The 111,726-nt window shown below is 59.2% G+C and carries 107 protein-coding genes and 7 tRNA genes (1 of these 114 cut by a window edge); 65 read left to right on the top strand and 49 right to left on the bottom strand.

The window, feature by feature from the left end; all coding sequences use genetic code 11:
• Both leuB and leuA read right to left on the bottom strand, forming a co-directional pair.
• Positions 1-582, bottom strand: the 5' portion of a protein-coding gene (leuB, locus tag I6L49_RS12305) for a 3-isopropylmalate dehydrogenase (RefSeq protein WP_216949639.1). It extends 504 nt beyond the left edge of the window; only the first 582 of its 1,086 coding nucleotides appear in the window; the start codon lies at positions 580-582; the stop codon falls past the left edge of the window.
• Between the two features lie 56 nt (positions 583-638).
• Positions 639-2,201 carry a 2-isopropylmalate synthase gene (gene leuA / locus I6L49_RS12300; protein ID WP_101531614.1) on the bottom strand — a complete coding sequence of 521 codons (1,563 nt, stop codon included), beginning with the start codon at positions 2,199-2,201 and terminating at the stop codon, positions 639-641.
• A gap of 408 nt (positions 2,202-2,609) precedes the next feature.
• Here leuA and I6L49_RS12295 point away from each other — a divergent pair, with 408 nt between their 5' ends.
• The 8 genes from I6L49_RS12295 to I6L49_RS12260 all read left to right on the top strand — a co-directional run bounded on the left by I6L49_RS12295 (position 2,610) and on the right by I6L49_RS12260 (position 9,676).
• Positions 2,610-3,230 carry a TetR/AcrR family transcriptional regulator gene (locus tag I6L49_RS12295; protein WP_005349170.1) on the top strand — a complete coding sequence of 207 codons (621 nt, stop codon included), beginning with the start codon at positions 2,610-2,612 and terminating at the stop codon, positions 3,228-3,230.
• A 126-nt stretch (positions 3,231-3,356) separates the two neighbouring features.
• A complete protein-coding gene (locus I6L49_RS12290) occupies positions 3,357-3,860 on the top strand; it encodes a phosphatase PAP2 family protein (RefSeq protein ID WP_216949638.1) in 504 nt (167 codons plus the stop codon).
• Positions 3,857-4,966 (top strand): MJ1255/VC2487 family glycosyltransferase, encoded by a 1,110-nt coding sequence (locus I6L49_RS12285; RefSeq protein ID WP_204480134.1) that lies wholly within the window; start codon positions 3,857-3,859, stop codon positions 4,964-4,966. Before I6L49_RS12290 ends, I6L49_RS12285 begins: the two co-directional genes overlap by 4 nt.
• 37 nt (positions 4,967-5,003) lie before the next feature.
• Positions 5,004-5,156 carry a hypothetical protein gene (locus I6L49_RS12280; protein WP_005341188.1) on the top strand — a complete coding sequence of 51 codons (153 nt, stop codon included), beginning with the start codon at positions 5,004-5,006 and terminating at the stop codon, positions 5,154-5,156.
• Between the two features lie 390 nt (positions 5,157-5,546).
• Complete coding sequence (locus I6L49_RS12275) at positions 5,547-7,265, top strand: acetolactate synthase 3 large subunit (protein ID WP_005339146.1); 1,719 nt, start codon at positions 5,547-5,549, stop codon at positions 7,263-7,265.
• A 91-nt stretch (positions 7,266-7,356) separates the two neighbouring features.
• Positions 7,357-7,851, top strand: coding sequence for an acetolactate synthase small subunit (ilvN, locus tag I6L49_RS12270; RefSeq protein WP_005311605.1), 495 nt, complete (start codon positions 7,357-7,359; stop codon positions 7,849-7,851).
• A 103-nt stretch (positions 7,852-7,954) separates the two neighbouring features.
• Positions 7,955-8,581 (top strand): LysE family translocator, encoded by a 627-nt coding sequence (locus I6L49_RS12265; RefSeq protein ID WP_158110215.1) that lies wholly within the window; start codon positions 7,955-7,957, stop codon positions 8,579-8,581.
• A gap of 135 nt (positions 8,582-8,716) precedes the next feature.
• Positions 8,717-9,676, top strand: coding sequence for a LysR substrate-binding domain-containing protein (locus I6L49_RS12260; protein WP_158110216.1), 960 nt, complete (start codon positions 8,717-8,719; stop codon positions 9,674-9,676).
• An 88-nt stretch (positions 9,677-9,764) separates the two neighbouring features.
• Here the strand turns inward: I6L49_RS12260 and I6L49_RS12255 are convergent, their stop codons facing one another.
• The 6 genes from I6L49_RS12255 to dusB form a co-directional block, all read right to left on the bottom strand.
• On the bottom strand, positions 9,765-10,946 hold the full coding sequence (locus I6L49_RS12255) for a M20 family metallopeptidase (protein ID WP_216949637.1): 1,182 nt from the start codon (positions 10,944-10,946) through the stop codon (positions 9,765-9,767).
• A complete protein-coding gene (locus tag I6L49_RS12250; protein ID WP_005349183.1) occupies positions 10,946-11,395 on the bottom strand; it encodes a hypothetical protein in 450 nt (149 codons plus the stop codon). Before I6L49_RS12250 ends, I6L49_RS12255 begins: the two co-directional genes overlap by 1 nt.
• Complete coding sequence (locus tag I6L49_RS12245; protein WP_005339140.1) at positions 11,392-12,210, bottom strand: DUF3100 domain-containing protein; 819 nt, start codon at positions 12,208-12,210, stop codon at positions 11,392-11,394. Before I6L49_RS12245 ends, I6L49_RS12250 begins: the two co-directional genes overlap by 4 nt.
• Before the next feature lie 258 nt (positions 12,211-12,468).
• The gene (locus tag I6L49_RS12240; protein ID WP_216949636.1) at positions 12,469-13,350 is read right to left on the bottom strand and encodes a DMT family transporter; all 882 of its coding nucleotides are present in this window, start codon (positions 13,348-13,350) and stop codon (positions 12,469-12,471) included.
• A 112-nt stretch (positions 13,351-13,462) separates the two neighbouring features.
• Positions 13,463-13,759 (bottom strand): DNA-binding transcriptional regulator Fis, encoded by a 297-nt coding sequence (gene fis / locus I6L49_RS12235; protein ID WP_005309538.1) that lies wholly within the window; start codon positions 13,757-13,759, stop codon positions 13,463-13,465.
• A 26-nt stretch (positions 13,760-13,785) separates the two neighbouring features.
• On the bottom strand, positions 13,786-14,751 hold the full coding sequence (gene dusB / locus I6L49_RS12230) for a tRNA dihydrouridine synthase DusB (RefSeq protein WP_019445016.1): 966 nt from the start codon (positions 14,749-14,751) through the stop codon (positions 13,786-13,788).
• 292 nt (positions 14,752-15,043) lie between these two features.
• Here dusB and I6L49_RS12225 point away from each other — a divergent pair, with 292 nt between their 5' ends.
• From I6L49_RS12225 to I6L49_RS12210, 4 genes are all read left to right on the top strand, one after another.
• Positions 15,044-16,441, top strand: coding sequence for a TolC family protein (locus I6L49_RS12225; protein WP_162632563.1), 1,398 nt, complete (start codon positions 15,044-15,046; stop codon positions 16,439-16,441).
• A gap of 73 nt (positions 16,442-16,514) precedes the next feature.
• Complete coding sequence (locus I6L49_RS12220; RefSeq protein WP_216949635.1) at positions 16,515-17,519, top strand: HlyD family secretion protein; 1,005 nt, start codon at positions 16,515-16,517, stop codon at positions 17,517-17,519.
• Entirely contained in the window at positions 17,519-18,673 is a 1,155-nt protein-coding gene (locus I6L49_RS12215) for an ABC transporter permease (RefSeq protein WP_216949634.1), read from the top strand. The genes I6L49_RS12220 and I6L49_RS12215 overlap by 1 nt, the downstream gene beginning before the upstream one ends.
• Complete coding sequence (locus I6L49_RS12210) at positions 18,673-19,869, top strand: ABC transporter permease (RefSeq protein ID WP_216949633.1); 1,197 nt, start codon at positions 18,673-18,675, stop codon at positions 19,867-19,869. Before I6L49_RS12215 ends, I6L49_RS12210 begins: the two co-directional genes overlap by 1 nt.
• 110 nt (positions 19,870-19,979) lie before the next feature.
• Here the strand turns inward: I6L49_RS12210 and I6L49_RS12205 are convergent, their stop codons facing one another.
• The 3 genes from I6L49_RS12205 to I6L49_RS12195 all read right to left on the bottom strand — a co-directional run bounded on the left by I6L49_RS12205 (position 19,980) and on the right by I6L49_RS12195 (position 22,373).
• Entirely contained in the window at positions 19,980-20,615 is a 636-nt protein-coding gene (locus I6L49_RS12205) for an SDR family oxidoreductase (RefSeq protein ID WP_216949632.1), read from the bottom strand.
• Between the two features lie 133 nt (positions 20,616-20,748).
• Positions 20,749-21,603 (bottom strand): DnaA/Hda family protein, encoded by an 855-nt coding sequence (locus tag I6L49_RS12200; RefSeq protein ID WP_005341142.1) that lies wholly within the window; start codon positions 21,601-21,603, stop codon positions 20,749-20,751.
• 71 nt (positions 21,604-21,674) lie between these two features.
• A complete protein-coding gene (locus I6L49_RS12195; RefSeq protein ID WP_005349201.1) occupies positions 21,675-22,373 on the bottom strand; it encodes a DnaT-like ssDNA-binding domain-containing protein in 699 nt (232 codons plus the stop codon).
• A 240-nt stretch (positions 22,374-22,613) separates the two neighbouring features.
• Between I6L49_RS12195 and I6L49_RS12190 the strand changes: the two genes are divergently transcribed.
• Positions 22,614-23,585: a response regulator gene (locus I6L49_RS12190; RefSeq protein WP_204484104.1), complete on the top strand. Its 972-nt coding sequence runs from the start codon at positions 22,614-22,616 to the stop codon at positions 23,583-23,585.
• 74 nt (positions 23,586-23,659) lie between these two features.
• Here I6L49_RS12190 and I6L49_RS12185 read toward each other — a convergent pair whose 3' ends face one another.
• From I6L49_RS12185 to I6L49_RS12165, 5 genes are all read right to left on the bottom strand, one after another.
• The gene (locus I6L49_RS12185) at positions 23,660-25,057 is read right to left on the bottom strand and encodes a peptide MFS transporter (protein ID WP_040065012.1); all 1,398 of its coding nucleotides are present in this window, start codon (positions 25,055-25,057) and stop codon (positions 23,660-23,662) included.
• Positions 25,058-25,270: 213 nt separating this feature from the next.
• A complete protein-coding gene (galU, locus tag I6L49_RS12180; protein ID WP_139405564.1) occupies positions 25,271-26,182 on the bottom strand; it encodes a UTP--glucose-1-phosphate uridylyltransferase GalU in 912 nt (303 codons plus the stop codon).
• Positions 26,183-26,277: 95 nt separating this feature from the next.
• Positions 26,278-26,598, bottom strand: a complete 321-nt coding sequence (locus tag I6L49_RS12175; RefSeq protein ID WP_111900685.1) for a ComEA family DNA-binding protein — start codon at positions 26,596-26,598, stop codon at positions 26,278-26,280.
• Positions 26,599-26,975: 377 nt separating this feature from the next.
• Entirely contained in the window at positions 26,976-29,156 is a 2,181-nt protein-coding gene (gene pta / locus I6L49_RS12170; RefSeq protein WP_005339119.1) for a phosphate acetyltransferase, read from the bottom strand.
• A 54-nt stretch (positions 29,157-29,210) separates the two neighbouring features.
• Positions 29,211-30,413 (bottom strand): acetate kinase, encoded by a 1,203-nt coding sequence (locus I6L49_RS12165; RefSeq protein ID WP_005349210.1) that lies wholly within the window; start codon positions 30,411-30,413, stop codon positions 29,211-29,213.
• 304 nt (positions 30,414-30,717) lie between these two features.
• On the opposite strand from I6L49_RS12165, the gene yfbV reads away from it, so the two are divergent.
• Complete coding sequence (gene yfbV / locus I6L49_RS12160) at positions 30,718-31,158, top strand: terminus macrodomain insulation protein YfbV (RefSeq protein WP_005339116.1); 441 nt, start codon at positions 30,718-30,720, stop codon at positions 31,156-31,158.
• Between the two features lie 58 nt (positions 31,159-31,216).
• On the opposite strand, the gene I6L49_RS12155 is transcribed toward yfbV, so the two are convergent.
• From I6L49_RS12155 to I6L49_RS12145, 3 genes are all read right to left on the bottom strand, one after another.
• The gene (locus tag I6L49_RS12155; protein WP_005341125.1) at positions 31,217-31,717 is read right to left on the bottom strand and encodes a YfbU family protein; all 501 of its coding nucleotides are present in this window, start codon (positions 31,715-31,717) and stop codon (positions 31,217-31,219) included.
• 163 nt (positions 31,718-31,880) lie between these two features.
• A complete protein-coding gene (bcp, locus tag I6L49_RS12150) occupies positions 31,881-32,345 on the bottom strand; it encodes a thioredoxin-dependent thiol peroxidase (RefSeq protein ID WP_216949631.1) in 465 nt (154 codons plus the stop codon).
• Positions 32,346-32,369: 24 nt separating this feature from the next.
• On the bottom strand, positions 32,370-32,903 hold the full coding sequence (locus tag I6L49_RS12145; protein WP_216949630.1) for a glycine cleavage system protein R: 534 nt from the start codon (positions 32,901-32,903) through the stop codon (positions 32,370-32,372).
• Positions 32,904-33,108: 205 nt separating this feature from the next.
• Here I6L49_RS12145 and dapA point away from each other — a divergent pair, with 205 nt between their 5' ends.
• The 3 genes from dapA to I6L49_RS12130 all read left to right on the top strand — a co-directional run bounded on the left by dapA (position 33,109) and on the right by I6L49_RS12130 (position 36,387).
• Positions 33,109-33,996, top strand: a complete 888-nt coding sequence (gene dapA, locus I6L49_RS12140) for a 4-hydroxy-tetrahydrodipicolinate synthase (protein ID WP_005349232.1) — start codon at positions 33,109-33,111, stop codon at positions 33,994-33,996.
• Entirely contained in the window at positions 33,989-35,116 is a 1,128-nt protein-coding gene (gene bamC / locus I6L49_RS12135; RefSeq protein WP_005349235.1) for an outer membrane protein assembly factor BamC, read from the top strand. The genes dapA and bamC overlap by 8 nt, the downstream gene beginning before the upstream one ends.
• Before the next feature lie 167 nt (positions 35,117-35,283).
• Entirely contained in the window at positions 35,284-36,387 is a 1,104-nt protein-coding gene (locus tag I6L49_RS12130; RefSeq protein ID WP_245147344.1) for a phosphoribosylaminoimidazolesuccinocarboxamide synthase, read from the top strand.
• Positions 36,388-36,515: 128 nt separating this feature from the next.
• On the opposite strand, the gene I6L49_RS12125 is transcribed toward I6L49_RS12130, so the two are convergent.
• A complete protein-coding gene (locus I6L49_RS12125) occupies positions 36,516-37,118 on the bottom strand; it encodes a short chain dehydrogenase (protein WP_107682604.1) in 603 nt (200 codons plus the stop codon).
• A 97-nt stretch (positions 37,119-37,215) separates the two neighbouring features.
• On the opposite strand from I6L49_RS12125, the gene I6L49_RS12120 reads away from it, so the two are divergent.
• The 4 genes from I6L49_RS12120 (at position 37,216) to I6L49_RS12105 (ending at position 40,136) form a co-directional block, all read left to right on the top strand.
• Positions 37,216-38,115, top strand: coding sequence for a LysR family transcriptional regulator (locus tag I6L49_RS12120; protein WP_216951645.1), 900 nt, complete (start codon positions 37,216-37,218; stop codon positions 38,113-38,115).
• A 71-nt stretch (positions 38,116-38,186) separates the two neighbouring features.
• A complete protein-coding gene (locus tag I6L49_RS12115) occupies positions 38,187-38,828 on the top strand; it encodes a DUF2057 domain-containing protein (protein ID WP_216949628.1) in 642 nt (213 codons plus the stop codon).
• A gap of 73 nt (positions 38,829-38,901) precedes the next feature.
• Entirely contained in the window at positions 38,902-39,348 is a 447-nt protein-coding gene (locus tag I6L49_RS12110; RefSeq protein WP_069526598.1) for an HIT domain-containing protein, read from the top strand.
• Positions 39,349-39,437: 89 nt separating this feature from the next.
• Positions 39,438-40,136 carry a DUF3334 family protein gene (locus I6L49_RS12105; RefSeq protein WP_021231953.1) on the top strand — a complete coding sequence of 233 codons (699 nt, stop codon included), beginning with the start codon at positions 39,438-39,440 and terminating at the stop codon, positions 40,134-40,136.
• Positions 40,137-40,203: 67 nt separating this feature from the next.
• Here the strand turns inward: I6L49_RS12105 and I6L49_RS12100 are convergent, their stop codons facing one another.
• Positions 40,204-41,190, bottom strand: coding sequence for a DUF2860 family protein (locus tag I6L49_RS12100; RefSeq protein ID WP_019446216.1), 987 nt, complete (start codon positions 41,188-41,190; stop codon positions 40,204-40,206).
• Between the two features lie 206 nt (positions 41,191-41,396).
• Here I6L49_RS12100 and arcB point away from each other — a divergent pair, with 206 nt between their 5' ends.
• From arcB to I6L49_RS12070, 6 genes are all read left to right on the top strand, one after another.
• The gene (gene arcB / locus I6L49_RS12095; protein ID WP_042080553.1) at positions 41,397-43,709 is read left to right on the top strand and encodes an aerobic respiration two-component sensor histidine kinase ArcB; all 2,313 of its coding nucleotides are present in this window, start codon (positions 41,397-41,399) and stop codon (positions 43,707-43,709) included.
• A 51-nt stretch (positions 43,710-43,760) separates the two neighbouring features.
• Complete coding sequence (gene dgt, locus I6L49_RS12090; protein ID WP_216949627.1) at positions 43,761-45,125, top strand: dGTPase; 1,365 nt, start codon at positions 43,761-43,763, stop codon at positions 45,123-45,125.
• Positions 45,126-45,440: 315 nt separating this feature from the next.
• Positions 45,441-45,644, top strand: coding sequence for a hypothetical protein (locus I6L49_RS12085; protein ID WP_005349248.1), 204 nt, complete (start codon positions 45,441-45,443; stop codon positions 45,642-45,644).
• A 223-nt stretch (positions 45,645-45,867) separates the two neighbouring features.
• On the top strand, positions 45,868-50,109 hold the full coding sequence (locus tag I6L49_RS12080) for a transporter substrate-binding domain-containing protein (RefSeq protein WP_216949626.1): 4,242 nt from the start codon (positions 45,868-45,870) through the stop codon (positions 50,107-50,109).
• Positions 50,090-51,301, top strand: a complete 1,212-nt coding sequence (locus I6L49_RS12075) for an EAL domain-containing protein (RefSeq protein ID WP_216949625.1) — start codon at positions 50,090-50,092, stop codon at positions 51,299-51,301. Before I6L49_RS12080 ends, I6L49_RS12075 begins: the two co-directional genes overlap by 20 nt.
• 39 nt (positions 51,302-51,340) lie before the next feature.
• Positions 51,341-53,317, top strand: coding sequence for a methyl-accepting chemotaxis protein (locus I6L49_RS12070; RefSeq protein ID WP_216949624.1), 1,977 nt, complete (start codon positions 51,341-51,343; stop codon positions 53,315-53,317).
• Between the two features lie 59 nt (positions 53,318-53,376).
• On the opposite strand, the gene rfaH is transcribed toward I6L49_RS12070, so the two are convergent.
• The 4 genes from rfaH to metN all read right to left on the bottom strand — a co-directional run bounded on the left by rfaH (position 53,377) and on the right by metN (position 56,477).
• Positions 53,377-53,877, bottom strand: coding sequence for a transcription/translation regulatory transformer protein RfaH (gene rfaH / locus I6L49_RS12065; protein WP_216949623.1), 501 nt, complete (start codon positions 53,875-53,877; stop codon positions 53,377-53,379).
• Between the two features lie 96 nt (positions 53,878-53,973).
• Positions 53,974-54,774, bottom strand: coding sequence for a methionine ABC transporter substrate-binding lipoprotein MetQ (gene metQ / locus I6L49_RS12060; protein WP_005339072.1), 801 nt, complete (start codon positions 54,772-54,774; stop codon positions 53,974-53,976).
• Positions 54,775-54,799: 25 nt separating this feature from the next.
• Entirely contained in the window at positions 54,800-55,453 is a 654-nt protein-coding gene (locus tag I6L49_RS12055) for a methionine ABC transporter permease (protein ID WP_005339070.1), read from the bottom strand.
• Positions 55,434-56,477 carry a methionine ABC transporter ATP-binding protein MetN gene (gene metN / locus I6L49_RS12050; protein WP_216949622.1) on the bottom strand — a complete coding sequence of 348 codons (1,044 nt, stop codon included), beginning with the start codon at positions 56,475-56,477 and terminating at the stop codon, positions 55,434-55,436. The genes I6L49_RS12055 and metN overlap by 20 nt, the downstream gene beginning before the upstream one ends.
• A gap of 505 nt (positions 56,478-56,982) precedes the next feature.
• Between metN and I6L49_RS12045 the strand changes: the two genes are divergently transcribed.
• Entirely contained in the window at positions 56,983-57,438 is a 456-nt protein-coding gene (locus I6L49_RS12045) for a hypothetical protein (protein WP_043822996.1), read from the top strand.
• 104 nt (positions 57,439-57,542) lie between these two features.
• Here I6L49_RS12045 and ppgK read toward each other — a convergent pair whose 3' ends face one another.
• Positions 57,543-58,283 (bottom strand): polyphosphate--glucose phosphotransferase, encoded by a 741-nt coding sequence (gene ppgK, locus I6L49_RS12040; RefSeq protein WP_005339062.1) that lies wholly within the window; start codon positions 58,281-58,283, stop codon positions 57,543-57,545.
• A gap of 111 nt (positions 58,284-58,394) precedes the next feature.
• The gene (gene queG / locus I6L49_RS12035; protein ID WP_216949621.1) at positions 58,395-59,549 is read right to left on the bottom strand and encodes a tRNA epoxyqueuosine(34) reductase QueG; all 1,155 of its coding nucleotides are present in this window, start codon (positions 59,547-59,549) and stop codon (positions 58,395-58,397) included.
• A gap of 60 nt (positions 59,550-59,609) precedes the next feature.
• Here queG and I6L49_RS12030 point away from each other — a divergent pair, with 60 nt between their 5' ends.
• From I6L49_RS12030 to I6L49_RS11980, 11 genes are all read left to right on the top strand, one after another.
• Entirely contained in the window at positions 59,610-61,121 is a 1,512-nt protein-coding gene (locus I6L49_RS12030) for an NAD(P)H-hydrate dehydratase (RefSeq protein ID WP_216949620.1), read from the top strand.
• A 10-nt stretch (positions 61,122-61,131) separates the two neighbouring features.
• Positions 61,132-61,605 carry a tRNA (adenosine(37)-N6)-threonylcarbamoyltransferase complex ATPase subunit type 1 TsaE gene (gene tsaE, locus I6L49_RS12025; protein WP_005339056.1) on the top strand — a complete coding sequence of 158 codons (474 nt, stop codon included), beginning with the start codon at positions 61,132-61,134 and terminating at the stop codon, positions 61,603-61,605.
• Between the two features lie 23 nt (positions 61,606-61,628).
• Positions 61,629-63,317, top strand: coding sequence for an N-acetylmuramoyl-L-alanine amidase (locus tag I6L49_RS12020; protein ID WP_254127470.1), 1,689 nt, complete (start codon positions 61,629-61,631; stop codon positions 63,315-63,317).
• A gap of 16 nt (positions 63,318-63,333) precedes the next feature.
• Positions 63,334-63,513 (top strand): hypothetical protein, encoded by a 180-nt coding sequence (locus tag I6L49_RS12015; protein WP_047436150.1) that lies wholly within the window; start codon positions 63,334-63,336, stop codon positions 63,511-63,513.
• Positions 63,514-63,516: 3 nt separating this feature from the next.
• Complete coding sequence (mutL, locus tag I6L49_RS12010) at positions 63,517-65,388, top strand: DNA mismatch repair endonuclease MutL (protein WP_216951643.1); 1,872 nt, start codon at positions 63,517-63,519, stop codon at positions 65,386-65,388.
• Positions 65,378-66,307: a tRNA (adenosine(37)-N6)-dimethylallyltransferase MiaA gene (gene miaA / locus I6L49_RS12005; RefSeq protein ID WP_216949618.1), complete on the top strand. Its 930-nt coding sequence runs from the start codon at positions 65,378-65,380 to the stop codon at positions 66,305-66,307. The genes mutL and miaA overlap by 11 nt, the downstream gene beginning before the upstream one ends.
• Before the next feature lie 72 nt (positions 66,308-66,379).
• A complete protein-coding gene (gene hfq, locus I6L49_RS12000; RefSeq protein WP_005339045.1) occupies positions 66,380-66,643 on the top strand; it encodes an RNA chaperone Hfq in 264 nt (87 codons plus the stop codon).
• A gap of 63 nt (positions 66,644-66,706) precedes the next feature.
• Positions 66,707-67,993, top strand: coding sequence for a ribosome rescue GTPase HflX (hflX, locus tag I6L49_RS11995; RefSeq protein ID WP_005339043.1), 1,287 nt, complete (start codon positions 66,707-66,709; stop codon positions 67,991-67,993).
• Positions 67,994-68,084: 91 nt separating this feature from the next.
• A complete protein-coding gene (hflK, locus tag I6L49_RS11990) occupies positions 68,085-69,236 on the top strand; it encodes an FtsH protease activity modulator HflK (RefSeq protein ID WP_216949617.1) in 1,152 nt (383 codons plus the stop codon).
• Positions 69,237-69,239: 3 nt separating this feature from the next.
• The gene (gene hflC / locus I6L49_RS11985; protein ID WP_005339038.1) at positions 69,240-70,124 is read left to right on the top strand and encodes a protease modulator HflC; all 885 of its coding nucleotides are present in this window, start codon (positions 69,240-69,242) and stop codon (positions 70,122-70,124) included.
• Positions 70,125-70,228: 104 nt separating this feature from the next.
• The gene (locus tag I6L49_RS11980) at positions 70,229-70,417 is read left to right on the top strand and encodes a DUF2065 family protein (RefSeq protein WP_005339036.1); all 189 of its coding nucleotides are present in this window, start codon (positions 70,229-70,231) and stop codon (positions 70,415-70,417) included.
• Positions 70,418-70,498: 81 nt separating this feature from the next.
• Here the strand turns inward: I6L49_RS11980 and ispB are convergent, their stop codons facing one another.
• Positions 70,499-71,470: an octaprenyl diphosphate synthase gene (gene ispB, locus I6L49_RS11975; RefSeq protein WP_216949616.1), complete on the bottom strand. Its 972-nt coding sequence runs from the start codon at positions 71,468-71,470 to the stop codon at positions 70,499-70,501.
• A 242-nt stretch (positions 71,471-71,712) separates the two neighbouring features.
• Between ispB and rplU the strand changes: the two genes are divergently transcribed.
• The 4 genes from rplU (at position 71,713) to I6L49_RS11955 (ending at position 75,439) form a co-directional block, all read left to right on the top strand.
• Positions 71,713-72,024: a 50S ribosomal protein L21 gene (gene rplU, locus I6L49_RS11970; protein WP_005304210.1), complete on the top strand. Its 312-nt coding sequence runs from the start codon at positions 71,713-71,715 to the stop codon at positions 72,022-72,024.
• Between the two features lie 17 nt (positions 72,025-72,041).
• A complete protein-coding gene (gene rpmA, locus I6L49_RS11965; protein ID WP_005339028.1) occupies positions 72,042-72,299 on the top strand; it encodes a 50S ribosomal protein L27 in 258 nt (85 codons plus the stop codon).
• 200 nt (positions 72,300-72,499) lie between these two features.
• Entirely contained in the window at positions 72,500-73,702 is a 1,203-nt protein-coding gene (gene cgtA / locus I6L49_RS11960) for an Obg family GTPase CgtA (protein ID WP_005339026.1), read from the top strand.
• Positions 73,703-74,068: 366 nt separating this feature from the next.
• Positions 74,069-75,439: a YjiH family protein gene (locus I6L49_RS11955; RefSeq protein ID WP_005339025.1), complete on the top strand. Its 1,371-nt coding sequence runs from the start codon at positions 74,069-74,071 to the stop codon at positions 75,437-75,439.
• A 183-nt stretch (positions 75,440-75,622) separates the two neighbouring features.
• On the opposite strand, the gene I6L49_RS11950 is transcribed toward I6L49_RS11955, so the two are convergent.
• Together I6L49_RS11950 and I6L49_RS11945 are read right to left on the bottom strand one after the other, a co-directional pair.
• Positions 75,623-75,964, bottom strand: a complete 342-nt coding sequence (locus tag I6L49_RS11950) for a hypothetical protein (protein WP_076492777.1) — start codon at positions 75,962-75,964, stop codon at positions 75,623-75,625.
• Between the two features lie 100 nt (positions 75,965-76,064).
• The gene (locus I6L49_RS11945; protein ID WP_216949615.1) at positions 76,065-76,394 is read right to left on the bottom strand and encodes a hypothetical protein; all 330 of its coding nucleotides are present in this window, start codon (positions 76,392-76,394) and stop codon (positions 76,065-76,067) included.
• Positions 76,395-76,698: 304 nt separating this feature from the next.
• On the opposite strand from I6L49_RS11945, the gene I6L49_RS11940 reads away from it, so the two are divergent.
• The 3 genes from I6L49_RS11940 to I6L49_RS11930 all read left to right on the top strand — a co-directional run bounded on the left by I6L49_RS11940 (position 76,699) and on the right by I6L49_RS11930 (position 78,762).
• The gene (locus tag I6L49_RS11940) at positions 76,699-77,688 is read left to right on the top strand and encodes a luciferase-like monooxygenase (protein ID WP_216949614.1); all 990 of its coding nucleotides are present in this window, start codon (positions 76,699-76,701) and stop codon (positions 77,686-77,688) included.
• 3 nt (positions 77,689-77,691) lie between these two features.
• Positions 77,692-78,138 (top strand): VOC family protein, encoded by a 447-nt coding sequence (locus I6L49_RS11935; RefSeq protein WP_216949613.1) that lies wholly within the window; start codon positions 77,692-77,694, stop codon positions 78,136-78,138.
• Positions 78,139-78,261: 123 nt separating this feature from the next.
• Positions 78,262-78,762: a 2TM domain-containing protein gene (locus tag I6L49_RS11930; RefSeq protein WP_181223470.1), complete on the top strand. Its 501-nt coding sequence runs from the start codon at positions 78,262-78,264 to the stop codon at positions 78,760-78,762.
• A 117-nt stretch (positions 78,763-78,879) separates the two neighbouring features.
• Here the strand turns inward: I6L49_RS11930 and I6L49_RS11925 are convergent, their stop codons facing one another.
• The 6 genes from I6L49_RS11925 to lptD are packed head-to-tail and all read right to left on the bottom strand — an operon-like array spanning position 78,880 to position 85,641.
• Positions 78,880-79,701, bottom strand: coding sequence for a symmetrical bis(5'-nucleosyl)-tetraphosphatase (locus I6L49_RS11925; protein ID WP_005358331.1), 822 nt, complete (start codon positions 79,699-79,701; stop codon positions 78,880-78,882).
• A 6-nt stretch (positions 79,702-79,707) separates the two neighbouring features.
• Positions 79,708-80,070: a Co2+/Mg2+ efflux protein ApaG gene (gene apaG / locus I6L49_RS11920; RefSeq protein ID WP_216949612.1), complete on the bottom strand. Its 363-nt coding sequence runs from the start codon at positions 80,068-80,070 to the stop codon at positions 79,708-79,710.
• 4 nt (positions 80,071-80,074) lie between these two features.
• The gene (gene rsmA / locus I6L49_RS11915; RefSeq protein ID WP_005339016.1) at positions 80,075-80,887 is read right to left on the bottom strand and encodes a 16S rRNA (adenine(1518)-N(6)/adenine(1519)-N(6))-dimethyltransferase RsmA; all 813 of its coding nucleotides are present in this window, start codon (positions 80,885-80,887) and stop codon (positions 80,075-80,077) included.
• A complete protein-coding gene (gene pdxA, locus I6L49_RS11910) occupies positions 80,877-81,872 on the bottom strand; it encodes a 4-hydroxythreonine-4-phosphate dehydrogenase PdxA (RefSeq protein WP_216949611.1) in 996 nt (331 codons plus the stop codon). Before pdxA ends, rsmA begins: the two co-directional genes overlap by 11 nt.
• Complete coding sequence (gene surA / locus I6L49_RS11905; RefSeq protein ID WP_216949610.1) at positions 81,872-83,170, bottom strand: peptidylprolyl isomerase SurA; 1,299 nt, start codon at positions 83,168-83,170, stop codon at positions 81,872-81,874. The genes pdxA and surA overlap by 1 nt, the downstream gene beginning before the upstream one ends.
• 26 nt (positions 83,171-83,196) lie before the next feature.
• A complete protein-coding gene (lptD, locus tag I6L49_RS11900) occupies positions 83,197-85,641 on the bottom strand; it encodes an LPS assembly protein LptD (protein WP_216949609.1) in 2,445 nt (814 codons plus the stop codon).
• A gap of 174 nt (positions 85,642-85,815) precedes the next feature.
• On the opposite strand from lptD, the gene I6L49_RS11895 reads away from it, so the two are divergent.
• Genes I6L49_RS11895 through djlA form a run of 3 tightly spaced genes read left to right on the top strand, consistent with a single transcriptional unit; the run spans position 85,816 to position 88,344 of the window.
• Positions 85,816-86,826, top strand: a complete 1,011-nt coding sequence (locus tag I6L49_RS11895) for an aminoglycoside phosphotransferase family protein (RefSeq protein WP_216949608.1) — start codon at positions 85,816-85,818, stop codon at positions 86,824-86,826.
• Positions 86,823-87,491 carry an N-acetylmuramate alpha-1-phosphate uridylyltransferase MurU gene (gene murU / locus I6L49_RS11890; protein ID WP_216949607.1) on the top strand — a complete coding sequence of 223 codons (669 nt, stop codon included), beginning with the start codon at positions 86,823-86,825 and terminating at the stop codon, positions 87,489-87,491. Before I6L49_RS11895 ends, murU begins: the two co-directional genes overlap by 4 nt.
• A gap of 19 nt (positions 87,492-87,510) precedes the next feature.
• Entirely contained in the window at positions 87,511-88,344 is an 834-nt protein-coding gene (djlA, locus tag I6L49_RS11885) for a co-chaperone DjlA (protein ID WP_216949606.1), read from the top strand.
• Positions 88,345-88,425: 81 nt separating this feature from the next.
• Here the strand turns inward: djlA and I6L49_RS11880 are convergent, their stop codons facing one another.
• Positions 88,426-89,877, bottom strand: coding sequence for an aminoacyl-histidine dipeptidase (locus tag I6L49_RS11880; protein WP_216949605.1), 1,452 nt, complete (start codon positions 89,875-89,877; stop codon positions 88,426-88,428).
• A 947-nt stretch (positions 89,878-90,824) separates the two neighbouring features.
• Between I6L49_RS11880 and gpt the strand changes: the two genes are divergently transcribed.
• From gpt to I6L49_RS11855, 5 genes are all read left to right on the top strand, one after another.
• On the top strand, positions 90,825-91,292 hold the full coding sequence (gpt, locus tag I6L49_RS11875) for a xanthine phosphoribosyltransferase (protein ID WP_005339007.1): 468 nt from the start codon (positions 90,825-90,827) through the stop codon (positions 91,290-91,292).
• Between the two features lie 172 nt (positions 91,293-91,464).
• On the top strand, positions 91,465-92,733 hold the full coding sequence (frsA, locus tag I6L49_RS11870) for an esterase FrsA (protein ID WP_005349360.1): 1,269 nt from the start codon (positions 91,465-91,467) through the stop codon (positions 92,731-92,733).
• A gap of 62 nt (positions 92,734-92,795) precedes the next feature.
• Positions 92,796-93,188 carry a sigma factor-binding protein Crl gene (gene crl / locus I6L49_RS11865; protein WP_005339003.1) on the top strand — a complete coding sequence of 131 codons (393 nt, stop codon included), beginning with the start codon at positions 92,796-92,798 and terminating at the stop codon, positions 93,186-93,188.
• A gap of 180 nt (positions 93,189-93,368) precedes the next feature.
• A complete protein-coding gene (gene proB, locus I6L49_RS11860; RefSeq protein ID WP_033114873.1) occupies positions 93,369-94,472 on the top strand; it encodes a glutamate 5-kinase in 1,104 nt (367 codons plus the stop codon).
• Positions 94,473-94,506: 34 nt separating this feature from the next.
• A complete protein-coding gene (locus I6L49_RS11855; RefSeq protein ID WP_216949604.1) occupies positions 94,507-95,760 on the top strand; it encodes a glutamate-5-semialdehyde dehydrogenase in 1,254 nt (417 codons plus the stop codon).
• Positions 95,761-95,845: 85 nt separating this feature from the next.
• On the opposite strand, the gene I6L49_RS11850 is transcribed toward I6L49_RS11855, so the two are convergent.
• Genes I6L49_RS11850 through rsgA form a run of 5 tightly spaced genes read right to left on the bottom strand, consistent with a single transcriptional unit; the run spans position 95,846 to position 98,680 of the window.
• On the bottom strand, positions 95,846-96,235 hold the full coding sequence (locus I6L49_RS11850) for a hypothetical protein (RefSeq protein ID WP_216949603.1): 390 nt from the start codon (positions 96,233-96,235) through the stop codon (positions 95,846-95,848).
• A gap of 2 nt (positions 96,236-96,237) precedes the next feature.
• Entirely contained in the window at positions 96,238-96,489 is a 252-nt protein-coding gene (locus I6L49_RS11845; protein ID WP_159162967.1) for a DUF2960 domain-containing protein, read from the bottom strand.
• On the bottom strand, positions 96,479-96,748 hold the full coding sequence (locus I6L49_RS11840) for a VF530 family DNA-binding protein (RefSeq protein ID WP_005349372.1): 270 nt from the start codon (positions 96,746-96,748) through the stop codon (positions 96,479-96,481). Before I6L49_RS11840 ends, I6L49_RS11845 begins: the two co-directional genes overlap by 11 nt.
• Positions 96,745-97,617 (bottom strand): archaetidylserine decarboxylase, encoded by an 873-nt coding sequence (gene asd / locus I6L49_RS11835; RefSeq protein ID WP_216949602.1) that lies wholly within the window; start codon positions 97,615-97,617, stop codon positions 96,745-96,747. Before asd ends, I6L49_RS11840 begins: the two co-directional genes overlap by 4 nt.
• A 28-nt stretch (positions 97,618-97,645) precedes the next feature.
• Positions 97,646-98,680 (bottom strand): small ribosomal subunit biogenesis GTPase RsgA, encoded by a 1,035-nt coding sequence (gene rsgA, locus I6L49_RS11830; RefSeq protein WP_216949601.1) that lies wholly within the window; start codon positions 98,678-98,680, stop codon positions 97,646-97,648.
• Between the two features lie 91 nt (positions 98,681-98,771).
• Between rsgA and orn the strand changes: the two genes are divergently transcribed.
• The 8 genes from orn to I6L49_RS11790 all read left to right on the top strand — a co-directional run bounded on the left by orn (position 98,772) and on the right by I6L49_RS11790 (position 100,194).
• Positions 98,772-99,317, top strand: a complete 546-nt coding sequence (gene orn, locus I6L49_RS11825) for an oligoribonuclease (protein WP_111900716.1) — start codon at positions 98,772-98,774, stop codon at positions 99,315-99,317.
• 178 nt (positions 99,318-99,495) lie between these two features.
• A tRNA-Gly gene (locus I6L49_RS11820) sits at positions 99,496-99,571 on the top strand.
• A 37-nt stretch (positions 99,572-99,608) separates the two neighbouring features.
• Positions 99,609-99,684: transfer RNA gene (locus I6L49_RS11815), tRNA-Gly, on the top strand.
• A gap of 33 nt (positions 99,685-99,717) precedes the next feature.
• Positions 99,718-99,793, top strand: a tRNA-Gly gene (locus I6L49_RS11810).
• 25 nt (positions 99,794-99,818) lie between these two features.
• Positions 99,819-99,894, top strand: a tRNA-Gly gene (locus I6L49_RS11805).
• Positions 99,895-99,918: 24 nt separating this feature from the next.
• Positions 99,919-99,994: transfer RNA gene (locus tag I6L49_RS11800), tRNA-Gly, on the top strand.
• Between the two features lie 24 nt (positions 99,995-100,018).
• Positions 100,019-100,094: transfer RNA gene (locus I6L49_RS11795), tRNA-Gly, on the top strand.
• A gap of 24 nt (positions 100,095-100,118) precedes the next feature.
• Positions 100,119-100,194, top strand: a tRNA-Gly gene (locus tag I6L49_RS11790).
• A 239-nt stretch (positions 100,195-100,433) separates the two neighbouring features.
• Here the strand turns inward: I6L49_RS11790 and I6L49_RS11785 are convergent.
• The 3 genes from I6L49_RS11785 to I6L49_RS11775 form a co-directional block, all read right to left on the bottom strand.
• Positions 100,434-100,643 carry a cold-shock protein gene (locus I6L49_RS11785; protein WP_005338972.1) on the bottom strand — a complete coding sequence of 70 codons (210 nt, stop codon included), beginning with the start codon at positions 100,641-100,643 and terminating at the stop codon, positions 100,434-100,436.
• 274 nt (positions 100,644-100,917) lie between these two features.
• Positions 100,918-101,586, bottom strand: coding sequence for a LysM-like peptidoglycan-binding domain-containing protein (locus tag I6L49_RS11780; protein WP_103250429.1), 669 nt, complete (start codon positions 101,584-101,586; stop codon positions 100,918-100,920).
• Positions 101,587-101,685: 99 nt separating this feature from the next.
• The gene (locus tag I6L49_RS11775; RefSeq protein ID WP_216949600.1) at positions 101,686-103,788 is read right to left on the bottom strand and encodes a methyl-accepting chemotaxis protein; all 2,103 of its coding nucleotides are present in this window, start codon (positions 103,786-103,788) and stop codon (positions 101,686-101,688) included.
• A 276-nt stretch (positions 103,789-104,064) separates the two neighbouring features.
• Between I6L49_RS11775 and gltX the strand changes: the two genes are divergently transcribed.
• Positions 104,065-105,480, top strand: a complete 1,416-nt coding sequence (gltX, locus tag I6L49_RS11770) for a glutamate--tRNA ligase (RefSeq protein WP_043850077.1) — start codon at positions 104,065-104,067, stop codon at positions 105,478-105,480.
• A gap of 171 nt (positions 105,481-105,651) precedes the next feature.
• Here gltX and I6L49_RS11765 read toward each other — a convergent pair whose 3' ends face one another.
• The 3 genes from I6L49_RS11765 to ettA all read right to left on the bottom strand — a co-directional run bounded on the left by I6L49_RS11765 (position 105,652) and on the right by ettA (position 109,348).
• Positions 105,652-106,995 carry an NCS2 family permease gene (locus I6L49_RS11765; protein WP_041207923.1) on the bottom strand — a complete coding sequence of 448 codons (1,344 nt, stop codon included), beginning with the start codon at positions 106,993-106,995 and terminating at the stop codon, positions 105,652-105,654.
• Between the two features lie 262 nt (positions 106,996-107,257).
• On the bottom strand, positions 107,258-107,587 hold the full coding sequence (locus tag I6L49_RS11760) for a hypothetical protein (protein WP_005343410.1): 330 nt from the start codon (positions 107,585-107,587) through the stop codon (positions 107,258-107,260).
• A 93-nt stretch (positions 107,588-107,680) separates the two neighbouring features.
• Entirely contained in the window at positions 107,681-109,348 is a 1,668-nt protein-coding gene (gene ettA, locus I6L49_RS11755) for an energy-dependent translational throttle protein EttA (RefSeq protein ID WP_042054910.1), read from the bottom strand.
• Between the two features lie 242 nt (positions 109,349-109,590).
• Here ettA and I6L49_RS11750 point away from each other — a divergent pair, with 242 nt between their 5' ends.
• Both I6L49_RS11750 and I6L49_RS11745 read left to right on the top strand, forming a co-directional pair.
• Complete coding sequence (locus I6L49_RS11750; protein WP_204482605.1) at positions 109,591-110,166, top strand: Crp/Fnr family transcriptional regulator; 576 nt, start codon at positions 109,591-109,593, stop codon at positions 110,164-110,166.
• 57 nt (positions 110,167-110,223) lie between these two features.
• On the top strand, positions 110,224-110,787 hold the full coding sequence (locus tag I6L49_RS11745; protein WP_233267716.1) for a YgjV family protein: 564 nt from the start codon (positions 110,224-110,226) through the stop codon (positions 110,785-110,787).
• Between the two features lie 8 nt (positions 110,788-110,795).
• Here I6L49_RS11745 and I6L49_RS11740 read toward each other — a convergent pair whose 3' ends face one another.
• On the bottom strand, positions 110,796-111,647 hold the full coding sequence (locus tag I6L49_RS11740; RefSeq protein ID WP_158111954.1) for a lytic transglycosylase domain-containing protein: 852 nt from the start codon (positions 111,645-111,647) through the stop codon (positions 110,796-110,798).
• Between the last annotated feature and the right edge of the window lie 79 nt (positions 111,648-111,726).

Below are 111,726 nucleotides of genomic sequence, written 5' to 3'. Positions count from 1 at the left end.
CTTGTCGATGGAGGTGACCTTGCCACGGCGCACACGCGCCGACTCGAACGCAATCTTGGCGATGCGCTCAATCTCGAAGCGATGGTACACCTCGGTGTCGAATGCCTTCTCGTTCGCCCCTTCTCCCTCGCGCCCCTTGGGCTGGCCGAAATAGATGCCGCCGGTCAGCTCGCGCACACAGGCGATGTCAAATCCGCGATCGGAGATGTCGGCACGCAGGGGTGAGAACTGCTCCAGACCGGTGTAGATGCGGGCCGGACGCAGGTTGCAGAACAGCTTGAAGTGGGCGCGCAGGGGCAGCAGGGCGCCACGTTCCGGCTGATCGTTGGGGGGCAGATGTTCCCATTTCGGACCGCCCACCGAGCCAAACAGCACGGCATCGGCTGCTTCACAACCTTTGATGGTGCTTTGCGGCAGCGGGGTGCCGTGGTTGTCGATAGCGATGCCGCCCACGTCGTGGTGATCATACTCGAAGGCGAGGCCGAACCGGGCCTGCACCTTCTCCAGCACCTTGATTGCCTCGGCCATCACTTCAGGGCCAATGCCGTCACCCGGCAATACTGCGATCCGATAACTGCTCATACACTCTCCATCCTGATATTGTCATTCCATGCCGTCTGTTTGGTTCCGAGCCCTGTTCAGACGGTTTCTGATTTGATGCTGTTATTGCGTTCCATCTGCTCGGCCACCTGATCGGCGCGCCAGATGCTGTTGATCACATGGAGCAGGGCGTGGGCCGAGGATTCGATGATGTCGGTGGCCAGCCCCATGCCGTGGAATTTGCGCCCCTTGTACTCGGCGACGATATCGACCTGACCGAGGGCATCTTCCCCTTCGCCCTTGCTCTTGAGGGCATATTTGTCGATGCGGATCTCATAGCCGGTGATGCGGTTGATGCACTGGTAGACCGCATCCACCGGGCCATTGCCGGTGGCCGCTTCGCAGACCAGATCCTGTCCCACCTTCAATTTGACCGAGGCGGTGGCCAGTACCGAGCTGCCGCTCTGCACCCCGAGGTACTCCAGCTTGAAGTGCTCCGGCTCTTCGTGGATCTGGCTGAAGAAGGCCAGCGCTTCGAGGTCGTAGTCGAACACCTGCCCCTTCTTGTCGGCCAGGGTCAGGAACTTGCCGTAGAGGTGGTCGAGGTCGTAGCTGCTCTCGGCGTAGCCCATGGACTCCATCCGGTGCTTGATGACGTGACGGCCGGAGCGGGAGGTCATGTTGAGGTTGTTCTGGGTCAGGCCGATGCTCTCGGGAGTGATGATTTCGTAGGTATTTTTCGCCTTGAGCACCCCATCCTGATGGATGCCGGAGCTATGGGAGAAAGCGTTGGCCCCGACGATCGCCTTGTTGGGCTGCACCGGCATGTTGCACAGCTGGCTGACCAGCGTGCTGGTGCGATGAATTTCGCTGTGGCGGATATTGGTTTGTACCCCGAGCAGGTCGGCGCGGGTTTTAAGGATCATCGCCACCTCTTCCAGCGAGCAGTTGCCCGCCCGCTCGCCGATGCCGTTGATGGTGCACTCGATCTGTCGGGCTCCCATCTGCACCGCGCCGATGGAGTTGGCCACCGAGAGTCCCAGATCGTCGTGACAGTGGACCGAGATGATCGCCTTGTCGATATTGGGGACCCGGTTGAACAGGGTGTGGATGATGCCGGAGAACTCGGTCGGCACCGTGTAGCCCACGGTGTCCGGGATATTGATGGTGCGGGCCCCCGCCTTGATGGCGGCCTCCACCATGCGGCAGAGATTATCGATCGGCGTGCGGCCCGCATCCTCGCAGGAGAACTCCACGTCATCGGTGTAGCGCAAGGCGTGCTTGATGGCGCCGACCCCCATCTCCAGCACATCCTCGAAGCTCTTTTTCAGCTTGCTCTCCACATGAATGGAGGAGGTGGAGATAAAGGTGTGGATGCGAAACGCTTCGGCGACCCGCAAGGCTTCGCCGGCGGCGTCGATATCCTTGGGCAGGGCGCGGGCGAGGGCGCAGACCCGGCTGTTTTTGATGTGGCGGGCTATGGTCTGCACCGATTGAAAATCGCCGGGAGAAGAGACCGGGAAGCCCACCTCCATGACGTCGACACCGAGCCGCTCCAGTGCCTGGGCGATCTGCAGCTTCTCCTTGACTGTCAAACTGGCCGCCAGGGCCTGCTCACCATCACGCAAGGTGGTGTCGAATATGATGACCCGATCTGACATGTGACTTCCCTCTTCCTAAGTTCGGTAACGTGCATCCTGCGGCGGCATAAAAAAACCCGTGCAGGGTGCACGGGTTTTTGTAAATTCCGGCTATGCCTTAGCCCGGCTACAAGGATCCCGCGCGAGTTAACGCGATTAGGGAGATTAGTAGTAGCGGGGTGGCGATACGCATGACGTTGTTATTCCTTCCAGTCGATAACGCTTTTACCAATATCGAGATTTTTATGCTGTGTCAACACGGAAGGTCAGGGGCAATCTGCTGACGTATTTAATCGGATTGTAAAGGATTGCAAATTTCCTTGTCCCATATTCGGCCCATGACCGATTATCTGGTCATTCCTGCTGTGCTATATTCTCTGCACAACCAGATCGACTTATCAGCATTGGCTGAATTATCTGAGGTGTTAAATGGAAAAACGTAGACCTGGTCGTCCGGTCGGACGTTCTGACATTCGTGACAAGTTGCTTGCTGCCGCCCGTGAGCGTTTTCTCAATACTCCCTATAGCAAGGTGACTACACGCGAAATCGCGGAGCTTGCTGGCTCCAATCTGGCAATGATCCACTACTACTTCGGCAGTAAAGAGGGTCTTTACAAAGCGGTGCTGGGCGATGTCGCCGAGCCCCTCGACCATGCCTGGCAAGATGAACACAGCAATCACAGCCTCAACGAGCTGCTCAACACCTACTATCAGGTGATGGCGCCCAACAGCGAGCTGACCTCGGCCATCTCCAGCGCATTGTCAACCGAGAAGAGCCCGGGCCGGGATTTTGTGCTGAACCGCCTGCTGGAACGTCAGCTGCCGCAGTTCGATGCCCTGCTGGAAACCATGAAGTCCAACGGCGAGCTGGGTGACAACCTGGATCCCGACATGCTGAAGATCTCCTTCCTCAGCATGATGTGGCAGCCATTCGTGATGAAAGATCTCTACGAGCAGGTGTTTGGCCTGAAAGTGGATGAGCACTTCATGGCCCGTCTGGCTGACCACAACTGCCGTCTGATGGAGACCGGTCTGCGCGGCAGCCACTGATTTTGCCGAAACATCGAGATTAAAAAGGGCCATTCGGCCCTTTTTTCATAAATCTGTTATCCCTTGTTCAACGTAACGTCATCCCGCTTTCTTACTCTGCAAGCAGAATTCAGGGAAGGAGGGGATATGAACAAGATCCAGCAATGGGACATGCAGGTGTGCCGGGTCTGCCTGCTTCACGGCTACAACCGGCAGCAGGCGAGGGTGAGTCGTCTCATTTCCCGCACCGGCGATGGCCCGCTTTACGCTGTGCTGGCCGCCCTGCTCTGGTGGCAGGGGGAGGCAGAGCGGGAGCTGGTGCGACTGGCGCTGCTAGCCTTCGCCATCGAACTGCCCCTCTATCTGCTGCTGAAAAACAGCCTGAAACGGCAACGGCCGGTCGGCTTGCCGGTCTTTATCACTCCTTCCGATCGTTACAGTCTCCCCTCCGGCCACACCGCCGCCGCTTTTCTGATGGCCACCATACTGGCCACCGGCTTTCCGCTCTGGGCGCCCCTGCTGTTTGGCTGGGCTGCGTTGGTGGGGGCATCCCGGTTGCTGCTCGGGGTACACTACCTGAGCGATCTGGTAGCCGGTGCCCTGCTGGGTGGCGGTTGCGCCGTGCTGGCGCTCAGCTGGAGCCACTCATGAGGATACTGTTCGGGGTGCAAGGCACCGGCAACGGCCATATCAGTCGCAGTCGCACCCTGGCGCGGGCGCTGCGCACGGCAGGGGTCGAGGTGGATTATCTCTTTAGCGGCCGCCCTGCCGACCGCTACTTCGACATGGAGGAGTTTGGCCCCTACCGCGCCTTTCCCGGCCTCACTTTTGTCAGCCACGAGGGGCGAGTTTCTCCGTGGCGCACCCTGCAAGCCGCCTCGCCGCTTACCTTCTGGCGGGATCTGCGGTCTCTCGATTGCAGCGAATACGATCTGGTGGTGAGCGATTTTGAGCCGCTGACCGCCCATGCCGCCCGCCGCTATGGCAAGCCGAGCCTCACCGTCAGCCATCAGGCCAGCTTCAACTGGCCCATCCCGCGCTGGGGGGAGGATGGGGTCAGCCGCCAGCTGATGCGCCACTTTGCTCCTGTGGATCAGCCGCTCGGGCTGCACTGGTTTCACTTCGGTCACCCTTTGCTGCCGCCGGTGATCGACCCCATTGCCACCGCACCGGATAACGGCGAGATCCTGGTCTATCTGCCGTTCGAGCAGACCGAGGCGATCGCCGCCCTGTTGTCGCGCTTTGGTCAGCAACGCTTCGTCTGCTTTCACCCCGCCATTCGCACCCCCAGCCAATGGCGCAACCTGCGCTTCGAACCACCATCGCGGCACGGGTTTATCGCCGTGTTGGCCGGTTGTCGCGGCGTCATCTCCAACGCGGGTTTCGAGCTGGCTTCCGAGGCGCTCACCCTCGGCAAGAAGCTGCTGGTCAAGCCCCTCGGCGGCCAGTTCGAACAGCTGACCAATGGCAAGACTCTGGAGATGATGGGGCTGGCGACCCTGATGGATGTGCTCGACGCCAATCTGGTGCGTACCTGGCTCGACAGCGCCTCGCCGGGGGCGGTTTGCTACCCCGATGTAGCGGGGGAGCTGGCCCGCTGGCTGGCGGCGGGAGCCGACGAGAGCGTAGCCTCTCTGTCACGGCGGCTCTGGGCGCGCACCCTGTTTCCGGAGGAGGTGAGTGATCGCCTGAGCGAGCTGGATGGGGGCGACTGTTTATCCAGTTGCTGGTTATCGCAAGTGAGCGTTGTTGACTAGACTGAAAGGCGATCCCACCAAGGAGAGGACGGAGCAAATGCGCTTTACCAATGAAAACGGCGAAGTCATGAACCTGGCTGACAATCTCACCCTGCACGAGTTGCTCGATATGGGTGTCAGCATTTCGGTCAGTGAAGAGACCGATCCGGATCAGCAGATCTGGTTGGCGGAGCCGGATCAGGACAACTGAGTCATCATTCGGCATCAAGCCCATCGCTGAGCGGTGGGCTTTTTTGTGGCTGTTTTTCCCCTCTGCGGAATGATCCGCTGGCCATTCCCCGACTTCGTTCCCTTTTGTCTCATGGTCGCTGCGGCAAGTCATTGAATGTTAATAGCCGGTTGAAATGTATGACTGTTCTGGTCAGATAAAGCCGTGGACAAGCGTTATGAAGCGGGTTAAGTTGGTTTTTCACCCTATTTTCGGGTGAATGACGGAAAAATCCTTTTTTTCTACTGTCGACGGGGCTGAATTGGGCCGATCTGCATTCAGATAACAACAAGAAACGGATCGGGCCGTGCCGGGAAGCACGGCATCGTCGGCGGGATTCGCTAAACGGAGCAAAGCCTGGAGGGCTTTATCATGGAGATGTTATCAGGCGCCCAGATGGTGGTTAGAGCGCTGGAAGATCAGGGAGTTGAGCACGTCTTCGGCTACCCTGGTGGCTCAGTGCTCGACATCTATGACGCTCTCTTCGAAAACGGCAAGATGGAGCATGTCTTGGTGCGGCACGAGCAAGCCGCGGTTCACATGGCTGACGGTTACGCCCGTTCCACCGGCAAGGTGGGGACTGTGCTGGTAACGTCAGGCCCGGGAGCGACCAACTGCATTACCGGTATTGCCACCGCCTATATGGATTCCATTCCGCTGGTGATCCTCTCCGGCCAGGTGCCGACCAGCATGATCGGTGAGGATGCGTTCCAGGAGACCGACATGATCGGTATCTCCCGCCCGGTGGTGAAGCACAGCTTCCTGTGCAAGAAGGCGAGCGATATTCCCGAGGCCATCAAGAAGGCCTACTACATTGCTGCCAGCGGCCGCCCGGGGCCGGTGGTGGTGGATCTGCCCAAAGATGTGCAGAACCCGAAAGAAAAATTCCCCTACCAGTATCCCGAGACGGTCTCCCTGCGCTCCTACAACCCGACCAAGTCTGGCCATAAAGGGCAGATCAAGCGGGCAGCCAAGCTGCTGGTAGAAGCCCAGCGCCCGGTGATGTACGTGGGCGGTGGTGCCATCAACGCCAATGCGGACCATCTGGTGACCAAACTGGCGGAGCTGCTGAATCTACCGGTGACCACCACCCTGATGGGGCTGGGGGCCTTCTCCGGTGTCCATCCGCAATTCATCGGCATGCTGGGGATGCATGGCACCTTCGAAGCCAACAAGACCATGCACAACGCGGATCTTATCTTCGCCGTGGGTGCCCGCTTCGATGACCGCGTCACCAACAACGTGGCCAAGTTCTGCCCCAATGCGACCGTGGTTCATATCGATATCGACCCCACCTCCATCTCCAAAACGGTGCAGGCCCATGTGCCTATCGTCGGCTCGGTGGAGACCGTGCTGGAGCAGATGCTGGAAGTGATCCGCGAGTGTGGCTTCGATAACGACAAGGAGGCGCTGGCGGACTGGTGGAGCCAGATCAACCAGTGGCGCTCCCGTCACTGTCTGGCCTACGAAAAGTCGGCTACCCAGATCAAGCCGCAACAGGTGATCGAGACCCTCTACAAGGTGACCCAGGGTCAGGCGTTCGTTGCCTCCGACGTGGGCCAGCACCAGATGTTTGCTGCCCTCTACTACCCGTTTGCCAAACCGCGTCAGTGGATCAACTCAGGGGGCCTCGGCACCATGGGTTTCGGCATTCCGGCCGCCATGGGGGCCCAGTTTGCCAACCCGGATGCTGTGGTCTGCTGCGTCACCGGCGATGGCTCGGTGCAGATGAACATTCAGGAGCTCTCGACCTGCATGCAGTACGGGGTGCCCATCAAGATCATCTCCATCAACAACCGTGCGCTGGGCATGGTCAAGCAGTGGCAGAAGATGTTCTACGGCGGTCGTCACAGCCACTCCTACATGGAGTCCCTGCCGGACTTCGTCAAACTGGCGGAAGCCTACGGCCACGTCGGTATCGCGGTGAGCGATCCGGCCGAGCTGGAGAGCGCCATGGAGAAAGCCTTCGCCATGAAGGATCGGCTGGTGTTCATGGATATCTCGGTCGACCCGGATGAGCACGTCTATCCGATGCAGATCAAGTTTGGCGCCATGGATGAGATGTGGCTGAGCAAGACGGAGAGAACCTGACGATGGAACATATTATTTCGGTCGTGCTCAAGGAGCTCAAGTTTGGTTCCATCAAGGACGAGATGTGGCTGAGCAAGGCGGGGGAAATATCATGAGGCATATCATTTCGGTACTGCTGGAGAACGAATCCGGCGCCCTGAGCCGCGTGGTGGGTCTCTTCTCCCAGCGCGGCTACAACATCGAGACCCTGACGGTGGCACCGACCGAGGATCCCACTCTGTCGCGCATGACCATAGTCACCATGGGTGACGAGCGGGTGCTGGAGCAGATCCAGAAGCAACTGCACAAGCTGGTGGATGTGCTCAAAGTGTGCGATTTGAGCGAAGGGGAGCATATCGAGCGGGAGATCGCGCTAGTCAAGGCGCGCGCCGCCGGTGGGGCCCGTGACGAGCTGAAACGGCTGGCGGATATCTTCCGTGGCCAGATCGTCGACGTCACCCCCGAGCAGTACACGGTGCAGCTGGTGGGCACCAGCGAGAAGCTGGATGCCTTTATCAAGACTGCCGCCCAGACCAACGAGATCATCGAAGTGGTGCGCTCCGGCGTCTGCGGCATCTCGCGGGCGGACAAGGCGCTGCGGCCCTGATGGCTGGCGGGACAGCTGATGACACGTCAGCTGCCGCAGAGTGAAAGAAAAGAGGGCTCTGCGGAGCCCTTTTTGTTTGGTTTTTCTTTACGAGGGGAGGGGGATGTTCGGTATTCATGATCTTGCACTGTTTATGGTCTCGGGGTTGCTGCTCAATATCATGCCGGGGCCGGACTCCCTGCTGGTCATGCTGCGCAGTGGCTCGCAAGGGTGGCGTGCCGGTTCGGTCGCGACGTTGGGCATCGGCACAGGTGTCATGGTGCATGTGCTGGCGGCGGCCCTCGGTCTGTCGGCCCTGCTCAGCGCCTCGGCCGAACTGTTTGCCCTCATCAAGCTGGCTGGCGCCATCTACCTCATCTATCTGGGGTTCTCCCTGCTGCGCCAGCAGGCAACAGGAGCAATGGAGAGGGGGGCTATTTTACCCGCCCTCTCCTATGGCCAGATTTACCGGCAAGGGGTGCTGACCAATGTGCTCAACCCCAAGGTGGCGCTCTTTTTCCTCGCCTTTGTGCCCCAGTTCATCGCGCCGGATGCCCCCGACAAGGCGCTCGCCTTTATCCTGCTCGGCTGCATCTTCAATCTGGGCGGTATCATCTGGTGTCACCTGCTGGTCTTTACCACCGTCTATGCCAGCCACAGGGTACGCTTGTCACAGCGTCTTGGTCGCTGGCTCAACCGGGGCATTGGCACCCTGTTTGTCGGGCTCGGGATCAAGCTCGCCAGCGACTAGCTCGCCGCTTTCTGACCTGAGGCAGATTATCGTGCACCGCGCTGTGGTATGGTCGGCAGTCAGCTGCGGGGCCAGCCCCGCTCTCTCTTTTTCAGGTCAGCCCCACTGGCCGCAGCAGCGAGATCCCTTGCCCAGATGAACATCGCCCGGCTCAAGAACTTTACCGAGATTGTGAAGAACAACTTCAACATCTCGGCGACGGCGGAGAAGCTCTACACCTCCCAGCCAACCCTCAGCAAGCAGATGAAGATGCTGGAAGATGAGCTGGGGCTCGCCCTCTTTACCCGCAAGGGGAAGAATCTGGTCGGCTTGACCAGCGCAGGCGAGCAGGTGATGGAGCTGGCCAAGGGTGTGGTGGCGCAGGTGGAGCAGATCAACCAGCTGTCGCTCGGGGAGCAGTTGGCCACCAGCGGGGTGCTGCGTATCGCCACCACCCACACCCAGGCGCGCTACAAGCTGCCAGCGGTGATCACCGAGTTCAGCCGTCGTTATCCCGATGTGGCGATCCAGCTCCATCAGGGGGCACCAGCCCAACTGGCCCAGATGGTGCAAAGCGGCGATGTGGATATGGCGATCGCCACCGAGTCCATGTATCTGTTCGACGAGCTGGCTGCGGTGCCCTGTTATCGCTGGGGCCGTAGCGTGGTGGTGCCGCACGCTCATCCGCTGATCGACTGCCAGCCGCTCTCGATGGCCGATCTGGCCCGCTATCCCCTCATCACCTATGTGTTCGGCTTTACCGGCCGCTCCAAGATGGACAAGGCCTTCAGCCGCCACGGCCTCTCGCCGAAAACCGTGCTGACCGCCACCGATACCGATGTGATCAAGCACTACGTCCGGCTCGGGATGGGGGTCGGGGTGATTGCCAGCGTGGCCTTCGACGAGGGAGACAGGGAGGATCTGGTGAGCCTCAACATCGACCACCTGATCGCCTCGAGCGCCACCCACATCTGCCTGCGCAAGCATGCCCATTTGCGTGACTACATGTATGACTTTATCCACCTCTACGCCCCCCATATCAGCCGGGAGACGGTGCAACTTCATCTGATCAATCAGCCGCCGACTGCCAATATGGCGGAGTTGCCGTGGCTCTAGCCGCAGGCTGTTTGCCGCGCTCAGAGCAAACATGCAGAGATAAAAAAAGAGAGGCCTTGGCCTCTCTTCTGTTTCTCTGGATGCGTGATTAAGCGCTGCGGGTCGCCAGATTGATAAAGATCTGGGCTCCGACCAGCAGGCAGTCGTCATCGAGGTAGTAGGGATTTGCATGCAGGTAGTTGCAGATCCCCTTGGCCTGACAGCCGCTGCCGAGGAAGAACATAGCCCCCTTGCGGCCACGGCAGGCGTTGACCATGTAGCTGAAATCTTCGCTGCCGGTCATCGGCTGACCCTGAGCGTTGATCCCCTCGGAGGGCAAGACATCGGCAGCCGCTTGCAGCAGACGGGCGCAGGCATCGGCGTGGTTCTCGACCGCCGGATACCCGGCATAGACCATCTTGGTCTTGAAGCCGCGCAGTTCGCTCTGGGCCACGATCTCCTTGAAGCTGTTCTTCAGGATCTGGTCGGTCTCGGCATCCATGGCACGGATGGTACCGCGTGCCTGCACATGGTCGGCGATGGCGTTGGGGATGGTGCCGCCGTTGATCATGCCGCAGCCAAATACGGCCGGGCTGAACGGACTGGTGCGCTTGGCGACGATGTAGTCCATATCCTCGATGATCCGCACCGCTTCGCGGATGGCATCCAGCCCCTTGTGGGGGGTGGAACCGTGGGCGGAGATGCCATGCACATCCAGCGTCCAGGCGGAGCCCCAGGAGGACATCACACCGTTGTTGAACTTGATGGTGCCGGTCTCCATGGCGCCGTCGTTATGGAGGGCATAGACCTCGTCCACCCCCTTCATGCAGCCCAGTTCGACCATCTTCTCGGCGCCCGGTACCCGCATATCCTCTTCCGCCATCTGAAAGATAAAGCGGACGTTGTACTGCAGGCGATCGCGGTTGGCTGCCAGAAACCTGGCTGCGGTCAGGGAGATCGCCATATGGGAGTCGTGACCACAGTTGTGAGCCATTCCCTCGTGGGTCGACTTGAACTCAACGTCGCTCATGTCGTGCATCTCGAGGCCATCCATGTCGGCACGGAAGGCGATGGTCGGCAGCACAGGGTCAACCACCAGATCGCCGTGGAAACCGGTGAAGCCCGGGTAGTCGGTGAGACGGTAGCCAAAGCCTGCCATCAGCTCGCGGCAGTAGGCCGAGGTCTTGAACTCGACGCCGGAGGCTTCCGGAATGGTGTGCAGATGGTGGCGCACTTCCTGACTGAAGTCGCGCAGGGCCAGCAGGGCCGGTTCAATGTGGATGTTGTTCATCAGATGATCCCTTGGATGGAGAAGCCGAGCTGGGCCACCAGCGAGGCGCCGAAGAAGCAGCAGGTGGAGACGATCATGAAGATCAGGATCACTTTCCAGGACATCTTCTTCAGCTCTTCCAGTTGACCGCCCACCGAGAGACCGGCAAAGGCCAGCAGCGGTACGCAGCAGGAGAGGAAGGAAATCTTGGCTACGGCGTCGATAAAGAGGCCGCGCACCGGGGTCTCCGGCAGGCAGATGAGAATGCCGATGATGGTGGCATAGGCAAACGCCGGCAGGGAGGAGGGCAGATAGCGCTTGGCAATCAGCGAAGCGAACACCACCAGCGACATGGCGACGAAGCTGTCACCCATCAGCCAGAGCGGGGTGCCGGTGGTCAGGGTCTGGGTAAACATGGCCAGCAGGATCGCCAGAAAGACGAACCGCATATCCATTACGATGCTTTTCATGCTTTCTCTCCTTTGGCAGTCAGGGCATAGATTTTTTCAGCGAGCGGCAGACCCAGATAGGTAAGGGAGAGGGCGCCGAGGGCAGACGAGAGCAGATTCGAGGCTGCCGCGATACTCAGCACCTGCTGAGCCAGTGCTTCGTCGAGACCGTTGATCAGGGCGCCGGAAGCGGCACTCAGCATGGAGCCTGAGCCCACGCCGGAACCGGCGGCCAGTGCCAGCGGGTGCAGGCCGGTGAGCGGGGCGATACTGCCCAGCACGCTGAACCAGAGGGTGCCGATGACGGAGCCGCACAGGTAGATGGCCAGCACACCGATGTACTCCTGAGAGCCGGTGCCGAACTTGCCCTGAATTACCGCAACGGACGGCTCACGGCTGATGGAGGAGCAGGCCCCGATGGCGCGGCGGCCAAAGCCGAACTTCACCGCCAACGGAATGGCGATCAGGATCGGCAGCAGGTTGCCAATCTCCTGCAGGAACAGCGGCACGCCGACGCTCAGGATCATCTTCAGGTTGGGGATGATCATCCCCGCGTACTGGGTACCCAGGATCAGCAGGCTGAAGCCCACCATCTTGCCGCAGAAGCCCTCTTCTTTTTCGGTGAAGAGCTGTTTCCAGCCGGGGATGCGATCCTTGACCGGTTTGGCGGAGACAATCATGCCGATGATGACGGCAAAGAGCATTGGCAGGATCGGGATGATGGCGATGCCGATCTTGATCTCCTGTTTGCCTATCAGGTACTGGGCCACAAAGATCAGCATGGCGGTTGCCAATATGCTGACCGTGACCGTCTTGAGGGGGCTGGTTTGCTGCATAGTCTTTTCTCTTGTTATTCCCATGTGTGGCCATCGTCAGGGTTGTCCAGACCGATGATGGGGGCATCATAGGGGGCTAAGAGGGGCAGGTATGTGACCTTCATCAAGCTGGCCATATGGCATTTTTTCATGGGGTATGCCCTTTAACCCTCTGGATACCAAGGGTTAAAGGCCGTTAACAGAACGTCAGCATTGGCAGGACAAGATAAGCAAACAGGAGGGAAATGGTGACACCGCCCCGCAGGGCGGTGACGCGGATCAGACGGGCGTTTTGAGCCGTGCACTGCGCAGCAGCAGGGGGAGCTGGTAGAGCACCAGGGCGCCGAGCACCAGTCCGGCTCCGGCCAGTTTGGCGCCGCCGAGGGGTTCGTTGTAGAAGAGGGTGCTCAGCAGCAGGGTCCAGACCGGTTCCAGCAGCATCATCAGGGCGGCGTGGGCGGTGGTCATCTTGCTCAATGCATGGGTGAGCAGCCAGTAGCGCAATGTGGTGGCGATCAAGACGCTCGCCACAAACCAGCCCCATATGCCGTGGCTGACTCCAGCCTCGGGCCACTGTTCGGTCAGCAGTGAGAGCAGGGTGCCGAGCAGGCCGGTCATCGCCAGCTGGATGCAGGTGAGCCAGGTCGGGGCAATGGATTGGGCGAAGTGGCGATGGACGGCAAGCTGGATGCCGAGGGTGGTGGCCGCCGCCAGAAACCAGAACAGCGAGAGCGACACGCCCCAGTGGGTACTGCTGGAGAGCAGCAGCAAACCGGCGATGGCGATGGGCAGGGTGAGCCAGTAGTGGCGGCCGGGTTTGGCCCGAAAGGCTCCCCATGCGGCCAGCGGGGCCATCAGGGTCGCGACGCTCATGATAAAGGCGCCGCTGCCCAGAGCATCGCTCTGGCTGATGGCGGTGACCCACAGCAGCAGGCTGGCACCGAGCAATGTGCCGCAGCCGGCGGCGCGCACCAGTTGGGCTCGGCTCGGCAGTGGCTCGCGCAACCAGGCCAAGGGCAGCAAAAGCAGCGCCGCCAGCAGAAAGCGGCTGCCGATAAAGGCGGCAGGGGGCAGTTCGCGGATCGCCTCTTTCGAGAAGAGCCAGCCGGCAGCGGCCAGCAGGGTGACCAGTACCATCAGCAGCAGGGGAGTGCGGTTCATCGGGGTCGCCATGGTAAAATGGAGGGGAGAGCATAAAGGAAAGGCGCCAGGTATTGCTACCTGGCGCCTTTCGCATCTGCCTTGAACCGCCGTCGCGGCTCGCGGCCAGCAATCAGTTCATGCCGTAACGCTTGAGCTTCTTGCGCAGGGTGCCACGGTTGATACCCATCATCACGGCAGCGCGAGTCTGGTTACCACGGGTGTACTGCATGATCACGTCCAGCATCGGCGCTTCGACTTCGGAGAGAACCATATCGTACAGATCAATCACTTCCTGACCGTTCAACTGGGCCAGGTAGTTACGCAGGGCCTGTTGCACAGAGTCACGCAGGGGGCGCTGGGTCGGCTCGGCAGCGTGATTGTGAGTAGTTGTTACCAATGCATCAGAAGTCAGGGTTTGTTCGAACATATTCGGTCGGCTCTTTAGTTATCTTGTTAACCTAATCCATCGAAATACGCTTCGAGTGCCTCAAGTTGCGCGTCTGCGCAATCCAGGGCATTGAAGTGCTTACGGAATTCTCGGCCCGTCTCTTCTTCATCCAGATACCAGCCCACGTGTTTACGGGCTATGCGCGCTCCCAGATATGCACCATAAAACCGGTGCAGGTTGGTTACATGCTCGTTCATCAGGGTGCGAACCTCTTCCCTCTCGGGAGGCGGCAGCTTGGTGCCCGTCTCAAGAAAATGACGGATTTCCCGGAAAATCCAGGGTCGTCCTTGCGCAGCTCGGCCGATCATCACGGCGTCGACACCGGTATAGTCGAGGACATACCGGGCTTTCTCCGGGCTGTTGATGTCACCATTGGCGACAACAGGAATCGATACGGCCTGCTTAATCGCCCTGATCGTGTCGTACTCCGCTTCGCCCTTGTAGAGGCAGGCACGGGTACGACCATGCACGGCAAGGGCCGCGATACCGCAATCTTCGGCGATTCGGGCGATCTCCACGCCATTGCGGTTATCCGGATCCCATCCTGTGCGGATCTTCAAGGTGACAGGCACCTCCACTGCATCCACCACGGCCCGGCAAATTGCTTTGACCTGATCGGGGGCTCGCAGCAGGGCAGAACCTGCCAACTTCTTATTCACTTTTTTTGCCGGACATCCCATGTTGATGTCGACGATCTGTGCGCCCTGCTCCACGTTGTAGCGGGCAGCAAACGCCATCATCTCGGGGTCGGCTCCGGCAATCTGGACCGATCGCAATCCGCCTTCTGCAGAGTGATCCATCCTCATCCGGGTTTTCTGGGTATCCCAGACATCCGGGTTGGCCAGCAGCATCTCGGAAACGGCCATGCCAGCCCCCAATCGCAAACAAAGTTCACGGAATGGTCGGTCAGTTACACCGGCCATGGGAGCCACAATCAAGGGAGTTTCAAGCGTGTGGGGACCTATCTGCATTCCACGGTTACCATCGGCTTAGGGCGGCGTATATTACGCATTTTTTAGGCAGGAGAAAAGGTTAGTATTTGAGCGTCAGCCATTTTTTTCTGAAAAAAACGTCGCGCCAAGGCTTGCAAATTCTGGAGTTATTGAAAAACGGCCAGATTGCCGGAGACTGATCGCTGTACCATTCGGGTCGGACGCCTGCATAATTGTCAGTCCACTTGCAGGCCCGCTTTGCGTTATGATAGCGGGCTTAAGTCGAGCAAATGCTCCAAACATTTATGCAACAAAAGCGGATTGGGGATCTATGACGTCAAGGTTCATTAAATCACTCTGGCCGTGTCTGATGGGGGCCGTGCTGGGGTCGGCGCAGGCGCAAACTATCAGCTTCGGTGAAGCCTGGACCCGGGTCATCCAGCAGGATGAAGGGCTGGCTGCCGAGCAGGCCGGGGTCGATCGGGCCAAGCAGCTGCGCGAGGCGGCCAAGGATATGTATCTGCCCAAGGTGGATCTGGGGGCCAGCTATACCCATCTTGATCAGCCGATTGAACTTGATGCCCTCGATCTCAATCCGCTGGCCAAGCAGAAAGATCTTATCCTGGCACTCGGCAGCCTGTTCGGGGTCGGGGCCAACGCATTTGTCACCCCCCTGACCAAACAGAATGTGGTGACCAGCTCGGTCAAGATGCTCTGGCCGTTGTTTGCCGGTGGTCGCATCGATGCGGCGCAGGATATCCGCCAGGCGCAGGTGAGCGAGGCGCAGCAGCTGCTGGTGCTCAAGCAGCAATCCACCTTCGAGAGCCTCTCCCAAACCTATTTCGGTGTGGTGTTGGCTGCTCAGGTGGTGCAGACCAAACAGGAGATCGAAGAGGGACTGGCCCACCATCTGGATCACGCCAAGAAGCTCGAAGCGCAGGGGCAGATAGCCAGGGTGGAGCGTCTCTCCGCCCAGTCGGCCTATGATCGGGCCCGCATCGATACCCAGAAGGCGCGCCGCAGCCTCGAGATCGCCGAACTGGCCCTCGGCCGCATGCTGAAGTTGCCAAATGCCCAGCCGGGCAGCGGCCTGTTCGTCAACAAGGAGCTGCCGCGCCTCGAGGGGTTGGTGAGCCAGACCCTGGAGGTGCACCCCGGTCTCAAGCTGCTCACTGCCAAGAAGGAGCAGGCCAAGGGGATGATCCGGGTCGAGCAGGGCAAATATGCCCCCGAGGTGTTCCTGTTCGGCAACTACAACCTCTATGAAGATGATTCGCTCGCCTCCAAGACCGCGCCGGACTGGCTGGTGGGGGTGGGTGTCAGCATGCCGCTGGTGAGTCGCGATGGCCGTTCCGAGACGGTGCAGGCAGCCAAGAGCGCCGAGCTGCAGGTCAATCTGCTGCAGGCCAAGACCCGTCAGGATCTGGAGTTGCTCGTTGAGAAGACCTGGCGCGAAGCGGCGCAGGGGCTGGAGGAGTATCAATCCCTCTCTTCCACTCAGGCGTTGGCAGAGGAGAACGTGCTGCTGCGGGACAAGGCCTTCGGTCAGGGGCTCTCTACCTCCCTTGATGTGGTGGATGCCCAAAACCAGCTGGCGGGGGTCAAGACCCAGCGCGCAGCGGCGGCCTATCAATATGTGGTGTCGCTGGCCCGCCTGCTGGCGCTCTCCGGCCAGATGAACAGTTTCAATCAATATCAGCATGGTCAGGTGATCGAGGTGAACTCATGATCCCGGCCCTGTCTGTTCCTTTTTTCATGTCTGTTTCGACCGCCAAGGGTCGCCCGTTTGTCGAGGTGAAGTGATGAGCCATCCCCCCATCAAAAAGAAGATGAGCCAGGGTAAACCGCTGTTGTTGCCGCTGGCGCTGGTGATCCTGGTGGTGTGGCTCGGCTGGCGCTTCTGGCTCGCTTATCAGCCGGAGCCGGTGCATCTGCAAGGGCAGATTGAAGCGCAGCAATATTCGGTCTCCTCCAAGGTGCCGGGCCGCATCGACGAGGTGCTGGTGAAAAAGGGCGATCAGCTGACCAAGGATCAACTGGTCTTTACCCTGGCGAGCCCCGAGATTGAAGCCAAGTTGAGCCAGGCCAAGGCGGGTGAGGCGGCTGCGGGCGCCATGGCGCAAGAAGCGGAGAAGGGGGCCCGAGCCCAGCAGATCGCCGCTGCCAAGGATCAGTGGCAAAAAGCCAAGGCCGCCGCAGCCCTGCGCGGCAAGACCTATGAGCGGGTGGCCAGCCTGCACCGCGACGGCGTAATGCCGCTGCAAAAACGCGATGAGGCCTGGACCGCCTGGCAAGCCGCCCGCTACAGCGAAGGGATGGCGTGGCAGCAGTACCAGATGGCGCTGGAAGGGGCGCGGGAAGAGACCAAGATCGCTGCCCGCGAGAAGGCCAAGATGGCGGCGGGTTCTGTTGCCGAGGTTGAAGCCTATCTAGCCGATACCCGCATCGTTAGCCCTCACTCCGGCGAGGTAAGTCAGGTGCTGCTGCGCAGCGGCGAGCTGGCGCCGCAAGGCTTCCCGGTGGTGACCCTGCTCGACATGAGCGATGCCTGGGCCCAGTTCCACGTTCGCGAGGATCTGCTGCCCCGCTTCCCGGTCGGTACCGAGTTCGATGCCCGCATCCCGGGCCTTGGCGATCAGATGGTGCGCTTCAAGGTGACTCATGTGGCCGTGATGGGTGATTTCGCCACCTGGCGCGCCACCGATACCCGTCAGGGTTTCGATATGAAGAGCTTCCAGGTGGAGGCTCGCCCGCTGCAACCGGTTGAGGGGCTGCGGGTTGGCATGAGTGTGCTGGTTGAACTCTGATGGGACGTGAATTTCGGCTGCTGTGGCAGGATCCGTTCAGTCGTGCCCTGATGAGCTGGGTGCCGCTGCTGCTGATGGCGATCCTCTGCTGGATCTTCTCGGCAGGGTTGGCCCGCGACCTCAAGGTAGGGCTGGTGGATCTCGACCACAGCGTGCTCTCGCGCCAGCTCGCCTTCTCGCTGGATGGCTCGGCCGGGCTCAAGGTGGCGCAACAGTTTGACTCCATCGATACCGGTGCCCACGCCCTGCGCGGCGGCGACATCTATGCGCTGGTGGTGATCCCCAACCATCTGGAGCGGGATGCCCGTCAGGGCACCCAGCCGCAGGTGACGGTGTTCAACAACGGCCAGTTCATCCTGATCGCCAAGCTGGTCAACTCGGCGCTGGCGCAGGTGGTAGGTACCCTTAACGGTCAGGTCGGCGTGCTGGAGTCGATGGCCGATGGCAAGGCGCTGCCCGGCGCACTCGGGCAGTCGGTGCCCATCAGCAGTCAGGTAACGGCGCTCTATAACCTCAACTCCAGCTACGCCCAGTTTCTGCTGAGTGCCATTCTGCCTGCGGTATGGCAGATCCTGGTGGTGCTGTTCGGCCTCAATGCGCTGGCCCGTACCGATCGGCTGGGGCTGGACTGGACCACGCGCGGTGTCTGGTTTGGCCTCTGGCGCACCCTGCTGCCCCAGGTGCTGATTGGCTGGGGTTGGGGGATAGTCTGGACGCTGCTGCTCTTCAAGGGCTTCTCCTACCCCATGCACGGCAGCTGGCTGGTGCTGGTAGTGGGTCTGGGGCTGGCCTCGGCAGCCTGCGTCACCGTGGGGGCCTTTTTCTACGGCATCATCCGGGATCCGGCCCGCGCCCTGTCGCTGGCGGGGGCTTACACGGCGCCCGGTTTTGCCTTTATGGGAGTCACCTTTCCGGTGAGCGCCATGGGGGATTTCGCCCGCTTCTGGCGCAGCCTGTTGCCGGTCTCTCACTATGTCGAGCTGCAGATTGGTCAGAGCAACTACGGTCTGCCGCTCGCATCGGCGCTGCCGCAACTGGGGGCTCTGCTGCTGTTTCTGCTTCCCCTGCTGCTGGTGGTGCGCCGTTACAAGCAGCAGGCCGAGCTGGCCCGTCAATCAGCCGCAGTGGCAGTCGCCGAGAAGGAGCCTGAGTGATGCTGGGATTTGTCGATCTGTTGCGCCTCGAGCTGCGCACCCTGCTGGCGGATCGCGCCATCATGCTCACCCTGTTTGGCGGGGTGATCTTCTACTCGTTTCTCTATCCCCAGCCCTATCTGCATCAGCTGCCGCGGGAAGAGGCGGTGGTGGTGGTCAACGAAGATGGCAGTCAGTTGTCCCGTCAGCTGGAGTTTATGGCCGATGCCACGCCGCAGGTGAAGCTGGTGGCGCGAGCCAATTCGCTGGCCGAGGCGCGTCAGTTGATGATGGCCGGGGAGGCGAGCGGCATCCTGCATATCCCCAACCACTTCTATCGGGATCTGATGCTGGGCAAGAGCGTCACCCTGAGCTATGCCGGTGATGCCTCCTACTTTCTGGTCTACGGCACCATTGCCGAAGGACTGGCGCAGGCCGGTGGCACTCTCGCCGCCCAGGTGAAGGTGGCGCGGCTGCTGAGCCACGGCGAGGCGCTGCCACAAGCGGCCATGGGCTGGAATGCGGTGGCCCTCAACGTGGTACCGGTGTTCAACCCCACCATGGGTTATGTGAACTACGTGGTGCCGGCGGTGTTCGTGCTGATCCTCCATCAGGTGTTGCTGATGGGGGCGGGGATCCTGGGGGCGACCCAGAACCAGCGCAGCTGCCGCGGCGAGCATGGTTACTGGCAAAGCGCGCCGGTGTTGCCGCTGCTGCTGGCCAGAACCCTGGTGCTGGCGGGGTTGTTCCTGCTGCCGGTGAGCTACTTCCTCGGCTTCTGCTTCGATCACTACAACATCGCTCGCCATGCTGACCCTGTGCAGCTTTGGCTGTTCGCCCTGCCATTCCTGCTGGCGACCTGCTGGTTCGGGATTGTGCTGGGCGCCATCTTTACCCGACGTGATCTGCCAACCCAGGTGGTGTTGATCTCCTCCCTGCCGCTGGTCTTTCTGGCGGGCTTTATCTGGCCGCTCGAGCTGATCCCGGCGCCCCTCAACTGGCTGGCTCAGTGGGTGCCCACTATCCCGGCCATCGAAGGTTTTCTGCGCCTTAACCAGATGGGGGCCGACTTTGCGCAGGTTGCCCGCTACTGGTGGCAGCTATGGGGACTGGCGCTGCTCTACGGCGTGCTGGCTTGCCTGCTGCTGCGTTGGCGGCAGCGGTCGCTGCCGGTTGCTCGCCCGTCAGTCGTGCAGGGTGAAACGACCGCCGGTTAAGCGGGATGGCGCAAGCGCCCGTGAGATGGCGTGTGCGGTAAAGTGAAAACGGTCAGCCCTTGGGCTGACCGTTTTGTTATGTGGTGGGGTTAAGCGGTTTTACTGCTGCTTTAGCCACGCTGGAGCGTGGGATCCCCGATGGCGTAGATCTGCTCCACTGCCGTCTCATCCGCCAGCAGGCGCAGCCCCTGGGCGGCCACATCGGCGCGGCGTACCAGTCCGTGTACCTCCTTGCCCTGACTCAGCTCGGCGCGGCCGGTGGCGTCGCCATCCTGAAGGCCCGCCGGGCGCAGAATGGTCCATGCGAGGGCGCTGGTCTGCAGCCAGCTCTCCGCCAGACTCTTGAGACGCACTTCATGACCGAAGGCGGCGCGGGCCCGCTGCGGCAAATATTGCCAGCTGTCGCCACAGCCGAGGGAGGTGACCAGCAGCAGCCGTTTCAGGCCAGCCTGCTCCATGGCATCGATTACATGGCGGTTGCCCTGATAGTCCACTGGCACTGTTTGGCGAAAGCTGCCGAGGGTAGAGACGACCTGAGCATCTTGTCCCGCACGGGCACATGCCTGCTGCACCGCAGCCGGATCCAGCGCATCCCCTTCGATCACCTCGACTCCCAGCGCACTCAGTTCCATGGCCATCTCGGGGCAGCGCACCAGCGCAACGACCCGGTGACCCTGGTTCAGGGCATGATGAGTAAAGGCGCGGCCCAGCCCGCGGCTGGCTCCGAAAATCAGTGTGGTTGGCATAGCTGAGCTCCCATGGCAAAAGGGGCTAGCCTAGTGGCTTGTTCGCCTGCTGTAAATGAGAGTTGTTTCTATTTGTGAGCTGGCAGGGAGGAGAGAGTGCGAGCCGCCAGCGACTCGCACTCTTTGAGAGGCATCAGCCGTTGTAGTTGCCGATGCTGGGGCGACGGCTTGGGCCACTCAGGTGGATATCCACCGGATTGAACGCCTTGATCGCCTCATAGCTGAAATCACCGATCGCCTGATGCAGGGTCTGGGGCGTGTGGTTGGTGATGATGATGACGCTCTTTGACAGGTTGCGACGACGGCGCAGCAGGTGGCCGAGGAAGCTTGACTGACTCTCCGCCATTTTGGCGCGGTTGGCCGATACCTCATCGATGATCAGCAGATCCACTTCTTCCAGCGCGCGGCGGTACTGGTTGCGCTCGTCCTGATCGGGGATTACGTTGAAGAACAGCCGATCGACGATGGAGGCCCACTGCTGGAAGATCACCGATTTCTGGTGACGGGCGATCAGCTCATGCGCAACCGCCCCCGCCAGGGTCGACTTGCCGGTGCCGTAGTCGCCGTAGATCAGCATGCAGCCGCCACCGCTCTTCTCCCAGTGCTCGAAACCGCTGATAAAGTAACGGGCGGTCTCGATGGGATATTGCAGCGCCGGGTCACCGGCATCCATCTTGTCAAATACCCAGTCGGGGTTGAGGTCGGCCTGGGCGATCAGCTTCTGGATCCGCTCCTGACGGGCTGCCTTCTGCAGCTCGCGCACCTCGGCGTTGGCCTTGGCGTCATACTCCTTGCGCAGGGTCTCGTAGTCATACTGGCCGCCACCGGTCTCTTGTTGCAGGCGACGAATGCGCTCCAGAAGGCCACCCACATGGCGGCTCAATTCCGGGTCGTGAATACGGTGATCCTGCTTGGCCTTGGCGATCTTCTGGCGCTTGGCTTCGATCTCTTCCAGCTCCTGGCGCAGGGGATCTTGCGGGTCAGTCATGGAATGCTCCTTCTGCTCGATCAGGGATGGGTAGACAAGGGGTTGATTCTGCCTGCAGGCGGGGGCCGCTATCAATCATTATCCGGCTCCTGCTGCGCTGCGGGTTCTTGCGTCTGCTGTTGGGCCAGTCGCTTGGCCTCTTCAATCATCTGTTGGGCCCGTTTGCTGGGGCCCGACTCTGCCGGGGCCGGCGTCACCTGCTGGTAGCCCTGCACCTCCATCGGTTTGCGACGGGTATAGCGGCGGGTCTTGAGGGCACGAATGAACTTGAGCATCCATTGATGCTGGGAGTCGAACACCTCGGGGCGCCCGAGCCAGTAGGCGATAAACTCCCCCAGATCCTCTTCGCTGTAACTGGCATCGATCACCCCGCACAGGCGGGCGAGGGCGGGCAGCTCCTCGTCCGGTCGCCATTGCAGATGCATCTGGAAGGGGCGTTCCGGCAGCGGGCTGCGCAATTTCTGGGTAAGCAGCGGCAGCTGAAATGGGCACTGATGGTAGTGCTCACTCTCGGGCTGAGCCTCGACCTGCAGCAGGCCCGCCTCCATCAGTTCATCGAACAGCTCGGTGAGCTGGCGGGCATTGACCTGAAACGAAAAGCCGCAGGGATCTCCCGGATCGACCACTGCCAGCGCCCGACCCAGCTCGGGATAGTTGAGCCGGGCAGCCTGATTTTCCAGCACCAGTCGGCGCAGCTGCAGGGTATAGAGACTGCGAGCCGGATGGGACAATCTTGGGTGGGCAAGGGCGCTGTATTCGGCTGGGGTCATGGTCTTCTTCACGAGCTGGAGTGGGGGGCATTATCCCTTATGGCGCCCACTTGCACAATTCGGATGGCGGTCGTAGTCGTGGGGCCACCCGAGCGAATAGAGCTGCGCGGGCAGATAGGATTCTCTTGATGCCATCGTATGATCGAGGTCTACTTTTGACGCAGGGTTTCCGCGCTGACCGTACTTTTGAGCTAGTCTTAATACCTAAATAACCAATTGACTAATAAGAGCTTTATCAAGATGTCAAAAGCCGGGCTACGGATCCTGGTGGTGGAGGACGAGGCCGTTTTTCGCCACTCGTTAGTGAGTTACCTCGCACGGGACGGGGCAACGGTCTTTCAGGCCGAAGATGGTATTGAGGGGCTATCGGCGGCGGCCCTCTACCATCCCGATGTGGTGCTCTGCGATCTCAATATGCCCAATATGGATGGCCACGAGGTGATCGCCTGCCTCTCTGCGCGCTATCCCCATATTCCGGTTATCGTTATTTCGGCCCAGAGCACCATGGAGGCAGTCGCCAGCGCCTTGCGTGCCGGTGCGCGGGACTATCTGCTCAAACCCCTCGAGGATTACGCGCTGGTCGAGCGCAGCATCGAACAGTGTCTCAACGGCAGCGCCAGCCGGGCGCAGCAACTGGAGCTGATGGATCACATCGACTATTTCAGTGCCCACGACAAGGCGGCCAGCCGTCTGCTGGCGGGGCTCAAGCCGCCGGGCTTGCAGGAGTGGGGCCCCTGGCAGGTCACGTTCAAGGGGCTGGGGCAGCTGTTTATTCCCGATACCTTCAAGGTGGAAGACAAGCTGCTGGTGCTGGTGATGGAGCTGCCGATCATGGGGACGGATGCGGCATTTTGTGGTGCGCTGGTGCGATCCTTGATGAATGTCCCCTACCGCCAGTTTCAGCAGAACGAGAGCCGGTTGCTGAGCCAGCCGCACCGGTTGCTCGACTACCTCAACCATCAGTTGATGGCGTCCGGGCTTCGCCACTCTTTTGCCATGGCGGCGCTGCTGTTTGATCAGCATGATGGACTGGTGTTTGCCAACGCAGGGCTCACCTCTCCCCACTGGCTGATGCGCTCCGGTGGCTTGCCCCTTGGCCTGATGCGCAGTAGCCACTACGCCCTGCACAAACGTAGCTGGCATGAACCGTTCGCCCTGCAGTTTCGCAGCGACAGCGGCGGCTCACTGGATGTGCAGGTTCGTCATCACTGATGCCGCCTGATAAACAGGCCAAAACAAACAGGGCGCCGATGGGCGCCCTGTTTGTTGTTTACAATCCTGACCGTTTAGACGGTGGCGGATTGCAGTTTCTTCTCTTGCGCTTGCGGCTCTTTGGCCGGGCCTTCGGCACCGTGCATCCAGTAAACCAGGCGGTTGGCCATGGTCAGCAGGATCAGGGCGCTCAGTATCGCAGCCAGGGCGATGCCACCGAAGATGGCGATCGGACCGGCTTCACCTACGAAGGAGCCGATAAAGCCCGCAGCGTAGTTGGCCAGGGCAACGAAGCCAAACCAGGCACCCATCATCAGGGAAGCCAGACGCAGCGGAGCCAGTTTGGTCACCATGGAGAGGCCGATCGGGGAGAGGCAGAGCTCGCCCAGGGTGTGGAACAGGTAAGCACCTACCAGCCAGAACATGGAGGTCTTGACGGTGTTGTCACCACCCTGCTGCAGCACGGCACCGACCATGAACAGGAAGCCGATAGCCAGGAACAGCAGACCCATGGCGAATTTCACCGGAGAGTTCGGCTCTTTCTTGCCGAGCTTGATCCAGATGGCCGCAACGACCGGTGCCAGGGTGATAATGAAGAAGGGGTTCAGGGACTGGAACCAGGCGGTCGGCACTTCGAAGCTGCCGATCATGCGGTCGGTATACTCCTGGGTGTAGAGGTTCATCAGACCACCGGCCTGCTCGAAACCGGCCCAGAAGATGATGGTGAACAGACCCAGTACCAGAATAACCTTGATGCGATCCACTTCCTGCTTGGTCAGCGGTGCTTTCTGCTCGGTAGTACGCAGGGCGGCTGCGCGCTGGGCGGCAGTGACGCGACCGATGTCACCTAGGAAACGCTGGGCCATGGTGGCCTGGATTACCAGAGAGAGCAGCATACCGATACCGGCGCCGACGAAGGCGGCTTGCCAGCCGTAGGCGGTGGCAGCAGCACCACAGATCACGCCTGCCAGCAGGGAGCCCAGGTTGATACCCATGTAGAAGATGGTGAAAGCACCATCACGGCGGTGATCGCCCTCTTCATAGAGGTCACCCACCATGGTGGAGATGTTCGGTTTGAACAGGCCGTTACCCACGATCAGCAACGCGAGGCCCGCGTAGAACATGGTGTTGACCATATCCGGGAACATGGCGTGGGGCAGTGCCAGAGTGAACTGACCTGCGGCCATCAGCACGGCACCGATCAGGATGGCACGACGTTGACCCAAGAAGGTGTCAGCCAGCCAGCCGCCGATCAGCGGAGTGATATAAACCAGGCCGGTATAGATACCGTAGAGTTTGAGGGCATCTGCCTGACTCCAGCCCAGACCGCCGTTGGCAGTCAGGTCGGTCAGATAGAGCACCAGCACGGCACGCATGCCGTAATAGGAGAATCTCTCCCACAGTTCGGTACTAAAGAGCAAAAAAAGCCCTTTAGGGTGACCTAAAAAGGTCCCTTTTGACGGGTTATTCATTGGAACTTCCACCTGTGTCTTATATTTTTTTGAGTTTTTTATGCAAGGGCGAGAAACACGCCTCAATCCTTATAGAGCATGTGTGAATAAATTACAACATTATGATTTGCTGAGAGTTTATTTACTCTTGATTGATTTTTTGTTGCAAAAATGAAAAAGGAGCATCATTTGATGCCCCTTGAATACGTCTATAAAAAACAGATTTATCAGCGATTACAACTGCTTGACGAACTGCTTCAGCCAGCCGATGAATTCACCATTCAGCTCGTGATGGCGCACACCATATTCCACATTGGCTTTCATGTAGCCCAGCTTGCTGCCGCAATCGTGGCTCTTGCCCTTCATGAAGTAGGCGTTGACCTGCTCCTGCTCCATCAGCATGGCGATGGCGTCAGTCAGCTGGATCTCGTCACCGGCACCGGCCGGGGTCTTCTCCAGCAGCGGCCAGATATTGGAGGAGAGGACGTAACGACCCACCACCGCCAGATTGGAGGGGGCTTCGTCACGGGGCGGCTTCTCGACAATGGCCTGCATCGGCAGGGACATACCCTCGCTCAGGGCCTCGCCCTTGATGTCGGCGATGCCGTACTTGTCCACTTCGCTCTCGGGAACCGCTTCCACCATGATCTGGCTGATCTGGTTCTCTTCGTACATGTGCACCATCTCGGCCAAGTTGTCCTGCTTGGGGTTGCTGGCAACGTCGTCGATCAGCACATCCGGCAGCAGCACGGCGAAGGGGTTGTCACCGATCAGCGGACGGGCACACAACACCGCGTGGCCCAGACCTTTGGCCTCCCCCTGACGGACGTGCATGATGGTGACGTCTTTCGGGCAGATCTGTTGCACCTCTTCCAGCAGCTGACGCTTGACTCGCTTCTCGAGGGTCGCTTCCAATTCGAAACTCTTGTCGAAGTGGTTTTCGATGGAGTTCTTGCTCGAGTGGGTGACCAGCACGATCTCTTTGATACCGGCGGCGATGGCTTCGCGCACTACGTACTGGATCAGTGGTTTGTCGACCACCGGCAACATCTCTTTCGGGATGGCCTTGGTGGCTGGCAGCATACGGGTACCCAGACCGGCTACCGGGAGCACGGCCTTACGAACAACAAGAGGAGTCTTTTTCATGGAAAACTATCCAGCGGGATTAAAGTGCGGCAATCATACCCCAAGAAAAATGGGGCAGCCACAGGCTGCCCCATTTGCAACTGATCCATTCGACTTTATTTGACTATTATCATGTCCCTGTTGGCTTCCAGCGTGGCCGGGCCAATGCCATTGACATCTGCCAGCTGATCGACCGAGGTGAACTTTCCCTGTTTTTCCCGATAGTCGACGATGGCTTGTGCCTTCTTGTCGCCAATCCCTTTCAGGCTGGTGAGTTCGGCAAGGGTGGCGGTATTGATATTCAGCTTGCCGGACTCCTTGGCAACCGCGGTCGTGGTTGTTTGCTTGGGCGCTGCCTTATCTACGGCCAGCACAGGTTGGCTGAACAGGGGCAAGCAGGCCAGCAGCATGACAGCAGAGAGCTTCTTCATCAGCATTTCCATTCCTCCATGATGTGGATATTGCCGAGTGGCACATTGATGAATAGCGTATCGAACGGGTCTTTTTCACTGTTATTTCTAACAGGTCAAATCCTCATGCCGATGGCGAAAAATTTGCTATAAGCGCTTAGCTATGAATGCCCTCATATATCCAACCTTATGATCTTGAATCTATTTTAGATACATCTTTAAGGTGGCAGGCACGCTTTCCCGCGGCGCTACGCTCGAGACATTTCTGGCACATCACATGGCATTATTCTGTGCAACACTGCGCTGATGGCATGTTTCACTGGTCTTCAAAAGAGAACTAAGAAAAAAGGCTGCTCACCTGGGGTGAGCAGCCTTTGTGATCGGTTTTTTCAGGCTAGAGCTGATTAAGCTTGTTCGTCAGCCTGGGCAGCCTGGATACCGGTCAGGGCGATGGTGTAGACGATGTCGTCAACCAGGGCACCACGGGAGAGGTCGTTGACCGGCTTGCGCATGCCTTGCAGCATCGGGCCGATGGAGACCAGGTCAGCGGAACGCTGCACCGCCTTGTAGGTGGTGTTACCTGTGTTCAGATCCGGGAACACGAACACGGTGGCTTTACCGGCAACCGGTGAGTTCGGTGCCTTGGACTTGGCCACGTTCTCCATGATGGCCGCGTCGTACTGCAGGGGGCCGTCGATGATGAGGTCGGGGCGCTTGGCCTTGGCCAGCTCGGTCGCTTCACGCACTTTCTCTACATCGGCACCGGCGCCAGAGGTACCGGTGGAGTAGGAGATCATGGCGACGCGCGGCTCGATGCCGAAAGCGGCAGCGGAGTCAGCGGACTGGATGGCGATCTCGGCCAGCTGCTCGGCAGTCGGATCCGGGTTGATCGCGCAGTCACCGTAGACCAGCACCTGGTCAGGCAGCAGCATGAAGAAGATGGAGGAGATCAGGGAAGAGCCCGGAGCGGTCTTGATGATCTGCATCGGCGGACGGATGGTGTTGGCAGTGGTGTGCACCGCGCCGGATACCAGGCCGTCAACTTCGTTGCGTTCCAGCATCATGGTACCCAGTACCACGTTGTCTTCCAGCTGCTCGCGGGCAACCACTTCGGTCATGCCCTTGTTCTTGCGCAGCTCGACCAGACGCGGCACATAGCGCTCGCGCACAACGGCCGGATCGATGATCTCGACGCGATCGGTCAGAACTACACCCTGCTGCTCGGCAACGCGACGGATCTCTTCCGGGTTACCCAGCAGCACCGGACGGGCTATGCCACGCTCGGCACAGATGGCGGCAGCCTTGATGGTGCGCGGCTCGTCGCCTTCCGGCAGCACGACACGCTTGTTGGCCTGACGGGCCAGCTCGGTCAGCTGATAACGGAACGCCGGCGGGCTCAGGCGACGGGAACGGGTAGAGCTGACAGTCAGTGACTCGATCCAGTGCTTGTCGATGTGGCCAGCGACGTAGTCCTGTACCAGCTCGATACGCTCGCGGTCATCTTCCGGAATGTCGACGTTGAAGTTCTGCAGGCTGACGGCGGTCTGCCAGGTGTTGGTACCGGTCATCATGATCGGCAGGCCGGTGGCCATGGCCTGTTGGCACAGCGCCATTACCTGCGGCTCCGGATGATAGTTACCGGTCAGCAGCAGGGCGCCCAGCTTGACGCCGTTCATGGCGGAGAGGCAGGCAGAGACGATGACGTCAGAGCGGTCGCCGGAGGTCACCAGCAGGCTGCCCGGACGGAAGTGCTCGACCATGTTGTGGATGGAGCGGGCGCAGAAGGTCACGGTCTGCAAACGGCGGCTGTCCAGCTCACCCTTGTGCAGGATCTTGGCGGCCAGATGCTTGGCGAGATCCTTGGCGCGCGGGGCGATCAGCTGGGTGTTCCAGGGGATGCAACCCAGGATGCGCAGCGGGCTCTTGCCAAACACTTGCAGCACTTCCAGGTTGTGAGCCGCGTCGGAAGCGTGGTGATGGGCTTCGAACATCTCGGTCAGGTCAGGGCGGGTTACGCCATGCTCGTCAACCGGCGCGCCAACCTTGTTGATCACGCAGCCAACGATACGGGGGTTGTTGACACCACCGAAGTTGGAGCAAGCCAGTTCGATGCGCTCTTTCAGCTTCTGGCTGGAGTCATGGCCCGGATGGGTCACGAATACCATGTCGGCATCCAGAGCTTTAGCGACGTCGTAGTTCAGCTTGTTGGCAAAGGGCTGCTTGTCGGTCGGCACCATACCTTCGACAACCAGCACTTCGGCACCACTGGATTTCACGTGCTCTTCGAAGCGGGCAACGATCTCTTCCAGCAGGATGTCGGTGTTGCTGGAGCTGATCATGTTCTCGGCGTAGGAGAGGGTGAACGGCTCGGGCGGGTTGATGTTGGCAGCAGCGCGGATAACGGCGGTTGAGCGCTCGGCACCGGTTTCACCCGGACGCGGCTGGGCAACCGGTTTGAAGAAGCTGACATTGACACCGTGACGCTCCATGGCGCGAACAACGCCCAGACTCACGGAAGTTACGCCGACACCAGTGCCGACCGGGATAAGCATAATAGTGCGTGCCACTTTATACCCCTTGTTCATTTTTTGGGATCAGGAAAAGGCCGCCCTGTGGGCGGCCTCGAGTTACTGCGTCAATTAAGCGCCGACCAGTTCCAGCGCGTCGTGGGCGATAACCCACTCTTCGTTGGTCGGAATAACCAGGGCCTTGGTAGAACCAGCCTTGGTGATTTCGCCACCCTTGCCGAAACGAGCCTTCAGGTTGGCGTCGTGATCGACGTCAAAGCCAAGCAGACCCAGCTTGTTCAGGGTGATTTCACGGATCGGGGCGGAGTTTTCACCGATACCACCGGTGAAAACAACGGCGTCCAGACGACCGTCCATGGCGGCAGCGTAGGCGCCGATGTACTTGGCCAGGCGATAGCAGTAAACGTCCATAGCACGCTTGGCTTCTTCTTTGCTGTCGTAGTTGTCTTCAACAAAACGGCAGTCGGAGGTCACTTCGGTCAGACCCTGCAGGCCGGACTCTTTGGTCAGCATGGTGTTGATGTCAGCCACGCTCATGCCCAGCTTGTCGTGCAGGAAGAAGATGATGGCCGGGTCCAGATCGCCGGAGCGGGTACCCATCACCAGGCCTTCCAGCGGGGTCAGACCCATGGAGGTATCAACAGATTTGCCGTTCTTGATGGCGCAGACGGAACCGCCGTTGCCCAGGTGGCAGTTGATGATGTTCAGCTCTTCAACCGGCTTGTTCAGCTGCTTGGCAGCCTCCAGGCTGATGTAGTAGTGGCTGGTGCCGTGAGCGCCGTAGCGACGGATGCCGTTCTCTTTGTAGAGCTTGTACGGCAGGGCGTACAGGAAGGCTTCTTCCGGCATGGTCTGGTGGAACGCGGTATCGAATACGGCCACGTTCTTGTCTGCCAGCGCCGGGAATACGCGGCGAGCTTCACGGATACCGATCAGGTGAGCCGGGTTGTGCAGCGGTGCGTACGGAACAGCAGCTTCGATGCCGGCAATCACGTCTTCGCAGATGACAACGGAAGAGGTGAAGCGCTCGCCACCGTGAACAACACGGTGACCGATGGCGATCAGGTTCTTGGACAGTTCCGGATTGAGCGGCAGGATCTTGTTGACGATGAAGTCCAGCGCTTCCTGGTGAGCGGCACCCGCGCCCAGATCGGCACTGCCTTTCTCGCCATTCAGTTTCCACTTGATGCGGGCGTCGTCGAGGTTGAAGCACTCGGCCAGGCCGGACAGCAGGTCATCACCGGTGGTTGCGTCAATGACGGCAAACTTCAGGGAAGAGCTGCCACAGTTAAGAACAAGAACCAGCTTACTCATGAATAAATCCTATCGCAGATTGGGTTGTGTAGGCGGATGCGTTGGACGCGGTGCGGCCAAAAACTTTCAACTTATCCTTATGAGGGTTGGCAATCTGTTGCTTGCCCCTTGTATAGTGATACAAGACCCGAAATCCAGACGTCCCTGACAGGTCAATAGCAAGAAGCTTTTGACGCAAAAATGGGCGTACAAAGGATAACCCGATTGTTGAAAAATAACAAAGTCATCCTCAACCTTTGTTACTTTGCATCAAATTTTGTCGAGGTTTTGCCGTTAGTACGTTCAAAAAGCGCTCGGAGGTAGTATGAGCATGAACATTTTTGGAACTAAGTTACAGCAAGGCCGCCATTATATGACGCTTTGGCCGCGCCGTCCCGAGCTCAATTCGATGTTTCCTGAAAATCGGGTGATCAAGGCGACTGAGTTCGCCCTCAAGGTGATCCCCGCGCTGGCGGTGCTGAGCGTGATGCTGCAGTTCCAGTTTGGCGAGCTGCACTACTGGCCTTCCGTCATCACCTCCGTGCTGTTTCTGCTCAGTTTGCCGCTGCAGGGTTACTACTGGCTCGGCCAGCGTGCCGATACCCGTTTGCCCCCGTCGCTGGCGAGCTGGTATCGGGAGATCAACGGCAAGATGAACGAGCAGGGTGGACGCCGCCAGCTGGTCTCTCAGCCGCGCTATGAAGAGCTGGCCGATACCCTCAAGGCCGCCTTCCAGCAGCTCGATAAATCCTTTCTCTACGAATAACCCGTTTCAGATACAAAAAGGCGCCAGTGGCGCCTTTTTGTTGTCTGGTGACCTGCCATCAGGCAGCCAGCACTTTGCGGATCTCCTGAATGGAGAGCTTGTACTGACGTGGACACTGGCGCCACACCTGCAGCATCCGCTGGTATTTATCGCGCATGGCGATGTCGCTGGAGAGCTCGTCGCACGGGCACTTGAGCTCGGGGAAGCGCTTGTCCACTTCCAGCAGGAAGCAGACATAGTCGGCCAGCTCCCGCTCCTGGCTGCGGCTGTAGCCGTTGAACTCCAGCCGGCTGGCGTTGATCTCGCCCTGATCGGCTGCATCCAGATTACCCCATGAGATGGCCAGCGCGTGGTGCAGCTCCAGGGTATCGATCACCTCCTGGCAGGTCGCCAGATCCAGATGGCCGAAGCTCTTCTCCAGCTCGAGGATCTGCAGGCAGTAGCCGCGCTCGATGATGGTGCTGGCGCGCTGGTAGACGTCCGCTTTCTCTGGATTGAGTTTCGCCAGAATTTCGTACTGGTTGCTCAGGATCAAACGCTCAGTGTTGCTCATGTTCATGGGATATCTCGCTGGAAGATGATTCTGGGGCCACGTTAACCCATATATAAAATGAATTTTTTGATCTGGGCGGGGGAGTTGGTGAGAAAAATCCGCTGGCAAGGGGCGGCTGAGCAGACGAAAAAGGCCTGCATGGCAGGCCTTTCAATAACGCAGGGGGGGATTACCCCTTGAGGAAATCCAGTACCACCTGATGATGATCGCTGGTTTTGAACTTGTCGAAGTGGTGGGCAATCTTGCCCTCTTCATCGATCAGGAAGCTCTGACGGTGAATGCCGTCATATTCCTTGCCCATGAACTTCTTCGGGCCCCAGACGCCAAAGGCATCGGCGACGGCGTGGTCTTCATCGGCCAGCAGGGTGAAGTTGAGCTGGTCCAGCTCTTCGAACTTTTTCAGCCGTTTGGCCGGATCCGGGCTGATGCCAAGCACCACCACATTGAGGGCGGCCAACTCGGCGTTCACATCGCGCAGGCTGCAGGCCTGGGTAGTGCAGCCGGGGGTCATCGCCTTGGGGTAGAAATAGACCAGCACCTTCTTGCCGCGCAGGCCAGCGAGGCTGACCTGATTGCCATTCTGGTCGGGCAGGGAGAAATCGGGGGCGGGGCTGCCAGCTTGTAGTGGTTGCATGGTGTCTCCTCGGGTAAAACGCCCTCAGGCGTGTTTGCGATTGACGGTAAACTCGAACGATTCGGCACCCAGTTGACGACAGAATTCGGCGAAGGCGGTTTGCGAACCTTCCACTTCACCCTCTCTGGCCAGATTGAGCTGAAAACTGATCTTCAGCAGGTTGAACGGCTGCTGCTCCAGGGTCATGGATTGCATCGCCTGAATGTTCCAGCCATGTTCGCTGAAGAACTGGGTGCACTGGCTTACGATGCCGGGCTCGTCGCGGATCAACAGGTCGGCACTGGCGCGGACGTCATACTGCAGGGACTGGTGACGTTCGGTGCGTTTCATCATGGTGATGAGATCCCACTCCTGGCTACGCAGGGGCAGGCTGATTTCGAGTTGCATCATGCTGTTCCAGTCGCCCGAGAGTAGCATGATAAAGGTAAATTCATTGCCGAAGATGCCAAGGCGGCTGTCCACAATGTTGCAACCACAGCCACTGACGTGGCGGGTCACTTCATTGACGATGCCAGGCCTGTCCGTGCCGATGGCCGTTACGACCAGGTAGTGAGTCATAAATCTTCTCTCGTCCGTTATTTCGTTGCGAAAGCCGCGCTGGCAAGCCAACCCTCCGGCCCTGATGACCACTCCCTGAGGGACGCTGCCGACTTTCGTCCATTACTTTTTGTTCCGGATGGTATCACGGCTTGCCCCCTCTCTCCCTTGTTTTTCAAAGGGGTCAGCTTTACCATTACGCCCCTGAAAATCGGGAGAAAAGTCCATGTTACGCGGTAGTATTGTTGCGCTCGTTACCCCCATGCTGGCTTCAGGTGAAGTCGATTGGGCCAGTCTGGCCAAGCTGGTCGACTATCATGTCAGCGCCGGGACCAGCGCCATTGTTGCGGTGGGTACCACAGGGGAATCGGTGACCCTGAGCGAGCAGGAGCATATCGCCGTCGTTGAAAAGACCGTTGAGTATGCCGCCGGACGCATTCCCGTCATCGCCGGTTGCGGCTCCAACAATACTGCCCATGCCATTGAATTGGCAAAGCGACTGGCCAAAACCGGCGTGGTGGCGGGTCTCTCGGTGACTCCTTACTACAACAAGCCCACTCAGGAAGGTCTCTATCGCCACTATTGTGCGATCGCCGAGGCTAGTGGTCTGCCCCAAATTCTTTATAATGTGCCCGGTCGCACCTGTTGCGATCTCAAACCGGAGACAGTGGCCCGTCTGGCCAAGGTTCCCGGCATTATCGGTTTGAAAGAGGCAACCGGCGATTTGAGCCGCACCCCGCTGCTGCGCGAGCTGTGCGGGCCGGAGTTTGCTCTCTACAGTGGCGACGATGCCACTGGTTGTGATTTTATGCTGCAAGGTGGCGATGGCGTGATTTCGGTCACCACCAATATTGCAGCGGCCCAGATGGCCGACATGTGTCGTGCTGCGCTGGCCGGTGATGCCGGGCAGGCGCATGACATCAACAATCTCTTGATGCCGTTGCACAAGACTCTGTTCTGCGAACCGAGCCCCACCCCGGTGAAATGGGCCTGTGCCCAACTGGGGTTGATTGCAACAGCCACCTTGCGCCTGCCGCTGGTTGACCTCACCCCCGAGGGCGAGCAGCTGATGGCGCGAGCACTGACCACAGCGGAGTTGATGGCGAGTGTTTAAATCTAATGGAAAGGGAAATAGAGCCCGTCTGGTGCTGAGTGTTGCGACTGTGGCCGTCTTGGCCGGTTGCAGTACCCCCCAGGATCGCAAAATGGCCAACCGCGACTTCGGTTACGAAGATGCCCGCCTCGAGGGCCGCGCGTTCTTGATCCCCGCAGGATTGAGTGCCCCCACCTTCAACAGCCAGTACGACATCCCGCCGCTTCCCGAAAGCAGCCGTGAAGGTGCCCTCGGCGCCCAGGTTGATGTGCGCCCACCCGCTCAACTGCTGACCGTGGTACCGGGCAGTCAGGTCGTGCAGAGCGCAACCGAACCGACCGTTGCCTTCTATGCCCTGAGCACCAGCCAGAGCGTGGAGCGCGATACCTGGTCGTTCCTGATGAACTTCCTGGCCAAATACAAGGTCACCACCGAGAAGCTGGATCAGCAGGATGGCGTATTGCAGACCGGCTGGTTTGACAACACTGTCGCACTCGATGGCTGGGGTGAAGATGACGAAGACTTCAAAATCCGTCAGCGTTACCAGTTCACCGTACGCAACGACGCCCAGCGCCACGCCGTCAACATGTCGGTCCGTGTACTGGATCACGAAGAGACTATCGACGGCGAGACCAGCAACAAGCTGACCCCTGCCGATGCCCAGCGCTATGCCGCGCGAGTGCTGAACCAGTTCTCGCTCTATTACGACAGCCAGCTGAAAGCCCGCGAGCAGCACAAGTCCAACGATGGCATGGGTCTGCAACTGGGTCTGGACAACAACGAGCTGAGCGCCTGGATTGCTGAAGGCTCCTTTGATCAGGTGTGGCGTCGCCTCAACCAGGTACTGCCCGCTTACGGTTTCACCATCAAGGATACCCAGCAGTCACTGGGCTGGATCGACGTTGAATACGAAGAGCCGGGCGCCGAGTTCTGGAAGGCGAAAGGGAGCGAGCCGTTCAAACTGGAGGAGGAGAAATACCGCTTCCAGCTTGGCGAAATGGCGGGAGGCAAGACCTCCATCACCCTGTTCGACAAGGACAAGAAGCCGGTATCGTCCGGGGTTATCTCCCAGATGTATATCAGCCTGTCCGAGGCGTTTGCCAAGGGGCTGGCCGATCAGGCAGCAGCAAAAGCAGAATAAATTCAGGGGCCTTGTGCCCCTGTTTTGTTATCAAAATCCCCCTGAAAACGCGGGGATTCCGAGCGGTTTTCGATGATGCGAGCCCCCTTGCCAGCCCGTTGCAAACAGAGCGCGCAGGTGAGGGACTCGCGATGTTTACCCCCCACAAACAGGAAGTGTTATTAGCCATGAGTCTTGCAGATCAAGTATTGGCGGTGAATGACGATTTGCCGATCCGTACCGATAAACCTGTCCATTCCGGCAAAGTGCGCAGCGTCTACTGGTTGACCCCCGAAGACAGTGCCCGGCTCATAAAAGAGAAAGGCTATGATGTGCCGGCCGATGCGCCCCTCGCCCTCATGGTGATCAGCGATCGCATCTCGGCCTTCGATTGCATTTGGCAAGGTGAGGATGGCCTGAACGGCGTACCGGGCAAAGGGGCGGCGCTCAACGCCATCTCCAGCCACTGGTTCAAGCTGTTCAAGGAGAAGGGACTGGCTGACAGCCACATTCTGGATATTCCGCACCCCTTCGTCTGGATTGTGCAAAAAGCCCGTCCGGTGATGATCGAGGCGATTGCCCGCCAGTACATCACCGGCTCCATGTGGCGTGCCTACAAGGATGGCGAGCGCGAGTTCTGCGGCATCACCCTGCCGGAAGGGCTGAAAAAGGATCAGAAACTGCCGGAGATCCTCATCACTCCCTCCACCAAGGGCGTGCTGAAAGGGCTGGATGGCGTGCCGGAAGCCGATGACGTCAACGTCTCCCGTGCCGATATCGAGCGCCACTATAAAGGCTTCAACTTCAGCAAACCGGCCGACATCGACCGCTACGAAGTGCTGCTCAAAGAGGGCTTCAACGTCATCAGCGACGCGCTGGCCGGGCTGGATCAGATCTTCGTCGATACCAAGTTCGAGTTTGGTTACGTCCACGATGCCGCCGGCAACGAGAAGCTGATCTACATGGATGAAGTGGGCACCCCCGACAGCTCCCGTATCTGGGATGGCGCGGCCCTGCGCGACGGTCAGATTGTCGAGAAGTCCAAAGAGGGTTTCCGTCAGTGGCTGCTCAACCACTTCCCGGATCCGGACATCCTGCTCAACAAGAACCGCATGCCGGAACGTTTTGCCCTGGCCCGCGACAACAAGCTGCCGACCGAAGTGATGATGGATATCTCCAACACCTATGTCGGGATCGCCGAGAAGATCATCGGCCACAAGCTGGCGCGTTCTGCCAATCCCAAGCAGGAGATCATCGAGGTGCTGCGCGATCAGTACGGTCTGATCGACTAAGGGTTGCTCTCTTTTTTTGTCGCCAACAAACAAACGTTTGCTGGTGGCGATGGAGAGAGGCAGAGAAACAGACGGGCCCCGCTATGGGGCCCGTTTTTATTGCTGGTCTGGCGGCAAGCGAGCGGCGATTAGCCGTTGACCCTAAACACCTGACCGGTCTGGATGCCCAACACCGATTTTTTGTAAGCCTGCGCCACCTTGGCGGCGGGCACCGGCACGAAGCCCGGGAAGAAGTCGGCGTATTTCTCCATCGACTCCGCCAGCACGGTGGGGCTCACCACGTTGATGCGAATGCCCCTTGGCAGCTCGCAGGCGGCCGCTTTCACAAAGTGATCGATGGCGCCGTTGACGGTGCTGGCGCTCACGCCCCAGTTGATCGGCTCCTCGCTCAGAATACCGCTGATCAAAGTGATGGAGCCCTTGTCAGTCAGATAGGGAATGGCGGCTCGGGTCAGGTTGATCTGGCCCATTAGCTTGCTCTCCAGTCCCACCTGCCACTGATCGTCGGTCATCTCGGTCAGGCCGTTGAAGGCCACGCTGCCGCTGGCGACAACCAGTGCATCAAACTGGCCCACCTGGGCAAACAGCGCCTTGATGGAGGCGGGATCGCGCATGTCGACCGTGGCATCGCCGCGGCTGTGGCCGACCCGGATCACCTGATGATCTTTGGCAAGCAGTTCACTGACCGCGGAGCCGACGGTGCCGGAGGCACCCACAATCACAATTTTCATCTGCATCACTCCTGGTTGGGATGTATCGATTCTAGCGCAACAGAAAATGCGAAAAAGCGCGTAAAATAAACCCATTGTTTCCATATTGGAGCTAATGATGGATATCGCCCATCTGGCCAGCTTTTACGAAGTGGTGCTGCGCGGCAGTTTCTCGGCCGCTGCCGATACGTTGGGAGTAAGCAAGGGGATGCTGAGCCGCCACGTCAGCGCGCTGGAGACCTCCCTCAATGCGCAACTGTTGCAGCGCACCACCCGCCGCCTCAGTCTGACCGAGGCGGGCAAGACCCTCTATCAGCAGGCGGGGGAGATCTTCGCGCTGGCTCGGCAGGCGGAGCAGGATATTCAGGCGCTGACCGAAGAGGATTGCGGACGACTGCGCTTTACCTGCCCGGTCAGCACCGGCGATCGCATGGTGAGCGAGCTGCTGACCAGCTTTGCCGCGCTCTGCCCGGGAGTAGAGGTGGAGCTCAACTTCACCAACCAGATGGTCGACATGAGTCAGGGGGAGAACGATATCGCCCTGCGCGCCATGAGCGAGGTGCCGGACAATCTGGTGGCCCTGCCGCTGGGGCGGCTCAAGGATGTGGTGGTGGCCAGCCCCGCGCTGGTGGCGCGAGAGGGGTATCCTGCCACTCCCTATGAGCTGAGCGGGCGCAGCTGCCTGTTGCAGGGGCACAATCCGGCCTGGGAGCAGTGGCACTTTATCCGTGAGGGGGAAGAGGCCCACATTCTGGTGCAGGGCAAGGTACGGGCCAACCACTACAGCACTGTGTTGCAACTGGCGCGCGCCGGTATGGGCTATGCCAAGTGCCCGCTGATGCTGGTGGAGTCGCAGCTGACGGCAGGAGAGCTGGTGACCGTGCTCGACGAATGGCAGAGCGGGCTGCATCAGCTCCATGTACTGCATGCCCAGCAGCGGCGGGTGCCGCGCAAGATCCGGCTGTTCAAGCAGGTGCTGGCCCAGTGGTTTGCCGAGCGACCCCACTACCTGTTCTGAGCGGCGTTATTTTTCTGTCATCTTCGGCTGCTACCCTGCGCCCATCATCGGCATCAGGAAGATCAGCGGGAATGAAGAGTAATAGAGGGTTGACCGGTTTTGTGCTGCTCTGTGCAGTCTTGGGGGCAGGCAGTGTACAGGCTATGGTGGGCGTGAAGGTGCCGGAGAATTTCCGCATTCTCGCGGTGAGCAACGGCACCTTGCAGGATGACCAGCATGCCACTCTGGCGGATGGCGAGCAGCAACTGCTGGTGCGCTTCGAGGGGGTGATCCCCAGTCGCAGCAGCAGCGAGAATGATCGGCAGGTACGCTCCGAGCCACAGGTGGTGCGCTATCAGGGCAGCAATCAGCATTTGCAGTTGACGGCCAGCGTACCGGGAGACGAGCGGGGGATGCAGGCGTATGCCAAGGCTCCTGTGGTGGCGTTGCAGGAGAATGGCCACGCGCTTGCTATCCAGCAGGATGTGCTGGTGACCAGCGGTATGCTGCTTGGGGTGGATTGGAACGGCAAACTGGCTGAATACAACCGCAGCGGCGGCAAGGCGGTGCTGACGGCTGGCGCCGTTGCTACGCAGGTAACGGCCACGGCCGCTGGTGGGGCTCAACCCGTTGTGGCAGCCAGCGAGCTGGAAGGGCAGTTGCAGCAGCTGTTCCTCCAGGCAGACCCGGCCCTGCGCAAGCGCTTTATCGGTTGGGCCGTCCCACAGCTTTAAGTTTTCTGCCCGTTGCAGTAACGTGGACACTCCTTTTTCAGGCGCTCTGTTCATCGTACTCAACGAGGTTTTCATGTTTGAATTGCATTCACGCCTGCAGGCAGATACCCGGTGGCTCGGGGATCTGCCCCTCTGCCGTGTCTTGCTGGCCAAAGACAGCCAGTATCCCTGGCTGATCCTGGTACCGCGAGTAGCCAACCTGCGGGAAATTCACCATCTGGCGCCGGAGCAGCAGCAACAGCTGATGCAGGAGTCCTGCGCCGTCGCCGCCCTGATGGAACAGGCCCTCAGCCCGGACAAGATCAACATCGGAGCGCTGGGCAATCTGGTGCCGCAACTCCACCTTCACCATGTCGCCCGCTTTGCGACGGATCGCGCCTGGCCCGGCCCCATCTGGGGAGCCCATCCGGTCTTGCCTTACGAGCCACAAGTTTTGGCGCAGCAGGCCGATATATGGCGTGCCCGGCTCGCCAAGCTGAGCGGTTTCACCCCTGTGGCTGCTGATAACGGAGTCAACTGAGAGGCGTGTCGCTATTTCAGTCTCCGGGCCGCGCCATCTGTTAGAGTTATGGTATAGATAAGCCCATTTTCGATGTTCAGGAAGGTCCCATGATAGTGACAAGATCCGATGACGATGCCGTATTGACCACAGAGGATGTGCTGCTCAGCCTGTGCAACTCGGTGACGGACGTTTTGAGTGCCGCGACCATGAGTCAGGTGCGGTTTTCCGGCATGGTGCAGCGGATCAGCAAGACCTGCCTCAAGCCGGATATCGGTTGTTTCGTGCTGTTCGATGGCGGTTTTTCCGGTCTGGTGGTGATCAACTTCTCCGCCGCCGCCGCCATGGAGCTGTACGAGAGCTACATGCTGAGCATGGGGCTCTCCAAGGAGGATCTCGCCATCTCCCACACCTCTGACGAGGTGAGCAACGTGATGGGCGAGCTGATGAACCAGATCGTCGGCAGCTTCACCGTCAAGGTGGGCCGGGATCTGCAGACCCACATCACCCAGAACCAGCCGAAGATGCTGGCCCTCAACAAGCAGGTGATGCTGAGCGTCGATACCAATCTCGACAGCCCGGAGTCCCGCCGCGTCACCTTCTTCACCGCCCGCAACAACATCTTCTATCTGGAGCTGGCGATGGACAAAACCGAGTTCATCCGCATCCACAATGAGGGGATGGAGCATGAAGAGCTGGATCCCGATGCGCTGATCGCCCAGGCCAAGCAGGATGCCGCCAAGCCGGTTCAGGCTGCGGCCCCGGTCGCCAACGATCACGACGATCTGCTCGACTCTCTGGGTATTTGAGTCAAACGCCGGATAGCAACAAGGCCACCTTCGGGTGGCCTTGTTGTATCGGTGCGAACAACAGTTGTTAGAAGTTGTAGAGCAGGCCGGTGTTGAACATCACGGATTCAGAATCGTAGAAGTTGATGTCGGAATCGGACTTGGCATAGCCAGCGGTAAAGGTTGCGGAGAGCGGCGCAATACCGAACAGGCGGTGCCAGAAGAAGGTACCGGTCAGGGCAAACTCGTCGGAGTCGGCGTTTTGGCCAAAGATCGGGTTGGCCTCATCATATTTGGTCTGGCCCAGATAGGCGTTGCTGACGAAAGACCACTGGGAAGCGCGCATGCCGTAGGTCAACTGGAGGCCGTTGCTCTTGTAGCTTTGGGCGCTGCCATCCAGATCGGCTTGACGGTAGATAAAGGCTGGCTCCAGCATCTGACCGGGTGCCAGCTGCCATTTGTAGGAGAGGTCGAGGGCGTGGATCTTGCCGTTGCGATCCAGTTTGGCTGCAGTATCGGCGCCGTACTGGCTGCCGCTGCGCTCCTCATCCACCTCGATGTTGCGGGTGGTCAGGCTGCCATTGAAGTTGCTACCCCAGATGCTGTCCCAGGCGAAGCGAACCCCTTTTGACTTGATATCGGTCGACTGGCGATCAACGCCTACAGCGAAGGGATCGCTCCACTGCTCGGTCGGCATGGCATTAAAGACCACGGAGCCAGCTACGATGCCCTTGTCGCTCATCTCCTGACGGATACCGAGCTGCTGGGTGAAGTCGAAACGGATGGCATCCTGGATCAGGTTACCGAGGAAGACCTGGGTGCGGGTATCGGCAAAGGTGTAGCGGATATCGGCGTTGAGTAGCGGGGCAACGGCGGAGCTGCTCTCGGCACTGCCCAGTCCGCTCAGGCGGCGGTTTTCATCATCACCGCTATAAAAATTCGATTCGTAATTGATGACACTGACCCCGCCGAGCAGGAAACCGGACCAGCCAGACTCCTTGGGAATTTCACCCAAATCAGCATAAGCACTATTTGCGACCAGCAGGCCCAGGCCCAGCAAGGTGGTGTTGCGCATCGGATAACTCCTAAATTAAATGGTGGTGAATTTTTTCGGCCGGTGAGTATAAAGAAAAAACCTTAATGGCAACTGACTCAATATTGCCAATTATCCTAACCCACTCATTTCATTCGGCGAATCGTTAATTAATTGTGCGAGATTAAGAAGAGTTCACTCGGTTGTGCTGGTATTCTGTACCGCGAATATCGGGGGAAAACAATAAGATGAAACAGATTAAATCCTGGGCGCAATATTATGTCGATCTGATGACCAAGCTGGGACTGGTGCGCTTTAGCATGTTCCTGGCGGCGGGCATTATCGTGCTGGCGGTCGCCATCCAGATGGGGGTGACCCTGTTCCTGCGCGGCAATATCGATGTGATCGACTTCGTTCGCTCGGTCTTTTTTGGCCTGCTGGTGACCCCCTGGGCGGTCTATTTTCTCTCCATCGTGGTGGATCAGCTGGAGGATTCCCGTCAGCGACTGAGCCGGATGGTGCGCAAGCTGCAAGATATGCGCGAGCGGGATCTGGAGCTCAATACCCAGCTGCAGGAGAACATCAGCCGCCTCAACGCCCAGATTGCCGAGACCAACCGGGCCGAGAGCCTGCGTCTGCAGGCCATCGAGGATCTCGAGAACGAGGTGTTCCAGCGAGAGAAAGCCCAGCTTCATCTGGGGGAGCGTACTGCCCTGCTGCGCTCCTTTATCGACTGCTCCCCCGATCTGGTCTACTACCGCAACGAGGATGAGCAGTTTTCCGGTTGCAACCGCGCCATGGAGGAGCTGACCGGCAAGGTGGAGGCCGAGCTGATCGGTCTGACCCCGTTCGATGTCTACAAGCAGGAGATCGCCAACAAGGTGGTGGAGACCGACAAGCAGGTTTTTGCCAGCAACGAGCCGCTCACCTACGAACAGTGGCTGGAGTATCCCGATGGCCGCAAGGCTTACTTCGAGCTGCGCAAGGTGCCCTTCTTCGACCGCTTCGGCAAGCGACTCGGCCTGCTCGGTTTTGGCCGCGATATCACCGAGCGCAAGCAGTATCAGGACAAGCTGGAGAAGGCGAGCCGCGACAAGACCACCTTCATCTCCACCATCAGCCACGAGCTGCGTACTCCGCTCAACGGCATCGTGGGCTTAAGCCGGATGCTGATGGATACCCCCCTCGATCCCAAGCAGCATCAGCAGCTCAAGACCATTCACCTGAGTGCGGTGACCCTTGGCAATATCTTCAACGACATCATCGACTTGGACAAACTGGATCGCCGTCGCCTCGAAATTGCACCGACCCGTATCGATCTGCCCGCCTTCCTCGACGAGCTGGAGACCCTGTCGCGCATTCAGGCGGAGCAGAAGGGGCTCTATCTCCATTTCGATCGGGATGGCGACATGCCGCAATTCGTGATGGCTGACGGCACCCGCCTGCGTCAGGTGCTGTGGAATCTGGTGGGCAACGCGGTCAAGTTTACCGATGAGGGGGGCGTCACCGTGCGTTGCCTATCCCATCCCGCCGACGAGCCGGGCAAGCTGGCCCTGCACTTCGAGGTGGAGGATACCGGTATCGGTATCCCGCGCGCCCAGCAGGAGAAGATCTTCGCCATGTACTATCAGGTGCAGGGCAAGAAGCACGCCACCGGCACCGGAATTGGCCTCGCGGTCTCCCGTCAGCTGGTGCAGGCGATGGGCGGCCAGCTCTATGTGGACAGCGATCCGGGCGAAGGCTCCTGCTTTACCGCCGAATTGGAAGTGGCTTGCGCCGAGCCTGTGTTGCCAGAGCAGGAGGAGGAGATGCCCTCCCTCGATATCCTGCTGGTGGAGGATGTGGAGCTTAACGTGACGGTGGCCTGCGCCTTGCTCAACAAGCTGGGTCATCAGGTGCAGGTGGCACGGGACGGCACCCAGGCGTTGGCGATGGCCAACCCGGATGATTTCGACCTCATTTTGCTCGATATCCAGCTGCCGGACATGACCGGCTTCGATGTGGCGAAAACCCTGCTGGAGCGTTATGGCGACAGCCTGCCACCCATGGTGGCGCTCACCGCCAACTCCACCGGCGATCGCCAGTACTACCGGGATCACGGCATGCAGGATGTCATTAACAAGCCGCTTGGCTCCAAAGCGGTGCGGGAGGTGATTGGTCACCTGTTTGCCGATCTGGCCGAGGATGAAGCGGACGAGCAGGCGGATGCGGGCAATCAGGATGCCCTGCTGGATATCCCCTTCCTCACCGATTACGCCGATACCGTGGGCAAGCCGGTGCTGCTCTCCAGCGTTGATCTGTTCGAGAAGATGATGCCGGACTACATGGCAGTGCTCGACTCCAACATGATTGCCAAGGATCAAGCGGGGGTGGTGGAAGAGGCGCACAAGATAAAAGGGGCGGCAGGCTCCATCGGTCTGCGCCGTCTGCAACAGACAGCCCAGCTGATCCAGAGCCCGGATCACCCCGCCTGGTGGGAAAACGTGGAAGACTGGATTGAGACGCTGCGCCGGGAATATCCGGGCGATATCGCCCGTCTGCGGCGCTGGTTGCTGTCTTGAGGCTGGAGGTTGTCTTGAGTCTAATGGAAGTTGCTGGCAAGGAGCTGCGAGATGTATAGCCGTTTGATTACCCCCGCGCGCATCCACTCCTGGGGGGATGAGGAGCTGCTGGAGGCGACCGAGCAGGATCGCGCCCGTATCGTGCAGGCCGCGCCGGTGCGCCGGTTGCAGCAGAAGACCCAGGTCTTTCCGCTCGATGTGAAGGCCTCGGTGCGCAGTCGCCTCACCCACTCGCTGGAGGTGCAGGAGACCGGTCGCCAGATCAGCCGTCGTATTCTGGCCGCCTTGCCAGCCGGGATGGTCTGTGAAGGGGCTTTTATCAATCTGGTGGAGATGTCCTGCCTGCTTCATGACGTGGGCAACCCGCCGTTTGGCCACTTTGGCGAGCAGGTGATGAGCCAGTGGCTCGGCGAGATGCTCGATCCCCTCTATCAGCAGGCGCTGGCGCAGCCACCTTCGGCCCAGTGGGCTGAATTGCGTCAGGATCTGCAACTGTTTGATGGCAACGCCCAGAGTCTGCGGCTGGTGCACAGCCTGCACGAGCTCAACCTGACACTTGGACAACTGGCAGCGCTCTGCAAATATCCGCAGCAGCCGCAACCCGGCGTGAGCTATGGTCAGCATCATGGCTGGAGCAGCAAGCGGGGCATCTTCTTTAGCGAGCAGCCGCTCTACCGGGCCCTCGGTCAGAGCCTGGGATTGGCCCCCGGCTGCCGTCATCCGCTGGTTTACATCATGGAGGCGGCCGATGACATCTCCTACTGCATCGCCGATCTGGAAGATGCGGTAGATCGGCGGATCCTGACTCAGGGTGAACTGCTGGCGGCGCTGCGAGCTGCTGACCAGAGTGACTACATGGGCACCTTACTGGATGACGTGCTTGCCAGTGGTCGGGGCTTTTTTCCCCATTTTCGCCAGCAACTGACCCGGGATCTGGTGGCGCTGGCGGCGCAGAGCTATGTCAGCGAACATCAGGCCATTTTGCAGGGCTCCTATCCGCAAGCGCTGCTGCACGGTCAGGAGCCGGCGGCGCGGGTGCTCGATATCCTCAAGCAGGTGGCCCGCGAGCTGGTCTTTATGCGCCCCGAAGTCGAGGCTCTCGAACTGGAAGGGTATGCGGCGCTGCGCGGGGTGCTGACCAGTTATGCCTGTCTATTGGCACTGCCAGCGCCACAGTTTACTCGCCTGCTGGCCGGGGAGGGGAGTCAGGCGCTTTTCTTTGCGCGCCGCCTCTATCACCGCCTCTCGGCCCGCCATCTCAAGGCCTATCGATTGGCGATCGCCACTCCGGATCCGCGCTTTGCCTGCCAGAACGAGCAGGAGTGGTATTACCGGGTGCGGCTGCTGCTCGATTATGTCAGCGGCATGACGGATACCTATGTACTGGAAGAGTACCGGCTACTCTCGGGGATCTGATGTCCCAAGCTCCCTTTCGGGCAGCATAAAATGCCGTAAAAACGTTTAAAAAGGAGTCGCAAGAGGCTTGTTTTAAATTCGGATATTTTTTAGACTTCTGCAACCTGTTCAACTTTTATCCGGTAAGGAGACGAATATGCAACATCTGATGCTCAATATTGCATTCTCTCGCGGCACTGCGTGCGGCGTGAAATCTCGTGCTCTTTTACCGCGTGGCGTAAACAGGTAACCCCTGTCTTTTTATCACCCGCGGTTCGTCCCGCAGGGTGATATCCACTTTCTCCGGGAGAACCGCATGTTCAACTGGAGAATGTCATGTCTATCGAACTGGTTTTACTGCGCAGTGTTGAATCCCTGGTCCAGAGAAGGATTGCCCGGGTCGAGCGTCGTCTCGTGCAGGTCAATTTGTCACCCGCCCTGCTCAGGGATATCGGGCTGGAAGGATATCAGGGTCAAATCGCCCTCGTTCGCGAGCGGGAGTATCAAACCGGCTTCCGCCTCGGGAATCGAATAACCTGATCGCGAAGGGGAGAATAAGATCCCCCTCGCTAGTGAAATGGCAGGCTGCATGCCTGCCATTTTTCCATCTTATGGTTGATTCCAGGTTCACATGTTGGTGACTCAGTATTATCCTCTCCGCCCTCTTTGTAACAGTTGCGATTGTTTTCTCGCCTTGCGTCGTCAGGATCTGCAAGATTAGAGGTGGCAGCCCTATCTGTTTTATTCATCAGGACAAGACCTTATGCCACTCTTTCGTCAGCTTTTTCTTCCCATTTTGCTGTTGTTTTCAGGCATGTTGGCTGTTGCGGCTCCCCAGCCGCAAGATGAGAGCACAAGTAACGAAATTTCTGCACAAAAGGAGCTGCTGGTCGGGGTTCCCCGTGGTGGTTATCCCCCTTTCATCTATCAACTCCCCAACCAGCGTTATGCCGGTCCGCTCAAGGAGTTGGCCTCGCGCATTGCAGCCGAAATGAGCGTGTCCCTGCGCTATATCTCCTACAACTCCTACGTAGATGCCCAGATTGCTCTCCAAGGCGGCCAGATCGATGCATTAATCGGAGTCGAACGTAATGCTCTTGAGCTGAAGGGGATAAACCATATCGGCAGTATCGGTTCATATGCCCGTTCCATTTTAATGCATACCCCGGATCAGCAATTGACCCTGGAGCAGGCGCGCAAGTTACGCTGGGTCTGTATTCGTGGTTTTGGCAGTTGTAATGAATTGGCTCGTTTGGGGATCTCTGATGTAACTGAGCTGGAGAGCCGCACTGAGGCGACCTATATGGTCAAGCTGGGCGCTGTCGATGCATATCTTGAGTTGGGTCCAATTGTTACCCTCAAGATGGAGAGAATGCCCGCGTCAATGGGAGTTGTCGCTCCAGGGTGGCTTTCTGGCAGCACGCTGACGATGGCGACCAGCTCCCGCCAGCCAGAACTGAGCGAGAAGCTTTGGCATGCATATCAACAGATACCCGTTGCAGACTCACGATTACGGTTGCATCAGAAAGATGAACGCGCCAACGCTGGCCTTTTGCTGGAACCAGATGAGGCTAGTTGGCTGAAGCAGAGAAACAAGGTGATCAAGTTCGCCGTTGCCCCCGGATTTGCCGGCATCAGTGAAATCGATGACGAAGGTGAATTGCATGGCTATACGGCAGACCTGATGAAGTTATTGAGTCTGCGCTCCGGGATCCGCTTTGAGCTGGCGTCGACAAATACCTGGCAGGAGTCACTTAAACAGCTGAAAGAGCACAAAGTGGACCTTATTCCCTTGATGACACCGCTCAAGGATCGTCAGTCCTTTGCCTCTTTTACCTCCTCCTATCTGAAGTTCGACAGCTATGTCGTAGCCAGACACGGTGCTCGCCCGCTGAAGTCGCTGGTCGAGCTGAAAGGGCGTCTGATTGGTGGTGTGACGGGTTCTTACGAAGCCTCTCTCATTCACGCGCTGGGCGCCAATATTATCGAAGTGGGCAAGGATGCCGATTTACTGACCTTGCTTGACACTGGGCGAGCCGAATATGTGCTGTTGACCATGACCAATCTGGGACAGCAGGCGATGAAGGGTTTCAATGATAAGTATCAGGTAGTGCTGAGCTCCCCCGAATTTTCCGTACCTATCAGTATGGCCGTCGATAATGCTCAGCCCGAGTTGCTCCGCATCATGGACAAGTTGCTGCTGACCATCACGGATGAGGAGTGGCAACTGCTGGAACGACGCTGGCTCAATGTGTCGGTCAATATCGAGTCTGATTACACCCTGATTTACAAATGGTTGGCCATAGGGGGGGGCGCCTTGCTCGTCAGTGGTTTGCTGGTGATGTTCTGGGCTCGCAGTTTGCGTCGCCAGATTGCGCAGCGGAAAATCGCAGAGGACAAGCTGAACGAACAGTTGCTGTTTGTGCAGACCTTGCTCAACTCACTGCCAACCATGGTGGCGCTACGTGATAGCGAGCAGCGGATCACCTTGTGCAATCAGGCCTATCGCGATGCTTTCCTTGGTGCTGGCAGTAGCAGTGAGGAGCTGCAAAACATGCCAGAGACACTCAGAAACAGTGTGTTGGAAGAAGAGCGCCGGGTGTGGCAGACCGGACAGGATCTGGAGGGGGCAGGGAGCAACCTGCGAGCAGATGGCACGCCCTGCCATGTTATCTATGCCAAACGTCCTTATCGCGATCCCGATGGCAATATGCTGGGGGTGTTGACAGTACTGACCGATGTCAGCCGGATCAAAGAGGCGGAGGAGCGCGCCCGTCAGGCTGAAAATCGCCTTACCCAGATTACCGACAGCATGCCTGGGGTGGTCTATCAGTATTTGTGGCAAGGACCCGGCAAGGGGCGGTTTTTGTATGCTTCTCAGGGGGCCAGCGAGATCCTCGGGGCTTCCCGGCAGGAGCTGTTCAATGCCGAATCGGGTGGTGAGGTGTTCGGCTTTACCGAAGAGGCGCTCCAGGATTTTGTCAGCAAGGTGGCCAATCATGCCGAGACTCTGGCGCCCCTCGATCTGGAGGTCAAGGTAGAGCGACCTGATGGAGATCGTTATCTGCAAGTGCGTGGCAACTTTGTCAGACAGGAGCAGCAGGCACTGATCCTCAATGGGGTGATTCAGGACATCACTGCCCTCAAGCAACAGGAATATGAGCTGCGCGAAGCTCGCGCCTATGCCGAGCAGGCGATGCAGGCTCGCAGCCGCTTTTTGGCAACCATGAGCCATGAACTACGAACACCCATTTCAGGCATGCATGGCATGCTCGAATTGCTGCAAATGAGCGAGCTGAACGACGACCAGCGTTTTATGGTGCGCAATGTGGTCACCTCGACCAACAACCTGCTCTATCTGGTCAATGACATCCTCGATTTCTCCAAGATAGAAGCGGGTCAGTTGCAGTTGAATTACCAGAGCAGCCGGTTGCAAACGGTGATCTGCGATGCCATTCGTGGCCATGCGACACTGGCTCATAACAAGGGGCTCCACGTGGTGCTGGAGTGGGAGCATCATGTGCCGGATTGGGCCGACATCGATGGGGTGCGTATTGGTCAGGTCATCTCCAACCTGCTCAACAATGCGGTGAAGTTTACTGAACAAGGAGGGATTACGATTCGGGTCAGCTATCTGAGTGAGCAACTGGCCATCAGTGTCAGTGACACCGGTATTGGGATTGCCGAAGAGAAGCAGGCGTTGCTGTTCACGCCTTTTGAGCAGGTGGAGTCAGATATCAACCGTCGTTTTGGTGGCACCGGCTTGGGGTTGGCAATCTGTGAGCAGCTGGTATGCAAAATGGGGGGGGCACTGACACTGACCAGCAAGGCAGGGGAGGGCTCCAGCTTCCGCTTTACCGTGCCGCTAACCAATCCGCAGTGGGATCCCCCAGCTCTGGCTGACACAGAATGGTGGTTTTTCAGCGATGACACCAACCTCGAAGCGGCCATGGTACGGCAGGGGGCCAAGCTCAGGTACTTGGGGGCCAGTGAGCTCAGTCGCTCACTGGACGGGTTGCTGTTGGCCGATCAACGGTGGCTTGAGCAAGCGCTGGGAGGGGAATGGCAAAGCTGGCTGCAACACTCTGCGCTGAAGGGGATCATAGCGTCACCCGATGAAGCGTTGCGGGGTCGGATTGGTGAACAAAAATGGTGGCGTCTGGGTCTATCTCCTCTCTATCCGGATCTTCTGCTGGAGAGTTGCCACGAATTACTACAGGAGCGGGTCACACCAATCCTCCCTGCGCTTGCAGAGAAGCTGGGTGGCAAAGTACTGGTGGCAGATGATCATCCGGTCAATCGTGCCTTGCTGGCACGGCAGTTGGCCATTCTTGGTATCGAGGCTCAGGTTGTGGAAGATGGCGAGAAGGCTCTACGGGCCTGGCAGGGACAGCAATTCTCTCTGCTTTTGACTGATTGCCATATGCCGGTGATGGATGGTTATGCTCTGACCAAGGCGTTGCGGGCTGCGGGAGTGACGGCCCCCATCATTGGGGTAACGGCGGATACGTCGGAAGAGGCGAGTGCTCGTATGGTAGAGGCTGGCATGAGTGACATGTTACTGAAGCCCTACCCGCTGGATATCTTGCGCCAGATGCTGGCCCATTGGCTGGCAGAGAGGACGCCAACCAGAAACGCGGTTGCGCCCGTTGATGGGGCTACAGGCATGCAGGCTGAGCGCTGGTTGGCGCTGTTTGGTGACGAGCTGACCGCGCGAGTCATGGCGGTGGAGTATCTCGATTCCAACCGGCAGGATGGCGAGGCCATGATGGCAGCACTGATTTGTCATGATGCCAGCGCCTTGGTAGAGACCGCCCACCGGATCAAGGGGGCTGCCCGAATGGTCGGGTTGGAGGAGCTTGCCAGCCAGGCTGCCATGCTGGAATCGGCAGCGCGATTGAAGCGGCTCGACGAGATCGACGATCTGGTCAACACAGTGCAGAGGTTGATGACGGCGATTGCCCACGACATTGGATTATGGCTCGATGAAAAAAGCACAACATGAGTTGGTCATCATGGTCGTGGAAGACCATGGATTTCAGCGCAAGGCGCTGCTGCACCAGATCCGCAGCCTGGGTTACCAGAATCTGCTGGAAGCGGTTGATGGTGTCGAGGCATTGGCGCTTAGCCAGCAACACAACGTCGATATCCTGTTTTGTGATCTGCGAATGCCCGGAATGGATGGCATGGCGCTGTTGCGCCGCCTGTCGCTGGGTGGTTTTCAGGGCGGCATTATCCTCTCCAGCGCGCTTGAGGGGGATGTGGTAGAAGCCGTATTGCGTATGAGTACCGCTTATGGCTTGCAGGTGCTGGGTCGCATAGAGAAACCCTCAACGCCGCAGCAGCTCCAGCCGCTTATCCAGGCTTGGTCACCCCGGCAGGAACCCCTCAGGGAGGAAGAGGGGCACAGAATAGGACTCGATGAGTTGCGTCGGGCGATCGAACAAGATCAACTGCTGCCCTGGTATCAGCCCAAGGTGAGTTTTGCATCCGGCGAGTGGGTCGGGATGGAGGCGTTGGCCCGCTGGCAACACCCCGAGTTTGGCCTGATCCCGCCCGGGCGTTTTATTTCACTGGCGGAGCACAACGGGCTTATCGATCCGTTGACTGAGGTGATCATCAGCAAATCTCTGAGTGATGGCCATTTATGGGAGGAAACCGGGTTGTCACTCAATCTGTCGATGAACCTCTCCACCACCTCACTCATTGAAGGGGATCTTTGCAACTTATTGATTGATCAGTGCAAGCGCTGGAGTATCAATCCGGAGCTTATCACTCTGGAGGTGACCGAGAGCGCATTCGTACAGGATCTGGGCAAGTCTCTGGAGGTGCTGACCCGGCTGAGGATGCATGGTTTTGGCCTCTCCATCGATGATTTTGGTACCGGCTACTCCTCGATGCAGCAGCTGGCACTGTTGCCGTTCACCGAACTCAAGCTGGATCGCTCTTTCGTCGATCGCTGCCATGCCGATCCGTCACGTTTGGCTATCATCGAGTCCAGTATCGAGTTGGCCCGCAAGCTGGGGCTGAAGTCGGTGGCGGAAGGGGTAGAGGATGAGGCGACCTGGCGAGTGCTGGCCCAACTCGGTTGCGACCTCTGTCAGGGATTTTTCTCTGCCCGCCCGATGCCACGCAGTGAATTGGCTAATTGGCACCGGACTTGGCAAGATAGATTGCCTACACTGATATCTATCTGATTCTGTTGGCTGGATCCCTCCGTTTGAACAAGGATGTTCATGAAAATCTCAAGTAAGTTGCTGCTCAGCTTCGGTTTTATCAACCTGCTGATCCTGCTCTCCTCTACGCTGGTCTATTACCGGCTGACCCAGATCAATCAGGCCCAACACACCCTGCTGGAGCAGGCGCTGCCCGCTTTGCAGCGGGATGAGGCGAGCCAGAAGGCGCTGGTTGCCACCGTTTCTGCCTTGCGTGGCTATCTGATCCTCGGCAAGGATCCGGCTCAGGCTTCCCGCCTCAAGCAGGAGTGGGAGTCGGCCTGGCAGGCCATCGCCCATCAGGCCTTCAGTCCGGCGCTCGCCAAGTCTCTCGAGACCTTCAAAAGCCATCAGGAGAAGGTGTGGACCATCGCCCAGAGTGAAGAGAATCTGCCCGCTCACACCCTGATGCTGCAGGAGGCGGGTCCGCTGGCGGAGGCTGCGCTCGATCAGCTGCAATCCTTTGCCAATGAAGAAGTTGGCACCCCGCAGGATCAACTCTCCGGCGATCGCCGCATGCTGCTCAAGCAGGTGGGAGATGCCTACAACAGCCTCGCCAATTCCCTCTCTGCCCTGAGGGATTTTCTCATCTCAGGCGATCCCGAATACCGCAGCAAGTATCAGGATTACTACCAGTTTCACCAGCAGCGGGTGGCTGAGGTGAAGCAGCAAGCCGCGCTCTTTACCGACACCCAGCAGAGCCTCTGGCAGCTGTTTGAAGAGATGGCGACCCCTTTCTCCGAGCTGGTGGGGCAGGTGATCGAGAAACGCCAGGCGCCGGATTGGGATCAGGCAAACTACCTGATGGCCACCGACATCGAGCCGATGCAGTCCAACCTCAGCGAGCAGCTGGTCCAGCAGGTGGGGAAAACCCGTGCCGAGGTGGATCAGATTTCGGCGCAGATGACTGGAGCCGGGAGGGCTATCAACCAGACACTGCTGTTGGCTACCGGCAGCGCCATCGTGCTTGGCATGGTGGTCGCATGGCTCTTTAGTCGCCGTCTGACCCATGACATTGCCTGTCTGGTGACCCGGGCGGGGCAGGTTGCGGATGGCCGGCTGGCGGCCGAGCCCTTGCCAATCACAGGGCAGGATGAGTTGGGAGAATTGACTGGTTCCATCAACCGGATGTCTGCCCAGTTACATCATCTGGTCGGGGAGTTGCAGGGCGCAGTGGGGCAGGTCGAGGTGGCCTGTCTCGATGTGGGCAGCACTACCAGAGCCATAGTGGCGGACCTGACGGAGCAGGATCAGCGGGTCGATGCGGTGGCGGCGGCTATCGATCAGATGTCAGTGAGTGCTCGTGATGTGGCTGGCAACATTGCCGGTGTGGCGGATGGAGCCCATCAGGTGCGGCAGCAGACCCGTCAGGGAGAGGCCGCGCTGGCACGAATGAGCGATACCATGCAGCAGATTGCCGCCATGATTGGACAGGCCAACGAAGCCATGGGGCTGCTGGAGCATCAGAGTGAACAGGTGGGGCAGATCACCGAGGTGATCGCCACTATAGCCGAGCAGACCAACCTGCTTGCCCTCAATGCAGCGATCGAGGCGGCGCGGGCAGGCGAGCAGGGGCGCGGTTTTGCGGTGGTGGCCGATGAGGTTCGCCAGCTGGCAACCCGCACCCATCAATCCACTGCCGAGATCAGCCAGACTATTGCGGCCATCTCCCAGCAGACTCGCCAGACGGTAAGTACCGTCAGCAGCGGTACCCGGTTGGTGGAGCAAGGGCGGGATGCCGTCGGATTGGTGACCGATACCCTGAGTGCCATGAACCAGCTGGTGCAGTCGCTGTCGGGCCAGCTGGAGGCCATTTCGGTGGCAACCGAGCAGCAGTCGCGGGTGGCCGCCGAGGTATCCGGGACGGTCGACGACATTGCCGCGCTCAGTCGGCAATCCTGTCAGCGCAGTCAGCAGGGGGAGGAGATCGTAGCCAGACTGGCTGGTGATACCGGCAAGCTGAAGGCGGTCATCGCCCGCTTTGATCTTGATGCATGAGATGGCGGGATCATCCCGCCATTGCTATTGCCATTCACCGATCCGTCTGGCCCGTGGGTTTAGTCCAGACGTCTGAAGGTGTGGTTGTCGAAGCTGCTGGTGGTCTCCCGGTTGAGCAGGCTGACCAGCAAAATTGCCCGTTTCTCTCCATCCGGCTCCATATAGATGGCTTCGAATCCAGCCAACGGCCCCTCTTCAATCAGCACCTTGTCGCCCGAGCAGGGCAGGCAGGCGTAGCTGGCTCTCGCCTCGTCGCTGTCATCGCGGCTCATCAGCTGATAGACCAGCTTGCTGCTGATGGGGGTCCATTCACTGCCAAAGTGGATGATCCGGCTGATGCCGCGGGTCGATTTCAGGGTGACCGGTGTCACCTCTTCCAGATCGACAAAGATAAACAGGTAGTTGGGGAACATGGGTTCCCGTACCGGAACTCGCTTGCCCCGGCGCAGCTTCTCGATCTCCACCATGGGGTAATAGGATTCGATACCCTGGGCATCGAGGTGGGCGCGGGCGCGGGCCTCTTCTTTTGGCTTGCAGTAGGCCAGATACCATTTTTTCATGTTATGAGTATGTTCGTGTTGCCGTGCTCGCGGATATGATAGCGGCGCCAATAAAAAAGGCCACGCATTGCGTGGCCTTTTTTGCCGAGTGAGCAATTACCAACCTTTTACCAGGCCGCCTTTGAACAGCTCGAGACCTTTCTTGTAAACATCATCGGTCTGGAAAGCTTGTACGAACTGTTTGACCTTCTCGTCATCCTTGTTGTTGTCGCGGGCGACGATCAGGTTGACGTAGGGGGACTCTTTGTCTTCAACAAACAGGCCGTTTTCGGTCGGGGTCAGGCCAATCTGACCGGCGAAGGTGTTGTTGATGATGGCCAAGTCCACGTCTTCCAGCGAGCGCGGCAGTTGGGCTGCTTCCAGTTCCACAATCTTGAAGTTACGCGGGTTGCTGGCGATATCCAGTACGGTGGCTTCCAGACCGGCACCATCCTTCAGGGTGATCAGACCCTGTTTGGCCAGCAGGATCAGGGAGCGACCCAGGTTGGTCGGATCGTTTGGTACCGCGATCTGGGCGCCATCTTGCAGCTCGCTCAGCGCCTTGATCTTCTTCGAGTAACCGGCGATCGGGTAGACGAAGGTATTGCCAACCGGCACTAGCTTGAAGCCGCGATCACGCACCTGTGCATCCAGATAGGGTTTGTGCTGGAAGGCGTTGACGTCGATGCTGCCATCGTTCAGCGCTACGTTCGGGGTGACGTAGTCGGAGAAGTTGACCACCTCGACTGTCAGACCGTATTTCTCTTTGGCTACCTTGGCAGCCACTTCAACCAGTTCGGTCTCCGGGCCGGCAATAGCGCCCACTTTCAGAACCTTGCTCTCTTCTTTTTGACCGCAACCGGCCAGAACCAGACCAGCCAGCAGGGCAGCCGCAACGGATTTGATGCCAAATTTCATAAAACCTCCTGTCAGAAATCGACGATTAACGATGATCACATTTGTTGACCAGGCGCTCACCCGCGCTCTGGATAAGTTGAACCAGTACTACCAGGATAACCACGGTCACCAGCATGACGGTTGGGTCAAAGCGCTGATAACCATAACGAATACCCACATCCCCCAGACCACCGCCACCGATGGCCCCGGCCATGGCCGAGTAGTTCACCAGCGTGACGAGGGTAATGGTGACGCTGTTGAGGATGCCGGGCAGAGCCTCTGGCAGCAGCACCTTGGTGATAATTTGCAGCGGCTTGGCGCCCATCGCCTTGGCCGCTTCCAGCAGGCCGTCCGGCACTTCCATCAGGGCCCCTTCCACCAGACGGGCAATGAAAGGGATGCAACCGACAGTCAGCGGCACGATGGCAGCGATGGTGCCGATACTGGTGCCGACAATCAGCCGGGTCAGCGGAATGATGGCGACCAGCAGGATGATAAAGGGAACCGAGCGACCCACGTTGACCACCATACCCAGAGTACGGTTGAGCAAAGGGTTGGCCAGGATCTGGCCCGCCTTGGTCACATGCAGTGCCACGCCGAGCGGCAGACCCAGCAGGCAGCCGAACAGAGCGGAGGCAAACACCATGATCAGGGTGTCGCCCAGGGCCGTGATGAGCAGATTAATCATGGCTTCGGACATAACCCATTACCTCCAGCTGAATGTGGTTGTCGATAAGGAACTGCTGGGTGGCCTCGCACTGGACTTCATCCCCGAACAGCTCGGCCAGCAGAAAACCGAATTTGACGCCACCGGCGTATTCGATGTCTGCGCTCAGAATGCTGATGTCGATATTGAAACGGCGGCTCGCCTCGGAGATCAGCGGCGTATCGACCGTGCTGCCGGTAAAGCCGAGCTTCACCAGCGGGTAGCTGCCCGCCACCCGCTCACTGCTCATCCGATCCTGATACTCCTGCGGTACCTCCAGATGGATGGTGGAGTGGATGAAGTCACGGGCCAGCTGGGTTTTGGCGTTGCTGAAGAACCAGGCCACTTCGCCCTGCTCGATCAGACGGCCGTCGCTGATGATGGCCACTTCGTCACAGATCCCCTTCACCACGTCCATCTCGTGGGTGATGAGCAGGATGGTGAGCCCCAGCTTGACGTTGATCTCCTTGAGCAGGGTCAGGATCGAGCGGGTGGTCTGCGGGTCGAGGGCCGAGGTGGCCTCGTCGCAGAGCAGTACCTTGGGGGCCGGAGCCAGTGCGCGGGCAATGGCGACGCGCTGTTTCTGACCGCCGGAAAGCTCGGACGGATAGGCCTGGGCACGGGCTTCCAGCCCGACCAGTGCCAGCAACTCGGCAACCCGTTGCTGGATCTTCTCTTTGCTCCAGCCTGCCAGCTCCAGCGGAAAGGCGATGTTGGCAAACACAGTGCGGGAGGCAAGCAGGTTGAAGTGCTGGAAAATCATCCCGATCTGGCGGCGAGCCTGGGTCAGATCCCGTTCGCTCAGGGCGACCAGATCCTGGCCATCAACGATGACTTGGCCCTCTGTCGGGCGCTCCAGCAGGTTGACACAACGAATGAGGGTACTCTTGCCGGCACCGGAGGCACCGATCACCCCGAAAATTTTGCCTTGGGGTACATGCAGACTCACATCACGCAGGGCGTGCACGGCGTCACTGCCTGTACCGTAGACTTTGTTGAGACCGATCAACTTAATCATGGATTCTTCCGTGCTAACAGCCTTAAAGCACAGGGCGCTACAGGCGGGGAAATTGGGCAGAGGTTCCACTGGGTTACTCTGTCATCATGGAGGATGATGCTAAGATGTCTGGATGGCCATGTCAACGCATGTTTTTACGTCTAGACGTCTAAAAAAGTGATAAGGATTTCTGTCAGGCGGATAACGATCAGGATGGTATTGTTGCTCTGCCAGATCCTGTTTCGTCCCTGCGGCAGATAACCGAATTAAAGATGGTTTATAAACGGTAAATGCTGGTTTTATTAGTGTGTCAGCCCGTTTCTGTTCACATCTGCTGTCTAGCTTAATGCTCCTCCATCGTTACACAAATTGCTGCACAAATCGTTCCCTATTCGTGACCGGATCACCTGATCGCCACTTTGTCGGCGTCAACCTTGATGCAGCGCAAGGGGGGCACGGATAGGGATTGGGTCGGTGGCGCCGGTTTTTTATACTAATGACGTCGACAAGCATGGAGGGCAGTGCGATGAGATTCCAACAGATCAAAGAGTTGCTGCACTATCTTGAACAGGTTCATCACCAGCTCGGGCTCTGTTACGGGCGTTTGACCAGTCAGGTGGACAGCGAACGGAGCCGGATGTTGCTGGTCTATCTGCAAGGGCGTGAGGATGCGGCCAGTGCCCATCTGCACGAATATGCCGCTCAGCTGGGAGAGGCGGTCAGGGAGACCTGGCTGAACCAGAGTTTCAGCGAGGACATGCTGCCTGCCATTACCCGCTTCGAGCTGCCGGCATCAGTCCAGACTCAGGATATCGTCACTCAGGTATGCCGTTGGGAGGAGCAGCTGGTGGGCGAGCTGAGCCATCTGGCCCGGGAGTGCCCGACACCGGCCACCACCGCTTTGCTCGAGAATCTGGCCGGGCTGGAGCAGACCCGCCTGACCCGACTGGTGCACGGAGTGCACCGACTCGACGACATGTAACGGGTGATAAGCACCAAACACGCAAGATGACCGCAAAACAAAAGGGCCCGGCAGCAGTGCCGGGCCCTTTCAATTGGTATCTGCTGACTTGCAGTGAGCGTCGGTCAGCCCTGCTGCTCGGCCGCGTAGAGGGCGGCCCCGATAATGCCCGCCTGATTGAGGCTGGCCGCCGGAATAAGCGGCGCCCGGGTCTCGATGCGATCGACAAACTTATCCAGCTTGGCTGCGCTGCCGCCCCCCAGAATGAAGAGGTCGGGGGAGAAGAGAAACTCGAGGCGCGCCAGATACTTGTTGAAACGCTTGCCCCAGCGGTTCCAGGAGAGATCTTCCCGTTTGCGCGCCGCATCGGAGCAGTAGTGCTCGGCGACCATTCCTTCCAGCATCAGATGGCCCAGCTCGGTGTTGGGCAGCAGATGGCCATTGACGAAGATGGCGGTGCCGATACCGGTGCCGACCGTGATGAGGATGATGACCCCCTTGCGATCCTTGCCAGCGCCAAAGCGCATCTCGGCCAGACCGGCGGCATCGGCATCATTCAGCACATAGCAGGGCTTGCCGGTGACATCGGCAAACAGATGCTCGGCATCGGTTTCGATCCAGCTCTTGTCGATGTTGGCGGCACTCTTGGCAACCCCGTTGTGGATGGTGGCGGGAAAGCCGCAGCCCACCGGTCCTTTCCAGTCGAAGTGTTCGACCAGCGCCTTGAGGGTATGGGCGATGGCGGCCGGGGTGGCCGGTTGCGGTGTGGCAATGCGATGGCGCTCGCCAATCAATTCGCCGGTTTTGGTATCGACCAGACAGCCCTTGATCCCTGAGCCTCCAATATCCACTCCCAACATATGCATCTGTGTTGTCCTTGTTGTGTGCCGACCAGTTTGCAGTGACCACGCTGTTATGGGCACTGCAGGTCGGCAGAGCATGAAAAAAGTGCTGCAATCCGGCAAGGGGCAGATCACTTATGCGTGATCCGACAGACCTTTTTCGATGCAGCGGATCAGCAAACGGGTCTTCTTGTTCTCTTCATCCTGACGCCGGGCAAGGGTGGTCAGCGCCCATTCGATATGTTCGGCCGCCATGGGCTCGGCGGTGGTCAGCCCCAGTTGCAGGGCGGCTATCACCTCGGGGGTCGCCGGGCCATTGCCAAGGGCGACCGCCAGATTGCGGCGCCAGCGTTGGTAGCCGATGCGGCGGATCGGGCTCCCCTCGGTCTGCTTGAGAAACTCGCTCTCGCTCCAGCACCACAGCGCCAGCAGGGGCGGGCGGTGCAGGCTGGGGCGGGGGCTAAAATCGGGTTCCGGGCTGGCATCTGCGTAGCGATTCCAGGGGCAGATAAGCTGGCAGTCGTCGCAGCCGTAGATGCGGTTGCCCATCAGGGGCCTGAACTCTTCCGGAATAGGGCCATCATTCTCGATGGTGAGATAGGAGATGCAGCGGCGGCCATCCACCACATAGGGGGCGACAATGGCGCCGGTCGGGCAGATGTTGATGCAGGCGACACACTTGCCGCACTGCTCCTTCTCCACTGGCTGGTCGAGCGGCAGCGGCAGGTTGAGCAACAGCTCACCGAGAAAGAAGAAGGAGCCAGCCGATTCGTTGAGCAGCAGTGAGTGTTTGCCAACCCAGCCGAGGCCCGCCTTGGCCGCCAGTGGCCGCTCGAGGATGGGGGCGGAGTCAACGAAGGGGCGCCACTCACCCAAGGTCTCTTCAGTGCCTTGAAACAGCTCGGCGCAGCGCGCTTCGATGCGATCACCCAGCTGTTTGAGACGGTTGCGCAGCACCTTGTGGTAGTCGCGACCGAGAGCATAGCGGCTGATATAGCCCAGAGTCGGATCGCGCAGGGTAGCGGCGAAGCCCGCTTCGAACGGCAGGTAGTTCATCCGCACCGACAACACCCGCACCGTGCCCGGCAGCAGCTCGTGGGGGCGCGCGCGCATCATGCCGTGGCGCGCCATGTAATCCATGCTGCCGTGATAGCCCGCATCCAGCCAGGCCTGCAATCTTGGCTCTTCGATACGCAGGTCGGTGTCGGTGATGCCCGCCTGGTCAAAACCTAGCTCCCGTGCCCAGAGCTTGATATCGTGGGCCAGCTGGTGAAAGTCAGGTGCGCTCATGCGGCTTGGCCTGGCCGGCGTTTGCTGGCGTGGGTCGATTGATAAGAGGCGGGAGCCGTCATGGTAGAGATCATCAGGGGCGCGTTGGGCACAAAAGAGGGGGGCAGTTTACCACAGGGGCTGTGGCAGACTGAACAGATCCGCGCACTGGAGCGCAACTGGGCCGCGCGTGAGGGGCAACCTCTCTATGCCCTGATGGAGCGAGCCGGTGCTGCGCTGCGTACTTATGCCACCCTGCATTGGTCCGACAGTCGCAGCTGGTGGATTTTCGTCGGCCCCGGTAATAACGGCGGTGATGGCTATGTGCTGGCCCGCCTTGCCCGCCAGATTGGAATCGAGGTGGTGGTGATTGCCGCTAGGGCACCCGACCAGCTGAAGGGGGATGCCAAACAGGCCGCCGATGAGTGGTTGGCGGCCGGTGGCAGGGTCTGGCTGGCCGAGCAGTTTGAGGATACCCAACACTCTGCCCCGGATCTGGTGGTCGATGCCCTGCTTGGCACCGGCGTCAACACGCCCCTCTCGCCACTACTGACAAAGATCGTCGCAACAATCAATGGCTTGGCTGTGCCCGTGCTGGCGGTGGATCTCCCTTCCGGCCTCAACGGCGATACCGGCCGTGCCATGGGGGCTGTGGTGCAGGCCACTCGCACCCTCACCTTTATCGGTATCAAGCAGGGGATGCTCACCGGCGACGGGGTGGATTGCGTCGGCCTGTTCGATTGTGATCCCCTTGGCGTCACGCCTGATGGCACTATGTTGCCCGCCGCCTGGCGTATCGATTATCCGCAGCTGAGCACACAGCTGACCCCGCGCCCGCGCGCTTCCCACAAGGGCTCTTATGGCAAGGTGCTGCTGGTGGGGGGAAATCGCGGCATGCAGGGGGCCATCGTGCTGGCGGCCCGCGCCTGCCTGCGGGCGGGGGCCGGGCTGGTGCGGGTGTGTCAGCATCCGGAGCATCCGCCGGTCAGCCTCTATCAACCCGAGCTGATGAGTCTCACTACCGCTGATGACGAGGGGTGGGCGTCGGTGCGGGTCATCGGCCCCGGGCTCGGTCAGGATGAGTGGGGAAGCGCACAAATCGCCCGTTATCTCACCGACCGGCTGCCACTGGTTTTGGACGCCGATGGATTGAATTGGCTGGCGCAATCTCCCCGCCATCAGGATAATTGGGTGCTCACGCCCCATCCCGGCGAAGCGGCGCGCCTGCTGGGATGCACCATTGCCGAGATTGAAACCGACCGGTTTGCCGCCGTGCAGGCGCTTCAGCGGCGTTATGGCGGTGTGGTGTTGTTAAAAGGGGCGGGAACACTTATTTATGACGGCGAGCGGGTCGCTCTCTGTTGTGAAGGCAATCCCGGCATGGCAAGTGGCGGGATGGGCGATCTGTTATCTGGTATAATCGCCGCCCTTTTGGCCCAGGGCTGGTCTGCCACCATGGCAAGCTGGCTGGGCGCCGTGATCCACGGCGAGGCTGCAGATCAGGCCGCCGCCGACGGCGAGCGGGGCATGCTGGCGTCAGACTTGCTGCCGCTGATCCGCAAACTGGTTAATCCCGACACCATTACAAGTTAAAAAGAAGAACATGGCAAAACAGTTGATGATGACACTGCCGGACGAGGCAGCAACCGTGGCACTGGGTGGCCGTCTGGCACAGGCCTGCCAGCAGGCGACCACAGTGTTTTTGCATGGCACACTTGGCGCCGGTAAAACCACCCTGACCCGCGGCTGGGTGCAGGGCCTTGGCCATCAGGGCAAGGTAAAAAGCCCGACTTACACTCTGGTCGAACCCTATGAGCTCGATGGTTGGCAGGTCTACCATTTTGATCTCTATCGCCTGGCTGATCCGGAAGAGCTGGAATTCATGGGCATTCGGGACTATTTTGCCGCCAACACTCTCTGTCTGGTGGAGTGGTCCGAGAAGGGCGAGGGCTGGTTACCGGCTCCTGACCTGGAAATTACCCTCACTTATGTAGGCGAGCAGCGCGAGGTTCTGATAGAGGCTCGCACTGCTATTGGCGAAGCCATTCTGGAACGGTTGTCATCTACGTGCGCTTGATCCTTGTTATTGCTCTCTCTTTGATGGCGTTACCCTCTTGGGCGAATCAGCTCAAGAGTGTACGAATCTGGCCATCACCGGATAACACCCGGGTGGTGCTCGATATGAGCAGCGCCCCCAATTACAACTACTTCACCCTCACCGGCCCGGATCGGCTGGTGATCGATCTGAAAGGGGCGAGCAACGCTGCCAATCTGGCCCGGATCGAGAACAACAGCGAACTGGTGCGCAAGATCCGCCAGAGCACTCCGCTGGAGAAGGGGGGGCTGCGGCTGGTGATGGATCTCAGCTCCGCCATCAAACCGGTGGTCTTTCCGTTAGCGCCAGCCGGACCCTATGGCCACCGTCTGGTCATCGACCTTCCTTATGAAGAGAAGCGCTCGGCGGCTGCGGTGCAAGCCACACCTGTGGGTGGCAAAGGCAAGGGGGTGGTGATTGCCATCGACCCAGGCCACGGCGGGGAAGACCCGGGATCCATCGGCCCGCGTCGTACCTACGAGAAGCGGGTCACGCTGGCGGTCTCCCAGAAGCTGGCGGCACTGATCGACCGCGAGCCGGGGATGCGCGCCGTGATGACCCGTCGTGGCGATTACTTCGTCGACCTCAACAAGCGCTCCGAGATTGCCCGCAAGGCCAAGGCGGATCTGCTGGTCTCTATCCATGCAGACAGTTTTCATAACTCGACCCCGCGTGGTGCCTCGGTCTGGGTCTTGTCGACCAACCGTGCCAACCGCGAGATGGGCAGCTGGCTGGAGAAGCAGGAGAAGCAGGGCGAGCTGCTGGGCGGTGTCGGCAAGGTGTTGGCGGAATCTGATCCCAACCCCTATCTGGCGCAGACCTTCCTCGACCTCTCCATGGACAAGTCCCGTGCCGAAGGATATGACGTCAGCCGCCAGATCCTGCGCTCCATGGGCAAGGTCGCCCGACTGCACAAGAAGGCGCCGGAACACGCCAGTCTGGCGGTGCTGAAGGCGCCGGATATTCCCTCGGTGCTGGTGGAGACCGGTTTTATCTCCAACCATGCGGAAGAGAAGCTGCTGGCCACCGCCAGCTATCAGGACCAGCTGGCCCGCGCCATCTTCGAGGGGATCCGCAACTACTACCGCGCCCACCCGACCAAGGGGGCCATGCTGACCGGCAAGGGGCAGGTGAGCCAACCTGCCGCTACTCGCCCTGCACCGGTAGCCCGGCAGCCGGTGAGCCAGCCCAGGCAGACACAGTCGCAGCCGGTAGTGACCAACAAGATGCCCGCTACTGCCCGCGATAGCGGCACGGGGAGCGGCTCTGGTGCCGGGGTGATCAAGCCTTACTCGGCGGCAGCGCAAGAGAGCGGTGCACCGGTCAGCAGTGTGGGGGACTATGACAAATCGCGGATGCTCCGCCATGTGGTCAAACGGGGTGAGAGCCTCTCCCGCCTTGCCGAGAAGCATGGAGTGAGTCAGTCCACTCTGGTGGAGATCAACCAGCTGCGCAGCCGGGATATTCAGATCGGTCAGACCATCTATATTCCCCAGCAAGGGCAGAGCCGCGCTGCTGCTCCCGTTCGCAGTGACGACAAGTCGCAGATGATCCGCCATGTGGTCAAGCGGGGCGAGAGTCTCTCCCGCCTTGCCGAGAAACATGGGGTGAGTCAGGCTCGGCTGGTAGAGATCAACAAGCTCAAGTCGCGGAATATCCAGGTAGGGCAGGTGCTCTACATTCCGCAAAACTGACGCGCGGGAGCGGGTGATGCCGCTCCCGCTGTTAGCGAATACCATCAGCAAGATTGAAATTCAGGAGTCAGCGATGCCGATCCGTATATTGCCCCCTATCCTTGCCAACCAGATTCCGGTTGGTGGAGAGGTGGTAGAGCGGCCCTCCTGGAGCCTTAAGAGACTGACCATCCGCAAGATAGAAATTCAGGAGTAAATGATGCCGATCCGTATTTTGCCACCCATTCTGGCCAACCAGATTGCAGCCGGAGAGGTGGTGGAGCGGCCCTCTTCTGTGGTGAAAGAGCTGGTGGAGAACAGCCTGGATGCGGGGGCCGACCGGGTCGATATCGACATCGACAAGGGGGGCGCCAAGCTGATCCGCATCCGTGACAACGGCTGTGGCGTCGCCAAAGATGAGCTGGTGCTGGCGTTGTCGCGTCATGCGACCTCCAAGGTGGCCACACTGGACGATCTGGAAGGGATCAACAGCCTCGGCTTTCGTGGCGAGGCGCTCGCCTCTATCAGCTCGGTTTCCCGTCTCACCTTCACCTCCCGCACCGCCGAGCAGTCCGAAGCCTGGCAAGCCCAGGCGGAAGGGCGCGAAATGAGCGTCACTATCAAGCCGGCGGCACATCCGGTGGGCACCACGGTGGAGGTGGTGGATCTCTTCTTCAATACCCCGGCGCGGCGCAAGTTCATGCGCAGCGAAAAGACCGAGTTTGCCCATATCGACGAGCTGGTGCGCCGCATTGCGCTCTCCCGCTTCGATGCCACCCTGATCCTGCGCCACAATGGCAAGGTGGTGCGCCAGTACAAGGCCGCCAATACCGTGCCGGAGCAGGAGCGACGCCTCGCCGCCGTTTGCGGCACCCCCTTCATGCACCATGCGCTGGCGGTGGAGAGCGAGCACAGTGATGTGCGGCTGTGGGGCTGGTTGGCGACTCCGGAGGGGGCAAGACCACAAAACGATCTGCAATACACCTATGTCAACGGCCGGATGATGCGCGACAAGCTCATCAATCACGCCATTCGTCAGGCCTATGACGAGTTGTTGCCTCCCGACCGCTTCGCCGCCTATGTACTCTATATCGAGCTGGATCCCCGTCAGGTGGATGTCAACGTTCACCCGGCCAAGCATGAGGTGCGCTTCCATCAGGCGCGACTGATCCACGACTTTATCTTTCAGGCGCTGTTTACCGCGCTGCGCCGCGAAGGGGTCAGCGCCGCTCATCAGGACGCGCCGCTGGCCGAAACCCTGGTCGAGTTGCCGGTCAGTTCGCAGATTGAATATCCCGGTCAGGCGCCACGCCCGGAGTGGTACGGTGCCGAGCACAGCTACCGGGCACCTGCACAGGTGCGGGAGGGGGGCGGTGGGGCTGGCCGAGCCAGCAATTATCAACCGCCCGAGCCCCCAAGCCGGGAGGCGATGCGCGGCATGGGAGCTCTGCTCACTACGCTGCCTATCGCAACTGCGACTGAGGCAGCTCCCGCACAGTCCACCGACACGGTGCCGTCACCCAAACAGGGGGGATGTCGCGCCCTGACACTGGTGGATCAGGCCTACCTGTTGATCGAGCGGGATAATCAGCTGGCGCTGCTCTCGCTGGTGCGCGCCGAGCGGGTGCTGCTGCGCCACTGGCTGCTGGAGACCTGGGGCCAGGGACTGGCGGCCCAGCCACTGTTGCTGCCGGTCTCCTTCAAATTGCCGAAGAATTTGATCGCGCTGGTGACCGAGCAGGAACGTTTGCTGAAACGGATGGGACTGGAGTTGAAAAGCGGGGGGCGCGACACCATGATCCTGACTCGGGTGCCGGCTCTGCTGCGCCAGACCGATCTGGTGCGTCTGTTACCCGAATTGCTGCAAATTATCGAGGGCGGATCTGACAGTGATGCTGGTCAGCAGGCTGAAGTATTATGCCAATGGCTGGTGGAGCAGGGGATAAGCCGCGAGAAGATATACGATTTTTCAACTGCCAGTCGTCTGCTGACGGAACTTGTGACCGATTTCAGTGACCAACTGGCAGACATTCGCATGGTGCGCCCCCTTTCGCTGGCGACCGTGCTGGAGGAGTTTGAACATGGCGAGTGACTTGCCGACCGCAATTTTTCTGATGGGGCCGACGGCCTCCGGCAAGACGGATCTCGCCATTGAACTGTGCCAGGCGCTGCCCTGCGACATCATCAGCGTCGATTCGGCGCTGATCTATCGCGGCATGGATATAGGTACGGCCAAGCCGACCGCCGATGAACTGGCACGTGCCCCGCACCGGCTGATCGACATTCTTGACCCCGCCATGAGCTATTCGGCAGCCGATTTTTGCAAGGATGCCCTGCGGGAGATGAAAGAGATCGCCGACCGTGGCCGTATTCCGCTGCTGGTAGGCGGCACCATGCTCTATTTTAAGGCGCTGCTGGAGGGATTGTCCCCGCTGCCCTCCGCCGATCCCGCCATTCGTGCCGGGATTGAGGAAGAGGCTGCCCGCCTCGGTTGGCAGGCGCTGCACGACGAGCTGGTGCGCATCGACCCTGTGGCCGGGGCGCGGATCCACCCCAATGACCCGCAGCGACTCTCTCGGGCGCTGGAGGTCTACCGTATCAGCGGCAAGACCCTTACCGAGCTGACGCAGGTGCAGGGGGAGGGCTTGCCCTATCGGGTGCTGCAGTTTGCCATCGCCCCGAGCGATCGTGCCGTGCTGCATCAGCGTATCGAACAGCGCTTTGACAAGATGCTGCAAGGTGGCTTTGAACAGGAGGTTCGTACGCTGATGGCGCGCGGCGATCTGCACCCGGATCTCCCCTCCATTCGCTGTGTGGGTTATCGCCAAATGTGGGACTACCTGTGCGGTGAAGTGGGGTATGATGAGATGCGTTATCGTGGCATTGTTGCCACACGCCAATTGGCAAAACGACAGATGACCTGGTTGCGCGGCTGGCCCGACGTGACTTGGTTGGAATCTGGTGAGTCTGGCAATCTCGACCGCGTGCTTGCTCGCGCTGGTGCGGCTTGACACTCCCTGTATAATCAGGTTGTTATATTGATATTCGGTGTTTAAAAACAACAAACTATAAGGAAAAGAAAAATGGCTAAGGGGCAATCTCTCCAAGACCCGTTTTTGAATGCGCTGCGCCGTGAGCGGATTCCTGTTTCTATCTATTTGGTGAACGGCATCAAACTGCAAGGTCAGATCGAGTCTTTTGACCAGTTTGTTATCCTGCTGAAAAACACCGTGAGCCAGATGGTTTACAAGCACGCCATCTCGACTGTCGTACCGGCCCGTGCCGTCAATCATCACCAGCCCACTCCGGGTGGCGCGGCTGATGAACAGGGTGATGCCGAGGCGTGATATCCCTGGGCGAGTCGACTCGCCAACTCAGATTCATCATGATTCCTGTTAAGGAGCAAGCGCTTGTTTGACCGTTATGAAGCTGGCGAACAGGCCGTTCTGGTGCATGTCAACTTCAGTGATGAGGGTGAGCGGGAGGATCTGGAAGAGCTCAAGATGTTGGTGAGCTCGGCCGGAGTCAATGCGCTGGGGGTAATTACCACCAGTCGCAGTGCGCCCAGTGCCAAATTTTTTGTCGGCAGTGGCAAGGCTGAAGAGATCGCGTCCCAAGTCCAGATGCTGGATGCCGACGTCGTCATCTTCAACCATGCCCTGACCCCTGCCCAGGAGCGCAACCTGGAGCGTCTGTTCCAGTGCCGGGTGGTGGACCGAACCGGCCTGATCCTCGATATCTTTGCCCAGCGCGCCCGTACCCACGAAGGTAAACTGCAGGTCGAACTGGCCCAGTTGCGCCATCTTTCCACTCGTCTGGTGCGAGGCTGGACCCACCTTGAGCGTCAAAAGGGCGGGATCGGTCTGCGTGGCCCGGGTGAAACCCAGCTTGAAACTGACCGACGTCTGCTGCGGGAACGCATCAAGGCGATTTTGCGTCGGCTCGACAAGGTGGCCAAGCAGCGGGAGCAGGGACGCCGCGCCCGCAACCGCAACGAAGTGCCGACGGTGTCACTGGTTGGTTATACCAACGCCGGAAAGTCCACTTTGTTCAACCAACTTACAGCTGCCAGCGTGTATGCTGCCGACCAATTGTTCGCAACTCTGGATCCCACCCTGCGTAAACTGGTGATCCGGGATGTGGGTGATGTGATTTTGGCGGATACAGTTGGATTTATTCGACACTTGCCCCATGATCTGGTCGCGGCCTTCAAGGCGACCCTGCAGGAGACCCGTGAAGCGGATCTGCTGCTGCATGTGGTGGACTGTGCCGATGAGCAGATGCAGGAGAATATCGACTCCGTGCAGCAGGTGCTCGCCGAGATCGAAGCCGATGACAGGCCCCAGCTGATGATCTGCAACAAGATCGACAAGCTGGCGGATCGTCCGGCAGGTCTGGAGCGAGATGACGAGGGGCGCCCGTTGCGCGTCTGGTTGTCGGCCCAGACTGGTGAAGGTTGTGAGCATCTGTTTACGGCGCTGACCGAATTGCTGGCTGGCTCCATGGTGCATCACACCCTGCAGTTGCCTCCTTCTGCCGCGAGATTGCGCAGTGCGCTCTATCAGCTGAAAGGGATTGAGCAGGAAGGTTTTAGCGAGGAGGGTGATTTCGTGCTGGAAGTCCGCTTGCAAGTGGCCGACTGGAACCGCCTCGTGAAACAGGAAGGTGAGAGTTTACAACGCTTTATCAGGCATTGATTCGTTGATGAAGATGAACCCTTAGGGGCTTCGCAACGTATGATGGCCCGATAGAGATGATATCCATCCGCATGTATTAATGGAGACGCTGATGGCTTGGAATGAGCCTGGTAACAACGGCAAAGACCGTGACCCTTGGGGGAATAACGGCAAGAATCAGGGACCCCCTGATCTGGATGAAATGCTGCGCAAAGTGAGTCGCCGTTTCGGTGGCTTGTTTGGTGGCGGCAAATCTGGCGGCGATGTAGGTCGCTTTGGTATCTCCATCGCGCTGGTTGTGGCTGTGGTGGTGTGGGTCGTCAGCGGCTTCTACACCATTCGCGAAGCGGAGCGTGGTGCCGTGCTGCGGTTTGGCAAGTTTTCCCATATTGTCGAGCCGGGCCTGCGCTGGAAGCCGACCTTTATCGATCAGGTGATCCCGGTGGACGTCGAGTCCGTGCGCTCCCTGCCTGCCTCCGGTTTCATGCTGACTCAGGATGAGAACGTGGTACGGGTCGAGATGGACGTGCAGTACCGTGTGGTCAATCCCGAGCAGTATCTGTTCAGCGTGACCAATGCCGACGAGAGTCTGGGTCAGGCCACCGATAGCGCCCTGCGCTATGTAGTGGGTCATACCCGGATGGATGACGTGCTGACCACCGGTCGTGAGAAGGTGCGTCAGGAGACCTGGCAGGTGATCGATGGCATCATCGAGCCCTACCAGATGGGTCTGCAGATCGTCGATGTCAACTTCCTGCCGGCGCGTCCGCCGGAAGAGGTGAAAGATGCGTTTGATGACGCCATCTCCGCTCAGGAGGATGAACAGCGCTTCATTCGTGAAGCAGAAGCCTATGCTCGTGAAGTGGAGCCCAAGGCCCGTGGCCAGGTGAAGCGTCTGGAACAGGAAGCGGAAGCTTACAAATCCCAGATCGTGTTGAAAGCCCAGGGTGAAGTTGCTCGCTTCAACGAGCTGCTGCCCCAGTATCAGGCTGCCCCCGAGCTGACCCGTGAGCGTATCTATCTGGAAACCATGGAAGAGCTCTATCAGCAGGCCAACAAGGTGGTGGTCGACATGCCGGCTGGCAACAACAGCATGATCTACCTGCCGCTCGACAAGCTGTCTGGCAAGCCGAAGGCTGCCCAGTCTGATCGTGCCACTGTCGCCCCGGTCACAGAGCAGGTCCCCGTTTCCAACGAGGGTGCCAACTCTACCCCGACAACGCCGCTGCGTAGCGGTGACCGCTTCAGCTCAGGGAGAAACTGATAGATGAAAAAGCTAGCTATTGGTGCAATCGCTGTCGCGGCCATGGTCTGCTTCTCCTCTGTCTTTATCGTTGATGAAGGTCAGAAGGGGATTGTGGTGCAGTTTGGCAAGGTGAAGCGGGTTGACTCCGGTGAACCCCGCCTCTATGAGCCGGGCCTGCACTTCAAGGTGCCGCTCATCGACCAGGTTCGCAAGATGGATGCCCGCATCCAGACCATTGACAGCCAGGCCGACCGTTTTGTCACCTCCGAGAAGAAAGACCTGATCATCGACTCCTACGTGAAGTGGAAGATCGAGGACTTCTCCAAGTACTACCTGGCAACTGGTGGTGGTAACAAGCTGCAGGCTGAAGATCTGCTCAAGCGCAAGATCAACAACGGTCTGCGTTCCGAGATCGGTAACCGCACCATCAAGGACATCGTCTCCGGTGAGCGTAGTACCGTGATGGAAGATGCCCTGAAGAAGATGGCGCGCTCCTCCGAGCTCGGTATCAAGGTGGTGGATGTGCGGATCAAGCAGATCAACCTGCCGGTGGAAGTCTCCAACTCCATCTACCAGCGGATGCGCGCCGAGCGTACCGCAGTTGCCCGTGAGCACCGCTCTCAGGGTCGCGAGAAGGCTGAAATCCTGCGTGCCGATATCGACCGCAAGGTAACCGTCATGATCGCCGACGCCGAGAGTAACGCTCGCCAACTGCGTGGTGAAGGGGATGCGGAAGCCGCCAAGATCTATGCCGACAGCTACAAGAAAGACCCCGAGTTTTTCAGCTTCGTGCGTAGCATGGAGGCCTATCGCAAGAGCTTCGCCGGTGGTAACGACCTGATGGTGTTGAAGCCGGACAGCGAGTTCTTCCGTTACCTCAAGTCTCCTCACGGCACCAAGCAGTAATCGCCACGAGGTCACATTCAAAGGGTCTGCATTGTCAGACCCTTTTGTTTTTGGTGCCAATGCCAGCCGTCGACCGAGGGGGCTGGTTGCATTGAGGAGGTCGGATGCTGACATCCATGCTGATGGGGTTGGGATTGCTGCTGTTGTTCGAGGGACTCGGCCCGCTGTTGATGCCAAGGGCATGGCAGCAGATGTTGCGGCTGCTGAGCGATCAGCCACCGGAGCAGTTGCGCCGTATCGGCGGCTCGCTAGTGGTTGCGGGTAGCGTGATCCTCTGGATGCTGAGTCGCTGAGTCTGGCGCAATGCATTGTCCAGCAGATAGCAGACAATAAAAAAGAGGCCGAAGGCCTCTTTTTTCATGCATGTCGTTTACTCAGGCACTGCGCTGCACGGCCATGTGGGCTAGTGTTTCCAGCGCCTGTTTGTGCGGGGAGTCAGGCAGGATGGCGAGGGCGGCAATGGCCTTGTCGGCCTCTTCCCTGGCACGCATGCGGGAGTACTCCAGCGCGCCGGTACGATCGAGAATGCCGAGGATCTGCTCAAGATGCTCCATGCCGTTGCGGTGCTCGATGGCATCGCGCACCAGCTGGCGCTCTTCCGGAGTGCCCACTTCCATGGCACGCAGCAGCGGCAGGGTTGGTTTGCCTTCGGCCAGATCGTCGCCGACGTTCTTGCCCATTTCCTCGCTCTGGGAGCAGTAGTCCATCACGTCATCAATGATCTGGAACGCGGTGCCCAGATACTTGCCGTAATCGGTCATGGCCTGCTCGACGGGCTCGGGCTGATGTGTCAGCACGGCGGCAAGGCGAGTGGCGGCCTCGAACAGCTTGGCGGTCTTGCAGTAGATGACCGTCATGTAGCTCTCTTCGGTGGTATCCGGGTCGTTGCAGTTCATCAGCTGCAACACTTCTCCTTCGGCGATGGTGTTGGTGGCATCCGAGAGGATCTCCATCACCCGCAGGTTGGAGAGTTCGGCCATCATCTGGAAGGAGCGGCTATAGAGGTAGTCACCGACCAGCACGCTGGCGGCATTGCCAAACATGGCGTTGGCGGTCTCCCGGCCGCGGCGCAGGTCGGATTCGTCGACCACGTCGTCATGCAGCAGGGTTGAGGTGTGAATGAATTCGATGATGGCGGCCAGTTTCAGGTGATCCTTACCTTCATAGCCCAGCGCACGCGCAGCCATCACGGTCAGCATGGGGCGCATCCGCTTGCCGCCGGCGCTGACAATGTAGAAACCCAGCTGATTGATCAGACTAACGTCGGACTGGAGTCGGGCCAGGATCAGTTCATTGACCGCCGTCATGTCGGCGGCACAGAGCGCACGGATAGTCTGTTGGTCCATAAGTCTCGTAACGTGACAGCAGCAATAACTGCGATTTTAGTAGTGGCAGGGATTCTACACGATTTCACAATGGGTTACAGTTAGGCGTTTATCCACGGCGGCAGATATGCGCACAAAATAAACTTTTTGCTAAATTGGCCTTGCCTGAGCAGATCGATTTGCGTAGAATGCCCGCCCATTGTTATAGGTTTTTGCGCATGTCTAGCCTTGAGCAAAAGACATGCCTTTACGGAGTTAATCAAATGTACGCGGTATTCCAAAGCGGCGGAAAACAACACCGTGTGGCCGAAGGTCAAATCGTTCGTCTGGAAAAGCTGAACGTTGAGACTGGCGCTACCATCGACTTCAACGAAGTTCTGATGGTTGCTGCAGGCGACACTTTTAAAGTAGGTGCTCCTTTCGTTGAAGGTGGCAAGGTTGTAGCTGAAGTTGTGGCTCACGGCCGTGGCGAGAAAGTGACTATCGTCAAGTTCCGTCGTCGTAAGCACCATCGTAAGCAAGCGGGCCACCGTCAGTGGTTCACTGAAGTCAAAATCACTGGCATCAGCGCTTAATTAGAGGAGTCCGATAAATGGCACACAAAAAAGCTGGCGGTTCATCCCGCAACGGTCGCGATTCTGAAGCTAAACGCCTGGGCGTGAAGCGTTTCGGCGGCGAAACAGTTCTGGCTGGCAGCATCATCGTTCGTCAACGTGGTACCAAGTTCCACGCTGGCACCAACGTTGGTCTGGGCAAGGATCACACCCTGTTCGCTACCGCGACTGGTAAAATCCTGTTCGAAGTTAAAGGTCCGCTGAATCGTAAGTACGTTAGCATCGTTGCTGAGTAATTACGGACCGCAAGGATCCGAAGCCCCGCCAACAGGCGGGGCTTTTGTTTTTCTGACGTCTTTCTGATGTCGTTGACGAAAAAACGGAACGCAGCTGACTTTGGCTCTGACGGGCATGATTGGCAAGATGCGTATCGCCCGCAGGGGTCTGTACCACTATAATTGCGTATCGGTTTTTCGAATTAAGGTGACGGTTACCTATGAAGTTTGTTGATGAAGTCCAGATTCGAGTCGATGCCGGTGACGGTGGTAACGGTTGTGTAAGCTTTCGCCGTGAAAAATATATTCCCAACGGTGGTCCGGACGGCGGTGACGGCGGTGACGGTGGCGACGTATATCTGATCGCCGACGAAAACCTCAATACCCTGATCGACTACCGTTTTGAGCGTTTCCATGCTGCCGAGCGCGGCGAGAATGGCCAGAGCGCCAACTGTACCGGTCGCCGCGGCAAGGACAAGATCCTGCGTGTGCCGGTCGGTACCCGTGCGACCGATGAAGATACCGGTGAACTGCTGGGGGATCTGACCCACCACGAGCAGAAGCTGCTGGTTGCCAAAGGTGGTTTCCATGGTCTGGGCAACACCCGCTTCAAGAGCTCCGTCAACCGTGCTCCCCGCCAGAAGAGTAACGGTACTCCGGGTGAAGTGCGTACTCTGAAGCTGGAACTGCTGCTGCTGGCCGATGTCGGCATGCTGGGTCTGCCAAACGCAGGCAAGTCTACCTTTATTCGCGCCGTTTCTGCGGCTCGCCCGAAAGTGGCTGATTACCCCTTCACTACCCTGGTACCGAACCTGGGTGTGGTGCGTGGTGAAAACTCCCGCTCCTTCGTGATCGCCGATATCCCGGGTCTGATCGAAGGCGCTGCCGAAGGTGCAGGTCTGGGAATCCGCTTCCTGAAACACCTCGAGCGTTGCCGCGTGCTGATCCACCTGGTGGATATCTGCCCGGTTGATGGCTCCGATCCTGCTGAAAATGCCGTGACCATCGTCAAGGAGCTGGAGAAGTACAGCCCGGAACTGGCTGGCAAGCCGCGCTGGTTGGTGTTTAACAAGATGGACCTGATCCTGGAAGAAGAAGCCCAGGAGGTGATGGATCGCGTCAAGGCGGCCCTGAACCACGAAGGTCCGGTCTATGCCATCACTGCCATCAGCAAGGAAGGCACCAAGAAGGTCTGCTACGACATTCTGGATCTGCTGGATACCATGCCCCGTCAGCTGGCGGAAGATGCCAAAGACGCCATCGAGAAGGTGGAGTTCAAGTGGGACGACTACCACAAGAACCAGCTGGCCAAGGCTGAAGCGGAAGCACTGGCTGCCTCTCTTGCCTTCGATGAAGGGCTTGATGATGACGATTGGGATGACGACGAAGATGATGGCGTTGAAGTCATCTACGTCCGTGACTGATCCCCGTCACTCTCATTGAAAACCGGAGCCTGAACAGGCTCCGGTTTTTTTATGTCTATCGAGCAGCAACTCATTAGGTATATTTGTGATGTCACTTATTGCCTGCTACTGATAACCGATTATACTGCCCACCAAAATTAACAATAACGAAACAATCATCTGGCGATGTCGATTGAATCGATATGCGCCACTGTATCTTATTGTTTTAATGGAAGGTTTACCTGTGGAAATATTTATGCGCAGATTTCTGCCTTAAGGGCTTGTTTGTGCATTTTTTTAGAGTATTCTTGCGCCCGTTTTGCCGGTTAATGCATGAATACGCAGGTTGGCCGGGCTAGGGAAAAGTAACATTAGGGCAGTCATATCATGTTGGAAAAGAGTCTCGAAGCACCTGCGGTCAATACTCGCCGTAATTTGTTGATGTTTCTGGTTCCGTCACTTATCGGGATCCTGCTGTTCATGACGCCGGTCGTCTATGACGGTAACGTCACCATCCCGGTGGCCGTGCTAGCCAAGCTGGTGCAGCGTGTTTTTGCCGATTATCTGGTCGCCATGGTCAGTGCGGTGATCACCACCACCATGCTGATGACGGTGATTGCCTGGTTGTTCAAGCCGGCGATTCTGGTGCGTCGTCCTTTCCTCAACAGCTTGTTCAATGTCTCCCCTTTCTGGGCCTGCGTGCGGGTATTGGGCGGTATCTTCGTGCTGCTGACCTTCTTCCAGGTGGGGCCAGAGGTGCTTTACTCCGGCGCAACCGGTGGACTGGTACTCAACGATCTGCTGCCGGTGCTGTTTTCGGTCTTCATTTTTGCCGGCCTGCTGCTGCCGTTGTTGCTCGATTTCGGGCTGCTGGAATTTGTCGGCACCATGATGACCCGCATCATGCGTCCGGTGTTCCGGTTGCCGGGTCGTTCGGCTGTGGACTGCTTTGCCTCCTGGCTTGGCGATGGCAGCGTTGGCATCCTGCTGACCAGCAAGCAGTACGAAGGGAAGTTCTATACCCAGCGTGAAGCCGCGGTGATTGGCACCACCTTCTCTGCCGTCTCCATCACCTTCTGTCTGGTGGTGATCTCCCAGGTGAAGCTGGAGCACATGTTCGTCCCCTTCTACCTGACCGTCTGTCTGGCGGGGGTGGTTGCCGCCATCGTGGTGCCGCGTCTGCCGCCGCTCTGCTGGAAGAAGGACATCTATGCCGATGGCACCCCCCTGTGCCGCAAGCAGGAAGCAGTGCCGCACCAGCACAGCGTGATGAGCTATGGTTTCGAGCGTGCCCTGACCAAGGCTGACAGCATGACTGATCTCGGCGCCGTCGCGCGGGAAGGGGTGAAGAATGCACTGGATATGGTATTTGGCGTGCTGCCGGTGGTGATGGCGATCGGTACCTGTGCCCTGATGCTGGCCGAGCACACCCCTATCTTCAACTGGCTTGGCGCCCCGTTTGTCCCCTTGCTGGAGCTGCTGCAACTGCCGGAGGCGGAAGCGGCTTCCAAGACCATCATGGTCGGTTTTGCCGACATGTTCATTCCGGCGGTGCTGGCCTCGACCATCGAGAGTGACATGACCCGCTTCGTGATTGCCGCCATGTCGGTGACCCAGCTGATCTATATGTCGGAAGTGGGCGCCCTGCTGCTGGGCAGCAAGATCCCGGTCAAGTTGTGGGAGTTGTTCGTTATCTTCCTGCTGCGCACTCTGGTCACCTTGCCGGTTATCGCCGGGGTGGCACATCTGCTGTTCTAAGGACGCAACGTAGTGAAAAACGGTCAACCTCGGTTGACCGTTTTTTTATGGCTTTTCCTCTTTTCTCCGGGCTTGATGGATGACGCGGGTTATTCGCAAAACGTCCTGCCTTGCAAGGTGTGGGTCATTCGCCGTGGGCTGAGTGTGGGTAACAAGAGAGAAGGGCCTGCGGGCCCTTGCTCATCAGTGTCCCTGCGGGTGGGGCTGTGCCGGCTTGCGGGGACACTGCACCAGCAGGGTATGGATGGTGAAGGTGCTGATCTGGGGGAAGCTCGGGCTAAATCCCCTCATCGGGTCGGTGCCCCCCATGCTCATCTGAACCTTGGTGAAGGTGTGCTGGCTGCGATCGGTTTCCTGATAGCCCTGCGGACAGCTCAAGCTTGCCTGTTGCTGGCAATCATCCGGCGCACTGCACTCGATCTGGAATCGTTGCAGCGAGGAATCTGCGGAGGTGAGCTCAGTGACAGTGGCAGGGGCGCAACCGGACAGCAATATACTGCCCAGCAGGACAATTCTCTGTGACATAAAAGGCGCGTGCTCTGTGGGACATGAAAAGGGGGGAGCGTGCCGGCAGGACCCTTGGTATCCCGCGCCGGCCGCCCTATGGGTTAGCGTGACGTTATGCTCAGATCGGACACTGGATGGTTAACGAGTGGACCGTGTTGGCGATGCGATAGGGCTTGGCTGCCTTGTAGATCTTCTTCTCGTCGTCATAGCTTCCCCCCAGATACTGGGTGCTGTAGAGCGTCTGCTGGCGGCGGTCGGCCTCCTTGTAACCTTGCGGGCAGGTCTGGTTGGCCTGTTGGAAGCAGGCTTTCATGCTGCTGCACTCGATGTAGAAGCCGAGCTGGCTGGGATCGGCAAGGTGCACCGGGGTGACGGTAGGGGCGGGGGGAGACAACAGGGCGCAACCGGAGAGCGTCAGCGCGCCCAGCAGAACGAGATGTTTTGACATAGATAACCTGAACAGTGTGGTGTGACAAAGAGTGAGGGGGAGTCTATTGCTCCCCCTTCGCTATAGGGGCACCGTTATAACCAGCCGGGGGCGCTCAGGCCAGCCCGCAAATGTAAGAAAATATGATCCCCCCCGGGCTTGCGCGGCCAGCAGGATGAGCGTTCAAACAATACTTGCCTGAGATTTGTTCCGTTCGATTGCTGCCGCTTGGCAGGCAGAGTGTGGCAGGAGATAGTGATTCATTCAGGTATCCCATGCTACATTGCCCCACTTGTTACTGGCCTGTAAATCAATGGAGTGACCCATGTCTGCCATCCCCTATTCCGTGCTCGATCTGGTGCCTGTTGCCGAGGGTTCCCATCCTGCCGAATCGTTCCGCCATTCGCGCGATCTGGCGCAACATGCCGAGGGTTGGGGCTACCGCCGCTACTGGCTGGCTGAGCACCACAACATGCCGGGCATTGCCAGTGCCGCCACCTCGGTGCTGATCGGCCATTTGGCCGAGGCCACCACCACCCTGCGGATCGGCGCGGGTGGCATCATGCTGCCGAACCACTCGCCGCTGGTGATTGCCGAGCAGTTTGGCACCTTGGCTTCGCTCTATCCCGACCGCATCGACCTTGGCCTTGGCCGCGCCCCCGGCACCGATCAGCGCACCATGCGGGCTCTGCGGCGAATGCGCAGTGGCGAGGTGGATGATTTCCCGGCCGATGTACGCGAGCTGATGAGCTACTTTGGCGACGAGATTGGCTCCGTGCAGGCGGTGCCCGGCCAGGGGCTGCATCTACCCATCTGGCTGCTTGGCTCCAGCCTATACAGCGCGCAACTTGCAGCGGCGATGGGCTTGCCATTCGGTTTTGCTTCCCATTTCGCGCCCGCCATGTTGCTGCAAGCGCTGGAGATCTACCGTAGCCAGTATCGCCCCTCTGCGCGCTGGCCCAAGCCCCATGCGGTGGTCTGCATCAACATGATCGCCGCCGACAGCGAGCGGGAGGCACGCTTCCAGTTCACTACCGTGCAGCAGCAGTTCTTGCGCCTCCATCGCGGTGATGCGGGCAAGCTGCCCGCGCCGGTCGTCCAGCTTGGCGACGAGTGGGCACCCCGTGAGCTGATGGCGATGGAGCAGACCCTGGCCCGCTCTCTGGTGGGAGATCCGGAGCAGGTTCGTCACGGTCTCAAGGCGCTGCTGGCGGAAACCCGTGCCGATGAGCTGATGTTCAATGGCCCCATCGTCGATCATCAGGCCCGACTGCGCTCCTTTGAAATTGCCGCCGAGCTGATGCAGAGCCTGTAAGCCATGACGAACCCTACTGTCGCGGTGGATGAGGTGTATTGGAATCCCATGGTACCGGAGCTGTCGGTTACCGATCTGGCTCGATCTCTGGTTTTCTATACCGGTTTGTTGGGCTTCTCGGTCCGCTATCGGCGCGATGACCCTCCTTTTGCTTATCTTGAACAGCAACAGGTACAACTGATGCTGGAGCAGGTACATCCGGCGGGTTGGCAGGTCGGGGCGCTGGAGCCACCGTTCGGTCGGGGGATCAATCTGCAGATGGAGCTGACCGAGATCCAGCCGCTACTCGACCGCTTGCAGGCCCCCGGGATTGCACTTTTCCGGCAGCCCACTGAGGTCTGGTATCCAGTGGGCGAGATGCTGGCCGGGCAGCGCGAATTTTTGCTGCAGGATCCCGATGGTTATCTGTTACGGTTTGTGCAATATCTGGGGGAACGAGCGGCTGACTGACAAGATTATAATCTTAACCATCTGATTTTAAAGGACTGTCAGATGTCTGTCGGCTATCTGTCGTGTCACCTTTCGCGGCGCAAGCCCTATGCTGACCCTGTCAATTACCACAAGGAGTTCGAGATGATCGTCAGGAAGTTGAGATTGCAACGGGGTTGGTCTCAGGATCAGTTGGCAACGTTGACTGGTTTGAGTGTCCGCACTATCCAGCGGATCGAGCAGGGGCAGCAACCCGGACTGGAATCTCTCAAGGCCCTGGCCGCCGTCTTTGAACTAGATGTGGCTCAACTGGATGGATCTGAGCAACAGGAGCGCGAGATGAGAGGAAGTGACGCTATGGGTCAGGATGCGGTGCAGGTATCGGCAGAGGAGCGGGCGGCAATGCGCTATGTGGAGGAGCTCAAGGGCTTCTATCACCATGCCGCCAGCTACGTGGTGGTGATCTGCGGGCTGTTTGTCATCAACTACCTGAGCAATCCGGAGTATATCTGGGCCTGGTGGCCAACCCTGGGCTGGGGGCTGGGACTTGCCTCCCATGCTGTTCGGGTGTTTCAGCCCTTCAAGCTGTTTGGCCCCGAGTGGGAGCGGCGCCAGATCGAGAAGCGGCTGGGGCGCAAGTTGTAACTTCATTCGCCGGAAAACAGGGAACCTAAAACAGCAAGCCCGGCAGATTGCCGGCTTTGTTATTGGTGCGGGTTGTTGCAATCCCTGCGGCAGCGACCGCCAGATTGCTGCGTCCCCCTAGCTGGCGTGAACCGGGCAGGGGGTGGCGATCAGGGCATCATCCTCGTAGCGCCACAGGGTCAGGCTGTTGCCCCAGACACAGCCGGTATCGAGCGCCTTGATATCGCTCTTGCCGGTGTTGCCCATCAGGGCTGCCCAGTGGCCGAACACCAGAATGGGGTCGTCCACGTGATGCTCGCGCTGCTCGAACCAGGGACGCAGCCCCGGGGTCGACTCCTTGGGCCCCTTCTTGCATTTGAAGTCGAGACGACCGTCGAAATAGCAGAAGCGCATCCGGGTGAAGGTGTTGATGATGTAGCGGTAGCGGTCTATCCCGACCAGATCATCTTTCCAGCCATCGGGCTGGTCGCCATACATGTTGTGCAGCAGCCAGCTGTACTGGTCACCGCGCAGCAGGCTCTCTACCTCGCGGGCGCAGTTGCGCGCGGTGCGGACATCCCATGCGGGGGAGATCCCGGCATGCACCATCATGATGGGGAGATCCGGATGTTCGGCCAGCAGCGGGCGGTGGCGCAGCCACTCCAGCAGTTCATCCCGATCAGGGGCATCCATCAGGCTTTGCAGCTTGTCTTTCTTCTTGAGCGGTGCAACGCCATCGGCGACCGCCAGCAGGTGCAGGTCGTGGTTGCCGAGCACGGTGACGGCGCGGTTGCCCAGCCCTTTGACAAAACGCAGGGTATTGAGGGAGTCCGGGCCGCGGGCGACCAGATCGCCGCAGAGCCAGAGCACGTCATTTTCGGGATCGAACGCGGCAAGATCCAGCAGACGGCGCAAGTCGTCGTAACAGCCCTGGATGTCACCGACAAAACAGTTCGCCATGAAACCTCAGTTGATAAAATTGGGGATGGCCAGCGTGAAGGGGGCGATAGGCGCCTCGAACTGCTGACCAGAGCCATCTTGCAGGGTATAGCTCCCTTCCATCACCCCGAGCGGGGTCGCCAGCGGCACGCCGCTCTGGTAGCGGTAGGTCTCACCTTCGGCAATGACGGGTTGTTCCCCGACCACGCCCGAGCCTGCCACTTCCAGCATCTTGCCATTGGCATCGGTGATGAGCCAGCGCCGATGCAGCAGTTGCACCGGGCCAGGCCCCAGATTCTCAATCTCGATCAGATAGTGAAACTGGTAAGGGTCTTTGGAGCCCGCCACATACATGGGGTATGGGCGGATCTCGATGTGCGGGAGTGCCACAGGATCAGGCCTGTTGCTGATCCGCCAGCCAGTTGGCGATCATGACAAACTGCTCGAGGGAGAGATTCTCCGGGCGCAGGTTGCCATCGATACCAAGCTCGGTCAGCTGGGCGTCGGTGATGAAGTTGGAGAAGCTGTTGCGGATGGTCTTGCGACGCTGGCCAAAGCCTTCGGTACAGACGCGATTCAGACAACGAATGTCTTTTGCGACTATGGTCGGATTCTTGTGCGGGATCAGGCGAACCACGGCAGAGTCCACCTTTGGCGCCGGTTTGAAGGCACCCGGGCCCACTTCCAGCACAGGCACCACCTGGCAGTAGTACTGGGTCATCACGCTCAGACGGCCATAAGCCTTGCTGCCCGGGCCTGCTGCCAGACGCAACACCACTTCCTTTTGCAGCATGAAGTGCATGTCTTCAACCCGGTCGGCAAATTCGCACAGGTGGAAGATGAGCGGGGTGGAGATGTTGTAGGGCAGGTTGCCGAAGATGCGCAGCGGCCCCTTGCCTTCACCCATCAGGGTGCCGAAGTCGAAACGCATGGCGTCCGCTTCGATGACGGTCAGCTTGTCCTTGAGGGTCGGGTGCTCGCGCAGGCGAGCTGCCAGGTCCCGGTCCAGCTCGACCACGGTCATTTTGTCCATCTGGGCGGCAACCGGCTCGGTCAGCGCGGCCAGACCCGGACCGATCTCTACCAGATTCTGACCCGGCTGCGGGTTGATGGCGGCGACGATCTGATCGATCACATACCGGTCGTGCAAGAAGTTCTGACCGAAACGCTTACGGGCCGTGTGGCCCATGTGCACCTTACTGCTCATATCTTTTTTTCTCTACCATCTTGATGGCGTGGTTAATCGCGGTGACAAGGCTCCCCGGATCGGCCAGGCCCTTGCCTGCCAGATCCAGCGCGGTGCCGTGATCCACCGAAGTGCGGATGAAGGGAAGCCCCAGGGTGATATTGACCGAACTGCCGAAGCCCTTGTATTTGAGCACAGGCAGCCCCTGGTCGTGGTACATGGCGAGTACCGCATCCGCATCCTTGAGGTATTTCTCCTGGAACAGGGTGTCGGCCGGCAATGGGCCGACCAGATCGATCCCTTCCTGGCGCAGCGTGGCCAGGGCAGGTTCGATCACGTCAATCTCTTCACGTCCGAGATGGCCACCTTCCCCCGCATGGGGGTTGAGGCCGCAGACGTAAATACGGGGTTTGGCGATGCCAAACTTGGTGGCGAGATCCTCGTTGAGGATCCGGATCACCTTGCCGAGGCGATCCTCGGTGATGGCCATCGCTACATAGGCCAGCGGAATATGGGTAGTCGCCAGTGCGACCCGCAGCCCCTCGGTTGCCAGCATCATTACCACATCGGCGGTGTTGGATTGCTGTGCAAAGAACTCGGTGTGGCCGCTGAACGAGACCCCGGCCTGGTTGATGATCCCCTTGTGCACCGGCCCGGTCACCACGGCGGCAAATTCGCCGCTCATGTTGCCATCACAGGCGCGCTGCAGGGTTGCCAGCACATAGGCGCCATTGCTTTCGTTCAGCTCGCCCGGCACCACGGCGGTACCGAGAGAGACAGAACATACCGTCAGGGTACCCGCCCGCTGGGGGCGGGCAGGGGTGGCGGCATCGTAGGGCTCAAGCTTGATGCTGAGCCCAAGCTGAGCTGCCCGCTCGCGCAGCAGCGCCGGATCGGCGATCACCACCAACTGGTGGGGCCAATCCTGCTGGGCAATCTGCAGCACTAAGTCCGGGCCGATCCCGGCCGGTTCGCCCGGGGTAACGGCAAGGCGACGGCAGCTCATCAGCTACCGGATCCTTCGATCTGGATGTAGGCCTCGTCACGCAGCTCATCCAGCCACGCCTGGGACTCTTCCACGAAGCGACGGTTGTAGATCAGCTGGTAGGCGCGCTGCTCCTGAGCCTTGTCGGTCGCATCCTGGCTGCGGCGCTCTTCCACCTGCACGATGTGCCAGCCGTGGCTGGTACGGAACGGGGCACTGATCTGGCCCGGTTGCAGACGGTTGACCATGTCGCGGAACTCGGGGACATAGACGTTGGGATCAGACCAGCCCAGTTCGCCACCCTGCACCGCAGAGCCCGGATCTTCGGAGTACTTCTCCGCCATGCTGGCGAAGCTTGCCTTGCCGCTCTTGATGTCGTGCAGAATGCCATCCAGCATCCCTTTGGCTTTCTCTTCGCTCAGGATGATGGAGGGCTTGATCAGGATATGACGGGCCTTCACCTCGGTCTGCATCACTTGCTGCTGACCCTTGGTGTCGAACACCTTGACGATGTGCAGGCCGGCACCGGAGCGCAGCGGGCCGACGATGTCGCCCTTCTTGGCACCTTGCACCGCTTCCGCCATCAGGGTCGGCATCTCTTGCGGGCTCATCCAGCCCCAGTCGCCCCCTTCCAGCGCCTTGGGACCGTTACTCTCGGCAATGGCCAGTTTGCGGAAGTCGGCACCTTGCTTGAGGGCGGTCAGAATGCGCTCGATCTTGCTCTTGGCGGCATCCAGCTGGGCGGCAGTGGGGTTGTCCGGCAGGGCAATCTGGATATGGCCAACGTGGTATTCGTTCTGCTGTTGACCCTGTTTCTTCAGGATCTCCACCACCTGCTTCACCTCCTGCTCGGAGATGTTGATACGGCGGCGCACCTGGTTGCGGCGCACCTCGTTCATCAGGATCTCGCGGCGAACCTCTTCCCGATATTGGGCATAGGTCATCCCTTCACGGGCGAGCTGGGCCCGCAGCTGATCCAGGGTCATCTTGTTGTCGGCAGCGATGCCCTGAATAGCCTGTTCCAGCTGGGTGTCGCTGATCTTCAGCCCCTGGCGCTCCGCCAGTTGCAGCTGCAGGCTCTCCTGGATCAGGCGATCCAGCGCCTGTTTGCGCAGGGTGGCATCGTCAGGCAGGGACTGGCCGCTCTCCTGGGCGGAGAGTTTTACCTTGTTGACCAGTGCGTCCTGTTGGCTGGACAGCACCACGTCCTTGTTGACCACGGCCAGCACCTTGTCCATCAGCTCGGGCGCAGCCAGTGCGGCCTGGCTCATGGCACCGAACATTCCCGCGGTCAGCAGGGCAATCAGGGTCTTTTTCATATCCATCTCTCAAGGCTGGGCCAGCATCATTGCTGGCCTTTCAGATTAAACGGGCGAACATAGGGCAACAGCTCGGTATCCAGGGTGACGCTGCGGCCACCGGTACCCACGCTGCCAAGTCCCTTCATTTCAAACTGCAGACCAATGACTTTTTCCGAAGTGGGCTTCAGGGTGACGTTGTCCGGCTGATTGTGCCACTCCAGGCTCATGTTGATGCTCCAGCAGCAGGAGTCGTATTTGACACCGATCTTGCGGTCAATGTTCACATCCTGCTTGATGTCACGGTAGTAACCGCCATACATCTGCCACTGATCGGCGATCGGCGCCATCATCACCAGACCCGCCTGGCTCAGATCTTCTGCCAGCGCCGTGTTGGTCGGATAGCGATAGTCCAGGTTGCCATCCTTGATGTAGCGGTAGTTGACCTGAGTGGTCAGCTTGCCGGTCCGGTACTCGACTGCACCGTTGCCAGCCGTAAATTCACCCTCGGAGGTATCGTACTGGGTCCCCGCATGGGCAAACCACTCATCGGTGATCCGGGCATCCCCCTCAAACGAGAGCAGGGAGCGTGCGTTGGTACTTTCCGGATTTGAAGGGTAGAGGCGCACCTTGGGTGGTGTCATTTCGAAGGCCTGGGCCACCGCCAGACGCAACCGTTCATCACCCACATTGTCATAGACCCGGCTGGTCAGGCCAACGGTGACCCGATTGGCATCGCTGATGCGGTCGAGACCGGCAAAGCGGCGGTCACTGAACAGGCTGTAGTAGTCCTGACGGGTGGTGGTGGAGTCGTAGATCCCGATCTCGTCCTGATTTTTGTAAGGGATATAGAGGTACTGGAACTCGGGTTCCAGGGTTTGGGTACCCTTGCCATCATACCAGTCGAGCGGCCGATCGAAGTTGACGCCCCCCTTGAGGCGGAAGGAGGGCAGAGTACGGGTAATGGTGCCCTCTTTCAGGGTCAGCTGTTTGCTGTCTGCATCGGTGAAGCGGCTGCGGTCCTGGCTAACCAGATTATCGGGTACCTCCTGGTTGTAGGAGGTAAACATCAGCTTGTACTGACTGGTCAGGTAGTAACCCGGTGCATCCACCAGGGGCACGGTCAGGGTTGGCGCCAGATGCAGGCGGGTGGCGGTATAGCGCTCACCTGCTTGCAGAGTGGCGGCACTGCTACTGTCATAGCCAAACTTGGTCAGTTCACTGTTCCAGGCCAGATCGAACCACTTGCCTTGCTGATAGTAGTTGTAGTCGATACGCGGCAGCATCTCGTGGGGCAGCAGCGCATATGGGCTCAGGATCTGATAGCGGCGCACCTCGGAGGTGAGGTTCCAGTTAGGCTGGTAATAGCCGGCAGTAAAGGATTGCTGCAACTGACTGTCGACCTGAGTGCCCACTTGCGGGCTGAAGTCGTTGAAGTAGTTGTAATCCTTGTCGCGCACCTGGGTGTAGTCGATGCCAAAACGCAGGCTGCCATCCATCAGGGCGGAACCGTGGCGGACGTTCATCAGGTAGCGATGTCCATCGGACAGGCCAGCCAGACTCGGATTGCTCGGGCTGTACTGCTTGTCATCCGCCAGATTTTCAAAATAGAGGGTGCCGGTGTGGGCGGGGTCCGGCATGTAGCGGAACTCCACCTGTTCCATCAGGCCGCGTTTATCCATAAAACGGGAGGTGATGGTGGCATCATAGTTGGGGGCAATGTTCCAGTAGAAGGGCTGGGTGATATCCATGCCGTTGCTGGAGCTTTGCTTGTAACCCGGGTAAAGCAGACCGGTCTTCCGCTCATCCTTGATGGGGAAGTTGATATAGGGGAAGTAGAACACCGGGTAGTCATAGAGCCAGAGGCTGGCGTTCCAGGCTTCGCCGAACACCTCTTTCTGGTCGATGTCGATACTGCCCGCCTTGAGGGTCCACACTTCCTGACCGGGGGGGCAGGTGGTGTACTGGGCCCCCTCCATGGTGATGTTCTGGTTGTTGTTGGTCATCACCACGCGCTTGGCAAAGCCGCGCACCGGTGAGCCATGCACCTGATACTTGCCCTCTTCCAGTTCGGAGTTCTTGGTATCCAGGTTGGATTTGAGGGTCTTGTCGCTGGTGACGGTCACCTGACCGTCGTTGTAATAGATGTTGCCGATGGCGATGACATCCCGGCTCTTCTGATCGAGCTGGGCATAGTCGGAGTCAAACTTGCGAACCCCCTGACGAACCTTGACGTCACCTTCATAGACGGCGGTGCCGCCCTGTTTGGCCTCGAGACGGTCGGCATCAACCTCGACCGGTTGTGCGTTGGCATCCTGATCCGATGCAGGCTTCTCTATCTTGGGAACATAGTCATAGCAGAGACTATCGAGAATGCCGGTGGCTGGCGGCGCTTCGAACGGGGCTGCCTGCACCATTATAGGGGTGAGTGCGGGGGCCAGGCTGATAGTCAGGGCGATGGGATAGCGGTACCCCAGTGTCCATTTGGTCATGTGAAAGACTCGTGCAATCCGTGATAGATACGGTTGATCCAAGGCATGCATTTTACGACAGGTTTCATCGAGTTGACATTGCATGTCATTGCTTTATGTTAGCCCGCAATGATAAAGCATTATTGCGGCCAGGGCTAACAGCCAAGTGCTGCTTTCCACCTTGGTCCTCTACTTATGCACGATCGCGATTCCCTGCTATTGCAGTGGGCACGCCGTATTTCCGGTGATGCCAATCTTCAGTTGACCCTCATTTCCGGTGATGCCAGCTTCCGCCGCTACTCTCGTGGTGGTGGTCTGGTGTGGGTGGATGCCAATCCGAAAACCGAAAAAAATCATGAATTTGTTCGTAACGCGGCGGCCTTGCAGGCGCGTCAGCTGTTGGCGCCAGAGGTGAAGGCGGTGGACTACGAACAGGGGCTGCTGGCGGTCAGTGATCTGGGCGATACCCAGCTGATCAGCTGCCTGAACGAGCACAATGTGCTGGCCTGGTATGGCAAGGCGATTGATTTGCTGCCCCGCCTGGGGGCGGTTGAACTGGCGCTTGAACCCTTCGATGCGGCTTTTATGGCGCGGGAGAACAGCATTTTCCCCGAGTGGCTGCTGGGCCAGCATCTGCAGCTGACCCTGAGCCATGAAGAGCAGCAGTTGCTGGACGAGACCTTTGCCTGCCTCACCGCCTGCAATCTGGCCCAGCCGCAGGGGGTGATGCATAGAGATTTTCACAGTCGCAACCTGATGGTGTGTGGCGGTGATACCCCCGAGAGCAGCCGGCTGGCCATCATCGATTTTCAGGATATGGTCATCGGGCCCCTGAGCTATGACCTAGTCTCCTTGCTTAAAGATTGCTACATACGCTGGCCGGACGAGGTGATCGATGAAGGGATGCGCCACGGCTTTGCCACCCTGCAACAGGCGGGTCTGCTTGGCGAGCTCGATTATGCCAGTTTCCGTCGTGATGCCGATCTGACCGGCATGCAGCGCCACCTCAAAGCAGCCGGAATCTTTACCCGGCTCTATCATCGCGACGGCAAGTCCGGCTATCTCAAGGATATTCCCCGTACCCTCGGCTACGTGGTGGATGTCTGTCGCACTCACGGTAGCGCCTATCCGGTACTGGCCCGTTTTGGTCAGTGGTTGGAGCAGGTGGTGTTGCCGGGGATCGCCAATGCTGGAGTTAAATCATGAAGGCGATGATCCTGGCCGCTGGCCGTGGCGAGAGGATGCGCCCGCTGACTGACCTGCTGCCCAAGCCGCTGCTGGCGGTGGGGGGCAAGCCGCTCATCGTTCATCACATCGAAAAACTCAACGCTGCTGGCGTGACCGAGTTGGTCATCAACCACGCCTGGCTTGGCCACAAGCTGGTTGAGAGCCTGGGTGATGGCAGTGCGCTTGGCGTGACCATCCACTGGTCAGCCGAGGAGAGTGCGCTGGAGACCGCGGGCGGAATCGTGCAGGCGCTGCCACTACTGGGGGCAGACCCTTTTCTGGTGATCAACGGCGATACCTGGCTCGATGTCGATTATCACACTCTGGTCAGCCAACCCCTTGGCGATGATCTGGCCCATCTATGGCTGGTGCCCAATCCACCTCAACACCCAGCCGGGGACTTTGCCCTGCAAGAAGGGCGAGTCGTGGATACGCCGGCGTTTACCTTCAGCGGGGTCGGACTATATGATCCGGCGGCCTTTGCCGGTCTCGCGGGCGGTGCCCGCAAGCTGGCGCCCCTGCTGCGTGACTGGATGGCGCAAGGGCGGGTGGGCGGCAGCCTGCTCGCTGGCGAGTGGCGCGATATCGGCACGGTCGATCGACTGCGCGAGCTGGATGACCAGCTCCAGGCCCGCACTCATTAACTTCAAGAGGTCTTGAACCATGCGTATTTGGGGTAAGGTGCTGGGCGCCTTCTTCGGTTTTCTGCTCGGCAATATCATCGGCGCCCTGATTGGCCTCTGGATCGGCCACCGTTTCGACCGTGGCATGGGGCTGCAGGGGGCGTTTCGTCGCGGTCCGAGTCAGGAGCAGCAAGCCGTCTTCTTCCACGCCACCTTCTCGGTGATGGGTCACATCGCCAAGTCCAGCGGTCAGGTGACCGAGCAGGAGATCCGGGTTGCCTCCAACCTGATGGATCGGATGCGGCTCGTTGGTGAACAGCGCGCCCGGGCGCAGGAGTCGTTTCGTCTCGGTAAGGAGGCTGACTTCCCGCTGCGCGAGACCCTGGCCGAGTTCCGCCGTGCCAGCCTCGGCCAGCGCGACATTCTGCGCTTCTTCCTCGAAGTGCAGTTGCAGGCGGCCTTTGCCGACGGGCGGGTGGAGGAGGGCGAGCGCGCGATTCTTCATACCATAGCCGACGAGCTGGGGTTCAGTCGCATCGAGCTGGCCCGCATTCTGGCGATGGCCGAAGCGCAGATGAACTTCTTTAATCAGGCCCATGGCCAGTATCAGGGGAGCCATTCCGGTGGCCAGCAGTATCGGCAGGAGGCACCCTCTGCGGATCGTCTCAAGAATGCCTACCAGTTGCTGGGGGTGAGCGAGAGCGACAGCGATCAGGATATCAAGCGCGCCTACCGCAAGGAGATGAGCAAGCATCACCCGGACAAGCTGGCCGCCAAAGGGCTGCCGCCGGAGATGATGGAGATGGCCAAGGAGAAGACCCAGGAGATCCAGCAAGCCTGGGAGTGGATCCGCGAGGCGCGCGGCATCCGGTAAGTGCCAACGTCAGGTTGGAACAGACAATAAAAAGCCCCGCAGCAGTGCGGGGCTTTGTTTTGCCGTGTGGCGCAGGCCGGGTTATTTGGCCGGAATCGCTTCCAGTACGTGCACCAGCAGTTGCCAGAAACGTTCGACCGCCGGGATATGTACCTTCTCGTCAGGGGAGTGGGCACCGCGGATGGTCGGGCCGAAGGAGACCATGTCCCACTCCGGATAGGCGCTCTTGAACAGACCGCACTCGAGACCAGCGTGGATCACCATCACGTTGGGCATGGTGCCAAACAGGGTCTGGTAGCTGTTGCGTACCAGCGCCATGACGGGGGAGTCCACGTTCGGCGCCCAACCCGGGTAGGCACCGGTGAATTCGCAGCTGGCGCCTGCCAAGGTGAACAGGGAGCGGGTCATCTGCTCGATGCTCTCGCGGCCGGAGTCAATCAGGGAGCGGATCAGGCACTGGACGTACACTTCGCCATCCTGAGTCTTGATGACCCCCAGGTTGGTAGAGGTTTCGGTCACGCCGGGCATGGCATCGCTCATGCGCATCACGCCGTTCGGGCAGGCCATCAGGGCATCCAGCAGACGCTGCTGCAGGGAGACGCTCATCAGCTTGGCCGGTTTGGCGGCGCTGTTGACCAGCAGAGTCAGGTTCGGCTCGGTGGCGGCCAGCTCGGTCTGGTAGATACCGGTGTAGCGGTCAACCAGCGCCTTGAACTCGTTTACGCTGGCAGCGGGTACCAGCAGGGTGGCACGGGCTTCGCGCGGGATGGCGTTGCGCAGGGTGCCGCCGTGGATCTCGGCCAGACGAACACCCAGCGGCTCGGCTGCTTTGAGCAGACGTACCAGCAGCTTGTTGGCGTTGCCACGACCGCGATGAATGTCGCAACCGGAGTGACCGCCGCGCAGCCCTTTTACGGCCAGTTCGAACGCTTCACCTTCAGCAGCGTCAACCAGCTCGAGCGGGAAGCGGATATTGGCATCCACACCGCCAGCGCAGCCCATATAGACTTCGCCATCCTCTTCGGAGTCGGTGTTGAGCAGAATTTCGCCCTCCAGCCAGCCCGCTTCCAGACCGAAGGCGCCGGTCATACCGGTCTCTTCGTCTGTGGTCAGCAGCACTTCCAGCGGACCGTGCTTGATGGTCTTGTCAGCCAGTACGGCCAAGCAACCGGCCATGCCGATGCCGTTGTCGGCACCCAGAGTGGTGCCACGGGCAGTGACCCACTCGCCATCCACATAGGCATCGATGGGATCGGTCGCGAAGTCGTGTTTGGTGTCGGCGTTGGCCTGCGGCACCATGTCGATGTGGGCCTGCAGTACCACGGCTTTGCGGTTTTCCATCCCCGGGGTGGCCGGTTTCTTGATGATGATGTTGCCGACCTTGTCCTGCTTGACCGCCAGACCTTCTTCCTGTGCCCACTGGATGATCCAGGCGCTCAGTTTGGCTTCATGTTTGGAAGGGTGGGGAATGGAGCAGATCTGTTCGAAGAAATGCCAAATCAGTTTGGGAGAGAGAGAGCTAAGCTGTGCCACGTCGGGACTCCTTACCAGCACGGAATTAACAGGGCCCCATCAGCGGGCCGGGGAAGAGGATAACGATAATACAGTCAATCACACAAAAATGTGAGCAATCAGCGCAAATCGCAGGCAGCTTGTGCTGGCTGATGGCAACCAGGCAGTACGATCGTCAGGTTCGGACGACGCTGACCGATAGAAAAGAAAATGTGTGACCGGTCTCACAAAAATATTGAATTTAACGCACCGACTGGTAAATTAGCTCCCGTGGTTCGCCACCCGTCAGGATGACGATGAAAGCCTCCAGGGAACCGAAGCAAAGCAAGTGCGCCTCCATGGAACCGAGTGTTCGTTCAAGGATTTGAGCCCGCATTAAAGGTACGTAACTTGTTAAGCAATCAGGAGTTTCAATATGCCAGGCAGCAACTCAACCTATTGGTTTGCCCCCTCTTTGTATACCCAGGGTTTCAGCTACCCTAACCCCTTCGTCACTCGTCGCTAAGATGAGCTGCCCAACCAGGCAGAGGCGAGAAAGCAGCAGGTGCGTGAGGTAAATCCTCCCCCTGCTATTTTTTTATCTGCGATTTGCCGCACAGCCCATTAGGACTCTGCAGCAGGGACGGCAGGTTAGTCGTTTGGCGCTCTAGATGTGCCGAATGGAGAGGGTGATGCCGATTTTTCCTGTTTTTGGCATACGTTTGCCAGGCATTTTCTCTGCAAACGGTGCTATCATATCGGCCCAACAGCCTGTCCGCGGTTTGGACACATCATCTAACCGATCGCCGGATAAGCCCATCTTGCTTCCATTGTTATCAGATTTGCTGCCGAGGCTTAGCCCTGAGGCAGCCGAAGTGCAATCTGAATTCAGTCGGGCAAGGGCCGCCATTTACTGGCATCCGCAGAGATAATTGCGGATGTTGTTATTTTAAGTGATTGTTTTTAAATAACTATTCGAGATCGATAACATGCCGAAAAAGTTCTATGTGTCGTGGGACAACCTGCAACGTGAAGCTCGCCGTCTGGCTCGTCGTCAGCTGCCTGTCAGCCAGTGGAAAGGTATCATCGCGGTCAGCCGTGGTGGTCTGGTGCCCGCAGCCCTGATGGCCCGTGAACTTGGCATTCGTAATGTGGAAACCCTCTGCATCTCCAGCTATGACCATGACAGCCAGCGCGAGCTGGTGGTCGTGAAGGCTGCCACCACCGCCGGTGACGGCGAAGGCTGGCTGGTGGTGGAAGATCTGGTGGACACCGGCACTACTGCCAAGGCGATCCGCGAGCTCTACCCGAAAGCCAAGTTCATCGCGATCTTCGCCAAGCCGATGGGCGAAGCGCTGCTGGATGATTTCGAAGTGGCGATCCCGCAGGATACCTGGATCGAACAGCCGTGGGATATGGCACTGGAGTTCGCCACACCGATCTGCGACGAAAAGTAACGGGATCGGGATGTGACGCTCGCTGCGTCCATTGGTCGCAACCGGCAATAATGGTTTCACAGGGCTCCAATTTGGAGCCCTGTTTTTTTGTGTATCAATCTGTTGCAGGGTGGCTGATGGGCAGTAAAAGTGGTTAAGATGAGCTATTGCCTGATATGAATGGGACACTATCTTGGACTTGAACGAAGACCTAAACCTGACCGAACAGCTCTTTACCCGCGTCAAGAAGGTATTGGAAACATCCGAGATCTCTAACTCCAGTGCGGCTGATCTGGCGCAAGCCGAGTCAGACGAGATGTTTATCGACGGATCCATGTCAAAGAGCTGGTATCGCCTGCTGCGTCGCCCCTCCTGGACCTGGCAGGGGGCAGATCCCATCGAAGTGGAGCAGACCCTGGCCCGTATCGCCATGGCGACCGGCGAGCGTACCCACGATTGCTATCTCGATACCATCAAGGGCTATGTGCCCGGCAACTGGATCTACGAGTGGAGCCAGGTGGCTGGCAACTATTTCAAGCAGGGCCGAGAACTGCGCGAGAAGGGTGATCCTTCTGGCGCCTTGAAACAGCTGCTCAAGGCGGTGCGCTACTACTCCATCGCCAGCTATCCCCATCTCAAGGATGACGAGCTGGCGGATCAGGCCCAGCTGCTCGGTAACATGGCCTATCGCGAGGCGGGTCGCCTGTTCAAGGTGCCGCTCAAAGAGATCCAGGTGCCTTTTCGCGGCAAGCATATTCAGGGTTATCTCCACCTGCCGACGACCGAAAAACCGGTGCCGCTGGTGATTATCAGCGGCGGGATCGACTCCCTGCAGCTCGATTTCCTCAACTTCTATCTCAAACGGCTCGAGCCCAACGGTATCGGCATGCTCTCCCTCGATATGCCCGGGGTCGGCTATGCCGAGCATTGGCCGCTGGTGCAGGATACCAGCCGCCTTCATCAGGCGGTGCTCCATTACCTCTCCGAAGTGGCCTGGGTCGATCATCAGCGTATCGCCATGGTGGGGATGCGTCTGGCGGGCAATATCGCGGCCAGACTGGCCTTTATCGAACCGTTCAAGCTGCGCACCGTGGTTTGTGTCGGCGCCGGGGTCAATCAGGTGTTTACCAATCAGGAGCTGTTTGCCAAGTGTCCGCGCATGATGCGGGACAGTCTGGCCAACCGGTTGGGGGCTGATGCGGCGCAGTGGGATGGCATGCGTACCAAGTGCCAGGTATTTTCACTTAAAACGCAAGGATTACTGGGGACTCGCACCTCAGTGCCGATATTGAGTATTGGACACAAGCGAGATTTTATCTGTCCCGAGCAGGATGTACGGGCATTGGCGGCGGCCAGTCGTAACGGCAAGGCCATCGTATTTGACAAACAGCCTTTGCTGGAGGTGTATGACAAGGCACTGGACGAAATCGTCGAGTGGCTGAAACAGCATTTGTGTACCTGACATTGCGCTAAAGAACTGACGCCATCCCGAGGTGGCGCGGCTTGTTTAACAGGGAGGTTAGCATGTCTGAAAGAGTGACCTACAAGCGACTGCTGAGGCAGTTTGCTGCCATTGGCCCCTATTTGCGTGAGGATCTCTGCGAAGAGGGGCGTTATCGTTTCGACTGCCTGTCGGTCTGTGTCAGCGCCAAGCCGGCGCCGGACAAACGGGAGTTCTGGGGCTGGTGGCTGGTGCTGGAGCAGGACGATCACCATTTCCGTTACCACTATCAGCTCGGTTTTTACAATGCTGATGGCGAGTGGCTGGACAAGCCGATCCCCAAGAAGCACCAGGTAGAAGTGGAGCGGACCCTCAACCGTTTCTACAAGCTCATCAGCGACAAACTGACGGCTCTGGAGTGTCAGTTAGCGCCAGCGGATCAGGTCACCAATGAGTTGACCGTGACCGCTGCTTGATCCCTGATGCCCGGCGAGCAGCATCCCGCTGTTTGCCGGGCCATCAGTCAGCCATCTCCCCTTCCGACCGCAATCATCCGGGCATTTGCTTCATCTCCTCACCCCGGCGTTAATTGCCTTGCAGGGCTCCATGGCCGTGGGTATAAAGATATTCCTTACTTTTTTAGCCTTTATGCTCCCATGGAAAACAGAACCATAGTCGTCAAGTTGGGCACCAGCGTGCTCACAGGGGGGTCTTCCCAGCTCAATCGTGCCCATATGGTCGAGCTGGTCAGACAGTGTGCGGCCTTGCACCGTCACGGCCATCGGGTCGTGGTTGTCACATCAGGAGCTATCGCCGCCGGGCGTGAACATCTGGGTCACCCGCCACTGGCGCCAACCCTTCCCAACAAGCAGATGCTGGCGGCGGTTGGTCAGACCCAGCTTATTCGGGTATGGCAGGATCTGTTCAACCTCTACGGTCTGCATATCGGCCAGATGCTGCTGACCCGCGCCGATCTGGAAGATCGGGAGCGCTACCTCAACGCCCGCGACACCATGCGCACCCTGCTCGATCACCGCATTATTCCGGTCATCAACGAAAACGATGCGGTGGCGACCGCCGAGATCAAGGTTGGCGACAACGACAACCTCTCCGCGCGGGCCGCCATTCTGGCGGATGCGGATCTGCTGATCCTGCTAACCGACCAGAAGGGGCTGTTTACCGCCGATCCGCGCACCAATCCCGACGCCCAGCTGATTGAAGAGGTGCAGACCATCGACGATACCCTGCGCTCGCTGGCAGGTGACAGTGTCAGCGGCCTCGGCACCGGCGGCATGGCTACCAAGCTGCAGGCCGCCGATGTGGCACGCCGCGCTGGTGTCAACGTGGTGATCGCGACCGGCCAGATGCCGGAGGTGATCGGCCGTCTTGCCAAGGGTGAGCGTATTGGCACCCTGTTCCCGGCGCTGGCGTCCCCGCTGGAAGGGCGCAAGAGCTGGATCCTGGCAGGCCCGCCCCCTCACGGTGAAGTGCATGTGGATCAGGGGGCCGTCGCCGCCATGAAGGAGAAAGGCTCCAGCCTGCTGCCAAAGGGGATCGTCGCAGTCAAGGGCGACTTTATTCGAGGCGATGTGGTGCGCATTCTTGATCCCAAAGGCGCCGAGCTGGCCCGCGGCATCTGCCGCTACGACCATCTGGAGCTGGATAAGCTGCGCGGCGTCCACTCGGATCAGATTGAGCAGGTACTGGGCTATGGATATGGTTCAGTAGCCATCCATCGAGACGATATGGTGCTGCTCTAATCAGGGCGGCACGGCATGAACAAAGGGAAATGAGATGAGTCTGGAGAAAATGGGGCAGGCGGCCCGTGAAGCTGCCTATCAGCTGGCTACCATCAGCACGGCGCAGAAGAATCGGGCGCTGGCCGCCATTGCCGATGAGCTTGAGGCGCGCAGTGAGCAGATCCTTGCTGCCAACGACAAGGATATTGCGGCTGGCCGTGAGGCGGGCTTGTCAGAAGCCATGCTGGATCGCCTGCTGCTCAATCCGGCCCGGCTGGCCGGGATCGTGGCAGATGTGCGTAAGGTGATCACGCTGGACGATCCGGTCGGCGCCGAAATGGATAGCCGGGTGCTGGAGAATGGCCTGCGCCTCTCTCGTCGTCGGGTGCCCATCGGGGTTATCGGCGTCATCTACGAGGCGCGTCCCAACGTCACCATCGACATCGCCAGCCTCTGCCTCAAGACCGGCAACGCCAGCATACTGCGCGGCGGGCGCGAGACCTTCCACTCCAATCTGGAGCTGGTGCGGGTGATCCAGCATGCCTTGGCGGCCTCCGACCTGCCCGAGGCGGCAGTACAGTACATCGACAACCCGGATCGGGCGCTGGTGGCCGAGCTGCTGCGCCTCGACCGCTATGTGGACATGATCATTCCACGCGGTGGTGCCGGCCTGCACAAGATGTGCAAGGAGAACAGCTCCATTCCGGTCATCATCGGCGGCTTTGGCATCAGCCACATCTTCGTCGACGAGAGTGCCGATCTGGTGCGCTCTCTGGCGGTTATCGACAACGCCAAGGTGCAGCGCCCCTCCGCCTGTAACGCCCTCGATACCCTGCTGGTGCACGAGAAAGTCGCTTCGACTTTCCTGCCGCAGCTGGTGATGCTGATGAACGAGCGCAAGGTGACGCTGGTGGCCGCTCCCAACGCCATGACGCTGCTGGCGGGTGCCGACAACCTGTGCGAGGCGGGGCCGGAGGATTTCGATACCGAGTGGCTGGGGCTGACCCTGGGGGTCAAGTTGGTGGCGGATGTGAACGAGGCACTGGCCCATATGCGCGAGCACAACGCCGGTCACTCCGATGCCATCCTGACCAACGATCTGGCCAACGCCGAGCGTTTCGTCAATGGGGCCGGCTCGGCGGCTGTCTATGTCAACGCCTCGACCCGCTTCACCGATGGCGGCCAGTTTGGGCTGGGCGCTGAAGTGGCGGTGTCGACCCAGATGCTGCACGCCCGCGGCCCCATGGGGCTGACCGAGCTCACCAGCTACAAGTGGGTAGGGCAGGCGGATTATCTCAGCCGCGCCTGATAACCGGTTGTTTCAGATATAAAAATGCCGACCACTGGGTCGGCATTTTATTTGGCGGATATCGCAAGGATATCAGGGGCTCGGGTTACTCCCCCTGATAGAGCACCTTGTCACCGGATTTGAGCACATAGCCCTTCCAGGGGAAGAGGGTGTAACCGCTGCCCTGCCACGACCAGTTGCCTTCCATGCCCTGACGGGCAAGCTGGTGCTGCTCGCCGGTGGGCAGGGTCAGCTCGGCCTTGCTCTGATCGGTGTTGAACATCACGAAGGCGCTGCTGGTCTGGCTGGCATCGGTCGGATTGAGCCGGATACCCTCTTCAAACAGGCGCACACATTTGCCAGTCAGCGCTGACCACTGATAGCCCGCACTGCCGATACAGCCGTGGCTGTCGCGATCGCCGCCCACCAGATGTTGTTCCGGTGTACTGCATGCCGCCAGCAGCAGAGAGGCGGCCATCAGAGTCAATGTGCGCATGGTTACTCCTGAAGATCCCGTTCGATGACGATGTTGGAGAATCCCAGCTCCTTGAAGTAGTTCTCCTGGTAATCCCTCACGCTTTTCTTGTCACGGCGACATACCTGAGCCAGCTGGGCCTCCATGGCGTGAAAACTGGTGAGATCCAGCCCTTCGGCAGCGGCGATGGCGTCGTAGATGCTGCGGAACTTGTCGTTCGCGTAGCCGATCTCTTTGGCCTGCTTTTTATAGGTATACGTAATCTTAAAGGCCATCTTGCCCTTCCTTCTTCGATTTGGCTTGCTTGCGCTGGACGTAGAGGTAGAGGCTTTCGACCTTCTCCCGAGCCCAGGGGGTCTTGCGCAAGAACTTCAGGCTGGACTTGATGCTGGGATTATCGGTGAAGCAGCGGATATTGATCTGCTGCCCCAGCTCTTCCCAGCCGTAGTGTTCGACCAGCGCGGTGACGATGGCTTCCAGCGTCAGCCCGTGCAGCGGGTTGTTTTTCTGCGAGGCGTTTGGTTGCTCGCTCATGCCTGCTCCGCCAGCTTGGCAAAGGGCTGACCCATGCGGGTGGTGACGCCATTGGCCAGATGGGGTTCGAAACCGGCCAGCATGCCCGGGCCAAACAGGCAGACCACGGTGCTGCCCAGCTTAAACAGGCCCATTTCGGCGCCTTTCTGCAGGGTAATGGCTTCGTCGCCGGTGTAGTCCCAGCGCACCACCTTCTTCTCTTTGGTCGGCGCAATGTTGCCGGCCCAGATGGTCTCGATGCTGGCCACAATAGTGGCACCAACCAGCACCAGCGCCATCGGGCCGTGCGGGGTGCGGAAGGTGGCGACCACCCGCTCGTTGCGGGCAAACAGGTTGGGCACGTTCTCGGCGGTGAGCGGGTTGACGGAGAAGAGATCCCCCGGCACGAACACCATGCTCTCCAGCACGCCGTCCAGCGGCATGTGGATGCGGTGGTAATCCTTGGGCGCCAGATAGATGGTGGCGAAGTCGCCATCCTTGAACGGCGCCACCAGATCCTCATAGCCGCCCAGCAGCTCGCGGGCGCTGTAGTCGTGGCCCTTGGCCTGAATGATGCGACCCTGCTGGATCGGACCGAGCTGGCTGACGGTACCATCCACCGGCAGCGCCAGGGTCATGGCATCTTCTACCACCGGGCGGATACCGGGCTTGAGCTCGCGGGTGAAGAAGGCGTTGAAGCTCTTGTAGTGGGCCGGGCTCTCGTGCAGCGCCTCGCTCATGTCGACCTTGTACTGCTTGATAAAGGCCTCGATCACTTTGGTGGTGATGTTACCCGCTTCGGCGGCGGCAAATTTGCCGATCAGACGGGAGAGGGCGTGCTTGGGCAGACAGTATTGACCGGCAATTTTCAGGTTGTCAGTAATGCTCATGTTCATCATCAACGTAGGTTTATTAGGGTCACAGGCGCGCCTGTTGGCGACCGTGACGGGCTTCCTGCATGGTTTCCAGGATGCGGTGATAGTTGTGGAAGCGATCGGCGCTGATAGCGCCCGCGTCGACCGCGGCGCGCAGGGCACAGCCGGGATCGTCCTTGTGGGTACAGTCGCGGAACTTGCAGCCACCCAGATAGTCGCGAAACTCAACGAAGCACCAGGTGATGCGGTCGGCTTCCAGATGCCAGAGGGCGAACTCGCGGATCCCCGGGGAGTCGATGAGATCGCCACCGCTCGGGAAGTGGTAGAGCCGCGCCGTGGTGGTGGTGTGCTGGCCGAGCCCCGAGTTTTCGGAGATCTCGCCGGTGAGTACATCCAGCCCCGGCATCAGGGCGTTGGTGAGCGACGACTTGCCCACCCCGGACTGGCCGACGAAGATGCTGATCTTGTCGGTCAGTGCGGCTTTAAGCTCATCCAGCCCTTCACCGCTCTCGCAGCTCACCAGCAGCACCTCGTAATCGAGTTTGCGGTAGGTTTCGAGCTGGCTTTCGATGCGCGTTCTGGCAGCATCATCGAGCATATCGACCTTGTTCAGCACGATGAGGGGGCGGATCTCCACATCCTCGGCGGCCACCAGATAGCGGTCGACGATGTTGGTGGAGAACTCGGGCATCACCGCCGAGACGATGATGATCTGGTCGATATTGGCGGCGATGGGTTTGACCCCGTCGTAGAAGTCCGGCCGGGTCAGTACCGAGTGGCGTGGATGCACCGCCTCGATGACGCCCGCTGTCGCGGCATTGAGGCCGGGACGCCACACCACCTTGTCGCCGCACACCAGACTGCTGATGCTGCTGCGCCGCAGGTTGCTGCGGTGGATGGTGCCATCGATCGCTTCCACGTCTGCGTGCTGACCAAAACGACTGATCACCACCCCTTCGATGGCGGGGCCAAACAGGGTGTCATCCACCACTGTGGTGTGATCTTTTTGCAGCCGCCGTTCGCGGTTGGCCTGGACGCGCCTTTGTTGACCCAGATTGAGTTTTGCTTTCTTTGCCACTCGATTCGCCAGTTTATGAACAGATCCAAAGCCAGTATGATACATGCAAATTGGCAAAATTCCGCCATTCCTCCCAATAGAGAGAGCAATCATGACAGTCAGCGCGCAGAACCTGGTATGGATCGACATGGAGATGACGGGTCTCGACCCCGAAGAGAACGTGGTACTGGAGATTGCCACCATCGTCACCGACAAGGATCTGAACGTACTGGCCGAAGGGCCGGTCATCGCCATTCATCAGAGTGATGAAGAGCTGGCCAAGATGGACGACTGGAACGTCAACACCCATACCAAGAGCGGTCTGGTGGCCCGGGTCAAGGCGAGCCAGCATGACGAGGCGAAAGCCATTGCCGAGACCCTCGCGTTCATTCGCCAGTGGGTGCCGGAGCGCACCAGCCCGCTGTGCGGCAACAGCATCGGTCAGGATCGCCGCTTCATGGTCAAGCACATGGCCGAGCTGGAAGCCTTCTTCCACTACCGCAACGTCGACGTCAGCACCATCAAGGAGCTGGTACGCCGCTGGCAGCCGGAGTTGCTGGATCAGTTCAAGAAGAGCGGTACCCACCAGGCGCTGGACGATATCCGCGAATCCATCGCCGAGCTGCAGTTCTATCGCAGCCACGTCTTCAAGATCTGATTCCCCGGCAAGGGGTTGTCATGCGCTGGCTGCTAAAATCGACAGTTCGGCCAGCTTTTGAGCGAACGCGCGCAACCAGACAAAAAAGCCCTTGCAATTGGAATGACTGCTCTTATAATTCGGCTCCCGTACAGTAGCGCAAGCAACCAAATGCTGTACGGCCTGTTTTAAGGTAGTTGCGGGAATAGCTCAGTTGGTAGAGCACGACCTTGCCAAGGTCGGGGTCGCGAGTTCGAGTCTCGTTTCCCGCTCCAAAAATCTGATGATGACACTGGTGCAAACCAGCCCGATGCGGGAATAGCTCAGTTGGTAGAGCACGACCTTGCCAAGGTCGGGGTCGCGAGTTCGAGTCTCGTTTCCCGCTCCAATCATCAGCCAGCCTCAAGACAACCAAATTGTTGCGGGAATAGCTCAGTTGGTAGAGCACGACCTTGCCAAGGTCGGGGTCGCGAGTTCGAGTCTCGTTTCCCGCTCCAAAAAATTTGTAAGTGATATTCCGATGCGGGAATAGCTCAGTTGGTAGAGCACGACCTTGCCAAGGTCGGGGTCGCGAGTTCGAGTCTCGTTTCCCGCTCCAATCACTTGCAGATGACATTCTGTTGCGGGAATAGCTCAGTTGGTAGAGCACGACCTTGCCAAGGTCGGGGTCGCGAGTTCGAGTCTCGTTTCCCGCTCCAAACATTTGTAAGTGACATTTCGTTGCGGGAATAGCTCAGTTGGTAGAGCACGACCTTGCCAAGGTCGGGGTCGCGAGTTCGAGTCTCGTTTCCCGCTCCAATCACTTGTAAATGACATTCTGTTGCGGGAATAGCTCAGTTGGTAGAGCACGACCTTGCCAAGGTCGGGGTCGCGAGTTCGAGTCTCGTTTCCCGCTCCAATCTCTCTTCGAAGTTTTCATAATTCCTTTGAATTGCCCTTCACATCGCGCTGCGATGTTTTGTTGTATCTGGCGTTTACTAGGCGCGTCTCTACCACCTCCTACCAACAGTAAGGGGACGTGGGCTCATGGTGCGGATTGTACGAGGCAAGCGGTTGTAACAGGTGGTGGGAGGCGAGAATTGCGGGCAAAAAAGAGGAGGGGCCTTGGCTCCTCCTGCATGATTCACTGGCGCGGGCTTAGACCAGAGTAACGTTTTCAGCCTGAGGGCCTTTTTTGCCCTGGGTCACAGTGAACTGGACTTTTTGACCTTCAGCCAGGGTTTTGAAACCGGTGCTCTGGATGGAGGAGAAGTGAACGAATACGTCCGGACCCTGGGATTGTTCAATAAAGCCAAAACCCTTGGTTTCGTTGAACCATTTTACCTGGCCGGTGCGAATGTCAGACATGTGCTAAATCCTATCAATAACAAAATGAAACTAAGCCCGTGCTGGGCTGCATTTGCCTTGCAAGCAGGGGTTGGCTCATGACTGACCACGTCTCTTTGTCCCAGTAGCACGTAGAACAATCCCTGTCTAAAGCACAAACGATTGTACGTTAGCGCCGATCCTTGTCAATTTGACCCCTTTCGTTTTTTGAACAAGCTAAAAATATTGTGAAGTCAGTAGCTTATTTGAAGATATTTGGCTGAAAAAAACGGGAGGCCAGCGCCTCCCGTTTTTGTTATTCCTTGAGGGCGAACCCTTCGCCCTGCCGGTCGTAGCGGTAAACCGCCTGACCGTAGGAGCGGATCTCCACCCGCTGGATGCGGCGGGTGTCGTCCACCAGGATGAAGATAGAACGGCCCGATTGCAGGCGGGTCAGGGGACGATCCGGCCCCTCGATGGCGATCAGGCGGCTCAGCTCGGCACCCGGCAACTCGAATTTACGCCAGATGGAGTAGAGGGTCTCACCCGCCTGCACATCGTGTTGCAGCCAGGTGCCGTTAACCTTCTCTTCGACCGGCTTGGCTGCCGCGGGCGCACTGCCTGCCGCGCCATTACCGACAGTTAGAGCTTGAGCAGGCACGGCCAGCGGCACTTCCAGCGAGCCGGAAGGGGCGGCTTTGGGGGCGGATGGCGCTGGCTCCCAGGCCAGCACCAGCAACCAGAGCGGGATCAGGATCAGCAGACCTATGGTGTTTTTGCGGGGCAGCGGGCTGGACAGCTTGAATTTGCCTGCTTTGGCATCCTGGCGGCGTTGGCCGAGGTTGCTCATCCCTTGGCCAAAACGTTGGCGCAGGGACAGGGTCGCGGCATTGATGCGATGGAGCAGGGATCCTTGTGATTCGTCTTGGCGACGCTGCTGGGCTCGTCTGTTATGGCCTCGTGGGCGACGGTCCGGGGTGGGCACGGCATTTACCTCTCACTACATTGCCTGCCATCAGGCAAATTCGTCGCCTATGGTAAACGGACTCGCCCCCGAGGGGGAGAGTCCTGAGGCGGAAAATTATCAGCTGAGACGAAATTGTCCCAATAATTGCTGCAATTTGTCGGCTGCCTGGCGCAGTGCCTGGCTGGCTTTGGCCGTTTCGGTCGCATCCTGAGCGATGTCGTTGGCCAGTGCGTTGGTTTTTGACAGGTTGCCGGAGACTGTCTCGGAGACCGAGCTCTGCTCTTCGGCGGCTGAGGCTATCTGGTAGGTCATGTCGTTGATGGTGGAGATGGCCTTGTAGATGCTGCCAAGCGCCTCCTCCGCCAGATCCGCTTCCCCCACTGCCTGATGGGTCAGCTGCTGGCTCTGGTTGATGGCGTTGACCGCGTTGGTCGAGCTGTGGCGGATCTTCTCGATCAGCTCCTGAGTGTTCTGTACCGCCTGCTGGGTGTTGCCCGCCAGTTTGCGCACCTCGTCGGCTACCACCGCAAAGCCGCGCCCCTGCTCACCGGCCCGTGCAGCCTCGATGGCGGCGTTGAGGGCCAGCAGGTTGGTCTGATCGGCAATCCCCTGAATGACGGTGAGGATGCTGGTGATCTGCTCGCTGTCGTGGGCCAGCCCTTCGACCACTTCGGCCCCTTTACCGGCCTCTGCCGCGACCTTGTGCATCGACTGGATCACCTGCTGGAAGCGCTCCTTGCCCTGATCGGCGGCGCTTTGCGCCTGCTTGGCCGAGTCGGCGGTGTTGTTGGCGTGGGTGGCGACCTCCTGACTGACGTAGGACATCTCTTGCACCGCGGTCAGCATCTGCTCCATCTCGGCCTGATGATGCTGCAGGTTGGTGTCGGTCTGGCCGGCGATGCGGTCGGTATCGCCGGCATGGCGATTCACTTCGCTGGCCGTTTTCAGCACATCCCCGAGCAGCCCCTGCAGTTTGTCGATAAAGCGGTTGATCCCCTTGGCCAGATCCCCCAGCTCGTCCACCGAGCGGGTATTGAGGCGCTTGGTGAGATCCCCTTCACCATCGGCAATGTCATCCACCAGGCTGACCATCTGGCGGATGGGGCCAGTGATGCTGCGGGCGATCATCAGCATGGTGACCAGCGCCAGCACCAGCACGATAAAGGCGCCGACCAGCTGCTGGGTCATGGCAGTGCGGTTCATCTCGCCCAGCTGGTTCTCCAGCTGATCGGCTCCCGCCAGCACCACCTGATAGGGCAGGGTGACGATGATGGCCCAGTTGCGGCTCATGCCCGGCACCATGATGGGCACCGAGATGCGAAACGAGTTGTTCAGCTCCTGACGCTGCAGTTCCGGCTTCAGATACTGCTGCCACTGGCTGCCCAGCACCTTCTCGGCGCTGCTGCCAAGCAGGCTGGCATCGCCGCTGGTGCCGGTGATGACGCCGGCGGCGCTGACGATCAGGGTTTCCCCCTTGCCGTCATAGATGTTGCTGTTGAGGGACTGGGCCTGACGGCTGATGGAGTCCACTGCCAGATCGAGCGCCGCGATCCCCCTGAACTGACCATCCACCATGATGGGAGTGGTGATGGTGCTCACCAGCACCTGCTGGCCGTTGATATCCACCTTGAAGGGATCGATGAGGCAGGAGCGCCCCTCCCGTTTCGGGCAGGCGTAGTAGTCGTTGGCCGGGTTGCCGAAGCTGTCGGTCTCGCTCTTCTCGATGGAGAGCAGCAGGTCGGTGCCGACCTTGTCCTTGTCGCGATAGAAGTAGGGGACAAAGCGCCCCTTGCTGTCGCTGCCCAGCGCAGTCTGGCCGGCAAAGCTGGCATCCTGACTGTCGAAGCCGTTGGGCTCGAAGCCGGCAAAGGCGCCGTAGAGCTGGGGCTCAAGGGCGAGCTGGGCCTTGAGCAGGTCGGTGGCCTGCTGACGATCGAGCGGCAGCTTGCCCTGCTGTTGCTGGGCGAAGACGCTGGCCATCTGCTGGGTGTAGGAGAGCCCCTTTTGCAACAGTTGGGTGATGGTGGCCGCTTCGGCGCGGGCGTTGGCACTGACCTTCTGCCATGCCTCCTGCTGCAGGGCGGCGCGGCTGGAGCTGATGGTCAGCTTCTGGGTCTGTTGACCGGAGTACTGGTTGAGCAGGATCAGGATGACCAGGGCTGTCGTCATGGCGATCCCGGCCATGACCAGTATTCGGGTCTGGATTGAACGGAACTGCATCGTCTCTTCCTTGTTCTTGTTGCGTGGGGCGTTGAGAGTTGTCTGGATATCGGCAGGAGGAGGCAGCTCTCCAGCGCTATGCATAGCAAATCGGAAATGGGGATTTTGTTCTGCGATCCCCTTCAAAGATCAGGGGGGGCAGGGCGGCGTTGCGCAAATTAAACCCGCTACTTTACCCTTTGCGGCTTCATGGTTTTCCCATCCGTGATTGTCGGTGCTAAAATGCGACGGTTTTTTTAACGAATTGGCCCAAGGCCCTCTACACAAGGCTTAAAGATGAAAGTCAAAACCCGTTTTGCTCCCAGCCCGACCGGCTTTTTGCATGTCGGCGGTGCCCGTACCGCACTCTATTCCTGGTTGTTTGCAAAGAACCAGGGCGGTGAGTTTGTGCTGCGTATCGAGGATACCGATCTGGAACGTTCCACTCAGGAGGCCATCGACGCCATCATTGAGGGCATGGAATGGCTGGAGCTGAACTGGGATGAGGGTCCCTACTACCAGACCAAGCGCTTCGATCGCTACAACGCGCTGATCGACGAGATGCTGGCTGACGGCCGCGCCTACAAGTGCTACTGCTCCAAAGAGCGGCTGGAAGCGCTGCGTGAAGGCCAGATGGCCAACGGCGAGAAGCCCCGTTATGACGGCAAGTGCCGCGACCACGACCACGATCACCCGGCCGATGCGCCGCACGTGATCCGCTTCCGCAACCCGACCGAAGGTTCAGTGGTGTTCGATGACCACGTCCGTGGCCGCATCGAGTTCGCCAACACCGAGCTGGACGATCTGATCATTCGCCGTACCGACGGCGCGCCGACCTACAACTTCTGTGTTGTAGTCGATGACTGGGATATGGAGATCACCCACGTGGTGCGTGGCGAAGACCACATCAACAACACCCCGCGCCAGATCAACATCTACAAGGCGCTGAACGCGCCGGTACCTGAGTTTGCCCACGTCTCCATGATCCTGGGTGACGACGGTGCCAAGCTCTCCAAGCGCCACGGTGCAGTCTCCGTGATGCAGTACCGCGACGATGGCTACCTGCCGGAAGCGCTGCTGAACTATCTGGTGCGTCTGGGCTGGTCCCACGGCGATCAGGAGATCTTCAGCCTGGAAGAGATGATCAAGCTGTTCAGCCTGGATGCCATCTCCAAGTCCGCCTCTGCCTTCAACACCGACAAGCTGCTGTGGCTGAACAACCACTACATGCGCAGCCTGGATCCGGCTTATGTTGCCAAGCATCTGGCATGGCACATGGAAAACCAGAAGATCGACACCAGCAATGGCCCGGCGCTGGCCGATGTGGTCACCCTGCTGGCCGAGCGCTGCAACACCCTGGTCGAGATGGCTGCCCAGAGCCGCTACCTGTTCGAAGAGTACGAGGCGATCGACGAAGCGGCTGCCAAGAAGCACCTGCGCGGCGTGGCTGCCGAGCCGCTGGCTCTGGCCAAAACCAAGCTGGCTGCACTGGATAGCTGGACTACCGAAGCGCTGCACGAGCTGATTGAAGCGACCGCCGCCGAGCTGGGTCAGGGCATGGGCAAGGTTGGTATGCCGCTGCGTGTGGCCGTCACCGGTCTGGGTCAGTCCCCTGCCATCGACGCCGTGATGGCGCTGGTGGGCAAGGAGCGCGTGCTGGCGCGTATCGACCGCGCGCTGGCTTACATCGAAGCCCGCATGGCTGCCGAGTAACTGCTGCCGATGTGGCAGGCGAGGGGATAACCCTGCTCTGCCACATGCTGAATAGAAAAAATCCGAAACCGCTGGTTTCGGATTTTTTTATGGCCATCGCACAGGCCGAGAATAGTTTGGGATAAAAAATGCCAGTCAGCTGACTGGCATTTTTGTTGGCGAAAGCCTGACTTAGTGGCTGTCTACCCAGAAGAACTTGAGGACGAACAGCAGGGCTACCACCAGCACGCAGGGGTTGATCTCGCGCCAGCGACCGGTGCCCGCCTTCATCACGCAGTAGGAGATGAAGCCCACGGCGATCCCCTCGGTGATGGAGAAGCTGAACGGCATCATCACCGCAGTCATGAAGGCCGGAACCGCTTCGGTCAGATCTTCCCACTTCACCCGGGTCAGCTCGGAGCACATCAGCACGCCCACATAGATAAGGGCGCCAGCGGCGGCGTAGGCCGGCACCATGGCGGCGACCGGAGAGAAGAAGATCGCCAGCAGGAACAGGATGCCGACCACGATGGCGGTCAGACCTGTACGGCCACCGACGGCAACGCCGGAGCTGCTCTCGATAAAGGCGGTGACCGAGGAGGTGCCCATGAAAGCGCCGCCGACCGAGCTCACGCTATCGACCAGCAGTGCCTGCTTCATGCGCGGGAAGTGCCCCTTGTCATCGGCCAGCTTGGCGCGGTTGGTGACGCCGATCAGGGTGCCGGAGGAGTCGAACAGGTTGACCAGCATAAAGGAGAAGATGATCCCGGCAAGGCTGATATCGAGCGAGCCCATCAGATCCAGCTGGCCGAACACCGGCTCGATGCTGGGGGGCATGGAGACAAAACCCTTGAAGGTGACATCGCCAAACAGCCAGCCCAGCGCCGTGGTGACCACGATGGCGATCAGCACGGCGGAATGAACGCCGCGGGCGGAGAAGATGCAGATCAGGAAGAAGCCGAGCAGACCCAGCAGGCAGGGCAGAGAGGTGAGGTTGCCCACGGTCACCATAGTCGCGGGGCTGGCCACGACGATCCCGGCGTTGTGCAGGCCAAGCAGGGCGATCAGCAGACCGATACCTGCGGTGATGCCGACCCGCAGGGTGAGCGGAATGTTGCCGATCAGCCAGTAGCGCACTCGAAGCAGGGTGAGGATCAACAGACCCATGGCGCCCCAGAAGATGGTGCCCATACCCACTTGCCAGGAGTAGCCCATACCGGCCACCACCACGAAGGCGAAGAAGGCGTTGAGGCCCATGGCGGGGGCCAGGGCGATGGGCAGGTTGGCGAGCAGGCCCATCAGGATGCTGCCGATACCGGCGATGAGGCAGGTGGTGACAAAGACTGCCTGGGTGTCCATGCCTGCCGCAGAGAGGATCTGCGGGTTGACGAACACGATATAGACCATGGTCAGGAAGGTAGTGATGCCGGCAATCAGTTCGGTGCGGGCGTTGGTGCCATGGCCCTTCAGGGCAAACAGACGCTCAAGCAATCCTTGCCCGGCAGCCTGTGTGGGGGCCTGTTGTGGTTGATTCATGTTGGATTCCAATAGGTGACGTGAAATAAGCAGCAGGCGAGCAGGCTCCCATCCATGAGGGAGTGATGGCCCTGTTTCTGGTGGAGAAGTAACCAGACCCGTCCTGATACCGTGACAGCGCGCACATTTTTACACAGGCGGCGCCGTTTACAAACCCCGGATCTGCGAAGCAGATCAATGAATAGAGCAAAAATTCAAACGTTTGCTTTTTGAGCATGAAAAAAGGTTCTCAGCAGAGAACCTTTTATCGAAAATTGGGGGCTTACAGGGTCTTGAAGTAGCGCTCGACCAGCTGGGCCAGCACCGAGTCGAGCCGGTCTTGTACCTCACCCAGTTCGCGGCCGAAGCGGCGCAGAAAGAGGCTGGCCTGCTCTTCGGTCAGCTTGCGCCCCTCGATAAAGAACTCCTGCTCCGGCAGTTGCTTGTCGTAGCGGGGGATCAGCACCCAGCTCACCAGCTCGGGCTCCACGGCGGCAAAAATCTTGGCGGCAGCGGCACAGAAGGTCTCTATGTGCTCCTTGCCATCCGGCCCGAGGCAACCCGGTTCAACCCGGATCTGGATGGTGAGTTTTTTCTCTATGGGGGTCGTCATCGTGCTACATCCATGCAAAGGCATCCGTCTAGGATTGTAAGTCAAAAGGCAAGAGAAAGGGGAGCCGAAGCTCCCCTCAACACGCAGTCAGCCTTATTTGGCGATGCGCTTGTACTTGGCGCGATGGGGCTGGATCGCCTCGGCGCCGTAGGTCTTCTTCTTCCACTCTTCGTATTCGGTAAAGTTACCTTCGAAGAACTCGATCTTGCCCTCATCCTGATAGTCGAGGATGTGAGTGGCAATACGGTCGAGGAACCAGCGGTCGTGGGAGATGACCATGGCACAACCCGGGAACTCCAGCAGGGCGTTCTCGAGGGCGCGCAGGGTTTCGATATCCAGATCGTTGGTCGGTTCATCCAGCAGCAGCACGTTGCCGCCGGTCTGCAGCAGCTTGGCCAGATGCAGACGACCGCGCTCACCACCGGAGAGTTCGCCAACCCGCTTCTGCTGATCGGAACCCTTGAAGTTGAAGCGGCCGATATAGGCGCGGCTCGGGAACTCGTAGTTGCCGATGCGCAGGATATCCTGACCGTCAGCGACCTCTTCGAATACCGTCTTCTTGTCATCCATGCTGTCGCGGAACTGATCGACAGAGGCCAGTACCACGGTTTCACCCAGGGTGATGGAGCCGGAATCCGGCTGTTCCTGACCCGACATCATGCGGAACAGGGTCGACTTACCGGCACCGTTCGGGCCGATGATGCCGACGATGGCACCCTTCGGAATGGCAAACGACAGATCGTCGATCAGTACACGATCACCGTAGGATTTGCGCAGGTTGGCCACTTCAACCACCTTGTCGCCGAGGCGCGGTCCGGGCGGGATGAACAGCTCGTTGGTCTCGTTGCGCTTCTGGTAGTCGTTGGTGTTGAGCTCTTCGAAGCGAGCCATACGGGCCTTGGACTTGGCCTGACGGCCTTTCGGGTTTTGACGAACCCACTCCAGCTCTTTCTCGATGGACTTGCGACGGGCCGCTTCGGAACTTGCTTCCTGCGCCAGACGGGCGTCCTTCTGCTCCAGCCAGGAGGAGTAGTTGCCTTCCCACGGGATACCTTCGCCGCGGTCCAGCTCCAGGATCCAGCCCGCCACGTTGTCGAGGAAGTAACGGTCGTGGGTGATCGCCACTACAGTGCCTTCGTAGTCGTGCAGGAAGCGCTCGAGCCAGGCCACGGATTCCGCATCCAGGTGGTTGGTCGGTTCGTCCAGCAGCAGCATGTCCGGCTTTTCCAGCAGCAGACGGCACAGTGCCACCCGGCGGCGCTCACCACCGGAGAGGTGCTTGATCTTGGCATCCCAGGCCGGCAGGCGCAGGGCATCGGCCGCACGCTCCAGCTGGTTTTCCATGTTGTGGCCACCCTGGGCCTGGATGATGGCTTCCAGCTCGCCCTGTTCGCGGGCCAGCTTGTCAAAGTCGGCATCCGGGTCGGCGTAGGCCGCATAGACCTCGTCCAGGCGAGCCATGGCGCGTTTCACCTCGCCAACGGCCTCTTCGACCGCTTCGCGTACGGTCTGCTCCGGCTCCAGCTTCGGCTCCTGTGGCAGGTAGCCGATCTTGATGCCGGGCTGCGGACGGGCTTCCCCTTCGATCTCGGTATCGATGCCCGCCATGATGCGCAGCAGGGTCGATTTACCGGCGCCGTTCAGACCCAGCACGCCGATCTTGGCGCCCGGGAAGAAGCTCAAGGAGATGTTCTTGAGAATATGACGCTTGGGCGGCACTACCTTGCCGACCCGGTTCATGGTGTAAATAAATTGAGCCATTGGCTAATTCTCTTCCTTTTCAGCAGGTTAATGTCTTGGCATTAACAGACTGATGTCGTGGTGGGGCCAGGTCGACACAGGTCAACCGGGTTCCAAAAAACGCGTCGATTGTAAACCAACGGACGAGGGGGGGCAAAGGTGGCACCCGGCTATGTCCCCCCTTTGCCGCAGCGGTCACGCCTTGCTGCATCAGCCGTGCAATTTGGGCATGATGTGGGCTGTCGTTTTGTCCGGGAGCCCTCATGAACCCATCTCCTCAAGCCCCCTCACTGGCCGCCTTTCTCTGCACAATGGGATTGGACGCCGCGCTGAGCGAAGCCATCAGCCTGCGCTTGCCACGGCAGACGCTGCGCGCCGGTCAGGCACTGTTGGCGCAAGGGGCGGAGCAGGAAGCTGCCTTCTATATCGAAGCGGGCATCGCTCGCGCCTGCCACTACACCCGGGACGGACAGGAGCGCTGCAAGGAGTTCTACTTCGAAGGGGAGCTCTGCCTGCTCTATGACAGCTGGCTCACTGGGTCGCCCGCCCGCTACCAGCTGGAGGCGCTGACGGAGTTGCAGGTAGTTCGGGTGCCGCTCGCCCTGCTGGAAGAGCCCGCCTGGCAGCCAGTCTGCATGGCCCTGCTACGCCAGCAGCTCGGTTACAAGGAGCGCAAGGAGGCATTTTTGCTGCTCCACTCTCCCGAGGAGCGTTATCGGGAGCTCTGCCACACCTTCCCTCACTGGCCTGCGCGGCTCACTCAGGTGCAGCTCGCCAACTACATCGGCATCAGCCCGGTCACCCTGTCACGGATCCGCAGGCGCATTAACACGGGTTAATGCCGCTCTCCGACCATCCCCTCATGCTGCGCCATCCAAATGACGGACGAGGTGTGGATGATGTCGCTGTTTCTGTGGTCGCAGCTGTTGGTGAGCTTGGCTTTGCTGCTCGATCTGTTGTCGTTTCAGTTGCGGGATCGCCGCAGGATCCTGGCCTGTCTGGCCCTCTCCTGCGCCCTCAATGCCGGTCACTTTGCCCTGCTCGGACAGTGGTCTGCCGCCAGCCTGTTGCTGCTGGCCAGCATGCGCTTTCTGGTCAGCATCTGGCTGGTTCGCCGTATTTTGATGTGGTTTTTCATGGGGTTGGCCTGTGCAGCTGCGCTGGCGACCTATCAGGGCCTGCTCTCATTGATCGGGCTGCTGGCGAGCCTGCTGCAAACCCGGGCCGCGTTTTGCCCCGACGATCGCCTGTTGCGGCGCTGGATGCTGCTCGGCACCCTCTGCTGGCTGGTCAACAACCTGCTGGTGGGCTCTCCGGTCGCCGCACTGATGGAGGGGCTGTTTCTGGTTAGCAATCTGGTGGGGTACTACCGTCACTATGGCTTCCACTATTCGGCCGGTAGCGGTCATAACCATAGTTGTCGCAATCCGGAGCAGCCTTCCGAGCGGACTGACAACTGAGTGTTCGCTCAGGGCTGCTTGTGACCAGCGAAGTAGAGCACCCGTTTGACATACTCCCGGGTCTCGTCATAGGGCGGTATACCGCCATAGCGCTCAACCGCCTTTTCACCTGCGTTGTAGGCTGCCGAGATCAGAACCCAGTCGCCATCGAAACGGCGATCCAGCCACTTGAGATAACTGACGCCACCCTTGATGTTCTGTGCCGGATCAAAGGGTTGAGTGACACCAAAACGCTGCTGGGTTTCGGGGATCAGCTGCATCACCCCCTGCGCATTCTTGGCGGAGACGGCGCGGCTTTCGAGGTTGGATTCGGCAATGGCGATGGCCAGCACCAGCCGCACATCGACCTGATGACGCTTGGCTGCGTGGCGCAGCATGGTGGCCAGCTTCTGTTTGCCCGGTGACTGGCGTGCCAGATATGCCTCGACATTGAACGGTGTGCTGGGCAGGGCGAAATAACGCCCTTGTCCACCGCGCATGCCGACACCGCATTGATCGCCCATGGGGGCATTGCCGACCCGCGGGTTGTAGTAGCGGCTGGCTTGCTGGTTGCCAAGGCGCATCGCCATGGCGAGATAGCTGTTGGCCATTTTCGCGCTGCGCACCGAGGCTGGGCCGGTGGCGAGCAGACGCCCGATCCGGAAGTAACCTTCGGGATTGCCGGTGCTGGCGGCTACGCAGTAGAGGGCTATCGCCTTTTGCAGATTGCCGCTGTGCTGGGCTGCCTGCCCCTGCCTGAGTGCCGTCATTGCCCTGGGGGCTTGTCTGAAATCCCTGCCCTGTGCCGTCTGCGGTATGCCCGCCAGTAGCGACGACAAAAAAAGCAGCAAAAACAGTCCGTTTTCGCTGATCTTCCCCATCGTTTATCTCCTGCTTGAGTAGAGAAGATATAGAGGAACATGGCTGCTATCGCCATGAAAGCAGTGGATCCTGTTGTTA

This window comes from Aeromonas sp. FDAARGOS 1419 (genome assembly GCF_019047045.1).
Taxonomy (GTDB): Bacteria; Pseudomonadota; Gammaproteobacteria; order Enterobacterales; family Aeromonadaceae; genus Aeromonas; species Aeromonas veronii.
The sequence above is the reverse complement of the archived record's forward strand: the minus strand, read 5'-3'. Positions and strand labels throughout refer to the sequence as shown.

Bases quoted from the DNA above. Each gene is read 5' to 3' on its own strand.
- I6L49_RS12185 (WP_040065012.1), bottom strand. From the start codon at position 25,057: ATGAATAACCCGTCAAAAGGGACCTTTTTAGGTCACCCTAAAGGGCTT.
- I6L49_RS12125 (WP_107682604.1), bottom strand. From the start codon at position 37,118: ATGAAAATTGTGATTGTGGGTGCCTCCGGCACCGTCGGCTCCGCGGTC.
- I6L49_RS12265 (WP_158110215.1), top strand. From the start codon at position 7,955: ATGTTCGGTATTCATGATCTTGCACTGTTTATGGTCTCGGGGTTGCTG.
- mutL (WP_216951643.1), top strand. From the start codon at position 63,517: ATGCCGATCCGTATTTTGCCACCCATTCTGGCCAACCAGATTGCAGCC.
- I6L49_RS12075 (WP_216949625.1), top strand. From the start codon at position 50,090: ATGAAAAAAGCACAACATGAGTTGGTCATCATGGTCGTGGAAGACCAT.
- rsmA (WP_005339016.1), bottom strand. From the start codon at position 80,887: ATGAGCAGTAAGGTGCACATGGGCCACACGGCCCGTAAGCGTTTCGGT.
- I6L49_RS12225 (WP_162632563.1), top strand. From the start codon at position 15,044: ATGACGTCAAGGTTCATTAAATCACTCTGGCCGTGTCTGATGGGGGCC.
- queG (WP_216949621.1), bottom strand. From the start codon at position 59,549: ATGAGCGCACCTGACTTTCACCAGCTGGCCCACGATATCAAGCTCTGG.
- I6L49_RS11750 (WP_204482605.1), top strand. From the start codon at position 109,591: ATGAACCCATCTCCTCAAGCCCCCTCACTGGCCGCCTTTCTCTGCACA.
- hflK (WP_216949617.1), top strand. From the start codon at position 68,085: ATGGCTTGGAATGAGCCTGGTAACAACGGCAAAGACCGTGACCCTTGG.
- I6L49_RS12105 (WP_021231953.1), top strand. From the start codon at position 39,438: ATGATAGTGACAAGATCCGATGACGATGCCGTATTGACCACAGAGGAT.
- bcp (WP_216949631.1), bottom strand. From the start codon at position 32,345: ATGCAACCACTACAAGCTGGCAGCCCCGCCCCCGATTTCTCCCTGCCC.
- I6L49_RS12145 (WP_216949630.1), bottom strand. From the start codon at position 32,903: ATGACTCACTACCTGGTCGTAACGGCCATCGGCACGGACAGGCCTGGC.
- I6L49_RS12085 (WP_005349248.1), top strand. From the start codon at position 45,441: ATGTCTATCGAACTGGTTTTACTGCGCAGTGTTGAATCCCTGGTCCAG.
- I6L49_RS12100 (WP_019446216.1), bottom strand. From the start codon at position 41,190: ATGCGCAACACCACCTTGCTGGGCCTGGGCCTGCTGGTCGCAAATAGT.
- I6L49_RS11940 (WP_216949614.1), top strand. From the start codon at position 76,699: ATGTCTGCCATCCCCTATTCCGTGCTCGATCTGGTGCCTGTTGCCGAG.
- I6L49_RS12250 (WP_005349183.1), bottom strand. From the start codon at position 11,395: ATGAAAAGCATCGTAATGGATATGCGGTTCGTCTTTCTGGCGATCCTG.
- metN (WP_216949622.1), bottom strand. From the start codon at position 56,477: ATGATTAAGTTGATCGGTCTCAACAAAGTCTACGGTACAGGCAGTGAC.
- dusB (WP_019445016.1), bottom strand. From the start codon at position 14,751: ATGCAGATAGGTCCCCACACGCTTGAAACTCCCTTGATTGTGGCTCCC.
- I6L49_RS12030 (WP_216949620.1), top strand. From the start codon at position 59,610: ATGGTAGAGATCATCAGGGGCGCGTTGGGCACAAAAGAGGGGGGCAGT.
- I6L49_RS11850 (WP_216949603.1), bottom strand. From the start codon at position 96,235: ATGCGCACATTGACTCTGATGGCCGCCTCTCTGCTGCTGGCGGCATGC.
- I6L49_RS12070 (WP_216949624.1), top strand. From the start codon at position 51,341: ATGAAAATCTCAAGTAAGTTGCTGCTCAGCTTCGGTTTTATCAACCTG.
- I6L49_RS12045 (WP_043822996.1), top strand. From the start codon at position 56,983: ATGAGATTCCAACAGATCAAAGAGTTGCTGCACTATCTTGAACAGGTT.
- ettA (WP_042054910.1), bottom strand. From the start codon at position 109,348: ATGGCTCAATTTATTTACACCATGAACCGGGTCGGCAAGGTAGTGCCG.
- I6L49_RS12055 (WP_005339070.1), bottom strand. From the start codon at position 55,453: ATGTCCGAAGCCATGATTAATCTGCTCATCACGGCCCTGGGCGACACC.
- gltX (WP_043850077.1), top strand. From the start codon at position 104,065: ATGAAAGTCAAAACCCGTTTTGCTCCCAGCCCGACCGGCTTTTTGCAT.
- I6L49_RS11930 (WP_181223470.1), top strand. From the start codon at position 78,262: ATGATCGTCAGGAAGTTGAGATTGCAACGGGGTTGGTCTCAGGATCAG.
- rfaH (WP_216949623.1), bottom strand. From the start codon at position 53,877: ATGAAAAAATGGTATCTGGCCTACTGCAAGCCAAAAGAAGAGGCCCGC.
- I6L49_RS12155 (WP_005341125.1), bottom strand. From the start codon at position 31,717: ATGAACATGAGCAACACTGAGCGTTTGATCCTGAGCAACCAGTACGAA.
- I6L49_RS12210 (WP_216949633.1), top strand. From the start codon at position 18,673: ATGCTGGGATTTGTCGATCTGTTGCGCCTCGAGCTGCGCACCCTGCTG.
- I6L49_RS12020 (WP_254127470.1), top strand. From the start codon at position 61,629: ATGGCGTTACCCTCTTGGGCGAATCAGCTCAAGAGTGTACGAATCTGG.
- I6L49_RS11775 (WP_216949600.1), bottom strand. From the start codon at position 103,788: ATGCAGTTCCGTTCAATCCAGACCCGAATACTGGTCATGGCCGGGATC.
- gpt (WP_005339007.1), top strand. From the start codon at position 90,825: ATGCCGAAAAAGTTCTATGTGTCGTGGGACAACCTGCAACGTGAAGCT.
- yfbV (WP_005339116.1), top strand. From the start codon at position 30,718: ATGAGCATGAACATTTTTGGAACTAAGTTACAGCAAGGCCGCCATTAT.
- I6L49_RS11895 (WP_216949608.1), top strand. From the start codon at position 85,816: ATGCACGATCGCGATTCCCTGCTATTGCAGTGGGCACGCCGTATTTCC.
- dapA (WP_005349232.1), top strand. From the start codon at position 33,109: ATGTTACGCGGTAGTATTGTTGCGCTCGTTACCCCCATGCTGGCTTCA.
- I6L49_RS12015 (WP_047436150.1), top strand. From the start codon at position 63,334: ATGCCGCTCCCGCTGTTAGCGAATACCATCAGCAAGATTGAAATTCAG.
- arcB (WP_042080553.1), top strand. From the start codon at position 41,397: ATGAAACAGATTAAATCCTGGGCGCAATATTATGTCGATCTGATGACC.
- I6L49_RS11980 (WP_005339036.1), top strand. From the start codon at position 70,229: ATGCTGACATCCATGCTGATGGGGTTGGGATTGCTGCTGTTGTTCGAG.
- I6L49_RS12275 (WP_005339146.1), top strand. From the start codon at position 5,547: ATGGAGATGTTATCAGGCGCCCAGATGGTGGTTAGAGCGCTGGAAGAT.
- ilvN (WP_005311605.1), top strand. From the start codon at position 7,357: ATGAGGCATATCATTTCGGTACTGCTGGAGAACGAATCCGGCGCCCTG.
- hfq (WP_005339045.1), top strand. From the start codon at position 66,380: ATGGCTAAGGGGCAATCTCTCCAAGACCCGTTTTTGAATGCGCTGCGC.
- I6L49_RS12240 (WP_216949636.1), bottom strand. From the start codon at position 13,350: ATGAACCGCACTCCCCTGCTGCTGATGGTACTGGTCACCCTGCTGGCC.
- I6L49_RS12080 (WP_216949626.1), top strand. From the start codon at position 45,868: ATGCCACTCTTTCGTCAGCTTTTTCTTCCCATTTTGCTGTTGTTTTCA.
- I6L49_RS12110 (WP_069526598.1), top strand. From the start codon at position 38,902: ATGTTTGAATTGCATTCACGCCTGCAGGCAGATACCCGGTGGCTCGGG.
- I6L49_RS12120 (WP_216951645.1), top strand. From the start codon at position 37,216: ATGGATATCGCCCATCTGGCCAGCTTTTACGAAGTGGTGCTGCGCGGC.
- ppgK (WP_005339062.1), bottom strand. From the start codon at position 58,283: ATGCATATGTTGGGAGTGGATATTGGAGGCTCAGGGATCAAGGGCTGT.
- I6L49_RS12195 (WP_005349201.1), bottom strand. From the start codon at position 22,373: ATGACCCCAGCCGAATACAGCGCCCTTGCCCACCCAAGATTGTCCCAT.
- orn (WP_111900716.1), top strand. From the start codon at position 98,772: ATGACAGTCAGCGCGCAGAACCTGGTATGGATCGACATGGAGATGACG.
- I6L49_RS11935 (WP_216949613.1), top strand. From the start codon at position 77,692: ATGACGAACCCTACTGTCGCGGTGGATGAGGTGTATTGGAATCCCATG.
- dgt (WP_216949627.1), top strand. From the start codon at position 43,761: ATGTATAGCCGTTTGATTACCCCCGCGCGCATCCACTCCTGGGGGGAT.
- I6L49_RS11760 (WP_005343410.1), bottom strand. From the start codon at position 107,587: ATGACGACCCCCATAGAGAAAAAACTCACCATCCAGATCCGGGTTGAA.
- galU (WP_139405564.1), bottom strand. From the start codon at position 26,182: ATGAAAAAGACTCCTCTTGTTGTTCGTAAGGCCGTGCTCCCGGTAGCC.
- I6L49_RS12215 (WP_216949634.1), top strand. From the start codon at position 17,519: ATGGGACGTGAATTTCGGCTGCTGTGGCAGGATCCGTTCAGTCGTGCC.
- hflC (WP_005339038.1), top strand. From the start codon at position 69,240: ATGAAAAAGCTAGCTATTGGTGCAATCGCTGTCGCGGCCATGGTCTGC.
- lptD (WP_216949609.1), bottom strand. From the start codon at position 85,641: ATGACCAAATGGACACTGGGGTACCGCTATCCCATCGCCCTGACTATC.
- I6L49_RS12285 (WP_204480134.1), top strand. From the start codon at position 3,857: ATGAGGATACTGTTCGGGGTGCAAGGCACCGGCAACGGCCATATCAGT.
- I6L49_RS11765 (WP_041207923.1), bottom strand. From the start codon at position 106,995: ATGAATCAACCACAACAGGCCCCCACACAGGCTGCCGGGCAAGGATTG.
- leuA (WP_101531614.1), bottom strand. From the start codon at position 2,201: ATGTCAGATCGGGTCATCATATTCGACACCACCTTGCGTGATGGTGAG.
- I6L49_RS11840 (WP_005349372.1), bottom strand. From the start codon at position 96,748: ATGAGCGAGCAACCAAACGCCTCGCAGAAAAACAACCCGCTGCACGGG.
- crl (WP_005339003.1), top strand. From the start codon at position 92,796: ATGTCTGAAAGAGTGACCTACAAGCGACTGCTGAGGCAGTTTGCTGCC.
- I6L49_RS11855 (WP_216949604.1), top strand. From the start codon at position 94,507: ATGAGTCTGGAGAAAATGGGGCAGGCGGCCCGTGAAGCTGCCTATCAG.
- I6L49_RS12200 (WP_005341142.1), bottom strand. From the start codon at position 21,603: ATGACTGACCCGCAAGATCCCCTGCGCCAGGAGCTGGAAGAGATCGAA.
- proB (WP_033114873.1), top strand. From the start codon at position 93,369: ATGGAAAACAGAACCATAGTCGTCAAGTTGGGCACCAGCGTGCTCACA.
- I6L49_RS12190 (WP_204484104.1), top strand. From the start codon at position 22,614: ATGTCAAAAGCCGGGCTACGGATCCTGGTGGTGGAGGACGAGGCCGTT.
- I6L49_RS12130 (WP_245147344.1), top strand. From the start codon at position 35,284: ATGAGTCTTGCAGATCAAGTATTGGCGGTGAATGACGATTTGCCGATC.
- I6L49_RS11925 (WP_005358331.1), bottom strand. From the start codon at position 79,701: ATGGCGAACTGTTTTGTCGGTGACATCCAGGGCTGTTACGACGACTTG.
- I6L49_RS12255 (WP_216949637.1), bottom strand. From the start codon at position 10,946: ATGAACAACATCCACATTGAACCGGCCCTGCTGGCCCTGCGCGACTTC.
- I6L49_RS11740 (WP_158111954.1), bottom strand. From the start codon at position 111,647: ATGGGGAAGATCAGCGAAAACGGACTGTTTTTGCTGCTTTTTTTGTCG.
- I6L49_RS12220 (WP_216949635.1), top strand. From the start codon at position 16,515: ATGAGCCATCCCCCCATCAAAAAGAAGATGAGCCAGGGTAAACCGCTG.
- I6L49_RS12245 (WP_005339140.1), bottom strand. From the start codon at position 12,210: ATGCAGCAAACCAGCCCCCTCAAGACGGTCACGGTCAGCATATTGGCA.
- I6L49_RS11955 (WP_005339025.1), top strand. From the start codon at position 74,069: ATGTTGGAAAAGAGTCTCGAAGCACCTGCGGTCAATACTCGCCGTAAT.
- fis (WP_005309538.1), bottom strand. From the start codon at position 13,759: ATGTTCGAACAAACCCTGACTTCTGATGCATTGGTAACAACTACTCAC.
- surA (WP_216949610.1), bottom strand. From the start codon at position 83,170: ATGAAAAAGACCCTGATTGCCCTGCTGACCGCGGGAATGTTCGGTGCC.
- I6L49_RS12115 (WP_216949628.1), top strand. From the start codon at position 38,187: ATGAAGAGTAATAGAGGGTTGACCGGTTTTGTGCTGCTCTGTGCAGTC.
- I6L49_RS12175 (WP_111900685.1), bottom strand. From the start codon at position 26,598: ATGCTGATGAAGAAGCTCTCTGCTGTCATGCTGCTGGCCTGCTTGCCC.
- I6L49_RS11950 (WP_076492777.1), bottom strand. From the start codon at position 75,964: ATGTCACAGAGAATTGTCCTGCTGGGCAGTATATTGCTGTCCGGTTGC.
- rpmA (WP_005339028.1), top strand. From the start codon at position 72,042: ATGGCACACAAAAAAGCTGGCGGTTCATCCCGCAACGGTCGCGATTCT.
- metQ (WP_005339072.1), bottom strand. From the start codon at position 54,774: ATGAAATTTGGCATCAAATCCGTTGCGGCTGCCCTGCTGGCTGGTCTG.
- I6L49_RS12280 (WP_005341188.1), top strand. From the start codon at position 5,004: ATGCGCTTTACCAATGAAAACGGCGAAGTCATGAACCTGGCTGACAAT.
- djlA (WP_216949606.1), top strand. From the start codon at position 87,511: ATGCGTATTTGGGGTAAGGTGCTGGGCGCCTTCTTCGGTTTTCTGCTC.
- I6L49_RS12290 (WP_216949638.1), top strand. From the start codon at position 3,357: ATGAACAAGATCCAGCAATGGGACATGCAGGTGTGCCGGGTCTGCCTG.
- I6L49_RS11785 (WP_005338972.1), bottom strand. From the start codon at position 100,643: ATGTCTGACATTCGCACCGGCCAGGTAAAATGGTTCAACGAAACCAAG.
- I6L49_RS12260 (WP_158110216.1), top strand. From the start codon at position 8,717: ATGAACATCGCCCGGCTCAAGAACTTTACCGAGATTGTGAAGAACAAC.
- I6L49_RS12295 (WP_005349170.1), top strand. From the start codon at position 2,610: ATGGAAAAACGTAGACCTGGTCGTCCGGTCGGACGTTCTGACATTCGT.
- cgtA (WP_005339026.1), top strand. From the start codon at position 72,500: ATGAAGTTTGTTGATGAAGTCCAGATTCGAGTCGATGCCGGTGACGGT.
- asd (WP_216949602.1), bottom strand. From the start codon at position 97,617: ATGAGCATTACTGACAACCTGAAAATTGCCGGTCAATACTGTCTGCCC.
- pta (WP_005339119.1), bottom strand. From the start codon at position 29,156: ATGAACAAGGGGTATAAAGTGGCACGCACTATTATGCTTATCCCGGTC.
- I6L49_RS11745 (WP_233267716.1), top strand. From the start codon at position 110,224: ATGATGTCGCTGTTTCTGTGGTCGCAGCTGTTGGTGAGCTTGGCTTTG.
- ispB (WP_216949616.1), bottom strand. From the start codon at position 71,470: ATGGACCAACAGACTATCCGTGCGCTCTGTGCCGCCGACATGACGGCG.
- tsaE (WP_005339056.1), top strand. From the start codon at position 61,132: ATGGCAAAACAGTTGATGATGACACTGCCGGACGAGGCAGCAACCGTG.
- I6L49_RS12205 (WP_216949632.1), bottom strand. From the start codon at position 20,615: ATGCCAACCACACTGATTTTCGGAGCCAGCCGCGGGCTGGGCCGCGCC.
- murU (WP_216949607.1), top strand. From the start codon at position 86,823: ATGAAGGCGATGATCCTGGCCGCTGGCCGTGGCGAGAGGATGCGCCCG.
- rplU (WP_005304210.1), top strand. From the start codon at position 71,713: ATGTACGCGGTATTCCAAAGCGGCGGAAAACAACACCGTGTGGCCGAA.
- I6L49_RS12165 (WP_005349210.1), bottom strand. From the start codon at position 30,413: ATGAGTAAGCTGGTTCTTGTTCTTAACTGTGGCAGCTCTTCCCTGAAG.
- miaA (WP_216949618.1), top strand. From the start codon at position 65,378: ATGGCGAGTGACTTGCCGACCGCAATTTTTCTGATGGGGCCGACGGCC.
- pdxA (WP_216949611.1), bottom strand. From the start codon at position 81,872: ATGAGCTGCCGTCGCCTTGCCGTTACCCCGGGCGAACCGGCCGGGATC.
- I6L49_RS11945 (WP_216949615.1), bottom strand. From the start codon at position 76,394: ATGTCAAAACATCTCGTTCTGCTGGGCGCGCTGACGCTCTCCGGTTGC.
- I6L49_RS11845 (WP_159162967.1), bottom strand. From the start codon at position 96,489: ATGGCCTTTAAGATTACGTATACCTATAAAAAGCAGGCCAAAGAGATC.